We start from the raw sequence: 114082 nt of genomic DNA, 5'->3' as shown, positions 1-114082 counted from the left end.
CGAAGTTTTTTGACAAGGAGTTTTGTATGCTTGGCTTTCAAACTATTGATTTGTCTTGGTTCGGACGCTTGGATGTGGAGTGAACTCCGTTTCAAGCGCATTTACCAATGTAGTGGCTATTTCTGGAGTTGTCAACCTTTTGAGGGATTTTTTTTTGGAGGAAGGCTGGAATCCTTTCAAATTAAGGGATTTAGCCGACTAATTTTTTTTTGCTCTACTCCTTTACGCAGAGAACACCTTCCAGCAAACTACTTAGGTACTATGTCGATCGCACTATCCTGTTACACTCAAGTAGCCAATCACCTGCCTACCTTCAGACGAACACACTCAACTCCCCCGCCCTCGCTTAACGCCCGAACACAGATATCCAGCCGGGACAATCCAGCAAGATGCCAAAATGTAGTGATAGATTTTGACCAAAATGTGGAGGTCATGTGAATTTTCAGTCTGTAATTGCTACGTTACACCAGTTCTGGAGCGATCGCGGTTGCCTGATTGCTCAACCCTATGACATTGAAAAAGGTGCCGGAACCAAAAACCCACACACGTTTCTCAGATCCATTGGCGATGAACCTTGGTCAGTAGCTTACGTGGAACCTTGCCGACGACCAACCGATGGACGCTACGGAGAAAATCCCAATCGCTTTCAACACTATTACCAGTATCAAGTCCTGATTAAACCCTCACCCAACACAATTCAAGAAATTTATCTGGATTCCCTCCGGGCTTTAGGCATTCATCCTGAAGATCATGATATTCGCTTTGTCGAGGATAACTGGGAAGATGCCACTGTCGGAGCCTGGGGAACGGGTTGGGAAGTGTGGTTGGATGGCATGGAGATCACCCAATTTACCTACTTCCAGCAATGCGGTGGCGTAGATTGTCGCCCGGTTTCCATCGAAATTACCTATGGGTTAGAACGAATCTCCATGTATCTACAAGGAGTCGATGCGATGACCAAAATCCAGTGGAATGACCACCTTAACTACGGCGATGTTCACCTCCAAGGTGAAATAGAGCAATGTACCTATAATTTTGAAGCCTCTAACCCCGACTTATTATTGACACTGTTTGGTTTGTACGAACAAGAAGCCAAGCAACTCATTGATAGAAGCCTTGTCTTACCCAGTCTTGACTATGTTCTCAAATGTTCTCATACATTCAATTTGCTGGATGCCAGAGGTGTGATTTCGGTAACGGAACGGACACGCTATATTGGCAGGATTCGCAACCTAGCCAGACGAGTGGCACAACTTTACTTACAGCAACGAGAAGGATTAGGATTTCCGCTCAAGTCATCATCTCCCTCTCAAACGTTATCGGTTTAGGGGGCGACTTGAACACCTGCATCGTGCTTTTTGTTTCTTTCATACCGTATTGGTTTGGAAACCCGGTCTAGCTATGCGATGAATCTTGCCAGTGGTTCCCTACTGAGTGGGGCTTATATTCTTGCCCTATTGTCTACAGCCGTTGTCGGCTTGCCTACTCGTACTGTCACCTGGCAAGAGTATAGTCTTTTAATCCTGAGTGTAATCGGGATAGGCATAATTTGTGCGATCGCGTTCCCCAGAATTTGGCGCACCGGACCTCGACCGAGATTATGGTTGACCGCTAGCCTGATTGCGGTGATCGCCCTTCTCTATGTGCAACTGCGATTACCTCAACCTGAATCCAATGACATCAGTCAATTTGTTTCTAGTTCGGCGCAAGGGCAAGTTGTCACCATTCAAGGTAACGTCGAAACCGTTCCTCGGCTGACGCGATCGCAGAAGGGGCAATTTTGGCTAGAAGCTACCCAACTCACTGAACTGGAAAGTAATGAAAATCGGGGCACAACGACGCGAGGTGTCACCGGTAAGTTATATGTAACGGTTCCTTTATTGCAATCGACGGGTCTTTTTCCAGGTCAAACTATTTCCGTCACAGGTGTTTTATATAAACCCAAACCCGCAGCCAATCCTGGCGGCTTTGATTTTGCCACCTATTTAACCAAGGAAGGCGCGTTTGCTGGCTTAAGTGGGCGACAAGTCAGTTTTCCCGACGAAAATCAAGAATCAACATGGGGATGGTGGATGTTACGCCAACGTATTATCCATGCCCAAGTGCGTCAGCTAGGAAGTCCCACTGGTCTACTTTTGAGTTCAATTGTATTGGGACGCAAAGCCGTCGATTTACCCTATGATATTCGCGACCTATTTATTCAAACCGGATTCGCTCATGTCTTGGCAGCCTCTGGGTTTCATGTGTCGTTGATTTTGGGTTCAGTATTAGCGTTAACCAAACGGTGGGGAACAAAAACGCAATTTGGGATTGGACTCACAGCGTTACTGATTTATGTTGGCTTAACAGGTTTACAACCGTCAGTTCTACGAGCTGCGATTATGGGAGTAGGCGCATTAGTGGCGCTGCTGACTCATCGACAAGTTAAACCCTTAGGTTCTCTATTACTTGCCGCGACGATTTTGTTGATTATCAATCCGTTGTGGATTTGGGATTTAGGCTTTCAGTTAAGCTTTTTAGCAACACTGGGATTGCTAGTAACCGTACCTCCCTTAGTTAAGAACCTTGACTGGTTACCTTCAGTCATTGCTGCTTTAATCGCCGTTCCCTTAGCCGCACTGTTGTGGACATTACCCTTACAACTGTATGTTTTCGGCATGATTGCCCCCTACAGTGTGGTTGCCAATATTATCGGCACACCCTTGATTAGCTTAATTAGCTTGGGGGGTTTTCTGAGTGCCTTAGTCGCATTAATTTCACCCTTAGCCGGTAGCGCGATCGCGGGATTGCTGTACTATCCTCTTCAAGGCTTGCTGGAACTGGTGCGATTTTTTAATGCTTTACCCGCTAGTTCAGTCGCCCTCGGTACAATTTCCCTGATGCAGTTACTGCTGCTTTATGGCTTAATTGGCATCACTTGTATCAGTTCGCGTGTGCAGATGCGAGGCATATTCGTCGGTGTAATCGCCTTAACCATTATTGCCCTACCCATTTGGCAAACCCGGCTAGAACAGTTTCAAGTTACTGTTTTAGTGGCTGATCAAGAACAGGTTTTAGTGATTCAGGATCAGGGTCAAGTGACGCTTGTCAATAGTGGAGAAACCGATACCGCGAATTTTACTATCCTGCCTTTTTTGCAAAAGCAAGGGGTTAATCAGGTGGATTGGGCGGTTGCGGTTGATTCACAACCTCGTTTTCGGAGTGGTTGGGTGCCAATATTGGAAAGTTTACCCGTTAAGCGGTTTTATGACTTAGCCCATTCAGAACCGTTACCCACTGATACACAGGCGATCGCAGAGGCGGTTCAATCCCAAAATGGAATTTATGAAGTCGTTTCAACGGAACAACGTTTAGCAGTTGGTGCTACGGGTTCTGGAGAAAAAACGACGATCGAATTAATCAAAGCCCAACCTCCTATCGTACAGCTTCAAATTAAGGATCGAACCTGGTTACTCTTGGGAGATATGCCACCCGATGAGCAAAATCAATTCGCTCAACGGGATAATTTGCCTCAAATTCAAGTGCTATGGTGGTCTGGTGAACCTCTCACGCCTCGATTGGTAGACGTACTCCAACCCAAAGTGGCGATCGCATCGGCGGAAGTCATCGAACCCCAAGCCGCCAAACTCCTACAAAATGCTGAGATTGAATTGTACTGGACTGGGCGTGATGGGGCGATTCAGTGGACACCAGAACAGGGCTTTGAAACCACCTTGGAGGCTAACCGTACCGATGCGACGCTTTTCTGAAACCTGACCAAGAAGGTAGGAGTAACACTCAGGATTCAGGACTTTGCCAGATTAGGGAAACGACTTACCTGATAAAGTTATGGGGAACAGAAGGAATGACACAGACAGTCTCAAAACAAAAAGACCAACGGCTTACCCACTCTGGAATGAGTTGGCAACAATTCAAACCAAGCTGACGAGTCTTACTCCATCGGAACGTTAAAGAAAACTCCAGACTTGTCTATCGAAGTGGTCTTTACCAGTAGCAATCTCAATTACAAAGTGCCTTGATTCTATTCCACCATTTTAGCGGTGTTGAACCACTATTCAGTAACAATGAGTGCTATTATCATAGAACAAAGATTTGGAGAGGTGGCAGAGCGGTTGAATGCGGCAGACTCGAAATCTGTTATGGTGTCACAGCCATCGGGGGTTCGAATCCCCCCCTCTCCGTGGAAAAAAACCTGAAGGGTGACAAGCTACTTGAGGTAGAGGTAGGGTGTGGGGTGTAGGGAAAAATTGAATTCCATTAGAACCCAAGGGAACTTTTTTTTGAAACTTCTGTCCTGTAGCTTTTCCCTACCAAAAAGGGGACAGTTAACCCAAATTCAAATTTAGATATTGACAGATTGAGCGACTTGTGATTTAGCTTTAAAGTGATTGATTAAGCCGCCACAAAGCATAATTTCCACCTGACGGGGACTCAGGCTATGAGTCATGGGATATATCATGTCCTTGGTGAGGTTCTTGACAGGAATTGATCGCTCTGCCTCTAACGCCTCCCGTAAGCCAATAATTTCCAGTTCATCCCCTTCGCTGATAAGGTAGCACCCGCGCACCAGCAGGTAATATTTCATCCGTGGAAATATTATCCTCAACTTTCAACAGCACAGGCACAGAAATACTATTAGATAAGGCGGCAAATTCAGGGAAGGATTTAATATTGGGTCCCTTTTCCAGTTCAACTGTCCTGCCATCTTCCGGCGGAGCCGCTAAATTCTCAATGACTTGGCGGGAGGTTGGGTTGACATCGAAGGATACGCGATCGTGAACAACTTTTCCTTTGACAATTTGGCTAACTATCCAGAAATCACGCAACCCTGGATTTGCTGAGGAACCAATCACCACCTGATTGACAGGGCGTCCCTGCACTTCGGTAACCGGAACAACATTTCCGGGACTACTGGGACAGGCAATTAAGGGAACCAGTTCCGACAAATTAATCATGTCATAGACATCGTATTCAGCATCCTCATCGGCGACAAGTTCTACCCAATCCTGTCCTCGCCCTTGAGCCTCTAAAAATCGCTTAATTTCAACATCTGAGGGGAAAACAGTAGTTGTTGCTCCCATTTCCGTCCCCATATTGGCGATAACATGGCGATCCATGGCACTGAGTTGGGCAAGTCCGGGTCCATAATATTCAATAATCATGCCCCGACAGCCGTGGACATCGTATCGGCGCAACATTTCCAGGGCGACTATACCAAATGCCAAACCGTTGACAGGCGGATCGCAAAAACAGATGATCGTCGGCATTCTTATAGTCGGTTTGCAGGAGATTGTGATCAACGTATTGTGCTGAAAGCTCAGTTTTGACCCGATCAATGCCCATAGCTTCTAACTCCAGCATAACCATGGTTCCTGTGGCATCCTGGGTAAGAGACTGATCGATCCGGAGGGCAATTTCTGCACCAGGTTTCATCGTACCGGAAACCAGATGGGATTGAATCAGTTTTTGGGTGACATTTAAGGGCATGAGTGAATCTCCTGCTATTTATACTGAGTCGTTGGTTAGACCATAGCAGGTTAGGGTTTGGGAAAATGTCTATCCAAAGGTTCAAGTTATCCCCTTTTTGCTCCTTACCCAAGCAGCCTTCTGCCTTTTGCTATAAGTATTTCACCGAACTTGAGTATTAATCAACCTGGATTTTGTATCATTTGCCAGACTTCATCAACGAGTTCTTTGGGATTTTCTTGAAAAGATTTACGAGAGTTCTGCTCATTGAATCTACCAGTAACAATTTTCCCAACTTGATCAATGAGTTCAGCTTTAGAGGGAGTTAGTTCTCCAAGAACAACTATAATCCAAAATTCGAGCGATGATAGATAATTAAGATAATGATAATCAGGGACAACTAGCCACTAGGACAACCATGACCCAACGCCACTGGCTCGATATTACCGAATATGTTTGTATCGGGGGTTCATTTTTGGGAACCGCGATCGCAGCCGCGACTCAGCAAGTCGTCTACGCCGCTACCCCCCTAACCTTCACCCTGGGGGTGAATGTTCTGAATCGTCAACGGCTGCATCAACTCAACCGTCAGCACCAAGATACAGCGATCGCGCAGGTGTATCAAAATCTAGAACCGATTCACGAGCAATTCTCTCAACTGGATATCCAGACTCAGGAGCGTATCAGTCACCTTAAGGATGTTAATGCTCAACAGTATAAGGCGGCGATCGCGAAAATTCATCAGCTAATCGAACCCCTGAATCAACAACTGATTCAACTGGATAGCCGCAGCCAAGAACAACTGAAACAATTCAATACCGCGAATCAGCAACAACATACGGAAATTATCGCCCACATCTATCAACTCATCCATCCTCTACAGCTACATCTAACTCAACTCGACGAGACAACCCAACAGCGCGATCGCCAAACCCAAACCCAACTGGATCAATTACACGCATTACAACACCTACAAGCGGAAGGAATTCTGGCTTATATTAACCCCCTTATTGACACCCTTAACCAGGAACTAATTCGCCTGGATAGCCAAACTCAACAGCGATTTGCTGAATTTAGCGTCGCTAACCAGCAACAGCATGATGCGATTATTCTCCAAGTTCAGCAACAGCTTGAACCCTTTAAAACTCAACTCGACACCTTAACCCCCCAGGTTAGCGACCAAGGATTAAAGCTAGGACAATTAAAAGAGGCGATCGCGAAATGGTATGACTACATTGAACCCCTGAACCAGCAAGTCTCTCACCTGGAAACCAACGCGCAACAGGTAAATTTCCAGCGACACCAACAGATTGAACAACTTAAAGAGACAATTGTTCAACTTCAGACGACACTCTATAAACTGCAAGATATTAAAGACAAAAATCGATTATCCTCACCGCCCAAAAACGCCCCAGAAACGCCAGAACCCTCATCCCTTTCCCTGGCAATGTTAAGACATGAACTCGACGCCGGACTTCAGGGAGTGGGCAAAACGATGCATCAGATTGGTAATTCTCTGCAAGATGTATGGACAGGACTAACGACACTGGAAACTCGCACCGAGTCTGGTTTAATTACCCAGGAATGGCATTGCGTGCAAACATTAACTGCCCATTCTGGTAAAGTTAATACTGTGGTGATTAGTCCCCAGGGAGAGATTTTTGCCAGTGGCAGTGATGACCAAACTCTTCGACTCTGGCAATTAAAAACGGGTCAGGAGATGGGAATTTTGGCTAAAAACTTTGCCTGGTTTAATGGCGTAAAATCAATGGCGTTTAGTCCCGATGGGAAACGGCTTGCCTGTGGTAATGATGATTATACGATTAAAGTTTGGGCGTTAGAAACTGGACAGGAACTTTATACTCTCATGGGACATTCAAGTTCGGTTAAATCAATTGTCTTTAGTCGAGATGGGCAACGTTTAATTAGTGGGAGTGATGATAGAACGATTAAACTGTGGAACCTGGAAATTGGCAAAGAAATTCCCCTATCGATTCAGCACTCCGATTGGCTAGGGCGAGTTAACGCAGTGGCGATTAGTCCTAATAGTCAAATTCTTGCTAGTGGGAGTGATGATAAGACGATTAAGGTTTGGGATTTAACCACAGGTCAATTGATGATGACATTGAGTGGGCATAAAGCGGCGGTTAAGTCAGTGGTATTTAGTCCTGATGGTAAAATAATTGCCAGTGGTAGTGCCGATCAAACGATTAAACTTTGGTATTTGGGAACGGGTAAAGAAATGAGTACCTTATCGGGGAATTTTGGTTCGGTTAATTCACTTGCTATGAGTCGGGATGGAAAGGTTCTGGTGAGTGGGAGTTCGGATGAGACGGTTCAGCTTTGGCAATTAAGTACAGGGAAAATTATTGATATTCTGAAAGGGCATAACAGTGCGGTGTATTCTGTGGCGATAAGTCCGGATCGCAAAACTGTGGTCAGTGGGAGTTCGGATAAGACGATTAGGATTTGGCGGTGTTAATGATGGGGGTATTAGGATTATATTTTAACGCTCCAGGTAGCAGAGGGAAGCGCAGAGGGACGCAAAGAATTGGAGGTATTTGAAGTGAAATGTTATGAAATTAGAGAAACAGTCGGAAATGATATAGCAGGATAGCGGGTGAGTTGAGTGATTAGTTATTCATAATGATACCTACACCCTAAAAAATCAATCTGAAGATTTTTAACTAACTCGATAGACAAGTCGATGCTCTAGGTCAATGCGCCGTGACCATATATTTGCTTCCATATACTTCAAAGGTTCAGGTTTACCAATTTCAGCAAAAGGATCTTGTATAACAGCCGTAACTAAATCCAATATTTTTGAGACTTTCTGAAAATCGTGCTTAAACCACCAGGCTAGATCTTCTTTGAATTGAGAGCTAAAACCAGGAATTCGAGTAACGACTACTGGCTTACTCTGTTCAGATTCAGTTTTCTTTTTCTTTTTCTTGCTCAATCCCTAACTCCTGCTCAAGTTCTTCAATTGTTTGAGGTTTAATTTTTCCGGTTTTAGATTCCTCTATAGCATCCAATAACCGACGAGCATTGGTAGGTGATCTAAATAGATAAACAGTTTCAACTAAACTGGTTAAATCAGACTCTGAAATCAAAGCAACATTTTCACCATCACGGCGGTTTATGATATAGATCTGATGATTTTGTACCACCTGTTCTAATAACTGGAAAAAACCATTTCGTGCCTCTGTTGGGGATGTGATTTCGTAGGGAAGCATAAGCTGATGTACATAGTTATGTTCATTTATTATAAGCAATGCGCCCTGATCAAGCCAAAATAGAGACGAAGGCTTTATATCCCTTGGCTGATGAGCTATTGTCTCAATCCTCACTGCGATCGCCCCCAAAACCCGGATGGGATGCGGTTTTGCCAACGTTGTGGTTCCAAGCTGCTGCTGCGAGAGCGTTACCGCAGTCTGCGACTGATTGGACAAGGGGGGTTTGGCAAAACGTTTTTAGCGGTGGATGAGGATAAACCCTCGAAACCCCAATGTGTGATTAAGCAGTTTTTTCCCCTCTATCAGGGGACAAGCGATGTCCAGAAAGCGACAGAATTATTTGAACGAGAAGCCGTGCGTCTGGATGAGTTAGGGAAACATCCCCAGATTCCGGAATTGCTGGCTCATTTTACCCAGGATAATCGCCAGTATTTAGTCCAAGAATTTATTGATGGGCAAAATTTAGCCCAAATCCTGGCAAAGGAGGGGGTATTTAACGAACAGCAGATTCGGGAGATGCTGCGAGATTTGCTCTCGATACTTGAGTTTATCCACTCGCGTTCTGTGATTCATCGCGATATTAAGCCAGAAAATATTATTCGTCGTCGGCATATTTATACTGGGGATACAGGAGAAACTGAAGCAGGGGTGATTAAGGGTAATTTAGTTTTAGTTGATTTTGGTGCGGCTAAACATGCCATTGGTACGACAAAAACAGGAACGACTGTGGGGACACCGGACTATATCGCTCCAGAACAAGCTAAAGGAAAAGCCATTTTTGCCAGCGATTTGTATAGTTTAGGCGTTAGTTGTATTCATTTGCTCACGCAAATATCTCCTGAAGAATTCTTTGATACGGGCGAGGATACCTGGGTATGGCGGCGTTACTTAAAAACGAATTCGATTAGTGATGAATTAGGCTATATTTTAGATAAACTACTGAAACGAGCCACCAATTACCGTTATCAATCTGTCGCTGAAGTTCTGCGGGATTTACATCAACTTCCCTCGATTTCCTTAACTCAACGTCCTACACCATCGATATCGCCTCAATCGATTAGCCTGTCAGGATTTCAGGGGAAAGGAGGTCAAAGCGCGATCGCATCAACTCCGGCGCATCCCCTCATCCTCCAGCCTCCCTCTAATCCTCCCTTAACTAACTGGCAAGTTATTCAAACTCTCGATGGACATTGGGGTTCGGTGGAAGCGGTGACGATTAGTCCCGATGGCTTAATTCTTGCTAGTGGTAGTGCAGACGCTACGGCTATGTTATGGCAGTTACCAGAAGGACAGGAGTATCATACTCTCAATGGTCATCTTGGACGAGTCTGTGCTATAGCCTTTACGCCGGATAGTCAATATTTAGCCACAGGAAGTTATGACCAAACGATTAAGGTTTGGCAGGTAGAGAATGGACAACTTATTTTAACCCTCACGGGTCATCGGAAATGGATTAGTTCCCTCGCCATTAGTCCCGATGGAGAGATATTAGCTAGTGGTAGCAATGATGGCACTATTAAGTTATGGCATATCCAACAGGGTAGGGAATTACAAACGCTTACAGGACATACCTCCTATATTAATGATGTTGCTATCAGTCCCGATGGAGAAAGTATTGCCAGTGTTAGTGGGGATGGAACGGTGAAATTATGGCAAATCAGTACAGGGGAGGAACAGAATAGTTTTGGTCATAGCCAGTTACGTTTTGGCTTTTTCTATTCTGTCGCCTTTAGTCCCGATGGGCAACTCCTGGCTACAGGAAAAAGCGATGGCACAATTACACTCTGGCAGGTAGGGGAAAGACGTGAACTCGGTACTCTCAGGGGTCATACTCAACGAGTACGGACATTAGCCTTTAGTCCCAATGGTTACACGTTAGCCAGTGGTAGTATGGATAAAACGATTAAGATTTGGCAACTGTATGATAGGCAAACTCTGGCTACTTTGAATGGGCATACTTGGGAAGTGTATGCTGTTGCCTTTAGCCCCGATGGTGAGACACTTGTGAGTGGCAGTATGGATAAGACGATGAAAGTTTGGCGTTGTGATAAAGGTAGTTAAACCAGGGGAGGATAATTGACCCTAAATAGTATAGGTTTGAGGGGAGAATGTCGCTCACTTAAGCCCTCAACTAAAGTTGGGGCTAAAAGCTGAAACCCGTTGAAACGGGTTCAAAGAGTTAATTCATTTATTTCCAGGTTATGCGAGTCAGCGCCATTTAGTTTAAGTCCAATGGCACCCTACGCCATACTTTTCGGATCAGCTCTAAATTTAATTTGGGCTTGCTGTAGAAAACCCAAACCCTTAGCTATCAAAACTTGGAGCCGTAGAGAAAGTTGTTCATCTTCAAGGAAATTTGAGACTATCTATCAACACCTCGACCCTTCGACACGCTCAGGACATCGCTTACCTCGACTTACCAGTAACACCCTCGGTGTTGAAAACTATGGCGATAGAATCACGGAAAATGTACCATTGCTCCCTCTGCTCCCTCTGCTTCCTCTGCTCCCTCTGCTTCCTCTGCTTCCCCTGCTCTCTAACCCCACCACAAAACTTATTCAGCAGACCCTAATTTTTTCTCCCCCCGGCTTCCCCGACTTGAACCCGTTTAAACGGGTTTCAGCTTTTAGCCAGAACTTTAGTTCTAGGCTAAACTTCAGGCTAAAGCTTACCACTTCAGCAAATTAAACTGCTCCATATCAATCGTGTCGCGATTGCGATAAATCGAAAGCACAATTGCTAACCCAACCGCCGCTTCCGCCGCCGCTACCGTAATCACAAACACGGTAAACACCTGACCTTTAATTCCGATAGGGTCAATAAAATTAGAAAACCCCATTAAATTCAAATTGACCGCATTTAACAGCAGTTCAATTGACATTAACACGCGCACAGCATTGCGGCTGGTAATTAAGCCATAGATACCAAGGCAAAACAGAGCCGCCGCTAGCAGTAAAAAATATTGAAGTTGTAGTTCCATGAATTGACGTTTAATGTTTGATGTTTGACAATCGGGCGGGTTTTGTTGCTCGCTTATCAGTCACAAAGTCTATTGAAAGGCTAAACCCGCCCCTACACCCGCTCCTAAACTCGCCCCTATTACTGCCCCTACCATAATACGTTTTATCGGGTGCTTTTTTGAGACTCTCCACCGACAGATGTCAACTGACGCTGACGTTCGGGTAAGGTAGAATACTCAGTTTCTGATGTATCGCGAGGCACCAAACTCTCTGGAATAAAATCGCGACGTGCCAAAATAATCGCACCCACCATCGCCATCAATAACAGTACTGAGGCGAGTTCAAAGGGTAGTAAAAAGTCACTGAAGAAATGCTTGCCAATCTCCACCACTGATCCTTCACCGAGAACCGCCGTACCTGAATAGATTGACCAAGGTGTCACTAATACCATCGTCCCCAGCAGCGCAAATAACCCCAAACAAACCAGCGCGGTTGCACCTTGACGAATCCAACGATTCGTGATCGGTTTAAAATCTTCTCGCTTGTTCACCAACATAATGGCAAACAAAATTAGCACATTCACCGCACCCACATAAACCAAGATTTGCGCGGCGGCGACAAAATCAGCATTGAGCAACAGGTAAAACCCCGCCATACTAATGAAGACACCACCGAGTAAAAATGCTGAATAAACGATGTTATTGAGTAGGACAACGCCTAAGGCTGACCCAATCATCATCACCGACAAAATTACAAATGAAACAAACTGAACCCCTTGGGCTAGATCCACTGTACCTTCACTCCTTGCACTCTAGTTAAAATGACACATTAATCCCACGGAAATAGACTCCGTGGGATCAGCTTTAAGCATTCTTCGCTGTTTCTTCTTCTTTTTCTGCTTCAGTCGGTTCCATTTGCTCGACAATTTCTTCCGGACGCAAACCAGCACGTCGAGAACCTGGCGGTAAATCGTGGGGATCTGTGACTCCTTTGGGTAGGTAAGCCAATTCCCGTAATGGCGTAACCATCGGGTCTTGCGTCACCTTGTACGGCAGGCGTCCCATCGCCACATTATCATAGTTGAGTTCGTGGCGATCATAGGTAGACATTTCATACTCTTCTGTCGCCGACAGACAGTTGGTGGGACAGTATTCAATACAGTTCGCGCAGAAAATACAAACCCCGAAGTCAATACTATAGTGCTTGAGATTCTTTTTCTTACTCGCTTTATCGAACTCGTAATCTACCACGGGCAGATTGATCGGGCAAACTCGCACACAGACTTCGCAAGAAATACACTTGTCAAATTCAAAGTGAATCCGACCCCGATACCGTTCAGAAGGAATCAGTTTTTCATAAGGATACTGGACGGTAACGGGACGGCGCTGCATGTGGTCGAAGGTTACAGATAAACCTTGACCAATATAACGGGCAGCTTGAGCGGTTTCTTTGGCGTAATCGCCAACTTGTTTGAGGAACTTGAGCATAATTTGTTATTCGTCATTCGTCATTTGTCATTCGTCATTTGTCATTCGTCATTCGTTTTTAACTATGACCAATGAACAATGACCAATCAGCAATCAACCCCCGAATGCAACCGGAAAGGTGAGTTTAAGAGCAGCAGTTAGCAACAGGTTCACTAATCCAATCGGTAAAAGGAACTTCCAGCCTAAATTTAGGAGTTGGTCAATCCGTACACGGGGAACTGTCCAGCGCAGCAGAACCGCAATAAAGAGGAGAAAGTAAGCTTTGAGTAAGGTCATGGTAATTCCCAGAGAAGCGGTAATTACCTGTAACCAGGAACTGGTTTCACTTACACCTAACCAAGTGGCTAATCGGTCAAGGGGAATCGGGAATTCCCAGCCGCCTAAGTACAGCACCGCTACTAATATGGCAGAAAGGATTAGGTTAACGTAAGATCCGATATAAAACAAACCAAATTTCATGCCGGCATATTCGGTTTGATAGCCAGCAACCAATTCCTCCTCAGCTTCGGGTAGGTCAAAGGGAAGTCGTTCACATTCGGCTAATGCGGCAATCCAAAAAATCAAAAAGCCAACGGGTTGACGCCAAATATTCCAGCCTAAGATGCCATACCCAGATTGCTGTTCCACAATATCGATGGTACTTAAGCTATTGGACATCATCACCACTGCCAATACCGCCAGCGCCAGGGGAATTTCGTAACTAATCGACTGTGCCGCTGCTCTTAACCCCCCAAGTAGGGAATACTTGTTATTGGAGGCATACCCTGACATCAGCAAACCAATAGGCTGAATACTCGACAGGGCAATCCAGAGAAATATCCCCAGTCCTACGTTAGTAATAATCAGGTTCTGTCCAAAGGGGACAATCAGGTACGACAAAAAGACGGGGATGACGACGAGTATGGGTCCGAGAGTAAATAGCCATCGATCTGCTTTGGCAGGGACGATATCTTCCTTAAACACCAACTTGAGACCATCGGCGACGGCTTGCAGAACACCCAGAGGTCCAGCATATTCCGGACCAATCCGCTGTTGAGCCGCAGCAGAAATTTTTCGTTCCAGCCAGACTATGACAAGGACACCCACGGTGGCACCGATAATCATCAGGAACATCGGCAGGGGCATCCACATCGCCTTGGCAGCACCACTGGGGATGCCAAAATCTTTAAGCGATTCAATAAAACTTCCTTGAAGGTCAATTCCTGCGTTCATCTTGGCAGCTACGTGATATTTACTGAGGTAATTTGACACTTAATGTATCAAATTATGCTATCGGTTTGATTTGTGAAGTTTTTTTGACAGCCTCACTGCCTAGTATATCGTTCGACGTGATCCCCTTAGCCAAGACCAGGGATAATTTAAGTTGATACGACAATTAAATGAGATCATGGCTTAACGTGATCGCGAAGCAACGATGGTACAATCTCCCAGCAAAATGGAAACCCTATCTCTTGAACTCCCTCGTGCGATCGCACTGCACGTCAGCCCCGAACAATTTGAGGCGATCGCTCTGGCGAATCGGGATTTGAGACTAGAACGCACCGCAGCAGGAGAGTTAATTGTGAATCCCCCTACAGGAGGCGAATCAGGCGCACGCAATCGCAGCATTACCGGACAACTGGATCGCTGGTACGAAGCCAACGAAGACTTAGGAGAAGCCTTTGACTCCTCGACAGGGTTTAAACTACCCAATGGCGCCAACCGTTCCCCCGATGCATCCTGGGTGAGGCGGGAACGTTGGGAATCGCTTACCCCCCAACAGCGAAAAGGCTTTGTACCGCTTTGCCCAGACTTTGTTGTCGAGTTGCGTTCCGAATCAGACAGCCTGAGCAAACTCCAAGCCAAAATGCGAGAATATATGGACAATGGGGCGAGATTGGGGTGGTTAATTGACCCGCAGAACCGACGGGTAGAAATTTATCGACCAGGAGTGGATGTTGAGGTGTTAGACAATCCCACTGAGTTATCGGCTGAAGATGTCCTCCCTGGATTTGTTCTCCATCTCAGACGAGTGTGGCGGTGACAACAGGCAACTTTTATGCGATCGCCTTCTATGGTCTTCATGATTATTTTTGATGATTGTTACTTCTGCCACTGCTTCTAGACGTAGCTAGCTCAGTCTCTATCGTCTTCCCCTTGCTCAATTGGGGCAAACAAGGCATCTTAGAAGAAAATATAGAAAATATTAAATTTTTAGCGTTTCACTCCAAGGGATGACTATGACCCAAACAAATCTTCTGGAATTAGCCAAACAGGGTGATGATGCAGCGATTCTCTCCGTCATGAATTATGTGTTGCGAGATCGCAATATTACTGCCCAAGCCGCACTGAAAGGGAATTGTCTGTTGGTACTCCTGAAAGCGGTTCAAGTCCCTGACCAAAAATTATCGGTGACAATTGTCCGCAAACTGATGGCACACTTACGAGTCCCATCGATCGCCTCTGTGCAAATGTATGGTAAACAGGTTGGACAACCCGCCCCCTCTTGGATGGAAGTCATCGATTTGCGCGATGAGATCGAACCCTTGAAACCCAAAACTAATGTTTTCAAAGTATTGGCTCAATGGGGTACAAAACCCTTGATGCTCCTAACTTTGATTCCTTTAGGGGCGATCAGTATTTATGCTTATTTATCACTGCCCCTCGGAAAATCGATTATACCTGTACAAGCCGAGTCAATATCCTTCAGCGTCAAGGAAATAGAATTGTCTGACATAGAACCATTAGAGAACTCCCCCGATCCGTCTCTCTCCTCTGTAGTGGGTCAAACTCAACCCAGTATTTTATCCTCACCGAGTTCGCCTTCGCCCACCCTATCTTCTCAACCTAAACCCTTTCAGAACGCGGTGAATCAAGCCATGCGTGCGGCGACATTGACTCAATCGGCGCAAACCCCCGAAGAATGGGACATCGTGGTGAGTCATTGGCAAGACGCGATCGCACTCATGGATGCTGTACCTCCTTCCCATCCTCAACATAGCCTTGCCCAGCAAAAGGTTGTCGAGTACCAGGAGAATCTCAACTATGCTCAGAAAAATACAGCGATGGATCAATAGTGAATTATGGTTAATTTCGGTTTTAACTCTGCATCACTTTTAGGACTTCTGGATATATTTTTATCTATAGCCTACTTAGCTCTGTCTATTGCTCTACCCATCGCGAGGAGAAGAGATATCGGGGTTACGGGAATAGTTCTTTATATCATTCAAGCAATCATTGCCCCTTTCATTTTGTTTGTGACGGGTTTTATTCTCCTTTTCCAAGGATGGCGACTTGACCCTATATTGCAGTTTAGCTATGTTTTATTGAATTTCCTGGTTATTTATCTGGGAGTGAAAGATATCATCCTCTTCCGTTTACTGTCTCCACCAAATCATCGCTAGTAACGACTGATCGCTCCTCCTTTCACTTGAGTTTTTGGGAGAAGCGATCACCTGTTTTACACTAAGGGAATTTGCGATGTCCGTTCCTGGATAGGAACATAAGCGACGTTGTGATCGCCGGTATAAATCTGGGTGGGTCGAAAAATCCGGTTTTCTCCGAGCTGTTCGTTCCAGTGCGCCAGCCAACCGGCTACCCGTGCGATCGCGAATATCGGGGTAAACAAGTCGGTGGGAATACCCAGTTTCCGATAAACCAAACCGGAATAGAAATCTACATTCGCGTAAATGCCTTTATATCCCAGTTTTTCCTCAACCGCCTGTTCTAACTCCAAGGCAATTTCGTAGTATTTATCGGAACCAAACTTATCAAATAGTTGTTCGGCTAAATTCTGAAGAATCGTTGCTCGCGGATCTTTCACCTTATAGACGCGGTGACCAAATCCCATGATTTTTGCCTTGCGCAGCAAGCAATCCTCTAGATAGGGACGCACATTTTCCACCGAACCAATTTCTTCGAGCATCGAAATCACTTCTTCATTCGCCCCCCCATGCAAAGGACCGGCAAGGGTACCGACTGCGGATGCGATTACCGCATAGGGGTCAGTTAACGTCGAAGCTGTCACCATGGCTGAGAACGTAGACGCATTGATCGTATGTTCCGCATGGAGGGTTAAGCAAACATCAAAGACGTGAGATTCTAGGGGGTCAGGTTCTTGCTCGGTGAGCATATACAGGAAATTAGCCGAATAGTCTAAATTATCGTTCGGCTTTACCGGGTTATTCCCCTTCCGCATCAGCTTAAATGCTGCCACCATTGTTGGGATTTTCGCCAACAGGCGGACAACGGCTTCCCGGATATAACTAGGAGCGGGGAGAGCGCGTTTTGAGTAAAAAAGACCCAATGCTGCTGCAGAGGCTTGCAGTGCATCCATCGGATGTCCGGTTTCCGGGAAACATTTCATCATGTCCTGAATCCGATATTTAATCCGTCGATGATAACGAATTTCCGTTTCAAACGCTTTTAGCTCCTCCTTGGTTGGTAGCTCACCCCAAATGAGAAGATAGGCGGTTTCTAGGAACGTGCTTTTTGTAGCGAGTTCTTCAATCCGAATACCGCGATACTCTAATATTCCCTGTTTGCCATCAACATAGCTGATACTGGATTGGGCAGCGGGAATGCCTTCTAAACCTGGTTTATACTCGCAGACAGTCATAGACTCGTGCTTTTAACCTTTACGATATGGGTTGTTTAGTTGCCCGGTGAAGGGCGCTTCCGTTTCCGGAGTAGAGAGATATGAAGTGTTCTCAGGCTAACTTACCAGAAACTGGGAGATTAGTAGCGTGTGTTACAAAAATTCTTAAGGATCGCTTAGATTAGCCATTTTGGAGAGGTTAGCAAAAATAGCTCACTTTGCCCCAGAGGAACTCCTGTTTCTTTCAGGTTTAACCCAATAATGCCCGCTTTCTTGAGGACGAGTTTTTCTTGTGCTTCTCCCCAGACCAACAATTCTGCCCAATTGCCTAAATCCGGTTGATGACCGACTAACGCTAAACAGCTTTCCCTGCTCCGGTTTTGACGCCATTTCTGTAGCCAGTTAACCCAGGTATGGATATCCCCATCAGGCGCAAGGCTGGGAAATTCGTCGAGTTGCTCACCTAAACCTACGTCTTGCAGAATCGCGGCGGTTTCTTGCGCTCGGACTAAGGGACTGGTTAATATGTGGTCAAACCGTAGACCGCGATCGCGCAGTTGCTTGGCGACTTTGGTGGTTCTTTTGCGCCCTTTGTTGGTTAGGGGACGATCTTCATCGTTGGCATAGTCTTCGCGATCGGCAGCGATACCATGACGGATCAAGTAAAGTTTTATTGTCATCCGTTTTTTATTTTTTCCTAAAAATTCAAATTGTAGGGTTCTCCAAGAATACAATCAAGATTTTAATGAACTACGGCAACTTACTTCGTTGAAGTTGTTATTTCTGACGCTTCTTCGCCGATGCCTGCTTCATGCTTGGAGCTTTTATAACAGTTCCCAAGCCAATGCAGTACTGACGATCTCCGCCGTTAACTTTAATTGTCCCCACCTACTTATTATCAAGCATCCGTATTAGCGTATAGCTTGGCGTTGAGAGTAAATCTCTTCCAGAAGCAGATCACGGAGTTCGTCAACAATATCATCGGGTGGATTGCCAGCTAGCGCCCGTCCAATCAGTCGTTCGGCTTCTCGGAGTTCAGTACACTCTAGGGCGAGAACGGCGGCGCTGCGATGCAAAACAGAGCGGGTGGGTTCCAGGTCAAGTTGATTGGCAACTAAATCAGCCGCTGCCCGTTCTTGGGTAAAGGCGGCTCGAGAAAACTCTCGCATTGCTTTAGCGTCGCCCCGTTGACGAGCTAAGACCGCCTGGTCTACCAATTCCATTGCTTCTCGGTGAAGAGTTTCTATGTCCTGCATTTTTCAACGATATGGGCTTTGGGAGTGCCAAATTCAACCACAGCAACGTAGCCAGGAGCCACGGTGTCTGAAGGACTGATCCTCCGCATAAATAAATATTGAGCTCTGTCATGCTCAAGAGCCACACTCATTTAATCGGCATGAATCACATTATCTTTGGGATTAACTAAGCGCCAGAGTTTTTGCTTGATTTGAATATCAAAGACTTCCCATTTGAGCTTGGTGTATTCGGTATTGTCATTAAAGCCACCTAAGAAACCAATGGGGATTTCAAAACCGCCAGCGGTCATGCGTCCACCACCAAAGAATCGTCCCTGATTGTCTTGACCAAAGGCTTCTTTAATAAATTCGTCGGGATCAAGGGTGATTTTACTGGTTCTCAAAGAACCAATCACGACTTCGACTTCTTCGTCTTCGTTGTGAACAATCCCGTAAACGACAGCCGTATGGACATTTTCTTCAGTCACCAAAAAGTCAGCGGCTTGGGGAATTGCATCCCGGTCATCGTACCGTAAATAGCCTACCCCCGCCATCGAGAAATTATTCTGGACAATGCGATTTTTCAGCGATCGCTCAATCACATCCATGACTCGTCGCGATCGCGCAGTTTGCAGGACAGCATTAAGTAACTGTACGTCATAGAAACGGCTCAAATACGCCGCCGCTAGGAAATCCTCTTCCGTCGCCCGCATTAGGCGATCGGTATCGGCACGTAGACCGTGCATTAGTGCTGTAGCACACTTAACATGGGTACTAATGCTACTATCCAGCTTAAGTAACCCGGTTTGTAGGTATTGGCTGAGGATCGTAGCAGTCGCCCTTGTCTGAGGTCGCAAATCGGTGAATTCTGCCTCCAGATTATCCTGAGGGTTGTGATGGTCAATCAGGACGACAATGGGGACACCTGCTTGTTTGACAAAGGGCATTAATTGGGTTGTGGTTCCCTGATTATCAACCAGCACACAACCTTGATACACAGAGAAATCCCGATCCTTCAATGTCTGAATTCCCCAGCGCTTAGCAGGTAAGTTGGTCAACTTGACCAAGGCAATGTTTTCCTGATGAGATAAAGTTCCTGCATATACAATGTCACATTGAATATTGTACTGTTGAGCAATTAACTGGTACGCCCAAGCACTCGATAGAGCATCAGGATCAGGGAAATCTTGAATGACAATAAGCTGGCGTTCTGAACTGTGACGATCTAAAACCTGTTGCAGTTCTCCTATTTTAGCTTGGGATGCATCAAAACGCCGCTGACGTTCATCGGTATTGTTACTGCGGTTCTTGGGATTTTTTTGGGAAGTTTTCTGTTGGTGTGAAGCCGCCGCACTCCCATCCGAAGGTGATGCTTTAGGGGGGAGAGCGTTATTATTGACAGATTTAAGTGAGTTGGATTCCATCGCGGACAAGGTATTCAGCCATCATAGTTTTACACCAATCGCCCCTGGAATAGGGGCTGGTGATTGAATGGGCATTGAAACCCACTCTTATACCTTATAGCCCAATATCTGAAATTAAATTTTTTCAGGGATCTTAAACACCAATCACATACTTGCGCCATTCCTGATGGACTCCGCCTTTAACCTGTTTAGCCACCTCAAAGTGCAAACTGCTATAGGGTCTGCGGGGTTGATGTCGTAATATCATGTTGGCTTCCTTAGGGGTTCGGTTGCCTTTTTTGACATTACACCGTACACAGGCGGTGACAATGTTTTCCCAAGAATCTCCCCCATGTCGAGAACGCGGAATCACATGATCGAGGGTTAAATCATCACCCGTGTATCCGCAGTATTGACAAGAATGACTATCACGATAGAGGATATTGCGGCGGGTTAAGGGAATTTCTTTGTAAGGAACCCGAACGTAATGGCGCAAGCGAATAACTGTGGGAAGCGGTAACTCTGGATAGACATATTTGCCGTTGTGTTCAATCTGTTCCGCTTTGCCTTTGAGCATCAAAACAACCGCTCGCCGCCAATTGGTGACATTGAGCGGTTCGTAGGAGGCGTTTAACACCAGAACCTTGCTCATTAGGAGATCGAAATAAAGTGAATATTATTCCAGATAGTAACACAGGTTGATGAGGCTGGGTCATATTTTCATGATCACTTATCAAAGCTAAACATCAGCGCGATCGCGGATTTGTCATTCTCCAACGCCGAATTTTTTTCGCCCAGCTTGCGGGTTCAGTCTAAAATTTAAGTTAGGTGTATCCTATATCTAGTGTTTTAAGTTTTAATATTAATCATTTCAACCCTAAATATAGAAGTTGAATCATTAAGTTCAGATCAAAGTAAGTTCGGCACCATTGTAGAGACGCGCCATGGCGCGTCTCTACATAAATGATGTGTCCTAACAGCCATGGCGGTTGCTATAGCTTGCTTCTCGCTTGCGCGAGTATGACGAATGACGAATGACGATCCGAGAAATGTAGCAGGTAATACACAAACAAATTGGCACAGTTTTGCCCCAGCTCCTCGGCTTCTCCGCTCCCGGAGCGAACTTAACCGAAAATGTTTCGGTCTACTGAATTTTTTTCCCCCGCAGCCAATAGGTTGTCATTTCTCCCTTACCTTTAATCTGAATCACACCGCGTTCCTCAAACTCGTATTCGTCTTTGAGCAATTCATAAGTCGCCTGTGTTACCTGAATGCGACCTGGTAAGCCATGAGACTCCATCCGGCTAGCCGTATTCACAGTGTCACCCCACAAATCGTAGCTAAACTTTTTAATGCCAATCACACCCGCGACGACCGGACCACTATTGATTCCAATCCTGAGGCGAAAATTTTCTCCAGTTTCGTGATTAAATTCATCAATGGCTCGCTGCATCTCTAACGCCATCTGCGCGATCGCCTTAGCATGATCCAGACGCCGCCGAGGGAGTCCCGCCGCTACCATATACGCATCGCCAATGGTTTTAATTTTCTCTACGCCATGTTCCTCGACGAGTCGGTCAAATTTGGAGAAAATCTGATTCAGCAGTTCAACCAGTTGAGTCGGTGAGGTTTGGGTGGAAAACTTGGTAAAATTAACCAGATCGGCAAACATAATCGTTACCCCTTTAAAACTCTCTGCGATCGTGCGTTGACCCCGCTTCAACATCTCTGCTACAGGTTGAGGTAAGATATTTAACAGTAAGAGTTCGGCGCGTTTACGGGCGCGAGTCAGAGCAACTTCAGCTTGTTTTTGTTCGGTAATATCCGATACTGTTCCTTCGTAGTAGAGGAGTTTACCCGCTTCATCTTTAACCGTATCGATATTTTCCACAATCCAAATAATGCTGCCATCTTTCCGATAAACCTGAGACTGAAAGTCGGATAAGGTGTTGTAGCGCTGTATTAAAGCGGCTAACTCTTCCTGGCGTGTGGGTTCAACATACAGTTGTTCGCCAATATTCCTCACCTGTTCCATGAGGTCTTCGGGGGAGGTATAGCCTAAAATTTTAGCTAGGGCTGGATTGGCGGTAATATAGCGTCCCTCCGGCGTGGCTTGGAAAATGCCCTCGGTAGCTCGTTCAAAGATACTGCGATATTTCTCTTCCGCTTGACGCAAGGAAGCTTCTGCTCGTTGTCGTTCTTGAATTTCGGCTTGGAGTTGCAGATTTTGCTCCTCTAGCCGCTTTTGCAGGTTCCGGAGCGCCAGATGGGTTGTCACTCTGGCTTTAACTTCTTCCTGCTGTACGGGTTTGGTGATGAAATCTACGGCTCCCAGATTAAATCCTTTGACTTTATCCACCGCATCAGACAGCGCACTGAGAAAAAGCACCGGGATATCCCGTGTGGCTGGATTCGCTTTCAGGCGACGACAGGTTTCAAAGCCATCAATCCCTGGCATCATCACATCCAGTAAGATGAGATCGGGTTTGGCATACTCGACTTTTTGCAGAGCGCTTTGCCCATCCTGCGCCACCAAAACTTTGAAGCCAGAATCGGTTAAAAAGTCAAAGAGGACACCGAGATTATGAGGAGTATCATCGACAATAACGATGACGCCTTGATTAGAATGTTCATCATTCATCGGGGCTAATGTAGTTTGGTTCATAGTTCATAGTTCATCGTTCAGGGTTCATTACCTGATGAAATTGCCATGAACGTTGACACTCACCCGGCTGAAAGCGCGGGTGATTCTTCCGTCGTAGGGAGGCAGAGTTTAGCGTCTTCCAGGACGTGACCTTTACCCTCAGAAAGCTTACCCACCGTGTGTCCCACGGCGGCTCGACTGAGCGCTCGCCGAACGTCTTGTCGAAATTCGGTTTCGATTGAAATACGGGGGCTTTCACCTTTGCTATTTTGTAAACAATAGATGATAAGCCTGACATGGAAGATACACCAACTTCAAAATCCAGCCAGAGCAGATATAGGGGTATTGTTACCAATCTGTTACGTTTACTTGGCGATCGCAGCTATTTTATTGTCTCCCGCTAGAAGATTAACTATTGTCCTATTCCTCTGCTCCCCTAGCTTCCAGACGTGCCATGGCACGTCTCTACATAGCTTCCCCAGGCAATCACTGGGGTGAGGAGCGAGAGGGGGAAGGTATAGAGCATACACTCTGAGAGTGAGGATCGTCCAGTGGCAGAAAAACCGCGCGATCGCGTCCCGTTTCTTTTGCCTGATACAATGCTTGATCCGCCGCCGCTATTAGCGCTTCCGGAGAGGTTTGATGACAAGGAACAGTGCTAGATACCCCCACACTCAAGGTGACAGAATTTTTAATCGGCGATCGCGGATGCGTCAAACCTAACTGAGTTAGCTTCGACTGAATAAATTTGCCAACTTGTAACGCCCCTTGGGCTGGGGTATTCGGTAGAATCACCGCAAATTCTTCTCCTCCATAGCGGGCGACTAAATCGGCGGGACGCTTTACCACCTGTTTCATCGCTTGCGCCACCTTATACAAACATTCATCCCCAGCTTGATGCCCCTTACTATCATTGTAGAGTTTAAAATAATCCACATCACATAAAAGCAACGACAATACCCATTGTTCTCGTCGCGAAATCCGCCACACTTGGTTAAAATATTCATCAAATCGATGCCGATTTGCCACCTGAGTTAAACTATCTAGCGTGGCTAAACGCTTCAGTTGAGCATTCGCTTTTTGCAGTTTTGCCTCAGCCTCCTGACGCTGCTGAATCTCCTGTTGGAGTTGCTGATTTTGGACTTGCAGATTTTGGCGTAGCTTTTGAATCGTCAGATGAGTATTCACTCGCGCCAACACGATTTCCTGCTGAGTGGGCTTAATAATATAATCAACTGCGCCTAATTCAAATCCTTTGATGATAACCGCCGTTTGAGACAGGGCGGTAAGAAAAATTACTGGGATATCTTGGGTAGCCGGATTAGCTTTCAGAAGCCGACAGGTTTCAAACCCATCAATTCCCGGCATAATCACATCCAGCAAAATGATATCGGGATGCTCAACTTCAGCTTTTTTGATTGCACTGTCACCATCCCTTGCCACGATAACCTGAAACCCTGCCTCACTCACAAAATCTAACAGCACTTCTGAGTTGGTGAGATTATCATCAACAATGAGAATTGTTTCTTTTTCATTCGTCATTTGTCATTCGTGATTTGTTAGTCGTCATTAGTCATTCGTCATTAGTCCTTCGTTATGCACTCAATTGGGGCGGGTTTAATTACATCTGGATGAAGTAAAACACGATAGGAGTAAAACCTGCCCCTACAAACCAAACTAAATTAAACAATTTTAATCCCCTCTATCGTTCATGTATTTTTTCACAAATTCTAGAATTTGTTTTTCCTGAAAACCATTGGCTAAACGGCGCAGTTTCTTGGCAAATAGAACCCATCGCGAATCAAGTTGTTCAAGTTTATCGGCTTGCTCACTAATCCCTTTAATATCACCCATCATAGCTAATTCATAAAGAACATTCATTTCCTTTTGGGGCGGTGCAACAATCTTTGAGGCAGTAATCGAAACCTCGGCATTTTGATCAGGTAATTTTTCTGAAGGGTAAGCACTACTTGGTGCATCGTCGGATTCATAAATCCACTCTAAATCGAGATGCTTTTGCAGAGTAGCAAAGAGAGTTTTAGCTTGTATAGGTTGTCCAATAAAATCATCACAACCTGCGGCGAGAGATTGCTGTTGTTTTTCTCCAAAAACGCTGGCTGAAATCGCCAACACAATGGTATCTCGTAACGATGGAATTTCTCGTATCCGCCGAGTTGCTTCTAATCCATCGAGTTTTGGCATGATCAAATCCATTAAAATTGCATCAGGGTGTTCTTGTTGCGCTTGCTGGAGACAGTCTTCACCATTGATCGCTTCGAGTACCTCAAATCCTAAGGGTAACAACAAGTTGACTAAAATTGAACGATTTTGCCATTGATCATCAGCAATCAAAATTTTGCGCGGATAACCGCGAAACCCACTAATAATTCTGTCTTCCACCACATCCATTGCCTGATCAGGAGAAACGGCGGGTAACTCTAAATCAACATAAAAGGTACTTCCTTGACCAACATTACTTTCGACATGCAGTTCGCCGCCAAGGAGTTGAACTAATCGCTGACTAATCGCTAATCCTAACCCCGTTCCTTCCACCTGTCGATTTCGATCGCCAATTTGATGGAAGGGTAAAAATATATCGTTTAATTGTTCAGCCGCGATGCCAATTCCGGTATCTTCAATTTGAAAGCGCATGGTGTTAGATGCTTCTGTCGCTGGTGCTTGGGCTGAAGTATAGCCCACTTTAAATGTGATACTCCCCTGATCCGTAAATTTAATCGCATTTCCCAACAAATTAATTAGCACTTGTCGCAATCGTTTTTCATCACCCCGGACAATTTTAGGTAAAGGAGAGAGAGGTTGATAGTGAAAGGCAATGGCTTTTTCGTCCGCCCGAATACGAACCATTTCGATAATGCCTTCTAGAAAATGGGGAAACTGAAATTCGCTTAAACATAAGTCCATTTTCCGGGCTTCGATTTTAGACAGGTCTAAAATATCGTTGAGTAGGGTTAACAGGTGTTCCCCACACTGTTGAATAATACTCAGTCCCTGCTGTTGCTTGGCGGTGGGATGAGGTTCACGTTTGAGAACTTGAACATAGCCTAAAATACCGTTGAGGGGAGTGCGGAGTTCATGACTCATATTCGCCAAGAATTCGCTTTTAGCATGATTGGCAGTTTCGGCTTCTTGGCGGGCTTGTTCCAGGTGTAAATTCTTTTCGGCTAATTGTTGACTAATTCGGGTTTGTTCTTCTAACAGTTGACTCTGGGCGAGGGCAATTCCTACCTGATCCGCGAGTTGACTCAATAGTTCAATTTCAAACATTTCCCACTGTCGCGGACCACTACATTGATGGGCAATTAATAGACCCCAGAGGTTCTCTCGTTGTAGAATGGGAACGACTAAATTCGCTCTCACACCAAAGGGTTGTAAAAGTTCGATATGACAGGGTTCTAAGTCGGCTTGGTAGAGATCCTCGATCGCGCGAATGCGTCCTTGGCGGTATTGCTCTAGGTAGCCTTCCCGAAAACAGGGATCATAAATCTCCTGTCCTTGAATCGGTGTCCAGCCAGGAACTACAGCTTCCGTCATAATCACGCCGGTTCCATCATCATTGAGTTGGTAGATCACCACTCGATCCACTTGCAAAATTCGGCGCACTTCTGTTACCGTTGTTTGCAGGATGGCATCGAGTTGTAAGGATTGGCGAATCTTCAGGGTAATTTCGGCAAAGAGTTGCCGTTGTAGGGTTTGACGCCGCAGTTCGGCTTCGGAATGCTTGCGTTCGGTGATATCTTCAGCAATCCCAGCAATACGGGTCATTTTACCCTTGTCGTCAAATACCCGAAACGTCCGCACCCAAACCCAGCGTTCACTCCCGTCGGGACGTAAAATGCGGTATTCTTGTTCAAAGTCTTGTTCCCCTTGCAGTTGTTTCCCTAACGCCTCCGCCACGCGATCGCGATCATAAGGATGAATATTATCTAACCAGGTCATCGGCTGGTCGTACAGACTTTCGCGGGATCGTCCCCAAACTTCCTCATAAGCGGGACTTAGATAAAACATACGGCTTAAATCGGGTGTGGTTAAAAAGAACACTTCCCGAATATTTTCCGCCAGTTGACGGAATTGTTCCTCTCTCTCTAGTAAGGCGGCTTCTGCTTGTTTGCGATCGCTAATATCCGTATGCGTCCCGACAATGCGTGTCACCTTACCATTTTCATCCCGCAGAACCAAGCCGCGCGATAAAAACCAAGGGGTTGAACCATTGGAGTGAACCATGCGAAACTCTAACTTCCATTGCGAGAGTTCACTGATGAAAAGTTGATCGATGCTGATTTTCACCATCGACTGATCTTCTGGATGAACCCGCGCCATCAACTCATCAAAGCTGGGAGTATCGCGGTCTTCGGGATAACCAATCAGATGCAGGAATTGGGGGGAATAATAGTAGGTGTTGGTCTTGAAATTAATATCAAAAAGTCCGCTATCATTCGCTTGAATCGCTAGGGCAAACCGTTCCTCACTCTCCCGTAACGCCGTTTGCGTTTCCTGGCGTTGAGTAATATCCAATGCCATGGACGCAATACCAAGAAGATTCCCTTGGCTATCAATTAGAGGCGTATTATACCATTCACAAATAATGGTTCTGCCATCTTTAGTGATATTCTGATTACAAGAACGAGCAACTTGTTTGTCATACCACAGCTTAGCTTTAATCTGTTTAATTTGAGCTTGGGCAGCCGGAGGTACAATGAGGGTAGACGGATGACCTAAGGCTTCGTCGCGACAATAGCCAAAAATGCTTTCTGCTGCCGGATTCCAATCAACAATATGCCCATCGGTATTCCATTCAATCACCGCCAGGGGCGTTTGTTGAACCAACAGAGAGAGACGTTGATCATTTTTCCGCAACGCTTTCTCCATCTGCTTCTGTTCCACCACTTCGGCTAAGAGTTGGCGATTAGCGGCTTTCAGGGCGGCGGTTCGTTCCTGAAACTGTTGATCGAGATGGGCAACGATATGGCGAGACTGGGTGTCGCGATCGCATAATTCTTGGTAAGCCGTGGCGCGATCGCTGACAATAGCAGCGACAATCAGGGCGGTTATGGCGAAGATGGCGATAAACACATCTTGGGAAACGATAACCCGATTAAATGACTCAAACCTCTCAGCCTGTTGCCAAAAGGCGATACTCGCGACTACACCAATACCTAATGTTGTAATCCGTTGACCCCATTGTAGGGCTGACCATAAAATAAACGGAAATAGCAAATACTTTAAGTCAACCTGAAAGAAAGGCTGATTTAACAACTCGCTTAACTGAGTAGTAAGTTGTTGATGAAACTGGACTCCAATTGGTTCAGCAACCGTTAGGCTATCACCTGTTACAATAACCGAGGAACTAGCGGGAATCGAGAAAACACCAAACACTAACCCACTCACGATTCCCAATCCAATTAGCCAGACTCCAACCTGCCATAAAAGTGTTGAATTTTGATTTTGTTCGAGGGAAGGGTTTGTAGGGGCGGGTTTAGTGACTTGCTTTTCGCTATTGATAGTAATGTTTGTACAAAACCCGCCCTGACTCAGTGTTAAATCTGGACTTACCTGCTCATCTTCCTGATCCCCTGAGTGCATCATCGAATCACCCTGAGTCAACAGTACAGGCGTAACCACTAAAAGTCCCATAACATTACTCAACCACCACCGCAGCCAATCCCCTGCACCCCATTCCCCCGCCACAACTTCACCCAGCAGACGAATGGTTGGACTAATCAGGGAGGATAATAGAACCATACCCACCAGGAATTTAACCACATCCCGACGACGATTTAACCCTGGATGCATCTCCCAGGATTGAACCAATGTTACACCCCACAACGCTTGTAGCGTACAGCCTAAACAGGAGGCGATCGCAACCGTTCCCGGAATTCCCATCAATATCGCCCTAGATAACTCTCCCAAAGCCACACCCAGCCACAGATTGCGCCCCAGTAACAAGAGGGCGGCTTGACTAATTCCGGCGGGAATCCAGATCAAGGGGATAATATTTTGACGGCTAAAAATTGGGGCAGTAGCGATATAAATTAGCGTCAGGGCTAAGACATTGAAAAAATATCGTCCTAACGGAGAAAGATTCCAGGTTTTGTTCATCGGACTTTCTGACGTTTAAATTATCCAGGATGAATGATTATACGCTGTGAAATAAACTTGCCAAGCCAGTAGGGTGGGCATTGCCCACCAGTATACCAGTCAGTGGCATTCACCTTAAAATCAGTAACATTAGACTTTATTTTGTATGGTGTCGCGTTAGCCTAGCGGGACGTAGTAAATTGTTGCTAAACCAGTTACCCAGAGATGACTGTGATCTTCATCATATTAATCAAAAAACAATATCACACTTTACTCTCAGCTCTCTCACAAGTTGATCATCTGAATATCACCGGAGTTAAGGACAAGTAACACAGATTACATTTGGACAATGAAGAATAATTTGAATAGTCAAAACACATCAGATCAGATATCTCTCAGAATCTAAAATCTGATCCACCTGTTTTCATCTACATCTTGGGTCTTGCTATGAACCTTTGGATCATCAGTCTGTACACGCTTATTTCGCTTTATTTATTAGTCGCTTGGTTACGCTTTTTTAAACAAGGAAGAGGAATGTCATATCAGCAAAAAGTTTTATCGTTACTCACCATTGGTGTCGCCACAGTATTTTGGCCCCTTGTTCTCCCCATTGCTTACGTAAGGTTATTGAAGGCGACTGTATCACAATCGTAGAGATGTTCTGCTGAACCAAGTTAAAAACATTAGGCAGATTGTTTCATAAAGGGTGCATCTCATTAAACTCAACATTACCGGATTCCAGCTTTTTAACCTAGAATACCTCGATAGGTAGTTGGACAAAATTAAAGGTTAAAATTGTCAAGGAACGGGAAACAATCAGAAGTTGATACTTGTTAATATTTATCAACACAACGAACAGAATTTATCTTAAGGTATTTATAACTATTTCAAATGATTTGTGAAAACAGATGAGGCGAAAAATATTGCCCAGTCCGGTAGCTATTTCACAACTCATCCAGATAGAATAGACTAGACAATCAAGTGAGAATTAGCAAATTGAATAGACATCTGCTATAATACCTGAGACTTTGACGAACTGTGTTTATTTATACCTGGAGCTTAAAGATGACACTTTTGCTTATTAGTGTTTACATGTTGACTGGGCTTTACTTATTAGCCACTTGGTTACGCTTTCTCAAAAAAGGAGCAGGACTATCACCTCAGGAAAACGTCTTATCTTTCCTGACTGTGGGCATCGCGACGTTATTTTGGCCCCTTGTTCTCCCCATTGCTTACGTGAAATTATTAGATGCTACAGCATCGCAATCGTAGGGATGTTCCGGTGGAACATCTTTAACAAGACTGAAACAAATCACGCACAAGGTTAATTGAACCCTGGGATAAGTAGGTGGACACAATTAAAGTTAACGGTTGAGATTAGGGAATACCTCGGACTTCGGCGTGAGGCTTCGACGGTGAGCGCGGCAACTGAGCCTGTCGAAGTTCAGTCGAACGCTTCGCTCAGTAACACGCTCGGCAACATGCTCGGTGTGTAACAGGGAACAGTAAGGCTTTGAGGGCGGTTTACCGAACTGACTTCGGAGCGTGCCGTTTTCTTTTGTCCGACTACTTAAGAGGGACTTACCTTACAGGTGGGTAAGCCCTTTTCTCAACCTTCTGGTAGAGTAGTCAGTAAGAGTCTTTCGAGAAAACTCAGCGTCATTGACAATCTCCGGAAAAACTGAGTCAGAGATAATCGAGCATGTCACAACTTGTAAAAGCTCAACTGATTTCTACAGATGGTGGGGGAACAATTGATTTCATGTTCAACCCCAACCAGTTAGCGTTTAGCCAGCAAATTAACTTAACAAAAAGTAGCGGAGCGCGAACGGGTCGAGGATTACCCAAGGTTAACTTTGCTTATCCTGAACCCGTTACTCTCTCGATTAACGATATTATTTTTGATACCTATGAGACAGGGGAGAGTGTTCTCCGCCATCTCAAGCCCTTTGAAAAAGCGGTCAATTTTGCCGAGTCGGGGGAAGGAAAGGAAAAACGTCCTCCCACTTATGTGTTTACCTGGGGATCTCAGGAGTATATTCGCTGTTTTGTTACAAAAGTTGATTATAACCTGACCATGTTTCTGCCCGATGGGACACCAGTCCGAGTGTCGGTAAACCTGACGTTGGAAGAAATTGATGAGTCTGTGTCTCAACCAGGGATGGGAACGCCACAACCCGGTGCTAGCCAGCGTCATACTGGTGGGCGTTAATGTAGTGGCATGACCCAGCTAATTTGGTGGATTAGAGGAGGCTTGTAGTAAGGGAACCTTAACCCTCTCCAGCTATGCGTCAAAGCACTACTTACTCCAAACAAAGTCCTATTTAAACCCGGTCACGCCAGTAGTGGAGTGGCACACCTTATTGGGTGGGATCGGTTGTAGGTAATGCTATCCATCATCAATCCGACCATAGTTTAATTGACATCAGACCTTTTATAATAGTGACCTGTTGAATTTGGCAGATGAATGCTACATTCATCTTAAACAGGTTATTCAGATTAGTTTACAAAACGTAAAACTAAGGCAAGCGAAACAGGCAGGCAATACACTAAAAAAATCTACCAAACCCCTGCTTTTTGCCTAAATTGTCCCCTGCTCACATCAATTCCCCCTGGGTAAATTCCCCGTCAGCGGCACAACTCAGTGCCAAGTCTTGATTCTAGAGGTCGCCATGGCTGTTACTTATGTAGCTGAACCAATTTTAGAAATTGATGGTCAGTTAGCGTCCAAAGCGTTACTTGACGACATTATTGAAATTGCGGTGGAAGAAAGCCTCCATCTTCCCGGAATGTTTACCTTAGTGATTAAGAATGATTACTTTCCGGGGCGCAGCGAGGATCAATCGTGGCGACATGCTGACTTATTTGAAATTGGCAAAACGATTAAGATAGGTTTCGGGTCAAGTACGACCAAAGCCCTAGAGTTTGAAGAGGAACAGAAAGATTATGTCCTAGAAGGGGAAATTACAGCGATGGAATGTCACTTTACCCGTGACTCCGAAGCGCCGATGATTATTCGCGGCTACGATATTTCCCATCGACTGTGGCGGGGACGGTATAATCGCTCATTCCAGAACATGACCGATACCGATATTGTGAATAAAATTGCTGGGGAAGTCGGGATACCCACAGGTACGATTGATGAAACTGGGGGACCTTATGGATACGGGGATATCAATGGGTCGAATGGCTATGTGTTCCAAGAAAATCAGACCAATCTCGAATTCTTGAGGAAACGCGCCGCCCGCAATGGTTTTGAATTCTTTGTTCAGGATGGAAAATTAAACTTCCGCAAACCCAAAGTGGATGAGTCTTTAGAACTGAAATGGTTAAAAGATGTCCATAGTTTTCAGGTTAGAATCAGTAGCGCTGAACAAGTGAGTGAAGTTGAAGTCCGGGGCTGGGATTATAGTCAAAAACAACCGATTGTAGAGACAGCGAACAAAGGACAGGTTTTTACCCAAACAGAATATGGTGAAGGTTCTCAAACCAGTACCAGTTTTAAAGGGAAGCCACCAACCCCTAAGATGATTGTAGTGGATCATCCAGTCTTCAATGCTCCAGAAGCAAAGGCAATAGCTCAAGCCGTGTGTGACGAATTAGGAGGAGAATTTGTCCATGCTGACGCGGAAGCTGAAGGAAATCCCAAAATTCGACCCGGGCGAGTGGTGAAACTGAACGATTTGGGTAAGTACAGTGGCGAATACTATGTCACCGAAACCCGCCATCTATTTTACGAACGGGTTTATACTACTGAGTTCACGGTGCGTGGCTTACGGGGAGACAATCTCCCTCCCATTATGTCCCATGAAGTCCCCTTCCATCCCGGACAAACGCTTCTAATCGGCATAGTTACTAATAATAAAGATCCGAAAGGTTGGGGCAGAGTTAGGGTAAAGTTTCCTACCCTAACCGAAGAACACGAAAGCAACTGGGCAAGAATTATTGGCTATGGAATTGGACCAAATCGAGGAAATGATTGCCTCCCAGAGATAAATGACGAAGTTTTAGTTGGTTTTGAACATGGGGACATCCATCGACCTTATGTATTAGGGGGAATCTGGAATGGCAAGGATAAGCCACCTGAGAGTGTAAATGACACAGTTCATGAGGGCAAGGTGCGTGTGCGAACAATTCAAACCCGGACAGGTCATAAAATGCAGTTTGTTGAAGAAGCCAAAGGCGCGGTTAAAGCGGGTGCGATATTTAAAACCGTACTTGGTCATATCATACAGATGAATGATACAGATAAGTGTTTAGAGATTAAAACGGCTGGTGGTCATACGGTACTACTGGATGATAAAAATAAAAAGATAGAAATAAAATCTACGGGTAACCTTTCCATGGTGATGGACGATGGTGGGAAACAAATTCAACTTAAAAGCGGTGGCGGAACTATTACGATGAAGCAAACAACGGGTGAAATTAATATCAAAGCCGGAACAAAACTTACCATTGATGCTGGACAAATCGATATTAGCGCCTCAGGTATTGTTAATGTTAAAGGTTCACTAATCAAACTGAATTAGAGTAAATTAAGGAGAAAGAATATGGGAAAACCCGCAGCAAGAGTTGGCGACAACGTAGCTCATCTTCCACCCACATTAACACCCGGACCTGGTAGTTTTAATGTATTAATTGGCGGAAAACCAGCTTGGCGGGGTATACCCGCCGCCTCAGCAGCCGTTTTGCAATCTGCTAAAAAAGCATCTGATGCTATTATCAAAACGGCTGTGGCAGCGACAGTATCAGCGGCTGGTACGCCAGCTGCGCCGGCGGCAAAGGCAGCAGAAGAGGCGACTAAAGCGACAATGGCTGGCGTGATGGGCAGTCTGATCTCAAGTATGGCAGCTAGTGGAGCAGCTGCAGGTGCGGCGGCTGGCGGTATTGGCGCTACAGTCGATACCCATACCTGCACAACACCCTTGCCTATACCTCCCCATGGACCCGGCGTGGTTATTGACGGTAGTACGTCGGTTTTGATTAATGGACTTCCAGCTTGTTTTATGGGCAACACTGTTTTAGAAGCTTTAGGTCCGCCCAATAAAATTTTAATGGGTTGTCCTACTGTTCTAATCGGTAGCGGACCAGCCGCCAGTGTTTCTGTAGACACCAGTGCTATGGCAGCTCAGATGGAGGCTCAAGCCAGTCAAGCTGCAGCAAAAGCGAAAAAGAAAGCGGAGGAAGAACAGAAAAAGAAAGAGGGATAGAACTTAAATTGTGTCTAGGTAGTGAGCAAGATGCTCACCCTACAAGGATTTTGACATTCTTGATATTAGACATTAAATGTTTAAACGCCGAACAATTTAAGCTGTTCTAAATAACTAAAGCTGCCCGTACAATAGGAATTGACTCTTGATATTTTGTGACCATTAACTGAGGTTATAGCAAATAACGTTATAGGAAAGTCGCACTTATCCTAATGCACTAAATTTTTAGAAATGGCAGACATTACAAATAATCAGCCACGAGATTATCTGGGTAGGGGACTATCATTTCCCTTACGAGGAAACTTACAAGGAAGCCTACAACTGAGCGCCGACATCCAGAATATCGAAGAATCCATTGCGCTAATCTTGGGTACTAAGGTAGGTGAACGGGTTTACCGACCAAATTTTGGGTCGCGCCTGTCTGAACTCGCCTTTGCGCCGATGAATACCCAAACGCTTTTGCTGATTCGGGTGTATGTTGAGGAAGCCCTGAAAATGTGGGAACCTCGAATTGTACTCGATGGCGTTTATACAGAACCTGATCCGATTCGCGGTCGGGTCAATATTATTATTGAATATCATCCCAAAGATTCCCATGATACTCGGAGTCTGGTTTATCCGTTCTATCTCCAGCCCTCTGGGGAGTAGTTCCACCGGAAGACGTTCCACCGGAACGTCTCTACAAAAGGAATGATAGAAAACCAATTTCTCAGTGTAATCTGTGTAACTAACCTCTCATATCCCTACCCCAATCTCTCCAATAAATCCGTGAAATCAGTGTTTTGACGAATGACAAACTATGGAATTTGATTTTTTACCGAATTTACCAAAATCTGATCTAGACGATCGCGCGTTTCAGGATTTAGTAGAAGAGTGTATCCTCCGTATCCCCCGCTATTGTCCAGAGTGGACGAATTACAACCCCAGTGATCCAGGAATCACGCTGATTGAACTGTTCGCTTGGCTAACTGACCAAATGTTGCTGCGGTTCAATCAAGTCCCCCGGCGTAACTATGTTACCTTTCTGGAATTACTGGGGATTCGCCTGCAAGCGCCAACCCCAGCTCAAACCCAACAAACATTTTATTTGAGTTCGTCTCTCCCCGAAGCCTACACGATTCCCACAGGAACCGAAGTGGCGACAGTACGCACCCAAGCCGACGATGCGATTATTTTTAGCACCGATCGCCCCCTGGTGATTGCTAAACCCAGTATCCGCCATTTTCTCACCTCAGACATTGCTGAAGAGGAACCCCAAGTGCTGCGCGATCGCTTCGTGGGAACCTGGACTCAGCAACCCGGTGGCGAATGGCAAGGCTTAGAATTATCTATATTTAATGAACAACCCCAAGTGGGAAATTGCTTTTATCTCGTCTTTGAAGGGGATCAACCCATCGAAGGCAATGTTATCGCCCTCCGCATTAAAGGTGAAGCCGCTACCTCCACCGGGATTAATCCTGAAGATCCCCCCCGCCTTTGGCAAGCCTGGAATGGTATGTCTTGGCAACCCATCTTGCTGCAAGAAGCCGATGATAGCACCAAAGGATTCAGTTTTAGTGAACTGATCCGTCAAGGGGGCAATCCCTTACAAGGGGCGGATGTTGTCCTCCATTTACCCCTACGTTTACCCGTTACCCAATTTGTCACCTATCAGGGACGCTGGCTGCGCTGTATTTACAACCAACCTCAGTTCAATCAACCCGGTTATATGCGTTCCCCGCGCATCGTTGGTTTAGATGTCCGGTCGATTGGCGGTACAGTGGAAGTCACCCAATGTACCACGATTCGCAATGAAATCCTGGGTGAAAGTGATGGAAATCCCGGTCAAACCTTTCAACTGCAAGGACGGGGAATTTTACCCCGTCGGGAAGAGGAACATATTCTGGTGATTCCGCCTGGAGGCTTGCCACAAATATGGCAAGAAGTCAATGATTTTGCCGATTCAGGTCCAGAAGACCTGCACTATACCATTGATGCGATTACTGGCATGATTCAATTTGGTCCCCTATTACGAGAACCCTCTCAACTGCAAGAACAGACGTGGTGGCGTTCCCGTTCCCAGAGAGTCCCGTCGCAAATGCTCAGTTTAGTCAGTGGTAGAAATAGCGGGGTAGAACGACGGGAGGGCGCGGCGATGCAGTCGATGGAACGTCAATATGGCGCGGTTCCCCCTAGAGGTGCGGTGATCCAAATGGCTGCCTATCGCATTGGGGGTGGTCAACAGGGTAACGTGCAACGGGGCGCGATTCAAGTCCTCAAATCCGCCGTTCCTTATGTGGCGAACGTGATTAACTATTCTCCCGCCCGGAATGGCGCTGATGCGGAATCTTTAGAACAAGCCGTGATCCGGGTTCCGCGACTCCTAAGAACCCGCGATCGCGCCGTCACTCGCGAAGACTTTGAATACCTAGCTATGGAAGCCGGAGGCGGCTCTATTGCTCGCGTGTTATGCTTATCGCCAATTCTCAAAGAAGACGCCGGACGAGTACGTCTGCTGCTTGTACCCAACGCCAATACCGATGGAATTGAGCGCGGTGAAGGAATTGACCCAGACTTCTTAACCCTAACCCCGCAACTCACTGAACGAGTGCTAAGTTATCTCGATGAACGACGGTTACTCGGTGTAGAAATCCTCTGTAGCCAACCTGATTACGTTGGGGTTGCGGTACAAACGGAAGTTGCTCTGGATACAGCTTATAATAATCCCCGTGCCCAACAAGAAATATTATTGAAACTACAAACCGCACTCTATCGTTTTCTCAATCCTTTAACTGGGGGTTCAGAGGGGAACGGTTGGTCATTTGGTCGCCCAGTTTATTCATCGGATATTGTTACCTTATTGCAAAGCGTTCCTGGGGTACAGTATTTAGGGGCAGTACAGCTATTTGAATTACGCCGTCAGGGGCAGAATTGGATGCGAAGCTCACCTCTAACTCTCATTGACCCCGGTCCTTTGGGTCTAATTTGTTCCTGGCATAGTAATCGGTCACGCTCTGGTCATGTGATTAATTTGATTACATAAGTGTGAATTAAGTTTAACTTTCCTATTGGCTTCGGGGTGCTACGGGACTACAAGATTGGCGATTCCACTTGCTCTTCGGTGGATTCATGTTTGCCATTTTTTTCGGATTCTTGGGTAAATTCTTGAAATAACTCAAAAAATTTATTGAGTGCAGTTCTTTCATCTTCCGAATAAAAGAGGATTATATTATCCCAAGATTGTCCGGTGCTAATATTAAATTTTTTCTTAATCCAATTGGGGAATTCTACAAATTCTTGCTCCTGTTGTGTTGGGGTAATTCCTAATTGACGGCGGGCTAGGTTATAACCTGATAAACAAGAGCGCAGGTTGCTGATATGGGGCTTTCCTAGGTACATTGAAGGTCGTTTTTGAATTTTATGGATTAGGTCATATAAGTCGCTCATTTTCAACCTCTTGATTTCGATTGTCATCTTTATTATCACCCTAAGTACGGGAGAGCCGATATTCCCGTAAGGATCTTCTGCACTCCCTGTATATAATTTAATCTGTTTGGCAGGAATTCTTAGTTCGGTGAGAAATTGCTTGATTGCCTCAGCGCACTGTTGGCATTGAAATATCATGAAGCGATTTGCAATTTTGGTGATTTGTTGACGAAGTTCTTCTTGAGGCAAGTCTGTGTCAGCAAAATTGGTTACTACTGTAGTAGTTTAAGCGATTTGGGCTTAAATTTTTTCGTACCTTGGGTGATTTCACTCTTTCTCGTTAACCCAACCCTAACGCGATCGCACTTATTTTTTTACCTACCCATTTATACGATAGAGGCTTGACTTTGGCTAATTTTTTATGTACTATCTCATCATGGTCAAATGTGCGAGCCTATAGACTCTATACTTATCACTTCTAAATCCCAAATTACACAGATTGAGTGACACTAAAAAGAAGACTTAATGGTGTGCTACGCTACTACAAGATTGGCGATCGCTTAAGTAAAAGGATTGAGTAGTGAAATTCCGCAATCCTCAAAATCACGGATGTTTCGTGTGACTAGGGTAAGTTGATGGAGATCGGCGGTAGCAGCGATTAGCATATCCTCGCTTAGTACGAGGTTTCCCTTCTGTTCTTAATTGACCCCGCAATTCACCACAATGTTGGGCGATTTCAGCCGTAATCGGTAGGATTTGGCAATGGGTTCTCAAGAATTGGTCAAACCAGCTTTGGATTCTGGAATTGGGATTTGAGGTTAACCCGTAAGCGATTTCTTCTAGGGTAATCACACTTAAGGAAATTGATGAAATTTGAGTACTCCATGCTAACACCCCTGGATTCGGTCGGGGGCGGGCGAGTTCACTGATAATATTAGTATCACAAAGAAATGTCACGGCAATTATCGAAAAAGGGATTGAGCCGATCAGTGCGAGGCGGCACTTCCAGGGTATAGTTTTCGGCAGCACAAAGCTGGCGCAATTGGGCAAAGGCATCGGCTAGGGAAGGTTGGCGATGTTGTTGCTGCCAAGCGAGGAATTCCTTAAATGTTTGAGCTTCGACAACGGCGGCGACGAGTTTGTCTTGGTTGTAAATCAGTTGTGGTTCGACAACGGCGGCACTAATTAGTTCTGGTAATTTTTGCTGGGCTTGTTCAATTTTCCAGTTCATTAGGGTTTTCTTTTGGTGAAACATCATCGGTTGGTGGGTTTGGCTAATCAACTGCCTCTATACCCTAATATACAGCCAACATCTCCATATACAGCCAACATCTCCGACTTGACGTTTACCCATCGGTTAAATTCTCGATTGTTAGAGGGTTGACTTTGGCTAATTTTTTAGGTACTATTTCATCATGGGAAAATGTGCCAGCCTATAGACTCTGTACTCGTCACTTCAAATTCTGTTTATGTCAACGTCTCACTCGGATGAAAAAAAGTCAGTTCAACCTAGGCAACAATCCGATTCTCAATTGCAAGCGATCGCTTACAGCTTAGATAGTCTCGTTCCAGGATTTTATCTTTGGCTAGGTGATCTGAAAATTAGGTTAGGTGGGAGTGAACCGGAAGAAACCTATCCTGGAATTATTCATAGTTGGTGGGGTATGGCACTGGTTCTACCTGGTTATCGGATCTATAGTACCTATCAAGGTAGCTATGACCCTTGATCAGCATGATCTGGATGGCATTGCCAAAATCACGGTTAAAATTCTGCCAACTCCTGAATTTGAAGAGCTTTTAATTGCTGCCGGATATAGTAAGATGGGTACGGCTCCAGCTAAAGGAAATCGGATTAAAGTTTGGTGGGTTCATACAAGTTTCAGGCGAATAGAATCAATTTATAGTCCAGATGGGGCAGTTGCTATTACGGCTTATCATGTCACTTGATCGGCGATCGCACTCTCTCCCATTAATCCAACTCTAACGCGATCGCACTCTCTCCCATCAATCCAACCCAAATAGCGATCGCACTCTGTTTATCCTCAATTCGACCCACAGGCGATCGCACTTCTATTTTTACTCATTTGTACGATAGAGGCTTGACTTTGGCTAAGTTTTTAGGTACTATTTCATCATGTAAAAATGTGCCAGCCTGTAGACTGTGTACTTATAGCTTCCAAAACACAGATTACACGGATTGAATGACACTCTAAAGAAAACTCAATCGTGAAGGACACAGATTGACACAGAGGACTTAATAATATCCCGACAATTCTTACATCTTGCTATTGAGGACTAACGCCTCCGTGAAATCAGTGGGACTAACCTCTCACCCCCCACCCTTAACGTTTCCATAAATCAGTGAAATCAGTGTTACGATCGCACTTCTATTTTTACTCTTTTATACGATAGAGGCTTGACTTAGGCTAATTTTTTAGGTACTATTTCATCATGGGAAAATGTGTCCGCCTGTAGACTCTTTACTTATCACTTCAAAAACACAGATTACACGGATTGAGTGAGACTCTAAAGAAGACTCAATAGTGATGCACACAGATTAACACAGAGGACTGAATAATGTTCCGACAATTCTTACATCTTCTGGCAATTGAGGACTAACGCTTCTGTGAAATCAGTGGGGCAAACTTCTCACTTCCCACCGTTACCGTTTCTATAAATCAGTGAAATCAGTGTTACGATCGCACTCCGTTTTGATGATACGATCAATACAATATTCTCGTTACCCCCCGACGGAAAAATGCCTCTTCAATCCATAAGTACAGAACATATCGCCATTGATCCTAGCTATTGTTTCGGTAAACCCCGCATTGCGGGTACAAGAATGCCAGTGGCGACGATCGCTAAACTGTATCTGGAGATGGGAGAATCCCTGGAGGATATTGCTACTGAGTATGATTTATCCTTGGCATCGGTTTATGCGGCAATGGCTTATTATTATGATCATCGCCAAGACATTGACCGTCATACGGCTGAAAGTGAGGCTTATGTGGAACAAATAAGGCGTAATAGTACCCCCTCTCCTCTGCAGGAAAAGTTGAGAGAAATTCGGGGTGAGTAATCGGATTCGGTTTCACTTAGATGAGCAGGTGAAATCTGTGATTGCTCGTGAATTACGCCGTCGGGGTATTGATGTGACAACAACTGTTGAAGCTGGGTTGCGTACTCAAAGTGATGATGCACAGTTAGCATTTATTTGTCAAGAAAAACGTGTACTTTTTACTCAGGATGATGATTTTATTAGAATGGCTAGCTTGATGAATGATCATCCAGGCATTGCTTATTGTCAACAAGGAAGTCGTTCGATTGGACAAATCATTGAAAGTTTGGTTCTGATGTATGAAGTTTGTACGCCAGAGGAAATGGTTGGACGTGTCGAGTTTCTGTAAAGGCGATCACACTTTCTCCCCTCAATCCAACCCAACGAGCGATCGCACTCTCTCTCCTCAACCCAAAGAGCGATCGCACTATGTGTTCACATGATGGATGGCTGTGACTACCTCGGATATTTTTGCTACCCAGGCGGCTGGGTTATTGCCTGGGTTGGCGATCCGCCGAAATTCCAGTACGGCTCCTGGTAGGGCAGCACCCACATTTTCTGGTGGAATTATCGATTTAGCCTCACTTTGTGTGTAACGATCCTGGTTTCTGTTTAATGCATCGTTCAAAAAGATCATTACTGTTTGTGTCGGATGTGCCATTCCCAGTCTATTGAAGAGCGGACTATACATTCTGTCGTCTGCATCAGCATGGCGAGTGAATTTAACCAGTTGTTCTCTGAACGACTGATTGTTCGCTCTAATCCATTGTTCACTTTGGGCTGAAAGGGTTTGAGTCCGTATTTGATGGAAGCCTGATCGTGAAAACAAAGCGGTCATATTTTTGGGATTTCTATTTCCTTGTCCTTGATATGCTTTCCCTCCTCCAATGAGGTAGGTGCAGATTAGGGTTAAAAATCCTAGGACAGCTTCTTTTTCTGCAACGATTGCGTCACGCAGATTAGGTTGTATCCAGTGAACAGCATTGTAGACGGCTATCGCGGCGGCGCGTGCATCCCGTGCAATATCCTGATATCGTGTTACTGAGGATTGCAAACTATCGAGTGAAAGATCATCCCCTGGTTGTGCTCCATGTCGTATCTTTTCTCCTAATCTTCCGATTCGGTCAGTACGTACACCTGCTGTCGCTTGCATGTATGTTCGCCAACTGACTTCTAAACGCTTAGCATTATCAATATTCCCGTTGGGGTCATTTCCATTGGGCAGACCGACCATAGCAGGAGTCGCTGCTCCTTGTACTGGGATGTGGAATCGATTATTTTGAGGATTTCCAGCGCGGATTCCGTTATATAAGGGATTGATTCCGGCTAGGACATTATTCATGGTAGCAGCCAATCCTGTAATATTGGCGGTATCAATGGGGCTAACTCGTATTTCGAGGATTTGACCTGATGGAACGAAGTCTAGCCCTTTCTTGTCCGGCACGGCATCAACCGTTACCCCGCCATTAACAGCTTGATAGATTACGGTTTGAGGCACCGGTGGATTGCCGTGTGGATCGGCTTCTGGGAAACCTTCTACGGCATTATCCCAATCAGCGACGATATTGCGAACATCAGGTAATTGGGCGTCATCTGGAGGAATGTATTGACTGACAGGAATATCAACCTCCAATTCAAAGCCTAAGGCACGTTGTACAGTTCCCATGCTGTGATTGACGGCATCGCTTTCTTGCTTTTCCCCATAGGTCAACTCATGGGCTATCACTCCCCTCTTCTGTAAAATGTGTTGCCCCACTTCTTTGGCTTTGCCACCAAATATATCCGCCTCTTTCTCCAAGTCCAGATCATCATTAACCTTTGTATCTTTCATCTGCATTGTCGGTTGCACCCGCCCCTGTTTCTGTTGCACCACATGCCATGCTTCATGCGGCAAATGCTTTTCTTGTCCCTGCCCCACATAAATATCTGTCCCCTGCGTATATGCCAACGCCTTCAACTGGGCAGGTTTGGAGGAGTTATAGTGAACTTTCACATCATCCATTGACATACCGGAAAGGTTTTCAATACCAGCTTTGAGGTTATTTGGCAAACCAGTTTTGTTTTCCTTTGGCACCCCGGAAACACCGATGCCATCGGCAGACGCATTCATCTCTCCCCCAGTCGCCTGACGCTGCACCTTCATCACCGGGTGATGATCCAAAGGAGAAGGCTTCAACTCCCCCACAGATTGCATCGGGTTGCGCGGTGCCTTAGCTTGAATCTGCGGCGGCGCATTAATCTGATCTACCACCTGACGCGCTACCCTATCGGCTTCCTGTTCATACATATCCCCCGGTTGCCCAATGGTGAGTTTCGGTTGCAGGGGTGGCGGTGTGTGGGGAACGGATTTGGGGGTTAATAAGGTGGAACCCAAGCGTTCCGATGCTTCGCGTTTTGCCCGTATCTGTGCCAATTGTTCCTCATTGCTGCGGGTTGACTCAATTTTGGGTTGGGCGATAACCGGATGGGGTTTGGATTGCGCCGGAATGGGTAGGATATCCGATTTTTTCTTGGCGTTTGCGGGTTTGGGGATGGATTGATGAGTGGACATAACACTGATGACACTGATTTTTTTTGATGGTAGGGGTGAGTGGTAAAGGGTGGTAGCACTGATTCCACAGAGGGGTTAGGGGTGGGTGGCTAAGGTTGGTAAGGATGATGCCTGGGTGGTAGCACTGATTTCAAAACACTGATTACACTGATTTTTTTTGAGGGTAGGGGTGGGTGGCTAAGGGTGGTAGCACTGATTTCACAGAGGAGTTAGGGGTGGATGGCTAAGGTTGGTAAGGATGATTCCTGGGTGGTAGCACTGATTTCAAAACACTGATTACACTGATTTTTTTTGAGGGTAGGGGTGGGTGGCTAAGGGTGGTAGCACTGATTTCACAGAGGGGTTAGAGGTGGGTGGCTAAGGTTGGTAAGGATGATTCCTGGGTGGATTTCACAGAGGGGTTAGGGGTGGGTGGCAAAGGTTAGTCATACTGATTTCTGGGATAGGTTGGATTCGGGTTTGTTTCTGCTGTTTTATCACAGTTTTTGGGTCTTCGGGGGGGTTTGTAATAAAGCTTTTTTTTCTTGTCTAGATATATTCTTCCGCCACGACTGCCATGGAGTGGCTAATTGATAATGCGTTTAACTTTGAGACTCGGTTCACCAAAGTTAATCAGTAAACCCAGGCGCAGTTTCGTGGCTTTGAGGTAATTCAGGGTTTGGGCTTCAAATTCCTTAACTAACATCCTTACCGCCTTGGTCTCCACGATGATCTGGTCAAAGCATAAAAAATCCGCATTGTAGGTTCGATTTAACCGCACCCCCTTATAAAAAATCGGTAAGGGACATTCCCGATGATTAGGAATCTGCTGCAGTTGAAACTCTAACTCCAACGAATCCTGATACACCACCTCCAAAAACCCCGCCCCTAACTCCCGATGCACCTCCTGTGCCGCACCAATAATTTGATAGGTTTTCTCCTCATACAAATAACCCATCCCCAACCTCCTGCCTCAAACACTGATTACACCGATTTTCTTAGATTTTACCAGCAGCCTCACGATTAAATAACACAGATTACACAGACGCCCAAACAGCCCCCACAACACAGATTACACAGCAAGGATGGCACAGACAGAAGACTCAAATAGTCAGGTACACAGATTACACAGAACACGCTTATAGTCCTCCCAACCATCAAATCATCCGTGTAACATAAGCCACCCACCACTCACCCCTCTGTGTAATCAGTGCTACTAACATAAGCCACCCACCCCTACCATCCCAAAAAAATCAGCGAAATCAGTGTTACCACCGCTACCATCCCAAAAAAATCAGCGAAATCAGTGTTACCAGCCATCAAATCATCCTTACCAACCTGTGCCACTCCAGAACAAACCCCTCTGTGTAATCAGTGCTACTAACATAAGCCACCCACCCCCAACCCTCAAAAAAATCAGCGAAATCAGTGTTACCAGCCTTGCAATTCCCCTTGACCCATCGGACGTTCCACCTTCAGACATTCCTGAATCGCCGCCTGCTTAATATGCTTCATCTGCACCGCTTCCCCAGCACCCGCTGCTAAAAACGCCGCATTCATCGCAATCGTCTTAATATTTCCCCCTGCCATATTCAACTGTCCCAACTTCTTAAAATCCAACCCCTCTGTCGGTGTCTGTTGGGGAAACACCCGCCGCCAGATTTCCTCTCGTTCTTTAGCAGCCGGATAGGGAAACTTAATAATAAACCGAATCCGGCGAATAAACGCCTGATCCAACCCCGTCTGAATATTCGTCGTCAAAATCGCCAACCCCCGATACGTCTCCATCCGTTGCAACAAATAACTTACCTCAATATTGGCATGACGGTCATGGGAATCCTTCACCTCTGATCGTTTACCAAACAGCGCATCCGCCTCATCAAACAGCAAAATCGCCCCACACCCTTCCGCCCCATCAAAGATGCGCCGCAGATTCTTCTCCGTCTCGCCAATATATTTACTCACCACCGCACTCAAATCAATGCGATAGACATCCAAGCGTAAGGTATTCCCCAATACCTCCGCCGCCAGGGTTTTCCCGGTTCCCGACATCCCAGAAAATAGGGCATTAATCCCCAATCCCCGCTGATTCTTCTGGGCAAATCCCCAGGTTTCATACACCCTTCCCCGTTGCTGTACCTGTACTACCATCTCTCGCAGCATCCCCTTCTCTCTCTCCGGTAAAATTAAATCCTCCCATTCGGCGGTTGTCTCAATCCGTACTGCCAAGTCCTCTAACTGGGGACGGGCTTGGATGCGACAAATATCCCAGAGGGGACTTTTTGCCACCTCTAAGGTGACAGGTTTCGGGGGTGGGGTTTCGGTATTGGTTTTGCGAGTGACGCGGGGTTTGCGCTTGGGTTTGGTTTCCTCGACGGGTTCAGGTTCAGGTTCAGGAGAGACAAGGGCGGCTGCTTTGTTGGCAATCTCTTCCTCCAAACTCCTTTGCGCCTGGATACATACGGTATAAATATCCCGGACACTCAGTTGAAACTGAGACACCAAGGCTTCAATCTCCGCCTCCAGATGCACGGCTTTCTCCCCTAAAGCGGCTTGCCAAATTGCCTTCTGTTCCTCGGCGGTGGGGGGCTGCACTTCCCAGGTAATGCGCGATCGCATTCGTTGTCGCCCTGGTTCCCGACTACTCACCATCAGGGGCAGATTAATCGTATCGATGAATTCCGATAACCCAGCCGTTATCCCCTCCTCCATCTCATCCCCATCCACCAACAGCACGGCATGACTCAGTAACCATTCCCGTTCACACAACTGCTTGACTAAACTCAGACTCCCACCCTGAGACGTCAACGCCGCTACCGAGAAGCGATGCAAGTTCAAATTCAACTGACGACAAACCGCCGCCGCGATCGCGCTTTTACTCAATCCATCCACTCCCGATAACCCAATCACGGGCAACGTTGTCCGAGATGACTCGACCCAGGTTGCCGCAATTTGCGCCACTATCTGCTGATGAGAGGGCGGTAATACAGCATAATCCTCTGCCTCCACCGATAACGGCTGCACGATTCCCCGCAATCGCGAATCAATATAATCATCCCCCAACAGATAATGGAAAATCCGCTCATCGATCCGCAAGGGACACTTCAGCCGACTCATCCCCTCTCCCACCTCAATCAACCGCCACCCGCGCAAGGGCGCATCAGGACGTAAGGCGGCTAAATTCGGCTCCCCTGAAAGCGCCCAGGCTAAACCAAAGGTGGGATACATCTGGTGCGCCTCCCCCTGTGCCTCAGCACATAACGCCCCCCACTCCTCATCCAATTCCATCCCGGCACAGAGGAGCAACACATCCCGCTCAAACCCCGATAACCCGAAGATTTGACAGAGTTGTGTCAACGCTGACGGTGGTGCATCTTCCTCCTCCTCTGGCAGCGCGATCGCCATCATCTCTGTCTCCTTCCCCTGACGCTGCTCTATCCGACTTATCAGCACCTGTCGTACCTGTGCGATCGCACTCATCAGATAACGATGGCTATTCACGACATACCAATTTGTGGCTGTTGTAAGCTTGGCTACAGACATTGTTTTAGCTTTCTTTGTAGTTGGTTGGGCTACACTTGTCAAGTTCTGATAATTCAAACTATTCTTTTCCAAAAAAAAGTTTGAATATTTAAATCTGTTTGATGTCTTAACACAACATCATAATTGCTCGTTTTTTACTCTGTTTCCGGAATAATCTACGAATTATCAGGTGATTCAGCTATTGTGAGAACGATGTGCGGTTTTCAGGTATATTATCTATGGTGGGTATTTTGTGGGCAAAAATAATTTCGAGCTAGCTAAACCCCTTGACTCTTGGTAAAACATTGTATAAGTCTTGGTTTTCGTCTCCCGCCCAACCTTCCCTTGGACGCATGTATTTTGTTAAAGTTGAGATAAAAATTATTACAAGGGATTGACAAAAACACAGATTACACAAACAAAGAAATGGCACAGACCGAACATTGAAGAGTGAGGGACACAGATTGACACAGACAACTCAATAGGATTTGCGGAATCAGTGTTAAAGTGAGCAGAATTGGAGTCGCCCATTCTCCCCTTGTAGCCGAAGGATCAATCTATAGTTAGTGATGGTCAGACGTTATCAGCTTTATCCTGATTTTTAAGGAAGTTGATCAACAGATTAATACTGGCACTTGCAAGGGACAGAAATTATAAGTCGATAGGCACAATAAAAGTTAACAGTAGAGGGAGTCATACTTACTTCCTCTGAGTAGCCAGCTACTTATTATGCAAGGGTTTGAGAGGTTTGAGAGGTATTTACACAACTTAATAGGGTTGAGTTTATTTTCACCAACCTACAGAGTTGAACCGTCGTTATTCACTGCTATAATCACTCCATGGTTCATGCAATTAGATACACTGACCGAACGATGTAGAGTTGCTCGGATGAAGTAGGGTAGAATACCTAATTTGAATGTGTAGGGGCGGGTTTAGGGAATGTAGGGGCGGGTTTAGGGAATGTAGGGGCGGGTTTAGGGACTAAAGACAGCTATCCACCAATAACGGAAAAACAAAACCCGCCCTCTCCACCAATAACGGAACAACAAAACCCGACCTCTCCACCAATAACGGAAAAACAAAACCCGCCCTCTCCTCCAATAACGGAAAAACAAAACCCGCCCTCTCCTCCAATAACGGAACAACAAAACCCGCCCTCTCCTCCAATAACGGAACAACAAAACCCGCCCTGACCATAAGACGAATGACGAATGACATAAGACAAATGACGATCCCCACCGTTAACGTTAATTGTCCCCACCCACTTACCAAAACAGGGGGAGTTAACCTGGATTTAGTATGACACAAGCTCGCGATACACTACCCTTACGCCTACAACTAACCTCCATGCAGTTGCCAGAGGTTACCCCTCAGCCGATTGCGGGGTCAAGCGAGTCAGCCGCACCTTTACTCAACCAAGCCTCGCGGGATACAGAACGTCGTGGTTGCTACCTCACTCTCTATCCAGGAGAACCGAGTGAACTGCTGCTGGAACTGGAAAACCTCAGCAACCAAACCTTACACTTAGATATTCAAATCCAGGGAGATTTTCCCTCCCAATGGTATCGTTTGGGTATAGAAGGGCGAGAACTTCTTGCTGGTGGGCGCATGGAAGCGGTGATTCGCTTTTATATGCCAGCCGATTTCTTTGAGTCTAATCAGGATTGGGATGCTAAACCCTCTCACCGTCTCGATTATCGCGGTCAGATTTATGTCTATTCCAGCCAATCGGGAACGGGGAGCAAATACGTTGAATCGGCGAGCTTTAATCTCTATGTTCGCCCTCGTAGCTTATATCTAAACTTTGTACCTGAAATTTATCAAGAAGTCGATTTTATCGGTCGCTTTCTGAAAATTTTCGAGCAAGCCTTTGAACCTACCTTACAATCCCTAGAGGCTTTATGGGCGTATCTCGACCCCTTAATGACACCAGAAACCCTTCTACCGTTTCTGGCACATTGGGTAGGTTGGCAACTCAACCCCGCTTTAAGCCTACAGCGACAGCGCTATCTGATTCGTCAGGCGATGGAGATTTATCGCTGGCGAGGGACGCGCCGGGGATTACGATTTTACCTGCATCTATTTACGGACTTACCCTTGGATGACCATCTTCCTGAACATCAAAAGCATATTTGTATTCAAGAAGTGTTTGGTCAAGGATTTATGATGGGGAACACCCGCCTAAATCAAGACTCCCTGGTTGGTGGCGGACAACCGTATCATTTCATTGTCCGACTGCGCCCTGAACCCCCAACTAAAATTGACGAATTATTAGTGCATCAAATTATCCGCCAAGAAAAACCCGCTTTTTGTACTTATGAACTCTATATTGAATGACGAAGGACGTAGCTTGCTTCTCAAGGGAAGCGAGTATGACGAATGACGAATGACGAATGACAAATAACAAATAACCAATGACTAACCATTTCCCTCCCCCATCTCTCCAACAATTTGAACGTCTCCATGTCACAGACGGCTTACTAATTGATGCCCAACGTTGGCAGTTAGCTCACCACTATCACCGCCAGTATCATAGTACCTTTTACCAATCTCTACATCAGCCCGGAATAGTCTTCGGATTGGGGGTACATGTTGTTCCCGCCCCCGCTGATGTTGTGGCGAAATACCGAGATGAACGTTGGGTCGAAATTCAACCGGGACTTGCTATTGATTTATTTGGCAATTTTATCGTAGTGCCAGAACCCATGTCCTATCGGATTTCTTCAGAAGCGACTTCAGAAGAACCCTTGATGGTGTATTTGGTAGTTAAATTTAGAGATCCCGCCGAATTACGCACCCGTAGAGTTACCGATCGCATCGTCGAAACATTTCGGATTGATGAAAAGGCAAATCCACCCACAGAAGGGGATGTTGAACTCTGTCGGATTCTTCTCAAAACAGGACTCGTTAAACTGGAAGCGCCCGTCAATAGTTTCTCCCCTAGCTATAACCAGTTGGACTTGCGCTACCGTCTTCAACCCCAAGCTCGACCTCTGGCTATCGTTCACGTTGCTATGTACAAAGGGTTAGCTGTGGATAACTCTGAACAAGATGGTATTTTATCGAATCTTTCCTATCTTCTCCAATCAACCCCTGGACTTTATCCAGCCTTGCAGGGGAGTGATGAAATCGGACAATTTAGTTTACAATCAGCAGAGCTACAAGCTATCTTAGAATATGATTTATTTTTCATGACAGATCGCCAAGTTCAGGTATTAGGAGACTCTGAATTTGAGGTGCTGCGAAAGTATTTACAAGCAGGAGGTACAGTTTTAGTCGAAGCGTCGGCAGGATTAAAACATTGGCTGCAAGGCAATGCGATTAAAGACCTGAGCAACGTTTACCAAGAACTCGAACAGTCATTAACTCAACTTGATAATAATCCCACTATTGATACAGATACCAGATTACAGCAATGCCGACAAGATATTGTCAGTGAACGAGAGATGATTGCTACAGAGTTAGCCAGACGCAAGAATTCAATTGCAGGTCGATTCCAAGAATTTGCCCAAAGTCTAGGCATCCGATTAACGCCACTGGAAAAATTAGACCGTCACGACTTACTGCGGACTCAACCCTTTCTTTTTGCCACGACACCTCGTATCAATAGAAAACCGATTCAACTCTTAAGTGGTGGGGGGATTATTGTCGCGATTGGTAACTTATCGGAGGCTTGGGGAATTAATGAAAAACGACTGATTCCCCGTGAAGTAATGCGTACAGCCCAGGAATTAGGGATTAACATTTTGCATTTAGCTTGGCGTCGCCGACAACTAACCCGTGGACAGCAGCCACCACCAACGGTGATGGCGTCATCCCCTTCCCACCCCTCCAATCCATCAAACCCGTCAGCACCATCGCGTCGAGATGAGCTATTTGATAGGTTAATGTAGAGTGTTAGTTATTCATCATTTGTAATGTGTCAAGGAACAGAGAAACTGGGGGAGTTTAGGACGTAAGGAAAAAAATAAATGGTAGATAATTTAATTGATACAACGGTTGCCCCAAAACAACTTCGATTTAAGCCTGGAGGTCTACCCGCTTCATTTGAAGTTAAGGTCGTTAATGATAGCGATCGCTTTGCCAGTTTCCAGGTGGAAGTGACGGCGGCTGGAGTTGATGCTGATCGGCTTCCAGATTGGTACAAGATCTCCCCAGAAGTGAGTACCAAAAAGCCTCCAGGTGACGTTACCCATTTTCAGGTGGCGATTGTCGATAATCCTGTGCCTGGTTTTGTCGGATTGATGAACCTAACCGTGCGTGTCTTCTCCATGGAACTCCCGGATGAAGACCGAGAAGTGCTGCGGTTGATTCTAGAACAGGGTACGGGTTCAATTCCGTTAAAATTGGATTTGCCTGTGCGGGAGTTTCAAGAATATCCGGCAAATGAAGATGAAATTCCAGTACGAGTTTATAATCCCAGTCAACTGGAAACCCATGTTACGTTGAAACTTTCGGGCTTAGATCCAACCTGGATTGTTGATGGAACTGAACGCCAGTTATATCTACCTCCAAACGGACAAGTCACTGAAACATTTATTTGCCAAATTCCTGACATTTCCCAAGCCCCCAGCCGGATTTATCCCTTTGCGATCGCGGCGACTCATCGCCATGGTTCTCCCACCCAAGTGGAAGGTACGCTAGAAGTTTTACCTATGGGGTTGGTGGAGTTTAGCGCCACTCCCAAACAGCAGCAAATTCCCGCCAAACGCACTTGGATACCCAACTGGCGGAATTCCCCGGTTCCCTACACCTTGGAATTTGAGAATCATAGCAATCTTCAGCAACAGGTTACTGTTACTATTCAGGGTGAAGACAAAGAGGACTGTACTTTAGAATTACCGGATAAACCCGCTGAATTGAATCCGGGTCAAACGGCTCAAGCGCCGCTTAGAGTTCAAGCCAGACGCCATTTATGGGGTCGAAAAAAGGAACTTTCTTTAGAAGCCATGGCGACATTATCGGATCAGCGTTTAGGAAATACTAATCCCACGAGTCAATTTTTGAAACTGGATGTTTATCCAATTATTCCAACTTGGTTACTCCTAGGTGGTGGACTCCTGCTTTTATATTTTATCTGGTGGCTATCTTGGCTCAATCCCGATAATAAGTTTTTTGGACACCACGATGCTGTCAATTCTGTGCAATTTAATGGCATGAGCCAGAATGTCGTCAGTGGGTCTAATGATCAATCCTTAATTAAATGGCGAGTTGATGGCTTTTTTAATTACTTTGCGAATCCAGAAGTGGAGAAAATTGCCAAGACAGGGAAAGCCGTGCGGGTGATTCGTTATAAACCAGTCGATAATAACGTGGTGGCTGCTGGATTAGAAAATGGCGAGATTCAACTGTTAAATTTATTGGCAGAAACGCCCAAATTAATGATGTCTTTTTCCCAAGAAAAGGATGATCGAGTTTTGGCGTTAGAGTTTACAGATGATTCACGGTATCTTTTTAGTGGTCACGGCAGTGGCTTGATCTTAGGGTGGGATATTCAACAAAGTTTAGCGGATACGATAACTGGCGGAAATAGCAGTCAGGAACCTCTGTTGAGGGGACAATCTGATTTTGCGGTTTATGCCCTAAAATTTGTGGGACTCGGCAATCAAAATTTAGCTGTTGCTGGACGGTTTAACCAATTGGTTATTTGGAATTTGTCCCAATCAGAGAATGTGACCGTTCCCGTGCAGTATCGTCAAAATGGTCAGTATCGTCCAGGAGGTCAAGATGACTATATTTTCAGTATCGATGTTGCGAATATGAAACCCTATCTCATGGCAACGGCTGACAATCAGGGTTATATTACCTTGTGGAATATGGAATCCTGCTTGGTAGAGGGTCAAGCGTCTTGTGAAATTATTGACCAATGGCAAAATGGTCATGGTAGTCTACCTGTACGATCTGTGGCTTTGAGTAACGGGGGTTGTTACTTAGCCAGTGGCGGTGATGATGGACGAACGATGCTTTGGCCCCTCACGACTCAGGGGAAACGAGCAGAACAATATTTAGAGGGTATCGAAGTGGATAAGTCATTTGACAACAGAAAATTCAATAGTGTTGATATCAATGTTTTAAACAGAAATATCCTAATCGCCAGTGGTAGTGATGATACCCAGGTACGGGTAGAAGACAAGAAACGACTGCAAGAGTTAGGGTGCGATCGCGATGAGTGAGGACGCTTGATGAAGCTCAGACGTCTAATTCTAGCTAGCATCACCACCTTCTTCACCACTTTACCTGCGGCGGCTGATCAGTGGGTATTTGTTGCCCGTGATCACAATGATATTGACTACTACGTTGACCCAGAATTTGTCGAACGTCGCCATAATACGGTCTGGTTCTGGCAGATGTCTGTCTTTCCAGAACCGGATGAACAAGGACTATTAGCGCGAAAGACTTACAGTGCGATGATTTGTCCACTGCGGGCTTGGCGTCCTGTCGCGATCGCTCGCTTCAATGTTCAAGGTGAATTGATCACTCGTACCCAGTTGAGTAACGATGAACCGTTACAATTTTTTACCTCCGGTAGCGTTGGTGAGGCAATATGGAAATTAGTTTGCCAAACGGAAGATTTTTCCTGATCGGATCAAGTCCATGCTGTAGGAAAAAACGGTAGATGCACCCTGGTTATAGACTTCAGCCTCACGGCTGAGGTTTTTTTTCGAGAAAATGCCGGATTTTGGTAGAATCTATAACGGCATAAGCTAGGTGAACATAAGTGCAATTAAGGTTTAAATGCCGAACAGCTTAAAGTTTTGAGTTAACCCCCCCAGCTTCCCCATCTTCCCCAGCTTCCCCATCTTCCCCAGCAAAAACTATGACTCGCGTCGTTGGATTAATCAGTGGTACATCAGTTGATGGAATTGATGCAGCTTTCGTGGAGATTGCTGGTTCCGAATCCGATTTAACAGTGGAGTTATTGGCGGGAGCGACGTATCCCTACCCCGAAAAACTGCGATCGCAAATCCTTAATCTCTGTGCTGGTGGTTCTATATCGATGGCAGAATTCGCTTTATTAGATGATGCGATCGCGCGACAATTTGCTCAAGCCGCCCAAGCCATCCAAAAACACCACCCACCCGCCGCTACGCTGATCGGTTCCCACGGTCAAACCGTTTACCATCGTCCACCTGCTCCCCTGCACCTAGACGCGCCATGGCACGTCTCTACAAACACCCCTTTAGGCTATAGTCTTCAATTAGGACGGGGAGAGGTTATTGCTCACGCCACAGGGATTAAAACGGTCAGTAATTTCCGTGTCGCTGATATTACGGTTGGGGGTCAAGGAGCGCCCTTAGTCTCCAAAATTGATGCTTGTTTGCTCTCCTCCCCGACTCAGCACCGATGTATCCAAAATATCGGCGGAATTGGTAATGTTACTTACCTCCCTCCCTGTCAAGGAAATTGGTTAGATTTGGTCAGTGGTTGGGATACAGGACCAGGAAATACGCTGTTGGATTTAGCGGTACAGCATTTTACCCAGGGGAGTCAATCTTATGACCAAGACGGAAACTGGGCACGACAGGGGACGGTTTGTCAACCCCTGCTCAACCAATGGTTAAGCCACGACTTTTTCCAGCAACCCCCGCCTAAATCCACAGGGCGAGAATTATTCGGCTGGGATTATTTACACCAATGTATTGCCAAGAGTCAAGCCTATTCTCTGAGTCCGGCTGATCTATTGGCAACCCTAACCGAACTCACCGTCGCCTCTATAGAGGACAGCTATCGTCACTTTTTACCAAAGATGCCTGATCAGATATTCCTGTGTGGTGGGGGTAGTCGCAATCTCTACCTAAAAGAGCGCTTACAAAGTCGGTTACAGTCGGTGGATATACAAAAAACGGATCAGGCTGGGGTGAGTGGAGATTTCAAAGAAGCGATCGCCTTTGCCGTTTTAGCCTATTGGCGAGACTTGGGCATTTGCGGGAATCTCCCACCCGTTACGGGCGCGAAGCAAGCGGTACTTTTGGGTAATATTGCGCCATCCTAAATAATTAACTCAGAATCAAGCATTTCTTGTCCACTTGGGACTACACTGAATACTGAACACAATTGCCTATTTTTTTATCCTAATGACTACCATTTTGGCAATCTGCTTGGTCAGGCATTGCGCCATAGTTAAGGACAAATTCAACCAGCACTATTCGATTAGAGGCAAAGGGTAACGCTGTGGCTCACACCTTTTTAATGGAGGCAGGACGCTGGACACTCCAGGGAAATTGGCTGGAGCGCAATGGATCGCTTCTCAGCGTGAGAGGGAAAACAATTGTTGCCTGGGGTCGAGAAAACTGGTTTACGATGGTAACCAAGCTGGTTTTTCCCGACGATGAGCGCGAGGATATTTCTTTCCAATATCGGGGGCGTCTTGATGCCGGAGAACGGCAGTACACCTTCGTCTTACAACATAGTGTTTTGGGTCGTGTTGAGGGCGAAGGTTGGATCACTCCAGAATCAATTGTGCAACGCTATTGGGTTTTAAGCGATCGCCAAAGACGTAGTGGTTTTGAAACCCGACACCAACTGGATGATAATACCTACTACCTCTCCAGTAGCATCATGGCGGGTCATTATCTGACCAGCACAATGGAAGCAACGCTAGAACGACAGCCTGGATAGCACAAGCTTATAATCAGAAGTATAAAGTGTGAAGTATCAACGGTCAGCACCCCGCACTGAAGTAATCAGGCTTCGAGCCTCCAGTTTGGTTAGCAACCGTTCTTCTTGTATGCCTCTCCGGTTGAAAGACACGGAGTTTCCTACATCGGAGGTATTTTGATGAAATCACTCACTGGGATTTGACCGTCCTAAAAATCTGTGACGTTGTACCTGCTTTTCCTGTGTTAGCGTAGCAAGATATAGTCTGGGATGGACTGATAAATTCTATGTAATCCTTGACTTATGAAACTTATTAAGTTAATAGATTTCGGTTTACCACAAGTGTAGCTCCAGTTGAGCGCTCAATAAAGTGATGAACTCTAGCTGGTCAAAATGGCACAATGGAACGAGTAACCGAGTGAGTTATTGGGTCTAGTTCAATTGAATGCTACTTGCCGAATTGCGCTTGGGTCAAACTGGTAAATAGGTATCGTTCACAACTGCTCCAAGCTCTCACTAAACCAATCATGACAAAAGACCCTAATCATGGTCGCATACTCGCCAACCGCTATCAACTCGTTGGGTTGATCGGTCAGGGCGCTATGGGTCAAGTTTATAAAGCTAAAGATATGTTACTTGGCGGCGTGATTGTCGCTGTCAAATTCATATCCCAAACCTTACTCAACCAAAAAATGCGCGATCGCTTTGAGCGAGAAGCAACAATCTGTGCGCTACTTGGGGAAAAAAGTAATCATATCGTGCGCGTCCGGGACTATGGCGTGGATGAGAATGATATTTCGTTTTACGTCATGGAGTTCCTCGAAGGCAATAGCTTAAGTGAAATCATTCGCGAGCAATCCCTCCCCTTACCTCGCTTTCTCAATATTAGCCGTCAGATTAGTTTAGGGCTGCAATGCGCTCATAAGGGAATCGTGATCGAAGGGGAACAAAGCCCAATTATCCACCGAGATATTAAACCCAGTAATATTCTCGTGGTACAAGACGCCTCCTTCGGGGAACTGGTTAAAATTCTTGACTTTGGCATTGCCAAGCTGATCCAATCCAACAGCGAGCAAACCCACTCGTTTATGGGGACATTAGCCTATTGTTCCCCCGAACAAATGGAGGGGCGAGAACTCGATAACCGCTCTGACATTTACAGTCTGGGCGTGATGATGTTTGAGATGCTCACCGGGGAAATGCCCATTGTAGGCGAATCGAATTCCTTTGGCGGGTGGTACAAAGCTCATCACTTCAGCCCACCGCGCCGCTTTGAATCCGCCAAACCCGATTTGAAATTGCCTAAAGCCCTAGAAACACTGGTGATGAGTTGTCTGGCAAAAGAAGCCAGCGATCGCCCGCAAACCATTGAGGAAGTCATCCAGACATTAGAACCCTTAGAACAGCGTTTTGGTCAAGGACGACAACTCGGTCAGCGGATTGGTGCTGTACTCTCGAAAATACCCCGCGCCGAAGAACCCCCCCAGAAGCCTCCCGCTCGTTCTATTGAAGACCTTTGCTTACAAACGTCGTGGCCCAAAAACAAACCCCAAGCCTCGATTGTTTTTCCGCATATTATTCGTACCAGTCAGGAACTATTAGCCACCCTTTGGGTGATGCTGACCAAGGACGATATTGAAAACCGCCGAATTAGCACCCGCTATAACCAATTCCTATTTCTGATGTCTCCCCATCCCATGGTGTTATGGATTACAGCCCTACACAATCGGCAACATGGCGCTCGTTGGCTAACCTGTTATTTGGATCTGAAAACAGCCATGGGTCAAAAAGTGATCCGAATTTTAGGAGAATCAGGAAACTATCGGATTTTATTCTTTGCCCTGACTGAACCCCAACGCTGCGCCAACGTGATGACCGCCACCATTGCCTCAACTCAGCGAAAACTACTCCTGGATTGGGCAAATGCCAGCCATGCAGCTATGCCCAGCACTCAGCCTCAGCTCAGTAAAAGAATTCTCAAGCAAGAGCTGGAGAAACTTAAGCCGAAAATTGTGATGAAGCTAGAAGCAGTTCACACGGATTATCCTACCGACATTTCTGGATAGGATTGAATGTTCTGTAGGGGCGGGTTTAGGGACTCATACCAAGTTGCGTTCTATCATGTCATTCTGAGCGAAGCGAAGAATCTGGACAGATGCTTCGCGTCACTCCGTTTCACTGCGTTCTGCTCAGCATGACAAATTCTACCTTAGACTGCAACTTGGTATCCATTCCGCTAGTCATTGATAACTGAGCAACAAAACCCGCCCTGATTCAATTGTGGGGGCGGGTTTAGTCAGATTCGGGTGGTCAAATGGCTTCCCCCTTTTTAAGGGGGACGGAAGGGGGATCAAATAGGGGGACGGGAGGGGGATCTGAAGGGGGACTTTGATCTACTGTACTTTATTACAGCGCAAAGAGCTGTAATTGTCGGTTAAAGCTGCTTCACCTCAGCCACAAGCTGCGCCACAACATCCTTAGCGCTACCAAACAACATCATCGTCTTATCGCCGTAGAACAGCTCATTTTCAATCCCAGCAAAGCCCGCATTCATGCTTCGCTTAATCACGATCGCATGTTTTGCCTTATCGACATCGAGAATCGGCATCCCATAAATCGGACTACTGCTATTGCTGCGAGCGGCTGGATTTACCACATCATTGGCACCAATGACAAGGGCAACATCCGTATTATCAAACTGAGGATTGATGTCATCCATGTCGTAGAGATAGTCATAAGAGACATTCGCTTCGGCTAAAAGTACGTTCATGTGTCCCGGCATCCGACCCGCAACTGGGTGAATGGCGTATTTGACCTCAACGCCCAGTTTTTCAAGCTGATCGGCTAATTCGCGCACTGTATGTTGTGCCTGAGCCACTGCCATCCCATACCCTGGAACAACGACCACGGAGCGGGCATAGCCCAACATCATTGCCCCTTCTTCGGCATCAATACTATGGACAACTTTGTCACCGACGCCACCGGCATCACCAGCACCGCCTTTGACTTCACCGCTACCAAAGGCACTAAATAGCACGTTGGGTAAGGAACGGTTCATCGCCTTACACATAATGTTGGTCAGGATTAAACCGGAAGCCCCAACTAACGCCCCAGCCACAATCAGCATATCGTTCATCACGACAAAACCTGCCGCGCTCGCCGCTAACCCGGAAAACGAGTTCAGCAGTGAGATCACCACAGGCATATCGCCACCGCCAATGGGGAGGACAAAGAAAATCCCTAACACTGAGGAGATACCCACCATCGCCAGAAAGATGGTTGTATTGTCCGGTGTGACTAATAGGTAACCACTACAGACTAAAAAGCTAATCAGGAGTAAGGCATTAAATACTTGCTGCAAGGGAAACTTTACGGGTTTACCCGTAATCAACCCCTGTAACTTACCAAATGCTACAAAACTCCCGGTGAGCGTAACCCCACCAATTAGCACACCCAGAATCACGGTAATCGTAGACCCTAAAGGTACACCTTGACCCGCGTTCAGCAAGCGCCAAAATTCCCCGATCGCGACTAAGGCTGAGGCGGCACCACCCAACCCATTCAGCAAGCCTACCATTTGAGGCATGGCAGTCATCGCCACTTTATAGGCTGCCGTCACACCAATCACAGCACCAATGGCGATTCCCACCAAAATCATTTGATAATTTAAGACCTGTTGGTTCAGCAGAGTTGCCACCACAGCTAGCAGCATCCCGACTGAAGCCCACACATTTCCTTGGCGTGCTGTCGCTGGTGATCCCAGCTTTTTCAGCCCAAAGATAAATAATCCGGTTGCGACTAAATACGTCAGTTCAATCCCAGTTGGTAGAAAGTCGGTCATGCGCTCACCTCTCTTATTTCTTAAACATTTGCAACATGCGATCCGTAACCAGGAAACCGCCCACCACGTTAACCGTGGCTAGCACGACAGCCACTAAACCCAAAATGACGGTGACATTCCATTCCTTCGATCCGGAGATAAGCAATGCACCGATGACGGCAATCCCGGAAATGGCATTTGCCCCAGACATCAAGGGAGTATGCAGGGTGGGTGGCACTTTGTTGATCACTTCAAAACCAACAAAGGCGGCTAAGACAAAGACAAATAAACTGGCAATGAATGTGGTAGTCATCTTTTTCTCCTTTTTCGCGGTTCATGATACTCGCGTATCTTCCAAGAGGTTACAGGGTGGTGAGATAGGGACAAACCCTTCAACCTGACTTGTTTGGCAGTATTGCACAAACAACTAGACCCGCCAGACGTTTCACCGGAGGAGTCTCTACAACCCCAGATCCTCTTAGACGGTTGTACTCATTTGAGAGAGGGCATCTTTCACCCGCTGATTGCGAATTTCGCCAGCATGGGTAATACAGGTGTTGTCTACAATATCATCCTCAAAATCGAGGTGTAACTGTCCTTCTTTGACCAGGTACTGTAATAACGTTGAGATATTCTTGGCGTACATCTGGCTGGCGTGGGTGGGCATGGACGCGGGAACATTAATTGGACCAATAACGGTGACGCCATGACGGACAATATCTTTCCCCGCTTCAGTAACGGCACAGTTTCCACCTTGTTCAGCAGCGAGATCCACGATAACTGAACCCGGAGTCATTTGCTGTACCATCTCCTCCGTCACCAGTAAGGGGGCTGTTTTGCCCGGAACTTGGGCGGTGGTAATCACTACATCCGCTTGCTTAACCCGTTCAGCGATCACCTCTTGAGTGCGCTGCTTCGCCGCCTCAGAGATTTCTTTAGCATACCCACCTTCAGCCACAGTATCTTCTTGGAGATCGACCTCGACAAACTTAGCTCCCAGGCTTTCCACTTCTTCCTTCACCGCCGGACGAATATCAAAGGCTTCCACCATCGCACCTAGGCGTCGAGCAGTCGCGATCGCTTGCAGTCCAGCTACGCCTGCACCCAGGATAAACACTTTTGAGGGTTTGATTGTTCCCGCTGCTGTAGTTAACATGGGAAAGAATTTCGGTAACGCGGCGGCGGCAATCAGTACCGCTTTGTACCCGGCTACCCCAGCTTGGGAAGATAGCGCATCCATACTCTGGGCGCGACTGGTACGGGGAATCAGCTCCATACTGAAGGCAGTCACCTTGCGATTTGCCAGTTTCTGGGCAACCTCTGGCTTACCTAGGGGACTCAGGAAGCTAATTAGTGTTGAGCCTTCCCGCATCTGGTTGATTTCATCATCTTTGGGGATGCCCACTTTTACGATCACATCAGCTTCAGCCCAGAGTTTACCTGGATCTGAGACTAGGGTAGCTCCCGCCTCCTCATAAGCGCGATCGCTAAAAAACGATGCCTCTCCCGCACCATTTTCCACCCAAATCTCTAAGCCCTGTTTGACCAAACGGGCAACAGTATCCGGAATCAGGGCGACCCGATTTTCGCCCACTTCAATTTCTTTAACCAGTGCTATTTTCATGAAAACTCCTTATAGACTAACCGAAAAAACTATGACTTGGTCGTTAGGCTAATGCCATACAGACGAAGGTCGTATTTTTATGTCATGATAGCCCTTGTGCCTTCCTTTTGCATCAACACTATCTAAGCGATCTGTGCCTGGAAAAATTTGTCTGTCTTGAGGGCAATTCAGTGGAGTTTTTCATCCGTACTCTATTGGTTAAAGCTTTCATCCGAACTGGCTAGTGGAATTCCGCTGAGAGTTATATCAAATTAAAACTGTGACAGCTTTAGCGCACTCAATACACCTAGCTCAATGTCGATTAATTTGATAATCTGGATAGCTATAGATCGCCATTTTTTGGTAATAATCAGAAGTATGAGCAGGTTTTTCCAAAATTTGTGTATATTTAACTACAGATATGACGAACTAGACAGAGAGTGACTATAAGCTGCCAGACACTTTAGCGGAGTCAAAGCCGAGAGTCAAGAAGGTCATACTCACTTCTCTCTAACTCCCACTCCCCCAGCTCCCTCAGCTCCCCCAGGCACTTTTGCCACCTCTTGAGCGTCTGTACCATCGCCCGACTACGGTAGGACTAAAATCTGTTACAGTCAAAGACTGTAAAGTTTAGTAAAAATCTTAGTTTTTTTTACCGCGAAAGGTTCCCCATTTATGTTTATCCGCAAATCTCCTCTAGGACGCTTCGTTTCAGCCGTTGCCTTAACAGGCTGTTTATTCACTGGTGTAGCCGTTCGGACATTAGCTCAGAGTAATCCCGGACTCACTATATTTAGCGGTGTGCAACGGGAAAATATTCTCAGGTATTATTTGGGATTTGGAGGTCGAGCCAATCAATGGGATCGATACTACCTCAGGATTCCCAGCAAGAAGATGGAATTGGCGGTGCAGCAGTTTGTCGTTCGTTATCCAGATTATTACACCGGAAAATTTGACACAGATCGGATTGAGGTAAGAGTTGACGGCGAATCACTACCCATTGCTGAGGTAGATTGGGATAAAGAGAATTACCAGCTACAGATTTATATGCAGGAGCCAGTTCCAGCCCAGGAGAAGGTGGAGATTGTGTTGTCTAATGTGAAAAATCCCCGGTTTGGCGGTACTTTTTATTTTGAATGCCTAGTGTGGACTCCCGGTCATGTTCCCCTACCCCGTTATATGGGAACCTGGATTCTGATGATTAGTTAGGCGGTTGGAATGTTACGATAGTAGATCGTGATTCTTTGGTAAACAGGGTAAAGTAGTATAATGACTTTCGCTTTCTCCCTGTTTTCCAAACTTAAAAGATGTAGCGCGATAAACAATAAACCATGACAAAACGTACATTAGGCGGTAGTAACCGCAAGCAAAAACGCAAATCAGGATTTCGCGCCCGCATGCGAACCAAAAACGGTCGAGCTGTGATTAAAGCCCGCCGCAGTAAAGGACGTTATCGTTTAGCCGTGTAGTGTTATCTTGTCAAGGTTCAGGACTGACGCCAAATTCACTGTTAGGCGTTGAGAGTCGCGTAGGGTGCTTAATCATGCGCCCTATCGCCCCTTTACTGACATAAGACGAATGACCAAGGACAAATAACAATTGTTGCCCCAGGCGAATCGACTCAAGCATTGGCGAGATTTTAAGGCAGTATACCAAAAAGGAATTCGTCGCTATGGACGTCATTTAACAGTGCGAGGTTTACATTTGCCTAGGGTTAGCCATGAGAATGGTCTCCGTTCAGGCAAGTTACAGCTCAATCCTAAAAATCTACCCCCCACTCGCATCGGTATTTCCGTCAGCCAAAAAGTCAGTAAAAAAGCCGTCGTCCGTAATCGGCTGAAACGTCAGATACGAGCGGCTTTGCGCCAATTATTGCCGCGACTAAAACCCGGTTGGCATGTCATAGTTGGAGTGCGTCCCAGTGCCTTGGAGTGCGATTATGCTCAATTTTTGCAAGAATTAGAGCAGTTATTGGTAGATGCTGAGGTAATAAATGGGCATTAAGGAAGAAACCTATTATGAGGGGGGTCCCCATATCGGTGATTTGATTATAAACATTTTGTTGGGGTTCACGGTTATCGCCCTGCCCTTAACCATTGGGGCGGTTGTGCGAGCGTTGTGGTTGCGCTATCGGGTGACAAATCGCCGCATTTCGGTGACAGGGGGATGGCAAGGGCGCGATCGCACGGATATTATCTACTCCGAAATTGCTCAACTGCGGAAAGTTCCCCGTGGTATAGGTCTGTGGGGAGATATTGTGGTTATCCTGAAAGATGGTAGCCGTTTAGAACTGAGGGCTATGCCTCAGTTTCGCGAAATTTACGATTATATCGGTGAAAAAGTTTCTGCCAAAACGGGTAAACCCCTAGATTCCGTTAAGGCTTAGAGTATAACGGCGGTGAGCAAGGGCGCAATGTTCGTGGGTGTCGGGTGTGGGGAATAATTGAACTCCTCACCTCGTTCAGACCACTCTAAGTTGAAGGAGCGCCAACCTGAGCAGAAATTTCTGCCAAATTTCTGTATTTTTGGGTACATTTTTCCATTGGATTTCTTTTGGCTGCCCCAGACGGCGATCGCCTGAAAGTCTCCCCCATAGGGTGAAAGCGTGGAAAATCCCCAGAGCAATTGCGGGACATTGCCTCCCATTGCCGCCAATATTCGATAAATTAGATTCAGAAAACGTTACAGCGCCTAGGTTGACTTTATACGAATGGATTTTGGTATCGGGTTTCTTTCCAACAACGTCATGCTGCCAATCCTGGATTTCTTTTACGGGATTGTGCCTAGCTACGGTCTTGCCATCGTGGCACTGACCCTGGTAATTCGCTTTGCTCTCTATCCCCTGAACGCAGGCTCCATTCGCAACATGAGGCGCATGCGAATTACCCAACCCTTAATGAAAAAGCGGCAAGAGGAAATTCAGCAACGCTATGGTGATGACAAGGTAAAACAACAAGAGGAGATGAGCAAACTCTTCCAGGAGTTTGGGAATCCCCTAGCCGGGTGTTTCCCTGTGCTGCTGCAAATGCCTGTCTTGTTTGCCCTATTCGCCACATTGCGGGGATCACCGTTTTCCAATGTGAACTACACGGTGGATGTACAAATCTTTCCCCGGGAGAAAATGGAGTTCATCCAGCCCCAAGCCTTTGCCACTAAACCCCAAAATATTTACTTTGCCGATGGGGTTCACTCACCCGTAGCCGCTGTCTTACCTAGTGGTAATCGGTTAGTGGTAGGGGAAAAAACCCCAATTGACTTTCAATCCGTTGAAGGAAAATCCCTAAGCACCCTGGAGAAGGAATATCCAGACACCAAAATTGTGCCTAAATGGGAAATCACCAAAGGGGAAGACAAGGTACGCTTGACAACAGATGGCACCCTGGAAGCCTTAGAACCGGGTGACGTCACCCTAAAGGCGACAATTCCTGGACTAGCCGCCGAGCGAGGATTCCTATTTATTAATGCCCTAGGGCGAGTGGGTGCCTTTGGAGATGATGGCGAAATCCACTTGGATATTGTGGGCATGATTCTATTTTTTGGCGTGAGTTTGTATGTAAACCAGGTTCTCACGGGTCAAAATGCTCCTAGTGGTTCATCCCAGCAAAATACGGTGAATAAGATTACGCCAGTTTTATTCTCCGGGATGTTCTTCTTCTTCCCCTTACCCGCCGGGGTGTTGATGTATATGGTGATTGCTAACGTTTTTCAGACGCTGCAATCCTTCATTTTGATGCGAGAACCCCTACCGGACAATATCCAAAAAATGGTTGAGGAGCAAGAAAAAGCGGAACAGAAAACCCAATCAAAGGACAAGTCCGGCGAAGGGCGAGAATCACTGCCATTTGAACCGAAACGTTCCAAGAAAAAAGCGTCAAGTTAGCTATGAGTAATCAGCAGCGGGGTCAACAGTGGCTAGAAGAGTTGCTACGCTTATCCAATGTGTCGGCGACAGTGCAAGTCACTGATGAGAACCAAGATAGTAAAGCCAACTACTGGTTAACCATTAATCAAAGCCAATTGACTGAGGCAGAGATTCAAACCCTGATTGGCGTTAATGGTAAGGTACTTGATGCGCTACAGTATCTGGCAAATGCAACGCTTAACCTCGGTAAGCCATTAGCAGATCAGGCGGCGTATACCGTTGAACTCAATGGTTACCGTCTACAGCGTCAAGAGGAACTCCGGATACTAGCAGATCAGGCGGCGCAGAAAGTACGAGAGACGGGTCAAGATTATGAACTGCGATCGCTCTCCGCTGCAGAACGCCGTCAAGTGCATACGTTGCTCCAGGAATGCGAAGATTTAGAAACCCACAGTCAGGGTCAAGAACCAAACCGTCGCTTGGTGGTGCGTCTGCGTCCTTAACTAAGGATTAGGGTTTAAAATCGGGGGTAGGGGTGGCTTGTTGGCAGCAAAGGAGTGGCATCATGGAAGTAATTTATATTCCTGGATTGCTTAAATTACCAGAGCAAACCGAGGTGATTCAGGTCAAAGAATTCCTGCCCGATTTAGAAACGCTAACGCCTGTGCGAGGAGGCTTGCAAGTTAAGCATCAAGGGAATTATTTAGAAGTATCGGCGCAAGCCGAAACGATTGTTACCCTAGCCTGTAACCGTTGTTTGCAGCAGTACAATCATCGGTTAACCCTGGATGTGTCGGAACTGGTTTGGTTAGATGAAGCCGCCGAGCAACAGGAGCTGGGTATCTTGGAACGAGAAACGCCCTTGGAGGAGTTAGTGGAAACCTTACATCCCCAAGGGTATTTTGATCCCAATAGTTGGCTTTATGAGCAATTGTGTCTAGAAATTCCACCCCGACAGTTATGTGACGCCAACTGTCCAGGAATTGTCATGGATGAGAATGATAGCACTAAGCCAACTGATCGGCGTTGGGATGCTCTGGAAATTTTGAAGGGAAAATTGCCAGGTTAATAGTCATTTGTCTTATGTCATTTGCCTAGATCCAGGTAGGGGCGGGTTTAGGGATAAATATTGATTATTTTCCGTCAACAACCCAGCGCTGACCGCTTAGGTGGTATAGCGTGGGCTTGAGAAATAATTCTTAAGCCCTGTTGTTGGACCTTAGTAGTTCGTTAATAGTAAGAGCTGCTCCGTTTATCGAGAATATATAGGCATCGTGGGGTGCAGGATTGACTATCCGTTTCCTAGCTCCACGCTCTGCGGTTTTTCATTAAACATTCCTGTTGGGTAGGGAAAGTATGGAAACATCAAAACCTTGATAAACATTGGCGAAGGAAACCACACCCTGAGCGAAGTCGAAGGGTGAAAACCTTAACTTTAGGTGAAAATGAAAGTTTACGTTATCAACAAACACGGGCGTCCCTTGATGCCCACAACTCCCAGGAAAGCAAGACTCTTGCTCAAAAATGGTAAAGCCAAAATCGTTGGACGCGACCCATTCACTATCCAGCTAGTCTACGGTTCGAGTGGTTACACTCAGCCTGTAGAGTTGGGTATTGACGCAGGGTACGAGAACATTGGATTCAGTGGCGTCAATGAGAAAGAGGAGGTGATAGGTGGCGAACTTAAAATGCTGAAGGGAATGTCTGAAAGGATTACCGAAAAGCGGAAGTATCGTCGTACTTGTCGAAATCGACTTAGATACCGAAAGCCGAGCTTTTCCAACCGAAGAGTCAATAAAGGATGGTTAGCACCCAGTATCCAGCACAAACTAGATACTCATCACCGCCTTATCGACAAAATCTGCCGCATCCTTCCAGTCAAAGCTGTAACTATTGAAGTAGCAGCATTTGATATCCAGAAAATCAACAATCCCACGATTAAGGGAGAGCAGTACCAGTACGGGGAAAAATATGGTTTCGACAACCTGCGGGAATATATCCTGCACCGGGATAGACACAAATGCCAGAATCCAAACTGTAAGAACAAAGCAGATAGTCCTATCCTGCAAGTTCACCATTTAGGCTTCTGGAAGAATCCCCCTGATCGTACAGACAGACCAGCTAATCTGGTAACTCTGTGTACTAAGTGTCATACCTCAAAGAACCATCATAAGATTGGGTTCCTGTTCGGATGGGAGCCAAAGCTCAAGTCGTTTAAGGGTGAAACCTTTATGACAATGGTGAGGTGGCGCTTAACAGAAGAAGGTCAACACAACTCAACTTTCGGCTATATCACCAAGGGTAAGCGCCGGGAGCTATCGATAGAGAAGTCCCACCACAATGATGCTTTTGTCATTGCTGGTGGGAGAACTCAATCTCGCGTAACCAAACCTCTGATGCTCGAACAAATCCGTCGTAACAAGCGGTCGATGGAGCAATTTTACGATGCCAAATATCGCGACCTCAGAGACGGGAAAACCCGATCTGGCTCAGAACTTTCTTCTGGTCGTAGAACAAGGAACATTAATCTTAATGGCGAGAATTTGAGACAGCATCGCGCTCACAAGGTAAGTGCCGGACGCCGCTCTATTAAGAAAAAACGATATCCCTATAAACAGCATGACTTAGTTCTGTTTGAAGGAACCATCTACAAAGTGATTGGAATGCAAAACCTAGGTGCTGGTGTAAAACTCAAAAACTATCCTGGAATAAAAAACAAAGTAGTTAAACCTTCTGCTGTAAAGCCTATTCGCAAGCGAGGAGGGCTATGTGAAGTTGTTTAGTAATTTAGATAATTCGAGGACATTGAGTCCTCAAATTATCCCACCTATCCATCCCAGCGCCGCCTTTCAGGACGGCGTGGGGCTTCCGGTGTTTTTTGCTAACTGGGATACAAAACCCGCCCTCCTCTCATTTCATTCAATACAGGTAAAATGAGGTGTGGTGACTGATTCGCTTGAAGTTGTTGCATTTCCCGCCAAAACCCCATGAGTTTTAATGATGAGTTTGAGCTGCTGCTACGCGCCCGCTACCCCCTGATTTACATTCCCACCCTGGAAGAAGAACGAGCCGAAGTCGCGATCGCGCAAACGGCGCAACGGTTGGGTGAACGGGCGGTTTATATTTGGGATTTTGTCGATGGTTATCAGGGGAACCCCAACGATCAAGGGTTTGGACGCCGCAATCCCTTACAGGCTTTAGAGTTTGTCGAAAAAATCCCCGCCAACGCCCCTTCTATCTTTATCCTCAGAGACTTTCACCGTTTTCTGGACGATATCTCGATTTCCCGCAAACTGAAAAACCTGGCGCGACTTCTCAAATCCCAACCAAAAAACATCGTCATTGTTACCCCTCAAGTCGCCATCCCCTCAGACTTAACCGAAGTGCTGACAGTACAAGAGTTTCCCTTACCCGATGTTGGGGAAATCAAAGCCGAAATTAGTCGCTTAGTCGCCGCCACCAGTCAATCCCTCAGCGACAAAGTTTTAGATGAACTGGTGCGTTCTTGTCAAGGGTTATCCTTAGAACGGATACGCCGAGTCTTAGCCCGCGCGATCGCGGCGCAGGGACAAATCCAACCCGATGACGTGGAAATGGTGTTAGAGGAAAAACGCCAATCGATTCGTCAAACCCAAATCTTAGACTATTACCCCACCAGCGAACGAATTTCCGACATTGGCGGCTTAGATAACCTCAAAGACTGGTTACTGCGCCGAGGTGGTGCGTTTACCGAACGCGCCCGACAATATGGATTACCCCATCCCCGTGGCTTGCTATTAGTCGGAATCCAAGGTACCGGAAAATCACTAACCGCGAAAGCGATCGCCCATCATTGGCATCTTCCCCTATTACGCTTAGATGTCGGGCGTTTATTTGGTGGCTTAGTCGGCGAATCTGAATCCCGCACCCGCCAGATGATTCAACTCGCCGAAGCCTTAGCCCCCTGTATTCTCTGGATTGACGAAATTGACAAAGCCTTTGCGGGAGTAGAGTCCAAAGGCGATTCCGGTACCGCCAGTCGGGTGTTTGGCACGTTCATCAACTGGTTAGCTGAGAAAAAATCCCCCGTATTTGTTGTCGCCACCGCCAATAATATCCAAGCCCTCCCGCCGGAAATGCTGCGGAAAGGGCGATTTGATGAAATCTTCTTTGTCGGCTTACCCTCTCAAGCGGAACGCCAAGCGATTTTTGAACTACATTTAGGGCGACTGCGCCCTCATAACCTCAAGAACTATGATCTAGAACGACTCGCTTACGAAACCCCCGACTTTTCCGGCGCAGAAATTGAACAAACCCTGATCGAAGCCATGCACATTGGCTTTAGCCAGAATCGAGATTTCACCACCGATGATATATTAGAAGCCGCCAGTCAAATTGTCCCCCTTGCCCGTACCGCCCAAGAACAAATTCAATTTCTCAAAGACTGGGCGGCGGCAGGAAAAGCACGGATGGCGTCAAGAGATAATCGTTTAAGTAGTCGGATTCAGCGTCAACTGCAGTAAAAGTTTTTAGTTTTGAATTTTGACCCTTTACGATTTGCGAGGGCATAGTTTTGATCCTTCACTTCGCTCAAATAACCTGGCGCGTCTGTAGGGGCGGGTTTAGGGATTTTCTTTTTTACCTTGATAGTAACCTTTGGACAAAACCCGCTGGCGCGTCTGTAGGGGCGGGTTTAGGGATTTTCTTTTTTACCTTGATAGTAACCTTTGTACAAAACCCGCCCTAACTACCCTTTAAGTACGATAACTCTTTGACAATGACAAATAACAAATAATAAACGCTATGAGCTTATCAGGTATTGCCAAGTTTTTTATCGGATTTATTCTAGGTATTGCCATATTATTGGCGGGGGGTGGTGCCGTCGCCTATTACTTTTTCACAAAATTATCAGTCAATCCAGCTAAACCCATTTTTGCCGAAGAACAACAAGCCAAGTCACCCGTTAAATCCCCTGATTCGGCGAAGAAACCCGCTCAATCTGCCCAGAAGCCAAAACCCAGTCCTAGCCCCACTCCCAGTGAATCCCCAGAACCAGAAGAATTACCCCCTGGCGCGTATGAAGCGCGGGTAACATGGCCCGAAGGATTAAGCCTGCGCGATTCTCCCAGTCTCAATGCCAATCGCATTGGTGGCGTAGCCTACAATAAGGAAATTATCATCCTCAAAGAAAGCGATGATCAAAAATGGCAGAGGGTACGCCTGTCTGGTAGTGAACAAGAAGGTTGGGTCAAGGCGGGAAATGTTGAGCGAGTCGAATAAGAGACGCGCCATGGCGCGTCTGTATTTTGACCCTGTGCTTCCCTCAATGGAACCTGGTTTGTAGGGGCGGGTTTTACTACTATTGTTTCCTTAACACCCATAAGTAACTAAACCTGCCCCGATCAAATGACAAATGACTAGAAACACACCTTCAGATTAATATTGCCCAGTTGCGGAAATCCATTAGATAGCCAGCCAGAAGTTGGGGCGGTAATTCTTACCCATTCACGTCCAGCGTCATCTAATCTAAATTGGGGTGGATTAGAAAGAGTGACGCGATCGCCAAAGAAGACGCCACCCACTCTCGCTGAATTCGTGTTGGGACTTTCCCGAATCGCTAATCCTTCATCTTCTTCATAAATTACTCGGCGACAACGGTTAGGTGGTGTAGGTGATGGCGTAGTCTCAGGATTCCCCGCGCAAGGCTTGAGATCTTTCGCTTGGACAAATCCACTAATGGGAGAACGAATCGCGATCCAACCATTCCTACCACTAGCTTCGGCGAGGATGACTTGTTCATCGGCTTGTAAAGCGCGAATCGGATTAGCGATTGAACGTTCCGCGTAGATAAAAATTGACTGCGCCGCCGCCCGACATTGCCCAATCAACCCTTGAGTAAGGAGAAAAGAATTTGTCGGGGAAGGGAGGGTTGACGTGAATGTTCCAGGTTGATAGTTTAGAGGGCTTCTATAAGTATTACGTTCTACATTCTCCGTGGCATGAACCCAAGTGGTCACCAACGGAGTTGGTTCACTGCCAACGCCTACACTAGCCGTTGCTGTTAAACCTTCTGCTACAGTAAATCCTAACAGCAAAAGTGCGGCTGACTTGCTCCACAGGCTAATTTGGCTCATTTGGGTCACTCCTCATTTGATTAAGGATCATGTCTAATTGAATACACATCATTACAGGCAAATTCAACGTCTGGCAATTGCTGGATTGCCTGGGTAAGAATATATCGGCAATGATTAACCGGATTTGATAGAAGTCATCACCATCATCCATCAAAATCGTGCAACATCGAGATTATATTAAGAAACGTAGCTAAATTTAAACCTTGATTGCAATAATTTAGCAGAGACTTCAGTTCAAGAAAAGAGAGTGGTACGGTGAAAAAACCTGTCTGAATCGTTGTAAAGTTCGTTAACGAAAAATACGCATGTACCACAAAAACACGAATAAAGATATCTGGACTGCCTTAGTTACCGCCGCGTTGGGTGCTGGAATCGTCACCTCGTTTGCAGTGAGTCAGGGTCAACACCCTCTATTAGCCTTGGCAATTACAGGAATAGCAGCGCTGTCTGCTGTTCTAATCGAGCGCTCAGGATTACTATAGGGTCTGCTGAATAAGTCTTGTGGTGGGGTTAGAGAGCCGGGGAAGCAGGAGTTGTAGAGACGTGCCATGGCGCGTCTGGAAGCAATGTAGAGACGTGCCATGGCGCGTCTGGAAGCCAGGGGAGAGAGTTCCTCATCAACGAATGACAAATGACGAATGACGAATGACGAATGACAAATGACGAATGACAAATGACAAATGACGAATGACGCTCCCTACCGTTAACTTGAATTTTTCCCACCGACTTACTATCTTTCCACATAGGTTGATAAACTAGCAATAAAAGTTATCTGAGAGACCTATGGAAACCCTTGCCTATAGCCATCTTATCTGGGCATCGGAAAACCCAGCCGAGGTGGGTTTAGAAAGTGTCAATCGGGATGAGTGGCGATTGAACACGCCTTCTCCCGTACCATTCCACTGGCTATTATTCGCCATCATTCTCAGCAGCTTAGGACTTGCAGACAAAGCTGTTGCCCAAACACTACAGCCAGGAAGTCGTGGCTCTCAAGTCATTGAGATTCAACAGCGTTTGCGGGAATTAGGCTATTTTGATCAGCAACCCACTGGTTATTTTGGTCCAATCACCACAGAGGCTGTCCAGCAATTCCAGCGCAGTCAGGGACTGATTCCAGATGGAATTGTCGGTCAACGTACCCAATCTGTGTTGTTCGATAACTTTACCCGTATTTCTCCCTTCGATTCGACCTTTGCCTCCAGCACTTTACCTCCCCCCAGTACAACGATTGGCACTTTGCCACCTCCTCCGACTATCGGCAACATTTTATCTCCTACCAGAGGACAAGTGACACCGCCTTCCATTGAGACTCAACCGTCTAGGTTTAGGGAATTGCGTCCTGGCGATCGCGGTCAAGAGGTATTTGAACTTCAGCTAAAGTTAAGACAGGCAGGTTTTGATCCCGGTCGAGTTGATGGCATTTATGGGTTCCAAACTCAAAACGCCGTTGAGCAGTTTCAGAGAGCAAATAACCTATTTCCCGATGGCGTAGCCAATCAAGACACGCTTCAGGCGTTGGGGTTAATCCCGACACTTGAGCAAAATCGTTATGTGGTTGTTGTCCCCATTTACAACGGAGATACACTCACCCGAGTGCAACAATATGTGTCGGGGGCGTTTACTGCTGACTCTGGACGAGGCAAATTTGTCAATGCTGGCTCCTTTGTGGATCGTGACGGTGCTGAAGCGATTTCCCATCGACTGCGATCGCAGGGCTTAGATGCACGGGTAGCGTATTTCCGCTAAGATTAACACCAGATATATGGTTGAGGCATCCATAAATCTTTCATTCTGGGCAAAGGGAAAGACCTGTAGAGTATTATTTACATGTTATCAGCTAACACCAGCTAACCCTCTGAATATCAGTCGGCTGACAGATTTAAGTTTCTGCCAAGACTCTTTAAATTGAATCAACAGCCATTTAATTTGAGTATAAGCTAAAATTAGTATCAGTGGGGTTGTCTCTACTATGAACTCATCATCAGTTCCACGCTCAATGAAAGACCAACAGGATAACCAGATTACACCGGAACCCGAGGTTATGCCGATACCGCTAGCTAGTGAAGATAACGGTCTTTCGGTGCGCCAAAAAGTTAAAATACTTAACTTGTATATTGATAACTTTTATAAAGATGAGTTTTTAAAGAAATTAAAGCAGGGTATTGTATTTACCCCTAACGTCGATCACCTCATGCAATTACAAAGCAATCGGCAGCTTCTACAGGCTTATAAAGCGGCTGATTACGTAATATGTGATAGTCAGATTCTAGTTTACGCCTCTAAGTTTTTGGGAACTCCCTTCAAAGAAAAACTAGCGGGCTCAGATGTCTTTCCTGCTTTTTGCCATTATCACAGAGACAATCCTGATATTCGTGTATTTTTATTGGGAGCTGCTCCGGGCGTAGCTAAGAAGGCTCAAGAGAGAATCAACGCTAGAATCGGTCGGAAAATTGTCGTAGGCGAATATTCACCCCCATGGGGATTTGAAAACGATGAACAAGAATGTCACAAAATTGTGCAACTGATTAACGAGTCAAACGCTACAGTGTTGGGTGTAGGAGTCGGGGCACCAAAACAAGAATTATTTATCAGTAAATATAAGCACAAATTTAATCCCAATATTAAAATAATTATGGGAATCGGTGCGACGATCGATTTTGAAGCTGGAAACGTCAAAAGAGCGCCAAAGTTTCTCAGTGACATTGGCTTAGAATGGTTTTATCGTTTTTCAGTTGAACCGAGGCGATTATGGAAACGATATTTTGTTGATGATGTCGGTTTCTTGTGGCTGATATTGAAACAGAAATTAAAGCTCTATAAAGCTCCTTTTTAGAAGATAGATTCATCCATTATGAAGAGAGACGCGCCATGGCTAAGGTTTGTAGAGACGCGCCATGGCGCGTCTCTTTATCAAACCTTTATTGATGGTCATCCGGGGTTTCATTTAAAATAGATGAAGCAGACTAGCCAATTCTGGAAAAGTCTTGTGCGGAACACCTAAGGATAGAGACAGTTGGCTAAATGGTCTGGCATAATAGACATGCCAGGAACTGTTGCAAAAGAAGGGTTTGGGTGCAGTACAGTCAACGTGACAGAGGTCAACATGGACATAGAACGGGATTCTCCACTTTCATCAAACGGTAAAGGCGATAGACATGATCTGCCATTGTCTGCGGATTTGACTGATGAGGTGACAGCGACTCCTCAACGTGGATTGAATTTGCGTCCCTTGTTGCGAACCGCGAAGCGGAAAGCTTGGCTGATTGTAGGCTTGACCACCCTAACGACTGCAGCCGCTTGGTATGTGAGTTCTAAGGAACCCCCAATTTATGCCGGGGGATTTCGTCTATTAGTGGAACCCGTAACCAATGAAGAACGAGCAAGTGACCCTAGCTCCCTGGCTCGCACCAGTGGGGTGCCGAGTGAGCAAATGTTTCGCTTGGATTACCCCACTCAGATTGAAATATTAAAGGGAGTGGGTGTCCTCAAGCCAGTGGTGGAGGAAATTGAAGCGCAATATCCTGTTAGGTTTAGTGTCGGTGCTTTAAGCAAAGGGTTAACTATTGAACAAGTTAGTGTCGGAAAAGGCAGAGGTTCTGAAACTAAGATTCTGGCAGTGAATTATCAAGGAACTGATCCAAACTTAGTAGAGTTGGTTTTAGAGGAAACCGCTCAGAAATATTTAAAGTATAGTCTGGATGAACGCCAAAGCAGTATTAGTGAAGGGGTTAAATTTATCGATGAGCAACTGCCGAAATTGCAGGAGCGCGTCAATAACTATCAGAAACAGATTCAGAGTATTCAGGAGCGCTATGACCTGATTGAGCCTCAATCTAAAGGGGCAGAATTACTCGGTCAAGTCCGGGATCTTGAAAATCAACAGCGAGCCACCCAACAAGAGCTACGGGAGTTAAGAACCCTCTCAACTAACTTGCGGCAACAATTAGGATTATCTCCAGAGGAAGCTATCGCTTCATCCGCCTTAAGCCAAGATCCGCGTTATCAAGGGTTGTTGGGGAAAATTCAGGAAGTTGAGAGTCAAATTGCAATTGAATCTGCCCGCTTTGCCCCGGATAATCCTAGGATGCAAGCCCTAGAGGAACAGCGGCAGAATTTACAAGCGCTGCTGAATCAAGAAGCTCAACGGATTATTGGCGAAAACCTCAAAACTACCACCAATAATTCGGATGTGATGACATTTCAGAATTCCGTTCGCATGGGGCTGATTCAGCAACTGGTGGAAGCGACGAACCAGATTCAACTGTTAGAAGAACGCAGCCAGCAGTTAGCCCAGACGAGAGCGACATTCGCGCAACAAGCTCAGCAAATGCCTGAGGTTATCCGTCAGTATACCGAACTCCAGCGGCAGTTGGAAGTAGCGACACAGACGCTCAATAAACTTTTAACTCAGCGGGAAACATTCCAGGTTGAGGAAGCAGGAAATAAACTGCCGTGGGAAATTCTATCGGAACCGCAAATCCTGCGTGATCAATATGGGAATCCGATGAATATGGCTGAATCTTCTCAAAAAATGCTATTGATGGGTGTGATGGGGGGAGTAGTCTTGGGTCTAGGGTTAGGGATTATCCAGGAAAAAATCCGAGATATTTTTTATAGCACAGAAGACCTCAAAGATGCGACAGATTTGCCAGTGTTGGGTGAAGTTCCTGCCTATCAAAATTCGCATTCGCAGCAGGATATCGAAGACACAGGAACTCAGAGTTATCAGAATGCTACTTTTCTAGAAGCTTTTGATTCTATTTATACCAGTATCCGGTTTCTGTTCTCTGACCGTCCGATTCGTTCCCTGAGTGTTACCTCAGCGGCGTTGGGGGATGGGAAATCCACGGTGGCGTTACACTTAGCCCAAACCGCAGCCCAAATGGGTCAACGGGTGCTGTTGGTGGATGCGAATTTGATCCATCCTCAGATACATCAGCAGTTAAATTTACCTAATGTCAAAGGGTTGAGTGACTTACTGGCTGATAATTTGATGCCCCATGATTTTATCGAGCGATCGCCGATTTCTGATAATCTGTTTGTACTAACCGCAGGTCAACCGCGTCCCCATTTGACGCGGCGGTTTGCCTCAGCGCAAATGCAGGAGCTGATGGCGGAGTTTAAGACTAAGTTTGATTTGGTGGTATATGATACGCCAGAGTTTCCCAGTTGTATGGATATCAGTTATTTGGCAAGGCACACGGATGGGTTGTTGCTGGTGACGGCAATTAAGAAAACCAAGAATTCGTTAGTTAAGCAAACCATCACCCAGTTAGATGCCTTTGGCTTGCCCACTCTAGGGATTATCGCCAATCATATCAAACGCTCAGGTTTTATGGGGTTACCACCCGCGCCCCAGGATAATAGTTGGGAGCAAACCCCGGTTTCCGTCTCGTGATTGTGTTGTAGAGACTCCTCCGGTGGAACGTTTAGGGTTTAGGGAATCTGTAGGGGCGGGTTTAGGGACTAAATTCGGATATTCACCGTTCACGGAACAACAAAACCCGCCCTTTCCCACCGATAAATGAACAATAAAACCTGCCCGGCTTCAGGATAAGACAACCCAACCCAATTTGGTAAAGGGCGACCCGATAAAATTGAGAGGATGGGTGTTGTTGATTTATGCAGCGGGTCGCCCCTACAATAGGCTATATTATTTCGGATTAAATCTTGTTAATAAAAATGATTTAAACCTTTATTTTTATAGGTTGGTGATTCTAGGCAAGCATCAGAAGCTGATATAATTTTATTCGTCATCAATCATTGGTAGGGGCGGGTTTAGGGATTAAATTGAAGGCGTCACCAATCAATGAACAACTTGCGCCCGCCCGGCTTCAGGATAAGACAACCCAACCCAATTTGGTAAAGGGCGACCCGATAAAATTGAGAGGATGGGTGTTGTTGATTGATGCAGCGGGTCGCCCCTACAATAGGTTATATTATTTCGGATTAAATCTTGTTAATAAAAATGATTTAAACCTTTATTTTTATAGGTTGGTGATTCTAGGCAAGCATCAGAAGCTGATATACAGCGCTTTTCAACTAAGTGAGGTACATAGACAGATACCCGACTTCTTGAAGAAGTCGGGTATCTTGCTTAAAAGACTGTACCTCATCAACCTGAAATCTGCTGTAATTTTATTCGTTATTAATCATTAGTAGGGGCGGGTTTAGGGATTAAATTCAGCTATTTACCGATAAATGAACAGCAAAACCCGCCCAACCTTCAACTAGCCTGGGGACGGATAGATTCTAGTTTACCATCAAGGGCAGCGGTCATCACCTGATACAAGCGGGCGACTTCATGATTCAGGTTAAATTCTTTTTCCACCTTTTCTCTTCCGGCGATACCGAATTGAGTGCGTAGCTGAGGTTCAGTGAGCAATGTTTTAATTCGCTCGGCTAGGGTGGTAGCATCTCCTGGGGGTATAAGATAGCCACTCACTCCATTCTCCACCAATTCACTTACCCCTGCGATTTGGGTGGTGACGACAGGGACACCCGCCGCCATGGCTTCCATCAGGGAAACGGGGACACCTTCAGCAAAGCTGGGAAGGACGAATACATCGGTTTCCTGCATATACTCCCTGACTTCAGCTTGAGACTTATAACCCACAAATTTTACATGATCATTCAATTCTAGCCGTGCTGTCATCTGTTCTAATTCCGCCCGGTCTTCACCATCACCGACAACGGTTAAGATAATCTCAGGGTGGGAGGATTTTAACATCGCCAGACTTTCGAGGAGGATGGGTAAACCTTTAGCGGCGGAGAGTCGCCCCACATATAACAGTCGTTTACCAGGTTGGTTATGGGAAACTAGATTAAATAAAGCGGGATCAACCCCACAGTGGACAATGTGCAGGCGATTCCAGGTGTCGGTAGGGGCAAACAGCATCCCTTGACTGCGGCAGAAATGACTGATACAGATTACAAAGAGCGATCGCTTGATTTTCTCATCAATCCGCCAACGGTAGGGTTCAAAAAAGATGTAGGGTCCATGCATCGTGAAGCTGAACGTAAAGCCCCCGAGTTCCGCCGCTAGCATGGCTACAGTGCAGCAGGAATCAGCAATGTGGTTATGCAGGTGTTGAATTTGTTTCGCCCGAATCTGTTGCGCCAGCAGACCGGCTTCGGCAAAGTAAAATAACTGATAGAGTGTACCCCGCAACCCAGGTTGGTTGGTAGACCATGCCAAGGCTAGGGCTTTCCAATAACGTCCCGGTGAGGTAAATAGGAGAATTAGGTGCGACAACACCAATGTGATCGGATTAGGCGGTAGAATATAGAACGTTTGTTCCCGTTCAGTCTTTTGTTCTGGACCAGCGATATGTTCATCACCAGGGCGGCGAACCGAGAAGGTGTAGACCTCTAACCCTTTTTGCCGCAAGCCAGCGACTTCACGTTGAATAAATGTATCCGTTGCTCTAGGATACATTCCCGTTAAATAAGCAATTCGCATCAATTTAACTCCTCAATCACTGGGGGTGTCTGATGCGGCACAGTTCGTAATTCCATTGGGCTACAACTGCGGTCAAGGGCGGTATCTAGGGAGTATCTCGGTGTCCAGTTTAACTGGTGTTTGGCGCGAGTATTACTATAGCGTAACGGTTTAAACCGAGCTTGGAGTTTGGCGGGGACTAAGATACCAGGAAGTTTGGCTTTTCCGTTGAGAAGATAGCTGTTAATCGCCCATGCGGTGTTGGCAACTAGCTGCATCACGGTCCAGTTTATCGGGATGGTTCGGGGCGGAAAATCCATGCGTTTCATTAACTGATGGGCATAAGTTTGCTGGCTAGGTAAATCATCATCCACAATATTAATCGTTTCACCGATGACCTGATCAGACTGGGCAGCCGCGACAATCGCTTCAGCACAGTTTTCTACATACGTCAAGGGGATTGTGGCATGATTACCAATCCGAAGCCAGAGGTTGTCGCCCAGTTGAGCGCCGAGATGGGCATTCCAGAGATTATCCCGTCCATAAACCATACCGGGACGGAGAATCGTCACCTGTCCACCCTGGTTCTGGGCAAAATCGCGGTATAGTTGTTCTTGCATCAACTTTGTCTGAGCATAACCATCTCGCTGGGATGGATTCGATTCAATGGGAGACTCTTCATCAATTATGTCACCGGAGTGGATATGTAAGTAGTCGAAAACCGAGAACGTACTAATCCCAATCAGACGCCGCCGATTCGCTTTCACCATGGCTTCGAGTAAGTTCTCAGTCGTTGATACCGTCCCCTCCAACTGACTCTGGAAATCCCCAGCCTTCACCGCCGCCAGATGAATAACTGCATCTATCGTGTCTAAGACTTCAACCAGTCCCTGCATTTGGCGTAAATCGACACCAACTAACTCTAGGGCTGGGTGATTCGACCAAGGTAGAGAATTTTGGGTGCTGCTAGGTCGCACCAAAGCACGGACGTGATGTCCCTGTCGTAGGGCTTGTGCCACGACATATTGTCCCAGAAAACCGGATGCGCCGGTGACAAGTAACTTCATAGGTTGCTGTTGATTCGTTCCGTTCGTAGTAGGGGCTTTAGCCTAGTTCGTAGTCAGGGCTTTAGCCTTAATTTTCCACTGGAATTTTCACTAGCTTAATCCAATTAAACCAGGGCGGGTTTAGTCACATCTGTTGTCCAATCGAAAAGGTAGTTGTGAAACCCGCCCCTACACAATCTCCCACTCTTCCCCTCAAAACTTACCTGCTGATGCATCGCCGTTTATTTCGCCCAAGGCATCGGCGCTATCGGTGTAAAGGAGGATGAAATCGTATAAGGAGAACCTGTATCTAGAGCATTATGAATCGCTAAGACAATTTCATTCACATGCAGCGAAAATTGAGCCGATAGGCGACAGGGGCGTTTTTCTCTGATAGCAGCAGCGAGTTCAGCTACACCGCGAAAAAAGTCCATTTGCTGGGAACCCCGATAGCGATATCGAGTGGCTTTCCCGACAAGGGGATACTTTCGCTTCCAAGGGCTGATGAACATTTTCCGCCTGATGGTGATTCGCCGTTTAATATAAACCGGAGATCTATAATACCAACAATCCTTCGTGTACAGTATCCCGTCATCCCCGACTATCTCCAAGGTGTGGTCATGAGGGGCAACAATACCACAGGTTAACCGAGCGACCACCCCTGAGGCAAACTTGATACAAGCCACCGAAAAATCCGGTGCTTCCTCCGCTAAGAGGACATCTGTTTCTTTATCCGGAATTAAGCAAGATGAGAACGCTGTAACGGTTTGCGCCGGACCAAAAAAGGCGACTAACCAGGTGACATAATAACCTGCATGTTCTAGCGTACAACCCACCTCAAACTCATCTTTATAGGGCCAAGGGATACCTGATTCACTCGACCATTTTTTGTAAGGCATCTTGTGAACCAGTCCATCGTCGATTTCCGCATACACTAATCGTACCCGTCCGATCGCCTTTTCTCGCAGGGCTTTCCAAATCGTTTGGGCGGTTTCTCCCAGGAGGTTACAGGGTGCGGAGGAGATATACAAGCCTTGTTTCTCAGCTAACTCTACCAGTTCCTCGGCTTGCGACAATTCCATTGCCAGAGGCTTTTCTGAATAGACGTGCTTCCCCGCCTCTAAACAAGCTTTTGATACGGCAAAGTGGCTGCTGGGGTTGGTGAGATTAACCACCAACTCAACATGACTATCCTGAAGCAGTTCATCGAGGGTAGGGTAGGTCGGCACGGAATGGTAAGCTGAAAATCGGGAAGCCCGATCTTGATCCCGATCCATCACCCCCACCAGTTCCAGTTCAGGATGACCGGGAAGGGTTTTCATATAATAATCGGCGACAAAGCCACATCCCACAATCGCGATTCGCATTAACTATCTCCTCAATGCCTAAAGCCTAGTTAGCAGCCACAAGAACTCATAAATCAATTGTAGGGGCGGACGCGATCGCAGCAGCAAGAGGAGGCGATTGAAATCGCTGCTACACAAACGAAGTCCGCCTGCGCGGACTGGGTTATAACGGGGAGTTTTTGCGATCCCAAGCAGCTTATTTCAGTGCTATCCTAACTAGGCGGGTGTTTTATATTCAATCAATGTTGCTTGCTGACCCCGCCATCGTGTCAACCAGTATTTGATTTGTCCGATAACCTGGGGAAATTTAAACACGACACAGAAAATAGCATACAACCAAGCGTGGGACGGTCGATCATCAAAGTGGCTACGGCGATATAAATAGATGCGCCAGACTAACACTAGATACCCTATAAATAAGAGTAGACTCAGCCCCGAGGTGAACCAGGCAAGTCCCAACGCCAACAGAGGGAGAAATAGCCCCCATATCCAACCACTGAGATTTTCCCGAATCATATACTGTTCTGGGGGTTCGCCGTGCATCGCTGCTCCTTCTGCGACTGCCCAACCGCCACGGATAGAACGCTTCCACCATTGGCTAAATTTGAGCATTGCCGCATCATGATACGTCATATCGGCATCAATACGGGCGATTTTCCAGCCCCGTTGACGCAGGCGGATACACATTTCCGGTTCTTCCCCACCAATGAGGGTTTCGTTGTAGCCGTTTACTTCTCGAATAGCATCAACGCGGATTAAGGCATCCCCACCACAGGCTTTAGCTTCACCTACAGGCGTGTTCCACTCCATATCCGCGAGGCGGTTATAGATTGAGGCATCCGGGAAGCGTTCCCGCCGTCGTCCACAGGCGATCGCTAATTTATCATCATTATCCAGGGTTTCCCTGGCTTGTTCAATCCAGCCAGGGATGAGTTCGCAGTCGCCATCGATAAACTGGACGTATTTGATATCGGGGAACTGTTCGACTAGATATCTAAAGCCTGTGTTACGTCCCCGCGCCATGGTAAAGGGGCGTGACATATCCAGGTTGATTACCTGAACACCCAGAGATTCAGCCGCTTCTACGCTGCCATCCGTGGAACCAGAGTCCACGTATATAATGGGTGTATCCTGGGGAAAGAGTGCGATCGCGGATTTGAGGCAGCGAATTAGTCGTTCTCCTTCATTTCTGCCAATAGTGACTACTCCAATGGGGGTCATATCTGTGGATTCAATCATGAACCTAGGGTACTATACTGTTAGGAAAGAGTGCGATCGCGGATTTGAGACAGCAAATCACTCGTTGTCCTTCATTTATTCTAATGGTGACTACTCGTATATGGATCATGTCTGTTTTGTTCATCAACTTAGTGGTTTTTCTTTAGATACTCATCTGTTTGGCTAATTCGGTTAACTATGTATAGTTTATGACAAAATTACCTGAAGCTTCTAGACGAGTTCCAAAAGAATCTAACTATATGATCCATTTCTAACGGGATATTTCGCCTATCTTGTATAATTTCATGAATCCGAAAGATTCCTTAAAAAAAAACAAATTATGAGTTTATTTTCGTCACCTATATTTAAAACTAAACTAATTAATCCTAAATTAGCCAAACAAAACCTGAATAATTTTATTACTAAAACGATACGTCAATCAGGAGTTACAGAAAACAAGCCCTTTACTAGGCTGTGTCGGGCGTCATCAATTCCTATTTCTGAAACTTTTCAGGGTTTTCATGAATTATATAATTATGTAACTCCTCACCTAGAAAAACCTGATTTTTATATCAAAGAAGACTGGCAAGAAAATTATCTACAATACTACAAAACCTCTCGAAGGACTTATTCTGGTGCGATTATATCAGCTTCAGGTGTTCATGTATCATTCCCTTATCCTATTCATCGATGGCAGGGGAAAGTATTTATAGAGGCTTTACGAGAAAATACAAAATGCTTGAGTGAACCGAGATATTTAGTTGCGCTAGAAACAATACCGTTCCTAAAAAAGGAAAAGATGGCAGACGGTATTCTTTTAGCAATGCCCTATCACAATAACTACTACCACTGGCTGGTAGAAATGCTGCCGAGATTAAAAATGATAGAAGATGATGATAATTTTAAAGATTTACCTATAATTATGCCCAAGAATAGAACGCCTAACTTCATACATGATAGTTTAAAGAGGGCTGGTTTTTTAGAGCAAACTGTTTTTCTAGATGATGGAGTCTATCGCTTTGATAAACTACAGATACCCACGCTATTGTCTCCTCCTTGCAATCCCTCTCCCGTTGCCATTGAATGGTTAAGAAAGAAGTTGTTAACAGCAACTGGAGTGAGCCAGAAAAAGCGGATTTATGTATCTCGTCGCGACGCTGTAGACCGCTATGTATCAAATGAGTCCGAGGTGGAAGAGGTTCTTGCAGAGTTTGGGTTTGATACAGTATGTCTTAGCAATTATTCCTTGGCAGAAAAAATTCAAATTTTTCAAGCAGCGGAAATCGTGATCGGGAGTCATGGTGCTGGGTTTAGTAATCTAGTCTTTACGCCTTCTGAATCAGTTTTTATTGAATTTTTTCAAGAAGAAGGTGTGTTCACTCCGGCATTTTATCAAATAGCTAGAATCAGAAAACTAAAATATGGTTTCTTAGTTTGCAAAAAGGATGGTGCAGGACAGTATGTTGATGTTAATATGTTGAGAGAATTGGTAGAAAGGGCGATAACGAATATATAGGTACATCCAATATAGCTAGCTATAGCGTTTTTATTTGAAATGTAAAAACATCATCACAAAAAAATCTAAAATAGAAAGGGGTTTGTTGAGCAATAAATACGACATGAACAAGGAAGAGATAGAGAAATAGATTCAAGAGTTGGAAGAGTTGACATTTATTCCTAGTCTAGGGTATTAGTTGATCAGTCTTTACGTTGACAAGATCCATCCCCCAGTAAGTGGCTTATGGTAAACCCATCGAATGACTTAGCCATTCAATCATCCAGAGTAAACGTTCCTGTAGCACTTTTGTGTGGTGGGAAGGGAACTCGCCTCCGAGAAGAGACAGAATTTCGCCCCAAGCCGATGATTTCGATAGGCGATCGCCCGATTATCTGGCATATCATGAAATCCTACGCCCACTACGGCTTCACCGACTTCATGCTCTGCCTGGGTTATAAAGGGGACATGATTCGCAACTATTTCTTCAACTACGACTGGAATCAGAATGATATCCTGTTGGAGTTAGGCAGCAAGCAAGTGACCAAGTTGAACCATGGGCATCATGAAGAAAACTGGCGGATTTGGTTGGTTGACACGGGTGCAGAAACCTTGACGGGGGGAAGGCTTAAACGTTTAGCTCCTTATTTGGATAGGATAGGGAGCGAAGTTTTTATGGCAACATACGGGGATGGTGTGGCGAATATTAATATCGCTGATCTATTGGACTTCCACCGTAGCCAGGGGAAATTAGCCACGGTAACCGCCGTTCGCCCTCCGTCTCGATTTGGTAACTTAATCATCGAAGATAACCTAGTCAGCAATTTTCAAGAAAAGCCGCAAACGAGTGAAGGATGGATTAGTGGCGGCTATTTTGTCCTGCACCGCAAGGTGCTAGATTTGATTGAAGGGGATGAGACGACCTTTGAATCACAACCCCTGAAAACCTTGGCAGCGTTAGGAGAATTAGCCGTCTATCAGCATGATGGCTTTTGGCAGTGCATGGATACTTATCGGGAAATGGAACTGCTAAACAATCTCTATAATTCTGGCAAAGCCCTGTGGAGAGTATGGTGATGAGTTCATTCTGGCACGGGAAAAAGGTTGTTATCACGGGGCATACCGGCTTTAAAGGCGCTTGGCTATCCTTTTGGTTACTGCATTTAGGAGCTGAAGTTTATGGTCTAAGTTTAGCGCCTAACACAACTCCCGCGTTATTCGAGCAACTGGGTTTAGCCAATCACTTAAACCATCAGATCGGGGATATTCGAGAGCGAGAATTAGTACGTGGCTTATTGACTCAATGGCAACCCGATGTTGTTTTCCATCTAGCGGCTCAACCCTTGGTGAGACGATCTTACATCGAATCGGTGGAAACGTGGAATACTAATGTGATGGGGACAATTCACGTTCTAGAAGCCCTGAAGTCATTAACCCATCCCTGTGCGGCGGTTTTAATTACCACAGATAAATGTTACCAAAATCGGGAATGGGTTTATGGATATCGAGAAACTGATCCCTTGGGAGGGTATGATCCGTACAGTTCCAGTAAAGCGGCGGCTGAGTTAGCGATCGCTTCTTGGCGCAATTCGTTCTTTAAAACCAGTCAGATTCCCATTGGCATTGCCAGTGTGCGAGCGGGTAATGTGATTGGGGGTGGAGATTGGGCGCAAGATCGGATTGTACCCGATGCGATGCGTTTTTTGATGGCAAACAAAGCAATTGAGGTACGCAATCCCCATGCCACTCGCCCTTGGCAGCATGTGTTAGAACCATTGAGTGGCTATATCCGATTAGCCGAGCGGATTTATCAGCAGTTAATTACGCCGGATTGGAGGCAAGATAGGCAGGGATTATATGGGGCGTTTAATTTTGGTCCGCTACTATCCTCAAACCGGACAGTACAGAATTTGGTTGAGTGTATTTTACACCATTGGTCGGGGGCTTGGGTGGATCAGTCGAAACCCGGAGCGGTTCATGAGGCAAAGTTACTTAACTTGGTTACGGATAAAGCCTTTCATGTCTTGGGATGGCAACCTGTTTGGGATTTTGAGAAAACAGTGGAGGAAACGGTGGCTTGGTATCGGGAAGCGGCTCAAATGTCTCCAGGAGATAGTGAGCAGTTTCAAGCGTTAACGTGGCGGCAGATTGAGAAATACCAAGCTGATGCTGTAGTGAAGATGAGTCCAGAGCTAATTTAATGGAAACTGAATCAAGGAGTTTATTATGAAAAGAATTTACTTACACACTAGCAGGTTAAAGACAGGAAGAACTATTACAAAAATCAATATTTGATAGCTGAAAAAAGCTGTTCTATAAAGGAAGATAAAGAAAGAGTATGAAGACATCATTTATCAAAAATATCATTGTCAAAAACATCTACAAAATAGCCAAATCAATAAAATCAATCTTATTCCCATTGTCTTTGCCTTCCCCAGAAGATTTATTTCCTAATACTGAAAAATTATATCCAATTCACCCAGAAACTGTTGCTACTCCAGAAGTAAAGCAAATGCATCTTGCAAGGTGTCTTGATGCCATACACTCAGATCACTATACTGTTCCACCTATACATACAGTTCATCTCAGTAAAGTAATTTATGCTCCTAGATATGGGCGGATATATACAGAATCAGGAAAACCAATAAATACAAGGATAAATAAAGCAATCCATTTGTATAGTTTTAAATCCAATAAAATATTGGACTTTATAACAAAGGCAAACATAGATTTTACTGATACATCTCATTTTGTAAGTCGAACCGAAATTAGTCAATCGAAAAAAATACCAGGTGTTTGTAGCACAATTATGCTAATAGGACGCCTTGAAAATAACCAACCGGGGAAAGGAACTTTAAATCACTATCATACTTTGATAGATCGAGTGCCGAGACTCTATTTACTCAACCAACCTGCTTATGAAAATATCGATGAAATTAAACTGTTATATCCCATTGAACCTAGTACTAAAGAACGCTTCTTTATCGAAAGGTTAGCGCCTAAAAATGTTAAAATAAGTGTCGTAGAAAATCTTGACAGCATTTATTTAATTGATAAATTAATCTATCCGACTTTGATGTCTAATCAAGATTGTGGTTATTTACCATCAGCATATGTTGAATATTTTAGAGACAAAGTATTACCTAAACGAGAAAGTAAGAAGGTTAACCGAATTTTTATTTCTAGATCCAAGGCAAAAAAAAGAAAAATAATAAATGAAGACGAGCTTTTTGAAGCATTGAAACCCTATGGATTTAAAAAGTATTTTTTAGAAGATATGCCACTAGAATCAGAAATAGAGCTATTTTATGATGCTGACTATGTAGTAGGCTCATTTGGTGCTGGACTTACTAACATTATTTTTGCTGATCAAACTAAAGTATTAGAGATATTTCCAAATCATTATGCTTATACTCATTATTACTATTTGTCAAAATCTCTCAAGCATACCTACGGATATTATCATGGAATTGAGGAAAAGCATAGTGTAGCGACGAGAGAAGAAATGACAGGTAACGTTGATTTCCAAGTTGATGTCAGAGTTAATGTATCAGAGGTTATAGAACGTTTGCTGGAATTGGAGAATCAACATCAGTTAAGGTGTTCACTAGGTTAGCTGATGAGGTAATAAAAATAACAAACTAGTTACTGCATTAGGGAGTTTATTATGACAACTATTTACTTACACATTGGAATGCCAAAAACAGGAACAACCTACTTACAACACTTTTTATTTGAGAACAGAGAAAAGCTTTTAAAGCAAGGGTATTTGTATCCTCTACCTACAAAAATTTTAAACAAACAAAACATCACATCAAAGAATCATCACGGTTTAGCAAATGGATTGCTAAAAATTTATAGAACAAAAAATCCATGTGCTAATGAGCAGTTAAACAGCAATAATATGGAAGGTAGGTGGGAAAATATGAAAAGAGAAATAAAGACTCTTAAACCGAAAAACGTTATAATTTCTTCAGAAGCTTTTACGGCTAAGCAAGAGTTTTATAATCCCGATATAATTGAATTGGTAAAAAAAAAGTTAGATGGCTATGAAACTAAGATTGTTATTTACATAAGGAGGCAAGATGAGTTTTTTATGTCATGGTACAATCAAAACGTAAAATTCCCTATTTACTTCAATAATTTTCCACAGATAAATGATATTAATTATAATAATATGAAAGACATAATGCAATGGGTTGGGCAAAATAAAAAAATAGGTGATTTTTATTCAATACTTGAACCCTGGAGAAAATCATTTGGTATTAAGAATATAATTGTGAGAATTTTTGAAAAAGAGCAAATGACTAATGGTAGCTTATTGGATGATTTTTTTGAAACTATTGATTTCAATCATAATCAAAGCGACTTCGATTTAAGCCATGCAATGATCAGAAATGTTTCTTTGAATGGAAAAATTATAAAAATTAAAAATTTGATGGACGAAATAAGTCAAATGAAACGATTTAAAAAAAATCATCAAGCTCGGTATTATTTTGAACAATCTGTGTTGGTCAGAAAATATATGACAATGTACACGAATTTAACAATAAAATTGGCATTTATTATGTCACGCTTTATCCCCGATTTTCTAATAAATGAAGAACTACTATCAAAAGAAGATAAAGCTAATATTATGAATGAGTTTGAAACATCAAATCGAAAGGTTGCCCAGGAGTATTTAGGGCGGTCAGATGGAAGACTATTTTATTCAAGTCCTTGAGATTAGCTAAATTCTGGGCTACAGATAATGAGTTATGTATAAATATATAGGAGATTGGCTATGACTCAATCAGTATCTAAATCCCTACCTAAATCTAACCACGATGAACAAGAGCAAAACCTGCGATCGCAAGTTTTTGCGGCTGTTCAAAACTACTACCAGTTCAAATTTGCACCTCGTTCATTCGTTCCGGGTCAAACCTATATTCCTGTATCTGGTAAAGTATTTGATCAAGAGGAATTAATCAAGCTAGTCGATGCCTCCTTAGACTTTTGGCTAACCACAGGCAGGTATGCGGCAGAATTTGAGGAGCGATTTGCCGCGTGGATGGGAATCAAACATTGCTTGCTAGTCAATTCTGGCTCATCCGCAAATTTATTGGCACTCACTGCCCTAACCTCACCCAAATTAGGCGAGAGGCGAATCAAACCTGGGGATGAAGTTATTACCGTAGCCGCTGGCTTTCCCACCACAGTAAATCCCATTTTCCAAAATCAGTTAGTGCCAGTCTTTGTGGATGTCAAGTTACCCAGCTATGAGATTGACATTGATCAGTTAGAAGCGGCTTTGTCGGATAAAACCCGAGCGATTATGGTTGCTCACACCTTAGGCAATCCCTTCAACCTAGAAGCGGTGATGGGGTTTGCTCAGAAGCATGATCTCTGGGTAGTTGAGGATAACTGTGATGCGGTGGGAAGTCTCTACGCGGGTCAAAAAACGGGAACATTTGGACATTTAGCAACCGTGAGTTTTTATCCGGCTCATCACATGACGATGGGGGAAGGGGGAGCCATATTAACGAACGATACTCGCTTGAAAAAAATTGTCGAATCGTTTCGCGATTGGGGCAGAGATTGCTGGTGCGCTCCTGGGGTAGATAATACCTGTGGGAAGCGATTTGGCTGGCAATTGGGGGATTTACCGTCTGGCTATGATCACAAGTACACCTATTCTCATGTCGGCTACAATCTTAAGATGACCGATATGCAAGCGGCTGTCGGAGTGGCGCAGTTAGATAAGTTACCCGATTTTGTGGCAAAGCGGCGACAAAATTTTGAGTTTCTGCATCAGCAATTACAGGATTTACAGGATGTATTAGTCTTACCCAAGGCGACACCGAATTCGGAACCGAGTTGGTTTGGTTTTCCGATTTATGTCAAAGAAGATGCACCGTTTATCCGGAATGATTTAGTTCGATACTTAGAAGAGAAACGCATTGGCACACGCTTGTTGTTTGGCGGGAACTTGGTGCGACAACCGCTTTACCAGGGATTAAATTACCGCGTTATTGGCGATCTTGCTAATGCGGATCGGGTAATGCAAGGAGTATTCTGGGTTGGAGTGTTTCCAGGGTTGACCGAAGAGATGTTAACCTATGTAGCGGAAACGATTCGAGAATTTTGTCGGGCTAAATCAGGAGAGGGTTAAAGACGAGTATAACTTAGCCAGCTAAATCAATTCTAGCCAATCATCGGGAAAACCAGAAATCAACCCTAGTCAGAAGCATGGAAATCCGTGAAACAACGATTCCTAACTGTTACGAAATCACGCCAAGGATATTAAAAGATAGTCGTGGCTGCTTCGTTAAAACGTTTCATCAAGAGGTGTTTAAACAGCATCAACTGGAGACAACATTTACCGAGGAATATTATTCCATTTCTTACCAAAATGTCTTGAGAGGGCTACATTTTCAACTCCCTCCACACGAACACACGAAAATGGTTTACTGTGTTCAAGGTCAAGTCATGGATGCCGTCGTTGATTTACGGGTTGGTTCACCTACTTATGGCAAGTTTGAAACCTTTGATTTGAGTGCGGAGAAAGCCAATATTATATATGTTCCTCCGGGTTTAGCCCATGGCTTTTATGTCCTGAGTGAAACCGCTATTATGCTCTATAAAGTTTCTACCGTTTATGCGGCTGAATATGATACAGGGATTCACTGGCATTCAGTGGGCATACCCTGGCAAGCTCTAGATCCAATTATCTCAGAGAGGGATAAAAGTTTCCAAGATTTTTCCAACTTCCAAAGTCCCTTTATTTATAGGAATTAAGAAAATAGTATGAGCCGCCTAATTATTTCGGGAGCAAATGGCTATTTTGGCTCAATTGCTTGTCGATATTTTGAAGATAAGGGATGGCAGGTTCTAAAAGCCTGTCGCCAAGATAATGCAGACATTTGGTGTGATCTCGACTCGCCAGAACAGTTTGCTGAATTAACGATAGACAGCCATGTTGATCTGTTTATTCATGCGGCTGCAGCTCATGAAGTGACGTGTAGAGAACAACCCTATCGCAGTATTTATCACAATGTTGTAGGTACTAAAGCCGCTTTAGACTTTTGTGTAAAAAATAATATTGAACATTTTATTTATCTCTCTACATTTCATGTATTTGGGCATCCTCAAGGTGAGATCAACGAATCTACAGAACCTTTGCCCGTTAATGATTATGGACTCAGCCATTTGCAAGCTGAGCAATATGTTCAAATGTATACTCGTGAAGGAAAAATCAAGGGAATGGTTATTCGACCGAGTAATTTCTTTGGGGTTCCTGTCGATCTAGAAAACTTTGGCAGATGGACTTTAGTTCCCCTAGCTTTTTGCAGAGAAGCGATTGAACATCATAAGATAGTTCTGAAAACACCAGGATTACAAAAAAGGAACTTTGTGTCGGTTACTGATATTTGTAGAGTTATAGAAAAGTCGCAGTCTGTAATGGATAAAATTAATTTATTACACATTTACGGTGTTAACACTATTAGTATTAGAAGATTAGCTGAACTCGTACAGAATGTCCTGATCAATCATTTCAATGAGGAAGTTGAATTGGTTATTCCTGAGACTGTGGCTAGTCTACATTTTCCGAAAAGTGACGAATTTACATATACCAGCAAATACTTAAATAAAATTCATGAGCCAAGGGGTAGAATAGAAAAGTTCATTGTTGATTTTTGTAGTAGCATAAAAAAATAAAGTCAATAGAATAAAAAAAGAAACCACCCGTAGCATATATTATAGTCTAAAAGCAAAGCAAAAATGGATAAGTTAATCATCTTAGGAGCCGGATTTTCTGGTTTATCCTGTGCCTATCACTTTCCGGGTCAATCAACGATAAATGAAAACTATTCCCACTCAAATTCCAGAAGTTTTAATTTTAGAACCCCGCGTCTTTACCGATGACCGTGGTTTTTTCCTAGAAAGCTACAACCACAAAGCTTTTGCCGAAACAGCCAACATCACGGCTGAGTTCGTCATGGATGGTCATTCCCGTTCCGGGCAGAACGTCCTACGAGGACTACACTACCAGATCCAGCAACCGCAGGGCAAACTCGTGCGAGTGGTTGTTGGCGAAATACTGGATGTAGCTGTTGATATCCGCAAAAGTTCTCCGACATTTGGACAATGGGTAAGCTGTCTGTTGAGTGCTGACAATAAGCGCCAGCTTTGGATACCAGAAGGATTTGCCCATGGGTTTTACGTGGTGTCACAGGTAGCCGAGGTACTGTATAAAACCACGGATTACTACGCCCCACAACACGAAAGAACCTTACTCTGGAATAATCCCGACTTGGCAATTGACTGGCAACTCACCACTGAGCCAATATTATCGGCAAAAGATCAAGCTGGTCAACCTTTGAAAACAGCAGAGGTTTACCCATGACACGCATCTTACTCATCGGTATCGCTGGACAACTGGGGAGTGAACTCCAACACACCCTGGTTCCCTTGGGGGAGGTGATTGGTGTTGACCGCCAGGGGTTGGATTTGACGCAACCCGATCAAATCCGTCAGGTTATTCGGGAGATTAAGCCTAACTTGATTGTAAATGCCGCCGCTTACACCGCCGTAGACAAAGCCGAAAGCGAAGCTGAACTGGCAAATACGATTAATGGGACAGCTCCCACAATTATGGCAGAAACCGCCCAAGAGCTAGGATCAGGTTTAATTCACGTTTCTACCGATTATGTCTTTGATGGGCGAAAAAATACACCCTATACTGAAACAGATACACCCAATCCCTTAAACGCCTACGGGAAATCGAAACGTTTAGGAGAAACAGGAGTACAACAGGCGTGCGATCGCGCTGTTATTATTAGAACAGCTTGGGTGTATGGGGTTCACGGTAAGGGCAACTTCGTTAAGACCATGTTAAGAGTCGGGGCACAACGGGAAGAACTGCGAGTAGTTGTGGATCAAGTGGGGGCGCCAACCTGGACAGGGGACTTAGCCCATGCGATCGCGCAGTTAATTCCCCTCCTCAACTCTGAGTCTCTGACAGGTATCTATCACTATACCAATAGTGGTGCCATTAGTTGGTATGATTTTGCCGTAGCTATATTCGAGGAAGCCCGACAACTGGGTTTTCCCTTAAACGTGCAGCAAGTTGTGCCGATTAATACCTCAGAATATCCCATACCCACCCCCCGTCCAGCCTATACTGTACTCTCTAGCAAGAAAATATCCGCCATTTTAGGTACTCATCCCCCCCATTGGCGCACAGCACTGCGGCAAATGCTCAAACAACTCTATGCTCACCAATAATGTCTGATCAGCTTAATCCAACCCGTCGTGGGAATACAACCCAGTTGAAAAAGGACGACTCACCCTTTAACTATGTTCTCATTACCGGTCCTGGGCGTTCGGGTACAACGTGGCTAGGTCGGATGATGGATAGCTATGAACATTGTAGTTATAAATTTGAACCCTTTGTGCGCTCGCCCCTTTACCGAGAGTGGAAAAATGATTTAGAGTCGGGCGACGTTAAGGAATTACGTCGTCGCTTTGCGTCGCTGTGCTCTAATTTTGACCATGACGTTGATTTACCCCCATTTCCCGCCAAGAGTTTTCGCTGGCAAAATCCCCAACTCTTACACCTGTTGTATGGTTTAGGTAGTCGTGTCGAAGCCCTGAAGCCTCTCTATCACTGGTATGGTAAAACTAAACTCACTTCAGAGACTCCTATCCTAATTAAGGATGTGAATTTCCCTACTCCCCTCTTACCCCGCCTGTGTGAGGTGCTACAGCCTAAGTTGATTGGGATGATCCGTAATCCCTTTGGCAGAATTGCGTCTACGCTCAAGGGGAAAGAACTCAATCAGTTTAACCAGCGCTCCCAGTTGGATAAAATAGAAGGAATGCGGCGATCAATTGACGCCGTTGGGGGGAATTTCTTGTCTGAGTATCGCGATCGCTTACAGGAAATGTCAGATATGCAGTTAGATGCTGTAATCTGGCGTATCCAAGTTGAACCCTTGGTTGAGTATACTCGCTCCTATGACCAGGGATTAGTCATTGTCTATGAAGATTTATGTAATGATCCCCAGGGCAAAATTACGGAAATCTTTAACTTCGTGGGCTGGAAACTCGGTCAAACCACTCGCGACTTCATCAATGAATCAACCACTGGTGAACGCCAGTTATCTGATAAATCTAAGGCATATTTTAGTGTCTACCGCGATCCCCGCACCAGTATGTCCAAGTGGAAAACCCAGCTTACGGATGAACAACAAGCCGATATTGCTTCTGTGATTCGCGATTCACCGTTGAAAGATCTTTGGTCTGACCTACCGATTTGAACTTAGACTATGAGGATATAGTAACTTAGAGGAAATGGAACGTTCGTAGTAGGCACTTTAGTGCCATCAGCGCTGAAGCGCTGACTACATACAAACTTTGTTCATGTGGGCTTTAAGTTCCAGAGATTTATGTCCCGGCGATAATCCAGCCAATCTCAACAAGTTCTAATGAAAGCACTCATTCTTTCCGGCGGAAAAGGAACGCGACTACGCCCCCTAACCTATACTGGGGCAAAACAACTCGTACCTGTTGCCAATAAACCGATTTTGTGGTATGGAATTGAAGCCATCGTCGCCGCAGGGATTACCGATATCGGAATTATTATCAGCCCAGAAACCGGAGAAGAAGTGAAGACCAAAACCGGAACAGGCGATCGCTTTGGGGCTAAGATTACTTATATCCTCCAGGAACAACCAGCGGGATTGGCACATGCGGTCAAGATTGCTCAACCGTTTCTAGGGGATGCACCCTTTTTAATGTATCTGGGTGATAACCTGGTACAAAGTGATTTGAGCCTATTTATCGAACGGTTTCAACAGCGAAATCTAGATGCCCTCACCCTGCTGTGTTCGGTTCCGAATCCCACCGCCTTTGGCGTGGCGAAGGTGGATGAGGAAGGGCGAGTCTTGCAGTTGGTGGAAAAGCCCAAGGTGCCACCCTCGAATCTGGCACTGGTGGGAATTTATCTATTTTCTAACACAGTTCACCAGGCGATCGCGAATATTCAACCCTCGGCTAGAGGGGAGTTGGAAATTACCGATGCGATTCAATATCTGATTGACCAACCCAAGCAGGTGGAATCCTTCCAGTTAAAAGGCTGGTGGCTGGATACAGGGAAAAAGGATGACCTGTTGGAAGCCAATCGGGTGATTTTGGATACCCTGTTAGAAACTTCTGTTCAGGGTGAGGTAGATGAAAATAGTCAGGTGATTGGGCGGGTCAAGATTGGTCAGGGTTCCCAGGTGGTCAACTGTACAATTCGTGGACCCGTGACGATTGGCAGTGATTGTCATCTGGAAAATTGTTTTATTGGTCCCTATAGTAGTGTAGCTGACCAGGTTACGCTGGTTGATACGGACTTAGAACATAGTGTGATTTTACAGGGGGCGAAGGTGATTGGCGTGCAGCAGCGGATAGTGGATAGTGTGATTGGACAACGGGCAAAGTTGAGTATCGCGCCACGGCGTCCCAAAGCGTTGCGGTTTATGATTGGAGATGACTCGCAAATTGAGCTAGTTTGAGCCTCAATTGAGTTTATGCCTATTGCTTGTCACTCCATTAGAGTGATAGGATTGGATCAAAAATCATAGATACTCCTATTCTTAATGACTACAGTTTATCTTCACATTGGTACACCCAAAACCGGATCAAGCAGCCTACAAGGGTTCCTATTTAGCCACAGAGACAAACTTTTAAGGCAAGGTGTTTTATATCCCCAAAGTGGTATACCTGATAGAGGGAGTACCATTTGCTTTGCTCATCATAATCTCACTTGGTCATTCACGAAAGATATTAACAAACATTATGACAAAAAAGCTGGTGATTGGGAGGATATTGAAAAAGAAATCAATGAACTTCATCAAAAACCAGAAAAGGTGATATTGAGTGCAGAAAGTCTATATGACTTATTAGCACCAGAAAAGATTTCTTTAATTAAAAATTACTTAAAAGGCTACGACACAAAAATCATAGTTTATCTAAGAAATCAATATGAATATTTCCGCTCCTATTACTGTTTAAGGATAAAAGTGGGTTACAGCAAGAGTTTCAGACAGTTTATATTAGAACATAAGGAGCAAGGCAATTACTATAAAATGTTATCACCCTGGGCTGAGGCATTTGGCAAGGAAAACATAATAGTTATCCCCTACGATAAGCGGGGGGTGATTAATGAATTTTTAGCAAAAACGAACATAGATATAGATCTAGAGACGAATGGAGATAAAGATATAGATAAAATCACAGAGCGACGAAATGTTACTCCTGATTATAAGGCGCTCAAGCTGATGCGATTTATTAACAAAACTGTTCCGGCTAATCGGATAACCCAAAAAGTTAGGGTTGCGATTCAGCAATTCTATAAAACTGAAAGTCGAAAGCCAGATAGTCAACTCTTTAACACGATAGCCCAAATCCCTGATTTTTTAATCAACAGTGATTTTATGACAGAGACAGAGCGAGTTGAAATAATGAAACTATTTGACGAGTCAAATCAAAAGGTGGCTCAAGAGTACATGGGATTACTCGACTGGAAATTAACTTAGCTCTACCTGATGATACAACTGATACAACATACCAGTATAAGTTTTATCCTTAAGTTGACAGGTGTGGTTGACATACGCCCCTCCCCCTACCTAGCGGTTCAGCAAAATAGACTCTAAAATTAAAAGAAACACTTATTCAGATGATTGAGTACCTTGCCAAAGTTTTATACGTCCTAACGGGAAGCCGGAAAAGTCTTATCTTCCTTTTATTGGTATTTATCTTCACTTCAATTCTCGAAGCCTTTGGCATTGGTTTAGTCGGACCCTTCATCAGCTTAGCGTCCAACCCAGAATCAATTGAAAGTATTACTGTACTGGACTGGGCTTATCGAAAGTCAGGATTTGAATCTCCTCAGCAGTTTATTCCCATCGTTGGATTGGTCATTATTGCCGTTTTTTGTATTCAAGCCTTGTTATATTTTCTGACTCAAACTTATATCTATCGCTACACTTATCAGCAAAAGAGTTTGCTGATCGCCAGATTACTCAAGGCTTATTTGACAGCGCCCTATACATTTTACTTAAAGCAAAATACAGCGAATATCATTAAAAATATTATTAGTGAAACAAATCAGTTTACTACGGGATGCTTGTTAGCCCTACTCCTTTTTACAACGAACGGCATTGTCGTCGGGGTTTTAATGGGGTTAATGGCTTACAACAACACCTTACTCCTGGTAATGATTTTGGTGATTTTAGTACCAACATTTTTAGTGTTCAACAAATTTGGACATAAGTTTAAGCGCTGGGGAAAAATTCAATCGCAAACTCAGAAAGAAATGATTCGCACCATCAATCATGGTCTGGGTGGATTAAAAGAGACAAGGGTAATCGGGTGTGAAGCGTATTTCGAGAATCAAATGGACGCGCAAGTTCGCAAATATGCTAGGGCTGCGACTTTATCCCAAGCGTCTAATTTATTGCCTAACATTTTTATTAAAACAAGTTTGATTGTATTTGTCGTCCTTTTTGTCTCTCTGTTTCAGATTTTCTTTAATGAAAGTGGGGAAGATTTAACCGCTGTGATGGGGGTTTTTGCCGTCGCTTCAGTGCGCTTAATTCCGGCATCCAGTCAGTTAATCCAGTCGATGGCAAAACTGCGAACGTCAAGCTATGCTCTGGATATGCTCTACTTGGATTTAAAGGAGATAGAAAACCGAGAAGTCCACAATCGTCTAGAAAGGCTGCCCAATTCAAGGGTAAATGGGTCAGCTCATGGGCAAAATAAAGGAAATGAAACTCTGACCTTTGCGAATCAAATTGAATTAATCAATGTGACCTATGGTTACCCGGAAGCTTCAGAACTATCGCTTGACCAGATTTCCTTTAAGATTCAGAAAGGGGAATCGATTGCGTTAATTGGCAAATCGGGAGCGGGAAAGACAACGTTAGTGGATGTGATACTAGGGCTGTTGGATCTAGAGAGTGGAGATATTAAAGTCGATGGTGTATCCATCTATGAGAATTTGCGCTCTTGGCAAAATCTAGTTGGGTATATTCCCCAGTCTATTTTTCTGACCGATGATACAATCGAACGGAATATTGCCTTTGGTGTTCCTGATGATCAGATTGATGAGGGACGATTGTACAAGGCGATCGCAGCGGCGCAGCTTGAGGAATTGGTTGAGCAATTGCCCGATGGGGTAAAAACAGGGGTGGGTGAACGAGGACTACGTTTATCAGGGGGACAACGCCAACGGATAGGGATTGCTAGGGCGCTTTATCATGAACGGGAGATTTTGGTACTGGACGAAGCGACGGCAGCATTGGATAATGAAACAGAGAGTCGGGTGACGGCGGCGATTAACTCGCTGGCGGGGACGAAAACTCTGATTGTGATTGCTCATCGGCTGTCTACGGTTGAGAACTGCGATCGCATATATATGTTGGAGAAGGGGCGGGTGGTGAAGTCGGGGAGTTATCAGGAGGTGGTTTTAGAGAAGTAAAGATTAACTATACTGAAACCTCAAGAATCCACAAAGAATCCAGCAAAAATAAGTTTTATCCTATCGTTCTCGTTCTTTGTTTGAATTTTCTGTAGCATACCTCTTATAATTTTCTCTTGGAACTCCTATATCGGGTACATCTTTATGAAGAAATGAGCATAATTGATTCCATCCTTCTCCACTACAGAAGTTAATCTTAATAAAATCTGTTCTTCCTTGGAAATATTCATTAACAGTCTTATTGTAGCGGTCGTAGGCTTCTGAAAAAAGTTCTCTATCAAAAGAAGAAGAACCGTATAACTCTTGATTTAACACCTCCCATGTTTTTGGAAAAGGTACAGAAAAATGCTTGCGGCAAGATTCTAGCCAAGCCTCTTTTTCACGAACTGTTTGTATAAACTTTGAATTTGGAAATTTCTGATCTAGCTCAACAAAAAAACGTGCAATTGGCGTGTCGCTAAAAGCATCGTACTTATTCAACCACCAGGGCCAATCCAGATCTAGTGAACCTTTTGAAGAAAGCCGCAATATTGGTGGCATATGAAAACTTTTGTATCCTAATAGCTCTAAGGATTTGCAGAGAGTTGTCGTTCCCGTTCTCGAAAGCCCAATTCCAAAAATCCTCTCTCTATTTAATTCTTCTAATCGCAAGACTTGGTATTTAATCCGATCATGAATTCTTGACACAAAATCAGACATAATTTGCTTATAACCTCAAATTATATTTTAGGTACTCTCACTCGAAAATAACTCATTTTCTTTGTCGGACGGCTACGATCAGAAATCGTTTTGCCCATTTCTTTGCTAGCCAACCAAATGATAACCCATTATAGATTCGCCTCTGCCGATTTAGGAAATTGTAGTAAGCAACACTCTGGACTTTTAATCCAGATTGATGAAACCAAGAACGTACCATCTGCTCTGAGGTTAGATGCAGACCTAATGTTTCAAAGTCATAAACACCTTTCAATGTTTGATCAAGAGGTTCAAAACTCTCGTCTGTGAATTTATCATATTTTGTGTTCAAGAACGTTGCCATTATTTGCCCTTGGTCATTCAGAAGGTTAACAAAACGTGTCAATATTATTGTTGGATCGTGTAGATGTGCTAATACGTCCTCAAAAACAATACAATCAAATCGTTGTTTTGACAAACTAGCCAAGGCTTTTTCAAAGTCAGATTCGACTGTTGCAATGCCTCTAGAACGTGCTGGTACAGCAACAACTTCATCAAGTGGTATTGCCACCACTTGATGTCCCCTCTCTACCAACGCTGCTTCAGTTTTCCCGATCCCGCATCCAACCGATAGAACTTTCTTGCTTTTGGCACTAACTGAGTTGACAATTTGCTCACATTTGCTGTAATAGTGTTTGTTATACCCCTTAAGTAATTTTGTCTCTGTATTAAACAGGCTAGACTTGGATAAGCTGCCTGATTTCACTTCCATTAAAGCTTTAACCTGAGCCTCCAGATCCTCCTTAGATAAACCAAACCGCTCTACGTACTTGTTGGATAGATGATGTAGTAAAAATTTATCAATATGGGAAATGCATATCACCTTAGTCAATCCGCAGTTGTGAAATAGATCTGATGCCGCACTTGCCATAATATCATAGCGTGAACGGTGGGGAAGTAATGCGTAGTTACCGGAATGGATAGCAGTCTGCAGCTGAGAGCGAGTCAAAACATATAAGGCTGAATGCTTGTTGCTCAACTCGGCAAATGTATATGAATCGAATGATTTGACGGAATCAGGATACCAATGATACGAACCCATAATATCAGGGAAGCTTACTCGACCGCTTGAGCCGAGTTCGTACCTCAAGAAGCCGGGGACATAATTGTCTGGTAAATATTTGTTGACTTTCAAGTAATAATCTAGATTATCTGGTAACAGTGGTGTATCGTCTTCTGTATATATGTACAAATCATACCTATCGGCGTTTTCAACAAACAATCGGCGATGTGACCATACTAATGAGCGAGGATCAGGTGTGGGTAATCCCACTTCTACCTTGACGTCATCTCCTAAATCTTTGGTAACGTTTGTATGAACTATTATTGTTTTTTGATAGGGGAGAAGATGGTACTGTTCTAAAACCTGATGGAGATATTTGTCGTTTTTTGTTCCATAATTGGCTATAGCAATTAATATTTTCATTGTTATAATGTCATTTATTATTGAATCACTACTTAAATAGTATAGCAAAGTTTTCAAGAATAAAGTTGACGACTTCCAAAGAATAATACGTTATATAGCATTTGTAAATGAGTTGTAAACCGAGGAGGTCTTTTCTTAGATTACTTAAAAACTCTGTATCTCTTTCCCCTATTGCCTATTGCCCATTGCCCATTGCCTTTTTACCAGGTTCATGTGTTCACGACCCAAATAAAAACACTATATAGCGTTTTCATTTTAGATTTAAACAAGCAACCCTTGCCCAGCAAGGCTTTCAGTGCTTTGGCTGTACACGAATCATCTGAAAGTACCATATTATAGCATATAATAGTAGAGTAACTCAAAATTTCCTGGTGGGGCGTCGTCTGAGATGATTAAGTGTGACTGTTTTGTGATCAAATTTTTAAATCGATTAGAATCGGAGATAAAACTATAAGATAAACTATAAGATATAGGAAAGTGTAGGTAAATTATTGTACTAACCTGAATTGAAGTGTACCCAATGCTGAGCTTATGACTCCCCAAGCCCAACTCGCCATGCTTGCCTGGATACCCCTTGTTTTGTACCTGTTTAGTCGGTATCCAGTCCAAAAAGCAGTAGTGATTGGTTTTATTGGTGCTTGGCTATTTCTGCCCCAGAAAGCGGCATTTTCATTTGTCGGCTTCCCAGACTATGACCGGGTGTCTGCGGCGAGTTATGGCATTTTGCTGGCTACTTGCATCTTTGATGTGGGACGCTTCCAGTCCTTTAAACTTGGTTGGCTTGACCTGCCCATGCTCATCTGGTGTGTCTGCCCCCTCGCTTCATCTTTGAGCAATGGTTTGGGTCTTTATGATGGTCTTTCAGCAACTCTTGGTGAAACGGTCAAGTGGGGATTTCCCTACTTTCTAGGGCGAATCTACTTTAACAACCTCAAAGGAATGCGTCTATTGGCGATCGCGATCTTCATGGGTGGGATAGTTTATGTTCCATTATGCCTGTATGAAATCCGCATGAGTCCCCAGCTACACATCATGGTGTATGGCTATTTCCCCCATGGTTTTGGGCAAACGATGCGGTATGGAGGATTTAGACCACAAGTTTTTATGCAGCATGGTTTGGCAGTGGGCGTATGGATGATGGCAACTACCCTAGTTGGGATTTGGCTGTGGAAAGCTCGAGTGATCAAGCGATTCTGGGGTATTCCCGTGCGTTGGCTCGTACCTTTGTTGCTAATTACTTTTATACTGTGTAAATCCACAGGAGCTTGGTTTCTAGGTGCGTTTGGCATTATCATCTTGTTTGCTGCCAAATGGCTCCGTACTGCCCTGCCATTATTGCTCCTAATTGGAGGTATCTTCTTTTACCAGTACTATGTGGCAACTGGACAGTTTACTGTACAACAGCAGGATCAGATCATTTCGGTTATGACGGATATCACCAATGAAGAACGAGCTGGCTCTTTAGAAACTCGATTTAATACAGAACATATCTTGGGAGCTAAGGCACGGCAGCGGATAATTCTTGGTTGGGGCGGATGGAATAGAAACCGCGTGTATGAGTATAACTGGTATGGAGAGCGTGTAGCTGCTACCAACATTGACAGTTTTTGGATCATTACATTTGGCACTAAGGGACTTGTTGGTTTATTTAGTATAACAGCAGCTCTATTACTGCCTGTGGTAGTTTTATGCAGGCGTTATCCGGCTCATTTGTGGTTTAATCCTAAAGTAGCACCAGCAGTAGCAGTAGGTTTAGTTGTAACTCTGTATATGGCTGATAATCTGACCAATAACATGTTCAATCCAGTCTTTCCACTTGCTAGTGGAGGAATAGCTGGGCTGGTACTCCAAGGGACTGAAATTTCCACTAAGGTGAGGAGTTCTCGTGCATCAGCGACGAAGCGTACTCTGGCTCAATCCAGAAAACATCAGTATGATTAACCCCGTCAAGGTTTATTCGTGAAAGGTGTGTTAACAATTCGTTTAGTTATAATAACTGAGTTTAGGTATTTTATGAAGGGATAATCAATCTACTATGACAATAAAACAGCCTTTAGTGGTTGAACCAATTTTTCTAGTTGGGGCTGAACGTTCAGGAACAACAGTTTTAAGGCTTATGCTTGATCACCATCCCAAAATTGCCTGGTGTAGTGAATTTGAGTATGCTGTTGACAAAATCTCTGAGAGTGGCGAATTGCCTCAACTGGATGAGTATTATCAGTGGTTAGAAACCAATGGAATATTTCAGGATAGTGGTTTTACTATCGATCGCAGTTTAAGTTATTCCCAACTCGTGAACAGCTTTTTGGTGCAAAAGCGCGATCGCGCAGGCAAATCAATAGTTGGGGCTGCGGTTCACCGCCACTTCGATAGATTGTTACAGATTTGGCCCCATGCTCGTTTTATCCACCTGGTTCGTGATGGCAGAGATGTGGCACGTTCATCCATTGGTATGGGTTGGGCGGGTAATGTTTGGACAGGGCTAGAGCGTTGGATAGACGCTGAAAAAATATGGACTCAACTAACTAGCATTATCCCAGCCGAACGACAAATTGAGGTTAAATATGAAACGTTAATTTGCGAACCGATAGAAACCCTAAAAAAAATCTGTGAGTTTATTGGTATGTCTTATGACCCAGCTATGTTTGGTTACACGGAGACAACTAGGTATGATTTACCCGATCCGAAATTAATTCAGCAGTGGCGACGCAAACTCTCTGATTATGAGATTCAGTTGGTGGAATCTCGGATCGGAGTGATGCTGCAAAAGCGTGGCTATGAACTGAGTGGATTACCGCATTTAACGGTTACCCCAGTGATGGAACAACAACTCAAGCTGCAAGATTGGTGGGCGCGGGTGCAATTTCGACTTCAGCGCTATGGATTGGCACTCTTTCTATCAGATTACTTGTCAAGAAAACTTAACCTTACACAGTGGCAGAAGTCTGTCAAAGTAAAAATGTATGATACTAATAGAGCTTATTTTAAGTGAAGTTGTCTGGGCTATTGGTACATCGCCAAGCCATTAAATCTTCTTAACTCCCTAATTAACTTTATGCAGCCTGATTATATTTTAATCGTGGGACAAGGACGTTCTGGAACCAACTGGTTGCTTGATCTGCTGGATCTAAGTCCTTATACTCATTGTCGCAATGAAGCCGATAAGTTACAGAATTCTCCTTTTGTACAATTGCCCTCACCCGTTGTCCAACAGCCATTCGATGAAAATTTTGGACAGCAATGGGATCAGGCAATCGCTATAACTGCATCAAGACTTGGTGAACGCGATCGCATAGGAACTCATCCTAAGTTACACTTATACGAACCAGTACGTCTACGAACCAGTACGTCGGCTTGGTGGTGCGGCAATACTGGATAAGCCGAAGCTGCGTCAAGTTCTTTCCGGGGTAATGCCCAGTTTAGGGCAAGCTGAATGGCAAGTACCGTGGTGGTTTGCTAATCCGACTGCACTGCAAAAAGCTTCCCTAGTGCTAAAGCTTAATCGAGTTCCAGGATGGGCTGAGTGGGTGCTACTCAATCGACCAAAAGCGCTGGTTCTTCACATCGTGCGGCATCCTGGAGGATTTCTCAACTCTGCTGTTAAACGATATCTATCGGCTCAAGATCCAGTGATGCTCAAGAGGAATAACGACGAACGCCTGAAGCAGATTATTGAGAGCGATTCTCGGTGGGCAGAACGCTTTGGAGATATAGCAGCGATGTCGATCGACGAGCTAGAGCTATGGTACTGGTGCTATGCTAATGAAGTCATTTACCTGGCAGGTCACGGACGTCCCAATTACGTGCATCTGATCTACGAGGACTTGGTTGCTGAACCCCTGCAATTCATGAAGAGTATCTATGAACAATGCAACTTGCCGTGGACTATAGAAATAGAGAAAGAAATATCTCAAACGGCTTCTCAGTCTCAGTCTATTGCAACAGCATGGCATAAAAAGTTAAAGCCAGAACAAGTAGAGTTAATCAGGCGGATTCTCAATAGCAGCTTTATGGCTCAATGGTGGGAAGACTAAAATTTACTGGCTTGATATGTTTTCAGGAGCCTATCCTAGTTGGTTTCGCCCACCTTGCTTAAGTACCTGTTGAAAAAACTCGTAATACATACGACCTATTTTTGACCAAGCAAAACGACGTTCAACCAATTCCTGTCGTGCTGCAATGTCTTCAGGTGAACCCCTCTGAAACGCCTCCCGAATACCCGCAATCACTTGGGCTTGATCAGTCGCATCAACTAGCACAGCCGTATCTTCCAACGTCCATCGCGTGACATTGCGGTCATGGGTGACAATGGGTAACCCAGTTGCCAACGCTTCGATATAAGCATTCGCCGAAGGTTCATCAAGACTCATGTGCAGAAACACATCCGCCGCCCGATACATATCCGGCATGCGATCGCGCGGCAGTTTTTGCCAATGGAACCGTCCCGCCATCCGTTCCTGTCCCACCCGATTTACCTTCTCTCGTTCTGGTCCATCGCCACAGACGACGAGGTGCAAGTCCTCAATCTTAGATACCGCCTCTATTCCCTCCACCACCCGCTTAGATCCAATTAAGGCACTCACCATCAGCACAATCGGCACATCCCTCGGTAACCCCAATGCCTCACGTTCCACCTGACCCGGTGAAAAACGTTCCGGATTCACCCCATTAGGAATTAAGGTACAAAACCACCGATCCTTATTTCGCTCAAAATACTCTGGATTCGTACAAACCAGTCCATCACAACCAAAGAAACGATACTCCCGTTGATTCGCATAAGCCGGATAATCACTGTTTTGGGTGACAAAGACATGAGCAGGTCTTTGTTTACCCCCCCTTGTTCGGAGAAACCAGTTGATAAACGGATAACTACAAGTTACCGTTAAATCAAAATCCCTGGGTTGATACTGACGTATCAATCCAGGTAAGAATGTGAATTCTTCGTAAACGTACTCATTCCGAAACACAGGCAGACTGATCCAGCCCTCGAAGCGTTCCCGGGGACTATTCTTGATCGAGACAAAATTGTAGGGTTCACTATCCCGCACCTCCCCCGACCCAAACAGCGTCACCCTAACCCCCTCAATTTGGGCGAGTTCCTGGGCAATGGATTCAAACGCCACCTCGGCACCACGCACAACCCGATGTAGCCCAGGCAGGACGATCGCGATACGCATTGAAGGGGAATGGATAGGGGAACTCAAGATTAGGTTCTCAGTGAAATTGAATCGTACACAACAGTATAATAGATTAGACTCATTCATCTCAATATCCCATTTCACCCAAACAGGAGTAAGCACCGATGCCTGACGACAAGCCAACCATCCTGGTGACAGGAGGGGGCGGATATATTGGCTCTCACACCGTTCGGCTATTAAAAGATGCAGGCTATGAGGTCGTCATCCTCGATAATCTGATCTACGGTCATCGAGATATTGTTGAAAACGTCTTACAGGTTGAGCTAATTGTCGGGGATATCAGCGATCGCGCTTTACTGGATCAACTCTTTGCCACGCACTCAATTACCGCTGTCATGCACTTTGCTGCCTATGCTTACGTGGGCGAGTCAGTTAAATCTCCGGCAAAGTATTACCGTAACAATGTGGCTGGCACGCTCACCCTCTTAGAGGCTATGCTAGCGGCATCAGTGAAAAACATCGTCTTTTCTTCCACCTGTGCCACTTATGGAGTACCCCAAGTCGTTCCCGTTCCTGAAGATCATCCTCAATCTCCGATTAATCCCTATGGCAAGAGTAAATTAATGGTCGAACAAATCTTAGCTGATTTTCAGACCGCCTACGGATTAAAGTATATCTGTTTCCGCTACTTCAATGCGGCTGGGGCTGATCCCGAAGCACGGATGGGAGAAGATCACACCCCAGAAACTCATCTGATTCCCTTGATATTGCTGACGACATTAGGTCAGCAAAAATATGTCTCTATTTTCGGGACAGATTATCCCACCCCGGATGGGACGTGTATTCGAGACTATATCCATGTCGTTGACTTAGCCAACGCCCACCTCTTGGGATTAGAATATCTCTTAGACACCGGAAAAAGCGACGTTTTTAACTTAGGCAATAGCAACGGCTTTTCGATTAAACAAGTGATTGAAGCAGTGCAAGAGGTGACCGGAAAATCGATTGAGATTCGCTATGGCGATCGCCGTCCGGGAGATGCACCCACTTTAGTGGGGAGTAGTGATAAAGCGATGAAGGTTTTGGGCTGGAAGCATCAATATCCAGAACTAAAAACCATAATCTCTCATGCTTGGAATTGGCATCAAAAACGCCAGGGTCAAAAATAATCCTGTCCAGGGGTTTTTTAGCCGTTAATCTTAATTTTTATATGCCATCGTTTAGCTAACTCTATGCTATCTGACAATTCACCGCCTTTACTAATATCAATCCTGAACTACCGTACACCCAAACTCGCCATTGATTGCTTAGGCTCTCTCGTCAGTGAAGTCCAAGCATTACCCGGTACGCGGGTTATCGTGGGGGATAATGACTCTGGCGATGGTTCTGTGGAACTGATTCGTGCGGCGATTGAAACCAACGGTTGGGGTGATTGGGCATCGGTTCTTCCCCTTGACCATAACGGAGGCTGCGCCTTTGGTAACAATGCGGCGATTCGTCAGGGCTTAGAATCCGATAATCCTCCAGATTACTTTCTTTTACTCAACCCCGATACTCTAGTTAAACCTGGTGCTTTACAGATACTAATCAAGTTCATGAACGAGCATCCGCAGATAGGACTGGCGGGTAGCGGTCAAGAACTCCCCGATGGTACACCTTTACTTTGTGCCTTTCGCTTTCACACCATCCTGAGTGAACTGGATCGAGGCTGGCGGTTAGGCATACTATCCAAAGTATTACATAAATGGATTGTCGCACCTCCTCTACCAGAAACGGCTACTCAAACGGATTGGGTAGGAGGAGCGAGTATCATGATCCGGCGCGAGGTGTTTGAACAGGTTGGTTTACTGGATGAAGGGTATTTCTTGTATTACGAAGAAGTAGACTTGTGCTTGCGGGCGCGAAGAGCGGGTTGGACGTGTTGGTATGTCCCTGAAAGTGTAATTATCCATATCGTGGGACAAAGTACGGGCGTAACAACTCCCACAGACACACCCAAGCGTCTTCCCCAGTATATGTTTGACTCCCGGCGACGCTATTTCCTGAAAAATCACGGTTGGCTGTATACGGCGCTAGCGGATATGGCTTGGTTGTCGGGATACGCAGTGTGGCGAGTGCGGCGTGTCTTGCAAGGAAAACCGGATCGAGATCCGCCTCAGTTACTCAGTGATTCGATTCAAAATAGCGTGTTTTTCAAAGCCAAGTTAGACCAAATTGCCAAATCTTGAGGGTTCGGTGCAAAAAATGTCAAGTTTAATCCCCAAAATTTACGATCGCCTGAAGTATCAGCTTTTGCATCTCAATGATTTGGACAGAGAACGAATTTTTGTGGTTGGGCTATCCCGAACCGGAACCACTTCAACCCATAAAGCGTTAGAAATGTTAGGCTACAAAAGCTTTCACATGCCGCCAATGTTTCACGTTTCTACCCAAGGAAAGCTAGAATTGGACTGGCAATGGTGGTTGAACAAATATGATGCCTTTAGTGATATTCCTGTTACCCGTTTTTTCGTTGAACTCGACCATAAATTTCCCCAAGCCAAATTTATTCAAACGGTTCGAGATAAAGATGCTTGGCTTGAATCGTGTCGCAAACACTTTTCGGTTCCTGCTTCAGGTTCTTGGCAAGTCTTGCGTCAAGAAATGTATGGAACTGATTTGTTTGAGGAAAATGCTTTTCTAGAAGCTTATGATTATCATCATAGCCGCATCCAGAACTATTTTGAAGGACGATCTGATTTCATGACCTTTAATGTTGGTGAGGGAGATGGATGGGACAAATTATGTTCATTCCTGGGCAAAGATATACCGAACAGTGATTTTCCAAAAGCCAATGTCAAAAATTATCCTTCACCAAAACAATAAACTTAGGTGTTGATGTTGCCTGCTACAGCTGTAATAATGTTAAGCTATATATGAGCAACTTGAATAGATTAAGTTTGATTAGCTATAAAACATGATGTAAACCAAGGAAGTCAACGTATGCTCTGCCACGAATACAAATTCATATTTGTTCATATTCCCAAAACCGGAGGTCAAAGTATAGACAATGTTTTTCTCCCTCTCGTAGGTTTGACGTGGGAAACACGGTTTCCGTTGCTTCTCGGACCTAATAGCGACCCGAATAAAGGACCAGAGAAATTTGGTCATCTTAAAGCATACGAATATGTTGCATGTGGACACATAACACAAGAACAATTTGATTCATACTTTAAGTTTTCTTTTGTCCGAAATCCTTGGGATAGAATAGTATCAATTTATAAGTATAGGGGATGGCCTAAAAAATGTAGCTTCAAAGAGTTTCTCTTTAAATACTTGATAGATCCTGATTTTCAAAAACAACAATGGTGGTTTATGAGACCACAGTACGATTTTTTGTTCAAAGATAACAATCAACTGGTGGATTATGTAGGTAGATTTGAAAATCTTCAGGCTGACTTTGATTATGTCTGTAGTAAACTTGATATTCCTCAAACTCCACTACCTCACATTAATAAATCTGGCACTAAATTTAAACTATCTCAAGTGTGGAGAATTAGAACTAACATTAGGCAAATGAAAAACAATTTTAACTACAAAAAAAACACTTTTAAGCACTATACCGAATACTACGACAGTGAGTCAAAAGAACTTATTGAAAAACTGTACCAGAAAGATATTGAGGCTTTTAATTACGAATTTGGCAAAGGAACTTCTCAACAATCCCCCCGGCAATAAATCAATTTCAACTTAGATAAGTAGGACGGCTGAGAAATCGCGGTAAGTTTTACGGTGAGGCAGTTTCGAGATTTGGTCTGCGGGGGAAACTATCGTTTTAATTTTCCCACGTAATTTAATTTGTTAGTTGACTAATTCTCATTTGGCAAATCAGTCAACGAGTATTTGGTATATATCTAAGTTTTCATCAATGCTTAAATCAGTTTCAAAGAATCGTCTGTTCCGCTCTATTTTTTCTTCTGACCAATCCCACCATTTAACTTCCAAAAGTTGTGCTATGATTTTATCACTAAATCTTTTCTTTATGACTTTGGCTGGATTGCCAACTGCTATAGAATAGGGGGGTATATTTTTTGTCACAACAGAACCTGCTCCTAATACGGCTCCATCACCGATATTGACACCAGAAAGTATAATAACATTATCTCCTATCCAGACACCGTTACCTATTATCACAGACCCTTTAATCGATGCAATATTTGGTAGATTATATTTTCTTTGGAATTCACCCTGTAAATTGATATATCCAGTGTAATGATTTCTTGTTCTAATTCTCAGATTATGCGCTATGGCACAATATTTTCCTATCTGGCAAGGGAATTCTTTAGTACTTGATATGAAAGCAGGTCCATTGATTTTTGTACCTGCACCAATAGTCGTAAATTCACTGATCCTTGAATCAGGATGGATATAAATGTCATTTTCTAGGAGATCAGCATCCTGGCTATTTCCCTTCACGGGGACACCAAATTTTTTTTTAAATATACGCTGCAGCATTTAAATTATCGTATATGACCTAAGTGTTTAAAACATCAATCAATCATTCATCTAATTCTAGAAGAGGGACTTGCAAAACAAGTTACCATGCGTCTAAAAGTTTATCTCTGTTGTTAAACAAAAAAGTTTGTATACTCGTTGTTCCAGTTTTGGGTATACCAATGTGCAAATAAACTGTAGTCATTTGAAGAACTCTCGACTTTTATAGATGTAGATCTTGTTGATTTTGAACACTTTCAACAGGACGCCTATCGATACGTCCTGATAGCCAAATACCCTTATAAAATATGGACAAAAGGTATAGGAACAATAAACTGAGACGTATAATTCCCCGCTTGACGCACCTTATTTACAATCTCATCGCGATAATTCCAGGCGGTTAACAGGAAATAATCCGGGGGATTCGCTTGCGATTCTTCCTCGGAAATCACTTTAACATTAGACTTAGGTAAATATTTCCCCTGTTTCATTGGTGTACTATCCACACAATATTTAATCTCTTTATCCGTTAATCCAATAAAATTCAACAACGTATTCCCCTTCGCCGTCGCCCCATAAGTATAAATCGTCCAGCCGCCATCTCTTAACCCCGTAATCAATCGACTTAACGTATCCTTAATTCTCCAGGTATTCTCGACAAAATGCTTAAAGGCTGAGGGTGTAAGTAAGAGATCCTCTTGAAGCGTATACTTCCCTACCGCAGAACTAATCTTATCCTCAGCGCTGACTTTCTTAGCGACAAAAACAATAGACCCCCCATGGATAGGCGACATAATAATATCCACCAAATGCATATTATGAATCGCCAGCAGCGCTTTCATCGAGCGGATGGAATAGTAGAACATGTGTTCATGATAAATCTGGTCAAACTCATTGTTCTCTATCGTGTTCAACAAATAGGCATTCTCAATTACAAACAAGCCAGAATCATCCAGTAAATGCGTTACCCCCTTAAGCATCCGATGGGGGTCACAATTATGGGCAAAGCAGTGACGCGCTAGAATAATATTCGGGTTGCCAAATTGGTCTTTCAGTTTGACCGATGATTCTTCGTTGAAAAAGTCACAAACCGTTTCAATCCCTTTCTGATTGGCAATTTCACTAATTTCTTGAGCTGGGTCAATACCAACGACTTTAGCCACGTTGGGTTTAATATGGTCTAAAAATAAACCAACATTACTACCAATCTCTAACACAAAGGAATTACTGGTTAAATAATTATTTTTGAATAAGAACGACTGCAGAAAATCATAATGGCGGGATAGCAATGTAGACGAAGGGGTCACATAAAAATAATCCTTATAGAGGGCTTCTTCATCCAAACAGTCTCGCAACTGGACATTGCCACAGTTATCACAAATCTCTAGAACCAGGGGATAAGAATCCTGAAACTGTTCTGGCGATTTCTTCAGAGAATTGGCGGGGGGTGAGGTTCCCAGATCCAGGAGTACCGATACATCGGCTGAACAAATCCGACAGGTCATAACCGTTAACGTTTGATGAGTGTACTGTACATTTTACTCGACTTGAGCAAGCTGCCGACACTATAATAGCCACAAGAGATTATGTTTGTCGCGATCGCACTCTCCCTAATTCCCAAAGTTCCAAACACAGCGAGGTTTCCGGGTCATGTTTACCAATCAGCCATGGCTTATTATCGTGGAAATAATCCTATTCGCGATCGCACTCTCCCTTCTTATCCCCATCGGGATGCTATTTATCGAGTGTTTCGCCGCCCTCTTCCCACCGCGTCAACAACCAGAAGCAGCCCCAGCCTCCCCTCCCCGCATAACTGTGTTAATTCCCGCCCACAACGAAGCCTCTGGAATTAGCACCACCCTAAAAACAATAGTACCCCAGCTAACCGACCAAGACAGACTGGTGGTTATTGCCGATAATTGTACCGATGAAACCGCCGCGATCGCACGTCAATTAGGCGCAACAGTAATCGAACGCCAGGATACAGAACGCCAAGGGAAAGGATATGCCTTGGACTACGGTATCAAGCACCTAGCCACAGATCCACCGGATATCGTGGTACTCGTAGATGCTGACTGTATCGTACATGAAAGCGCGATCGCGAAACTCGCTCAACGTGCCAACACATCCAAAAGACCTACCCAAGCCATTTACGTATTAGAACAACCCCCCAACCCTACACCCAAGGATACCATTTCCGCCCTATCGGTTCGGGTAAAAAACTTAGCTCGTCCCCGTGGATTAAATCGACTGGGATTCCCTTGCTTATTAATGGGAACAGGGATGGCGTTTCCTTGGTCAGTTATTAATCAAGCACCCCTAGCGAGTAATAATATAGTCGAGGATATGCAGCTTGGCATTGATTTAGCCATAGCCGGATATTCTCCCCTATTTTGTTTAGATGCTAGAGTCACCGGATGTCTCCCCCAGCAGCAGGAAGCCGCCAAAACCCAGCGCACCCGATGGGAACATGGTCATTTACAAACCTTACTTACCCAAGTCCCGCGACTCCTTACCCAGTCTGTGATTCAGCGACGGGTTGACTTATTCGCGATCGCCCTTGATTTAGTTGTACCACCCCTTTCCCTACTTGTCATGATTTGGGTAGCGGCTATGGGGGGAACGTTACTAGCGGCGGTTTTTGGAATAGCTTGGATACCAGCCATTTTTGTTGGGCTAGAAGGACTATTAATTTTACTATCAATTATTGGGGCATGGGCTAAGTTTTGCCGTGATGATATACCAGCACAGACGCTTTTAACTGTACCCTTTTATATTTTGTGGAAGATTCCCCTGTATTTCGCGTTTCTAGTCAAACCGGAGAATAAGTGGATTAGAACAGAACGAGATGCAGTGGATTTTCCAGAATCTTGATGGTTTCTCAATCTACCTGTGTAGAGACGTTGCATGCAACGTCTCTACATCTATTCCCAATTTAAATGCATGACAGCTTAGGAAGGATAAACCTGTAGTGCGAGCATCTTGCTCGCTTCTATTCCTTAGTAAAAATCAATGAATGTATCTTTAACTTCAGAACTAGAACAGTTTATTCAACGTCAGGTTGATACAGGAAAATACAATTCACCAGAGGAAGTAATTATTAGAGGTGTCCAGTTATTAGCAATGATGGAGCGTTTCTATCAAGGAAACGTTGAAGTCTTACAACCAACAAAACCCAAAACGGAATGGATGCCTGGTTTTTTTGAAGAAGTGATTGGAGGTTGGGTAGGAGAACCGCTAGTCCGCGAACCGTACATGTAGAGACGCGCCATGGCGCGTCTCTACAATGTGTGGGAAATTCTTCTAACTCAACGCTTCCAGATAATCCCGCACCCGATTCCGCCGCTTGGGTTGGCGCAACTTCTGCAACGCCTTCGCTTCAATTTGCCGTACCCGTTCGCGAGACAGTTCCAGCGCCCGCCCAATCTCAGCTAAGGAGTAGGGATGTCCATCGCCTAAACCAAACCGCATACAAATCACATCCCGTTCGCGACTGGTTAAATCAGCTAGGAGTTGGTGTAAATCCCGTTGTAAGGCTTCACGCATCAATACATCTTCTGGGGAGGTTTCCTCAGTTTCCAGTAAGTCACCCAGTTCTGTATCCTTCTCCTTGCCAACTTTAATCTCCAAGGAAACCGATCGCGGCACGCGCATTAGCACTTCCCGTACCTGGGGCGCATCCATTTCCAACTCTTTGGCGATATCCTCAATCGTGGCGGTGCGCCCTTGTTCCTGAGAAATCTTCCGCTGGGCTTTCTTAATCTTATTCAGCTTCTCGGTAATATGAACCGGTAAGCGAATCGTCCGGCTTTGAGTCGCGATCGCGCGGGTAATTCCCTGACGAATCCACCAATAGGCATAGGTACTAAACCGATACCCCTTCGTCGGATCAAATTTCTCAACTGCCCGTTCTAATCCCAAGGTTCCTTCTTGAATCAAATCCAGCAGTTCTAACCCGCGATTTTGATACTTTTTCGCCACCGACACCACCAGGCGCAGGTTGGCTTTAATCATGTGTTCCTTCGCCTGCAATCCTTCGGCTTGAACTTGTTCCAGTTCCTTAACCGTCAGTTCCGCTAACTCCGCCCAGCGCTGTTTCCCCTTGACTAGACTTGGCTTCAGGGTAGCCACATCCACCCCAGCAGTGGTCGCCCAGCGTTCTAAGGAGGGACGATGACCTAACTGAGAGGCTAAACGGTCATGGGTTTCGATTAAATGAACGAAATGCTCAATAACTGGCTCCTCTGGTGTGGCGAACTTAGCTCGCAAGTCCAATAATCGCATATAGCGCTGAACTTTTTGAGCTTCTGATACTTCTTCATCTCGTCTCAATAAACGAACCCGACCGATTTCTTGAAGATATAGCCGCACCAAATCTGTGGTACGGCGGTTGGCACTTTTAGCAAAGCTAGTCGTGTCGATATCCTC

At 45.0% G+C, this 114082-nt stretch carries 96 protein-coding genes, 1 tRNA gene and 2 pseudogenes (1 of these 99 running past the window's edge); 61 read left to right on the top strand and 38 right to left on the bottom strand.

The features are described from left to right. Positions 1-434: 434 nt before the first annotated feature. The 3 genes from glyQ (at position 435) to RH949_RS20085 (ending at position 4181) form a co-directional block, all read left to right on the top strand. On the top strand, positions 435-1328 hold the full coding sequence (gene glyQ, locus RH949_RS20095; protein ID WP_006105152.1) for a glycine--tRNA ligase subunit alpha: 894 nt from the start codon (positions 435-437) through the stop codon (positions 1326-1328). 78 nt (positions 1329-1406) lie between these two features. Beyond that, positions 1407-3749, top strand: a complete 2343-nt coding sequence (locus RH949_RS20090) for a ComEC/Rec2 family competence protein (protein WP_446355635.1) — start codon at positions 1407-1409, stop codon at positions 3747-3749. Positions 3750-4094: 345 nt separating this feature from the next. After that, positions 4095-4181: transfer RNA gene (locus RH949_RS20085), tRNA-Ser, on the top strand. A 161-nt stretch (positions 4182-4342) separates the two neighbouring features. Here the strand turns inward: RH949_RS20085 and RH949_RS20080 are convergent. Together RH949_RS20080 and RH949_RS20075 are read right to left on the bottom strand one after the other, a co-directional pair. Further along, positions 4343-4585, bottom strand: a complete 243-nt coding sequence (locus RH949_RS20080; protein WP_446355621.1) for a hypothetical protein — start codon at positions 4583-4585, stop codon at positions 4343-4345. Beyond that, positions 4545-5487: pseudogene (locus RH949_RS20075) on the bottom strand (aconitase family protein); the annotation flags it as partial. The pseudogene RH949_RS20075 and the gene RH949_RS20080, both read right to left, overlap by 41 nt. 397 nt (positions 5488-5884) lie before the next feature. Between RH949_RS20075 and RH949_RS20070 the strand changes: the two are divergent. Further along, positions 5885-7948 carry a WD40 domain-containing protein gene (locus tag RH949_RS20070; protein WP_446355619.1) on the top strand — a complete coding sequence of 688 codons (2064 nt, stop codon included), beginning with the start codon at positions 5885-5887 and terminating at the stop codon, positions 7946-7948. 155 nt (positions 7949-8103) lie between these two features. On the opposite strand, the pseudogene RH949_RS20065 reads toward RH949_RS20070, so the two are convergent. Further along, a pseudogene (locus RH949_RS20065) lies at positions 8104-8425 on the bottom strand (Txe/YoeB family addiction module toxin). Further along, entirely contained in the window at positions 8397-8702 is a 306-nt protein-coding gene (locus tag RH949_RS20060; protein ID WP_446355633.1) for a type II toxin-antitoxin system Phd/YefM family antitoxin, read from the bottom strand. The pseudogene RH949_RS20065 and the gene RH949_RS20060 overlap by 29 nt, the downstream one beginning before the upstream one ends. A 90-nt stretch (positions 8703-8792) precedes the next feature. Here RH949_RS20060 and RH949_RS20055 point away from each other — a divergent pair, with 90 nt between their 5' ends. Beyond that, positions 8793-10763 (top strand): protein kinase domain-containing protein, encoded by a 1971-nt coding sequence (locus tag RH949_RS20055; protein ID WP_446355617.1) that lies wholly within the window; start codon positions 8793-8795, stop codon positions 10761-10763. 607 nt (positions 10764-11370) lie between these two features. Here RH949_RS20055 and nuoK read toward each other — a convergent pair. The 4 genes from nuoK to nuoH all read right to left on the bottom strand — a co-directional run bounded on the left by nuoK (position 11371) and on the right by nuoH (position 14361). Then, positions 11371-11682, bottom strand: a complete 312-nt coding sequence (nuoK, locus tag RH949_RS20050) for an NADH-quinone oxidoreductase subunit NuoK (RefSeq protein ID WP_006105071.1) — start codon at positions 11680-11682, stop codon at positions 11371-11373. Between the two features lie 143 nt (positions 11683-11825). After that, positions 11826-12452: an NADH-quinone oxidoreductase subunit J gene (locus RH949_RS20045; RefSeq protein ID WP_006105031.1), complete on the bottom strand. Its 627-nt coding sequence runs from the start codon at positions 12450-12452 to the stop codon at positions 11826-11828. 73 nt (positions 12453-12525) lie between these two features. After that, positions 12526-13149 (bottom strand): NAD(P)H-quinone oxidoreductase subunit I, encoded by a 624-nt coding sequence (gene ndhI, locus RH949_RS20040; protein WP_006105004.1) that lies wholly within the window; start codon positions 13147-13149, stop codon positions 12526-12528. Between the two features lie 93 nt (positions 13150-13242). Next, complete coding sequence (gene nuoH, locus RH949_RS20035) at positions 13243-14361, bottom strand: NADH-quinone oxidoreductase subunit NuoH (protein ID WP_446342438.1); 1119 nt, start codon at positions 14359-14361, stop codon at positions 13243-13245. 202 nt (positions 14362-14563) lie between these two features. On the opposite strand from nuoH, the gene RH949_RS20030 reads away from it, so the two are divergent. Beyond that, the gene (locus RH949_RS20030; RefSeq protein WP_044210355.1) at positions 14564-15172 is read left to right on the top strand and encodes a Uma2 family endonuclease; all 609 of its coding nucleotides are present in this window, start codon (positions 14564-14566) and stop codon (positions 15170-15172) included. 196 nt (positions 15173-15368) lie between these two features. After that, positions 15369-16205, top strand: a complete 837-nt coding sequence (locus tag RH949_RS20025) for a hypothetical protein (protein WP_446355614.1) — start codon at positions 15369-15371, stop codon at positions 16203-16205. Between the two features lie 383 nt (positions 16206-16588). Here RH949_RS20025 and RH949_RS20020 read toward each other — a convergent pair whose 3' ends face one another. From RH949_RS20020 to RH949_RS19985, 8 genes are all read right to left on the bottom strand, one after another. After that, entirely contained in the window at positions 16589-17746 is a 1158-nt protein-coding gene (locus RH949_RS20020; protein WP_006105125.1) for a citrate synthase, read from the bottom strand. A gap of 155 nt (positions 17747-17901) precedes the next feature. Then, on the bottom strand, positions 17902-18405 hold the full coding sequence (gene sixA, locus RH949_RS20015) for a phosphohistidine phosphatase SixA (RefSeq protein ID WP_044210359.1): 504 nt from the start codon (positions 18403-18405) through the stop codon (positions 17902-17904). 231 nt (positions 18406-18636) lie between these two features. Next, positions 18637-18981, bottom strand: a complete 345-nt coding sequence (locus tag RH949_RS20010; RefSeq protein WP_446355611.1) for a hypothetical protein — start codon at positions 18979-18981, stop codon at positions 18637-18639. A gap of 131 nt (positions 18982-19112) precedes the next feature. After that, positions 19113-20384 carry a DHH family phosphoesterase gene (locus tag RH949_RS20005; protein WP_006105112.1) on the bottom strand — a complete coding sequence of 424 codons (1272 nt, stop codon included), beginning with the start codon at positions 20382-20384 and terminating at the stop codon, positions 19113-19115. Positions 20385-20517: 133 nt separating this feature from the next. Further along, complete coding sequence (locus RH949_RS20000; RefSeq protein WP_006105078.1) at positions 20518-21015, bottom strand: HNH endonuclease; 498 nt, start codon at positions 21013-21015, stop codon at positions 20518-20520. Between the two features lie 492 nt (positions 21016-21507). Then, the gene (locus RH949_RS19995) at positions 21508-23028 is read right to left on the bottom strand and encodes an adenylate/guanylate cyclase domain-containing protein (protein WP_446355608.1); all 1521 of its coding nucleotides are present in this window, start codon (positions 23026-23028) and stop codon (positions 21508-21510) included. A gap of 465 nt (positions 23029-23493) precedes the next feature. After that, positions 23494-24549, bottom strand: a complete 1056-nt coding sequence (locus tag RH949_RS19990; protein ID WP_044210367.1) for a diguanylate cyclase domain-containing protein — start codon at positions 24547-24549, stop codon at positions 23494-23496. Positions 24550-24699: 150 nt separating this feature from the next. Continuing rightward, positions 24700-29124 carry a PAS domain S-box protein gene (locus RH949_RS19985; protein WP_446355606.1) on the bottom strand — a complete coding sequence of 1475 codons (4425 nt, stop codon included), beginning with the start codon at positions 29122-29124 and terminating at the stop codon, positions 24700-24702. 1681 nt (positions 29125-30805) lie between these two features. On the opposite strand from RH949_RS19985, the gene RH949_RS19980 reads away from it, so the two are divergent. From RH949_RS19980 to RH949_RS19960, 5 genes are all read left to right on the top strand, one after another. Continuing rightward, entirely contained in the window at positions 30806-31315 is a 510-nt protein-coding gene (locus RH949_RS19980; protein ID WP_006105074.1) for a CIS tube protein, read from the top strand. A gap of 460 nt (positions 31316-31775) precedes the next feature. Beyond that, positions 31776-33632, top strand: a complete 1857-nt coding sequence (locus tag RH949_RS19975) for a VgrG-related protein (RefSeq protein ID WP_446355603.1) — start codon at positions 31776-31778, stop codon at positions 33630-33632. Positions 33633-33653: 21 nt separating this feature from the next. After that, positions 33654-34313: a PAAR domain-containing protein gene (locus RH949_RS19970; protein WP_006105148.1), complete on the top strand. Its 660-nt coding sequence runs from the start codon at positions 33654-33656 to the stop codon at positions 34311-34313. A gap of 231 nt (positions 34314-34544) precedes the next feature. Then, positions 34545-34961 (top strand): GPW/gp25 family protein, encoded by a 417-nt coding sequence (locus RH949_RS19965; protein ID WP_446355601.1) that lies wholly within the window; start codon positions 34545-34547, stop codon positions 34959-34961. Between the two features lie 151 nt (positions 34962-35112). Continuing rightward, positions 35113-37335, top strand: a complete 2223-nt coding sequence (locus RH949_RS19960; RefSeq protein WP_006105099.1) for a putative baseplate assembly protein — start codon at positions 35113-35115, stop codon at positions 37333-37335. 47 nt (positions 37336-37382) lie between these two features. Here RH949_RS19960 and RH949_RS19955 read toward each other — a convergent pair whose 3' ends face one another. The 3 genes from RH949_RS19955 to RH949_RS19945 form a co-directional block, all read right to left on the bottom strand. Next, entirely contained in the window at positions 37383-37967 is a 585-nt protein-coding gene (locus RH949_RS19955) for a papain fold toxin domain-containing protein (RefSeq protein ID WP_446355599.1), read from the bottom strand. Between the two features lie 354 nt (positions 37968-38321). Beyond that, a complete protein-coding gene (locus RH949_RS19950; RefSeq protein WP_446355597.1) occupies positions 38322-38675 on the bottom strand; it encodes a PIN domain-containing protein in 354 nt (117 codons plus the stop codon). After that, complete coding sequence (locus RH949_RS19945; protein WP_006105149.1) at positions 38659-38949, bottom strand: hypothetical protein; 291 nt, start codon at positions 38947-38949, stop codon at positions 38659-38661. The genes RH949_RS19950 and RH949_RS19945 overlap by 17 nt, the downstream gene beginning before the upstream one ends. A gap of 238 nt (positions 38950-39187) precedes the next feature. On the opposite strand from RH949_RS19945, the gene RH949_RS19940 reads away from it, so the two are divergent. From RH949_RS19940 to RH949_RS19925, 4 genes are all read left to right on the top strand, one after another. Next, entirely contained in the window at positions 39188-39445 is a 258-nt protein-coding gene (locus RH949_RS19940; protein WP_006105007.1) for a hypothetical protein, read from the top strand. After that, positions 39435-39665, top strand: a complete 231-nt coding sequence (locus RH949_RS19935; protein ID WP_446355594.1) for a hypothetical protein — start codon at positions 39435-39437, stop codon at positions 39663-39665. Before RH949_RS19940 ends, RH949_RS19935 begins: the two co-directional genes overlap by 11 nt. Positions 39666-40476: 811 nt before the next feature. Beyond that, entirely contained in the window at positions 40477-40797 is a 321-nt protein-coding gene (locus RH949_RS19930; RefSeq protein ID WP_446355592.1) for a DUF433 domain-containing protein, read from the top strand. Beyond that, a complete protein-coding gene (locus RH949_RS19925) occupies positions 40790-41125 on the top strand; it encodes a DUF5615 family PIN-like protein (protein ID WP_446355590.1) in 336 nt (111 codons plus the stop codon). Before RH949_RS19930 ends, RH949_RS19925 begins: the two co-directional genes overlap by 8 nt. A gap of 78 nt (positions 41126-41203) precedes the next feature. On the opposite strand, the gene RH949_RS19920 is transcribed toward RH949_RS19925, so the two are convergent. The 4 genes from RH949_RS19920 to RH949_RS19905 all read right to left on the bottom strand — a co-directional run bounded on the left by RH949_RS19920 (position 41204) and on the right by RH949_RS19905 (position 48046). Further along, positions 41204-43327 (bottom strand): eCIS core domain-containing protein, encoded by a 2124-nt coding sequence (locus RH949_RS19920; protein ID WP_446355588.1) that lies wholly within the window; start codon positions 43325-43327, stop codon positions 41204-41206. Between the two features lie 565 nt (positions 43328-43892). After that, positions 43893-44264, bottom strand: a complete 372-nt coding sequence (locus RH949_RS19915; protein ID WP_446355586.1) for a GxxExxY protein — start codon at positions 44262-44264, stop codon at positions 43893-43895. A gap of 473 nt (positions 44265-44737) precedes the next feature. Further along, a complete protein-coding gene (locus tag RH949_RS19910) occupies positions 44738-46849 on the bottom strand; it encodes an ATP-binding protein (RefSeq protein WP_446355584.1) in 2112 nt (703 codons plus the stop codon). 960 nt (positions 46850-47809) lie between these two features. Next, a complete protein-coding gene (locus RH949_RS19905; protein ID WP_446355582.1) occupies positions 47810-48046 on the bottom strand; it encodes a hypothetical protein in 237 nt (78 codons plus the stop codon). Positions 48047-48127: 81 nt separating this feature from the next. Between RH949_RS19905 and RH949_RS19900 the strand changes: the two genes are divergently transcribed. The 7 genes from RH949_RS19900 (at position 48128) to RH949_RS19870 (ending at position 57492) form a co-directional block, all read left to right on the top strand. After that, positions 48128-49165 (top strand): phage tail protein, encoded by a 1038-nt coding sequence (locus RH949_RS19900; RefSeq protein ID WP_446355580.1) that lies wholly within the window; start codon positions 48128-48130, stop codon positions 49163-49165. A gap of 77 nt (positions 49166-49242) precedes the next feature. Next, positions 49243-50721 (top strand): DUF4159 domain-containing protein, encoded by a 1479-nt coding sequence (locus RH949_RS19895; protein WP_006105089.1) that lies wholly within the window; start codon positions 49243-49245, stop codon positions 50719-50721. Positions 50722-50799: 78 nt separating this feature from the next. After that, positions 50800-53001, top strand: coding sequence for a hypothetical protein (locus tag RH949_RS19890; RefSeq protein WP_446355577.1), 2202 nt, complete (start codon positions 50800-50802; stop codon positions 52999-53001). A 9-nt stretch (positions 53002-53010) separates the two neighbouring features. Next, positions 53011-53409, top strand: a complete 399-nt coding sequence (locus tag RH949_RS19885; RefSeq protein WP_446355575.1) for a surface-adhesin E family protein — start codon at positions 53011-53013, stop codon at positions 53407-53409. A 236-nt stretch (positions 53410-53645) separates the two neighbouring features. Beyond that, positions 53646-54821 carry an anhydro-N-acetylmuramic acid kinase gene (locus RH949_RS19880; protein ID WP_446355573.1) on the top strand — a complete coding sequence of 392 codons (1176 nt, stop codon included), beginning with the start codon at positions 53646-53648 and terminating at the stop codon, positions 54819-54821. 179 nt (positions 54822-55000) lie between these two features. Continuing rightward, the gene (locus RH949_RS19875; RefSeq protein ID WP_044210386.1) at positions 55001-55447 is read left to right on the top strand and encodes a hypothetical protein; all 447 of its coding nucleotides are present in this window, start codon (positions 55001-55003) and stop codon (positions 55445-55447) included. A 506-nt stretch (positions 55448-55953) separates the two neighbouring features. Next, complete coding sequence (locus RH949_RS19870) at positions 55954-57492, top strand: serine/threonine protein kinase (RefSeq protein ID WP_446355571.1); 1539 nt, start codon at positions 55954-55956, stop codon at positions 57490-57492. A 368-nt stretch (positions 57493-57860) separates the two neighbouring features. Here the strand turns inward: RH949_RS19870 and RH949_RS19865 are convergent, their stop codons facing one another. From RH949_RS19865 to RH949_RS19855, 3 genes are all read right to left on the bottom strand, one after another. Then, a complete protein-coding gene (locus tag RH949_RS19865) occupies positions 57861-59267 on the bottom strand; it encodes an NAD(P)(+) transhydrogenase (Re/Si-specific) subunit beta (RefSeq protein WP_006105129.1) in 1407 nt (468 codons plus the stop codon). A gap of 13 nt (positions 59268-59280) precedes the next feature. Continuing rightward, on the bottom strand, positions 59281-59559 hold the full coding sequence (locus tag RH949_RS19860; protein WP_006105018.1) for an NAD(P) transhydrogenase subunit alpha: 279 nt from the start codon (positions 59557-59559) through the stop codon (positions 59281-59283). 165 nt (positions 59560-59724) lie between these two features. Continuing rightward, a complete protein-coding gene (locus RH949_RS19855) occupies positions 59725-60870 on the bottom strand; it encodes a Re/Si-specific NAD(P)(+) transhydrogenase subunit alpha (protein ID WP_446355568.1) in 1146 nt (381 codons plus the stop codon). Positions 60871-61524: 654 nt separating this feature from the next. Between RH949_RS19855 and RH949_RS19850 the strand changes: the two genes are divergently transcribed. From RH949_RS19850 to RH949_RS19835, 4 genes are all read left to right on the top strand, one after another. Continuing rightward, positions 61525-62058 carry a DUF2808 domain-containing protein gene (locus RH949_RS19850; RefSeq protein WP_446355566.1) on the top strand — a complete coding sequence of 178 codons (534 nt, stop codon included), beginning with the start codon at positions 61525-61527 and terminating at the stop codon, positions 62056-62058. Between the two features lie 122 nt (positions 62059-62180). Then, positions 62181-62318, top strand: coding sequence for a 50S ribosomal protein L34 (rpmH, locus tag RH949_RS19845; RefSeq protein WP_006105140.1), 138 nt, complete (start codon positions 62181-62183; stop codon positions 62316-62318). Between the two features lie 130 nt (positions 62319-62448). Beyond that, positions 62449-62853: a ribonuclease P protein component gene (gene rnpA, locus RH949_RS19840; protein ID WP_446355564.1), complete on the top strand. Its 405-nt coding sequence runs from the start codon at positions 62449-62451 to the stop codon at positions 62851-62853. Then, the gene (locus RH949_RS19835; RefSeq protein WP_044210391.1) at positions 62843-63235 is read left to right on the top strand and encodes a PH domain-containing protein; all 393 of its coding nucleotides are present in this window, start codon (positions 62843-62845) and stop codon (positions 63233-63235) included. Before rnpA ends, RH949_RS19835 begins: the two co-directional genes overlap by 11 nt. On the opposite strand, the gene RH949_RS19830 is transcribed toward RH949_RS19835, so the two are convergent. Next, positions 63232-63495 carry a hypothetical protein gene (locus tag RH949_RS19830; RefSeq protein ID WP_044210394.1) on the bottom strand — a complete coding sequence of 88 codons (264 nt, stop codon included), beginning with the start codon at positions 63493-63495 and terminating at the stop codon, positions 63232-63234. The genes RH949_RS19835 and RH949_RS19830 overlap by 4 nt on opposite strands. Before the next feature lie 64 nt (positions 63496-63559). Between RH949_RS19830 and yidC the strand changes: the two genes are divergently transcribed. The 6 genes from yidC to RH949_RS19800 all read left to right on the top strand — a co-directional run bounded on the left by yidC (position 63560) and on the right by RH949_RS19800 (position 69970). Further along, positions 63560-64729, top strand: a complete 1170-nt coding sequence (yidC, locus tag RH949_RS19825; RefSeq protein ID WP_446355561.1) for a membrane protein insertase YidC — start codon at positions 63560-63562, stop codon at positions 64727-64729. A 2-nt stretch (positions 64730-64731) separates the two neighbouring features. Next, entirely contained in the window at positions 64732-65214 is a 483-nt protein-coding gene (locus RH949_RS19820) for a Jag family protein (protein ID WP_006105068.1), read from the top strand. 62 nt (positions 65215-65276) lie between these two features. Then, on the top strand, positions 65277-65780 hold the full coding sequence (locus RH949_RS19815; RefSeq protein ID WP_446355558.1) for a YceD family protein: 504 nt from the start codon (positions 65277-65279) through the stop codon (positions 65778-65780). A gap of 376 nt (positions 65781-66156) precedes the next feature. Beyond that, positions 66157-67494 carry an RNA-guided endonuclease IscB gene (gene iscB, locus RH949_RS19810; protein ID WP_446355556.1) on the top strand — a complete coding sequence of 446 codons (1338 nt, stop codon included), beginning with the start codon at positions 66157-66159 and terminating at the stop codon, positions 67492-67494. 204 nt (positions 67495-67698) lie between these two features. After that, positions 67699-69213, top strand: a complete 1515-nt coding sequence (locus RH949_RS19805) for an AAA family ATPase (RefSeq protein WP_446355554.1) — start codon at positions 67699-67701, stop codon at positions 69211-69213. 280 nt (positions 69214-69493) lie between these two features. Beyond that, positions 69494-69970: an SH3 domain-containing protein gene (locus RH949_RS19800; protein ID WP_006105157.1), complete on the top strand. Its 477-nt coding sequence runs from the start codon at positions 69494-69496 to the stop codon at positions 69968-69970. Between the two features lie 137 nt (positions 69971-70107). Here RH949_RS19800 and RH949_RS19795 read toward each other — a convergent pair whose 3' ends face one another. Further along, positions 70108-70824: an SH3 domain-containing protein gene (locus tag RH949_RS19795; RefSeq protein WP_446355552.1), complete on the bottom strand. Its 717-nt coding sequence runs from the start codon at positions 70822-70824 to the stop codon at positions 70108-70110. Positions 70825-71129: 305 nt separating this feature from the next. Between RH949_RS19795 and RH949_RS19790 the strand changes: the two genes are divergently transcribed. From RH949_RS19790 to RH949_RS19775, 4 genes are all read left to right on the top strand, one after another. Beyond that, on the top strand, positions 71130-71306 hold the full coding sequence (locus RH949_RS19790) for a hypothetical protein (RefSeq protein WP_006105083.1): 177 nt from the start codon (positions 71130-71132) through the stop codon (positions 71304-71306). 301 nt (positions 71307-71607) lie between these two features. Continuing rightward, entirely contained in the window at positions 71608-72570 is a 963-nt protein-coding gene (locus RH949_RS19785) for a peptidoglycan-binding domain-containing protein (RefSeq protein ID WP_446355549.1), read from the top strand. A 295-nt stretch (positions 72571-72865) separates the two neighbouring features. Further along, positions 72866-73657 carry a WecB/TagA/CpsF family glycosyltransferase gene (locus RH949_RS19780; protein ID WP_446355630.1) on the top strand — a complete coding sequence of 264 codons (792 nt, stop codon included), beginning with the start codon at positions 72866-72868 and terminating at the stop codon, positions 73655-73657. Positions 73658-73864: 207 nt separating this feature from the next. After that, positions 73865-76222: a GumC family protein gene (locus RH949_RS19775; protein ID WP_446355547.1), complete on the top strand. Its 2358-nt coding sequence runs from the start codon at positions 73865-73867 to the stop codon at positions 76220-76222. 828 nt (positions 76223-77050) lie between these two features. On the opposite strand, the gene RH949_RS19770 is transcribed toward RH949_RS19775, so the two are convergent. The 4 genes from RH949_RS19770 to RH949_RS19755 all read right to left on the bottom strand — a co-directional run bounded on the left by RH949_RS19770 (position 77051) and on the right by RH949_RS19755 (position 81878). Continuing rightward, entirely contained in the window at positions 77051-78286 is a 1236-nt protein-coding gene (locus tag RH949_RS19770; protein WP_446355545.1) for a glycosyltransferase family 4 protein, read from the bottom strand. Then, positions 78286-79332 (bottom strand): NAD-dependent epimerase/dehydratase family protein, encoded by a 1047-nt coding sequence (locus RH949_RS19765; protein ID WP_446355543.1) that lies wholly within the window; start codon positions 79330-79332, stop codon positions 78286-78288. The genes RH949_RS19770 and RH949_RS19765 overlap by 1 nt, the downstream gene beginning before the upstream one ends. A 221-nt stretch (positions 79333-79553) precedes the next feature. Next, complete coding sequence (locus RH949_RS19760; protein ID WP_446355541.1) at positions 79554-80678, bottom strand: Gfo/Idh/MocA family protein; 1125 nt, start codon at positions 80676-80678, stop codon at positions 79554-79556. Positions 80679-80873: 195 nt separating this feature from the next. Next, on the bottom strand, positions 80874-81878 hold the full coding sequence (locus tag RH949_RS19755; protein ID WP_446355628.1) for a glycosyltransferase family 2 protein: 1005 nt from the start codon (positions 81876-81878) through the stop codon (positions 80874-80876). Between the two features lie 337 nt (positions 81879-82215). Here RH949_RS19755 and RH949_RS19750 point away from each other — a divergent pair, with 337 nt between their 5' ends. From RH949_RS19750 to RH949_RS19685, 14 genes are all read left to right on the top strand, one after another. After that, complete coding sequence (locus RH949_RS19750; RefSeq protein ID WP_446355539.1) at positions 82216-83391, top strand: glycosyltransferase family 61 protein; 1176 nt, start codon at positions 82216-82218, stop codon at positions 83389-83391. Positions 83392-83616: 225 nt separating this feature from the next. Continuing rightward, positions 83617-84447 carry a glucose-1-phosphate cytidylyltransferase gene (rfbF, locus tag RH949_RS19745; RefSeq protein ID WP_446355537.1) on the top strand — a complete coding sequence of 277 codons (831 nt, stop codon included), beginning with the start codon at positions 83617-83619 and terminating at the stop codon, positions 84445-84447. Further along, positions 84432-85571, top strand: a complete 1140-nt coding sequence (gene rfbG, locus RH949_RS19740) for a CDP-glucose 4,6-dehydratase (RefSeq protein ID WP_446355535.1) — start codon at positions 84432-84434, stop codon at positions 85569-85571. Before rfbF ends, rfbG begins: the two co-directional genes overlap by 16 nt. A gap of 137 nt (positions 85572-85708) precedes the next feature. Next, on the top strand, positions 85709-86986 hold the full coding sequence (locus tag RH949_RS19735; RefSeq protein ID WP_446355533.1) for a glycosyltransferase family 61 protein: 1278 nt from the start codon (positions 85709-85711) through the stop codon (positions 86984-86986). Positions 86987-87037: 51 nt separating this feature from the next. Then, complete coding sequence (locus RH949_RS19730) at positions 87038-88093, top strand: hypothetical protein (protein ID WP_446355531.1); 1056 nt, start codon at positions 87038-87040, stop codon at positions 88091-88093. A 60-nt stretch (positions 88094-88153) separates the two neighbouring features. Then, positions 88154-89521: a lipopolysaccharide biosynthesis protein RfbH gene (gene rfbH, locus RH949_RS19725; protein WP_446355529.1), complete on the top strand. Its 1368-nt coding sequence runs from the start codon at positions 88154-88156 to the stop codon at positions 89519-89521. A 77-nt stretch (positions 89522-89598) separates the two neighbouring features. Continuing rightward, positions 89599-90147: a dTDP-4-dehydrorhamnose 3,5-epimerase gene (gene rfbC, locus RH949_RS19720; protein WP_446355527.1), complete on the top strand. Its 549-nt coding sequence runs from the start codon at positions 89599-89601 to the stop codon at positions 90145-90147. Positions 90148-90156: 9 nt separating this feature from the next. Continuing rightward, positions 90157-91068 carry an NAD-dependent epimerase/dehydratase family protein gene (locus RH949_RS19715; RefSeq protein WP_446355525.1) on the top strand — a complete coding sequence of 304 codons (912 nt, stop codon included), beginning with the start codon at positions 90157-90159 and terminating at the stop codon, positions 91066-91068. A gap of 142 nt (positions 91069-91210) precedes the next feature. Then, the gene (rfbC, locus tag RH949_RS19710; protein ID WP_446355523.1) at positions 91211-91756 is read left to right on the top strand and encodes a dTDP-4-dehydrorhamnose 3,5-epimerase; all 546 of its coding nucleotides are present in this window, start codon (positions 91211-91213) and stop codon (positions 91754-91756) included. Continuing rightward, positions 91753-92637 carry a dTDP-4-dehydrorhamnose reductase gene (gene rfbD, locus RH949_RS19705; protein WP_446355521.1) on the top strand — a complete coding sequence of 295 codons (885 nt, stop codon included), beginning with the start codon at positions 91753-91755 and terminating at the stop codon, positions 92635-92637. Before rfbC (RH949_RS19710) ends, rfbD begins: the two co-directional genes overlap by 4 nt. Then, on the top strand, positions 92637-93671 hold the full coding sequence (locus tag RH949_RS19700) for a sulfotransferase domain-containing protein (protein ID WP_446355519.1): 1035 nt from the start codon (positions 92637-92639) through the stop codon (positions 93669-93671). The genes rfbD and RH949_RS19700 overlap by 1 nt, the downstream gene beginning before the upstream one ends. Before the next feature lie 168 nt (positions 93672-93839). Then, positions 93840-94913, top strand: coding sequence for a glucose-1-phosphate thymidylyltransferase (locus RH949_RS19695; RefSeq protein WP_446355517.1), 1074 nt, complete (start codon positions 93840-93842; stop codon positions 94911-94913). Between the two features lie 84 nt (positions 94914-94997). Beyond that, complete coding sequence (locus tag RH949_RS19690) at positions 94998-95936, top strand: sulfotransferase domain-containing protein (protein ID WP_446355515.1); 939 nt, start codon at positions 94998-95000, stop codon at positions 95934-95936. A gap of 140 nt (positions 95937-96076) precedes the next feature. Then, complete coding sequence (locus RH949_RS19685) at positions 96077-97882, top strand: ABC transporter ATP-binding protein (protein ID WP_446355513.1); 1806 nt, start codon at positions 96077-96079, stop codon at positions 97880-97882. A gap of 60 nt (positions 97883-97942) precedes the next feature. On the opposite strand, the gene RH949_RS19680 is transcribed toward RH949_RS19685, so the two are convergent. Continuing rightward, complete coding sequence (locus RH949_RS19680) at positions 97943-98581, bottom strand: sulfotransferase family protein (protein ID WP_446355511.1); 639 nt, start codon at positions 98579-98581, stop codon at positions 97943-97945. Positions 98582-98633: 52 nt separating this feature from the next. Next, positions 98634-100043, bottom strand: coding sequence for a class I SAM-dependent methyltransferase (locus tag RH949_RS19675; protein ID WP_446355509.1), 1410 nt, complete (start codon positions 100041-100043; stop codon positions 98634-98636). A gap of 531 nt (positions 100044-100574) precedes the next feature. Here RH949_RS19675 and RH949_RS19670 point away from each other — a divergent pair. From RH949_RS19670 to RH949_RS19655, 4 genes are all read left to right on the top strand, one after another. Further along, positions 100575-101984, top strand: a complete 1410-nt coding sequence (locus RH949_RS19670) for an O-antigen ligase domain-containing protein (protein ID WP_446355507.1) — start codon at positions 100575-100577, stop codon at positions 101982-101984. 94 nt (positions 101985-102078) lie between these two features. Next, entirely contained in the window at positions 102079-103035 is a 957-nt protein-coding gene (locus RH949_RS19665) for a sulfotransferase family protein (protein WP_446355505.1), read from the top strand. A gap of 63 nt (positions 103036-103098) precedes the next feature. Then, positions 103099-103422: a hypothetical protein gene (locus tag RH949_RS19660; protein ID WP_446355503.1), complete on the top strand. Its 324-nt coding sequence runs from the start codon at positions 103099-103101 to the stop codon at positions 103420-103422. Positions 103423-103453: 31 nt separating this feature from the next. Continuing rightward, entirely contained in the window at positions 103454-104077 is a 624-nt protein-coding gene (locus tag RH949_RS19655) for a sulfotransferase (RefSeq protein ID WP_446355501.1), read from the top strand. A 30-nt stretch (positions 104078-104107) separates the two neighbouring features. Here the strand turns inward: RH949_RS19655 and RH949_RS19650 are convergent, their stop codons facing one another. After that, positions 104108-105247, bottom strand: a complete 1140-nt coding sequence (locus RH949_RS19650; RefSeq protein ID WP_446355499.1) for a glycosyltransferase family 4 protein — start codon at positions 105245-105247, stop codon at positions 104108-104110. Positions 105248-105345: 98 nt separating this feature from the next. Here RH949_RS19650 and galE point away from each other — a divergent pair, with 98 nt between their 5' ends. The 4 genes from galE (at position 105346) to RH949_RS19630 (ending at position 108898) form a co-directional block, all read left to right on the top strand. Next, on the top strand, positions 105346-106350 hold the full coding sequence (galE, locus tag RH949_RS19645) for a UDP-glucose 4-epimerase GalE (protein ID WP_446355497.1): 1005 nt from the start codon (positions 105346-105348) through the stop codon (positions 106348-106350). Between the two features lie 63 nt (positions 106351-106413). Further along, a complete protein-coding gene (locus RH949_RS19640) occupies positions 106414-107409 on the top strand; it encodes a glycosyltransferase family 2 protein (RefSeq protein ID WP_446355495.1) in 996 nt (331 codons plus the stop codon). A gap of 16 nt (positions 107410-107425) precedes the next feature. After that, complete coding sequence (locus RH949_RS19635; RefSeq protein ID WP_446355493.1) at positions 107426-108046, top strand: sulfotransferase family protein; 621 nt, start codon at positions 107426-107428, stop codon at positions 108044-108046. Positions 108047-108163: 117 nt separating this feature from the next. Continuing rightward, a complete protein-coding gene (locus RH949_RS19630) occupies positions 108164-108898 on the top strand; it encodes a sulfotransferase family 2 domain-containing protein (RefSeq protein ID WP_446355491.1) in 735 nt (244 codons plus the stop codon). Between the two features lie 150 nt (positions 108899-109048). Here RH949_RS19630 and RH949_RS19625 read toward each other — a convergent pair whose 3' ends face one another. Together RH949_RS19625 and RH949_RS19620 are read right to left on the bottom strand one after the other, a co-directional pair. Further along, a complete protein-coding gene (locus tag RH949_RS19625; protein WP_446355488.1) occupies positions 109049-109675 on the bottom strand; it encodes a CatB-related O-acetyltransferase in 627 nt (208 codons plus the stop codon). Between the two features lie 278 nt (positions 109676-109953). Beyond that, positions 109954-111159, bottom strand: coding sequence for a class I SAM-dependent methyltransferase (locus RH949_RS19620; protein WP_446355485.1), 1206 nt, complete (start codon positions 111157-111159; stop codon positions 109954-109956). Between the two features lie 145 nt (positions 111160-111304). Between RH949_RS19620 and RH949_RS19615 the strand changes: the two genes are divergently transcribed. Together RH949_RS19615 and RH949_RS19610 are read left to right on the top strand one after the other, a co-directional pair. Then, positions 111305-112528: a glycosyltransferase family 2 protein gene (locus RH949_RS19615; protein ID WP_446355483.1), complete on the top strand. Its 1224-nt coding sequence runs from the start codon at positions 111305-111307 to the stop codon at positions 112526-112528. Positions 112529-112666: 138 nt separating this feature from the next. Continuing rightward, the gene (locus RH949_RS19610; RefSeq protein WP_446355481.1) at positions 112667-112915 is read left to right on the top strand and encodes a hypothetical protein; all 249 of its coding nucleotides are present in this window, start codon (positions 112667-112669) and stop codon (positions 112913-112915) included. 42 nt (positions 112916-112957) lie between these two features. Here the strand turns inward: RH949_RS19610 and sigC are convergent, their stop codons facing one another. Further along, positions 112958-114082: the 3' portion of an RNA polymerase sigma factor SigC gene (sigC, locus tag RH949_RS19605; protein ID WP_446355479.1), read on the bottom strand. Its footprint extends 126 nt past the window's final position; 1125 of the gene's 1251 nt are visible here — the last part of the coding sequence; the start codon falls outside the window, past its right edge; the stop codon is at positions 112958-112960.

This window comes from Coleofasciculus sp. A1-SPW-01 (assembly GCF_040217205.1).
Taxonomy (GTDB): Bacteria; Cyanobacteriota; Cyanobacteriia; order Cyanobacteriales; family Coleofasciculaceae; genus Coleofasciculus; species Coleofasciculus chthonoplastes_A.
The sequence above is the reverse complement of the archived record's forward strand: the minus strand, read 5'-3'. Positions and strand labels throughout refer to the sequence as shown.

Coding starts and splice junctions, on each gene's coding strand:
- RH949_RS19910 (WP_446355584.1), bottom strand. CDS start 46,849: ATGTCTGTAGCCAAGCTTACAACAGCCACAAATTGGTATGTCGTGAAT.
- RH949_RS19970 (WP_006105148.1), top strand. CDS start 33,654: ATGGGAAAACCCGCAGCAAGAGTTGGCGACAACGTAGCTCATCTTCCA.
- RH949_RS19690 (WP_446355515.1), top strand. CDS start 94,998: ATGACTACAGTTTATCTTCACATTGGTACACCCAAAACCGGATCAAGC.
- RH949_RS20070 (WP_446355619.1), top strand. CDS start 5,885: ATGACCCAACGCCACTGGCTCGATATTACCGAATATGTTTGTATCGGG.
- RH949_RS19930 (WP_446355592.1), top strand. CDS start 40,477: ATGCCTCTTCAATCCATAAGTACAGAACATATCGCCATTGATCCTAGC.
- RH949_RS19660 (WP_446355503.1), top strand. CDS start 103,099: ATGCAGCCTGATTATATTTTAATCGTGGGACAAGGACGTTCTGGAACC.
- RH949_RS19730 (WP_446355531.1), top strand. CDS start 87,038: ATGACAACTATTTACTTACACATTGGAATGCCAAAAACAGGAACAACC.
- RH949_RS19770 (WP_446355545.1), bottom strand. CDS start 78,286: ATGCGAATTGCTTATTTAACGGGAATGTATCCTAGAGCAACGGATACA.
- RH949_RS19680 (WP_446355511.1), bottom strand. CDS start 98,581: ATGTCTGATTTTGTGTCAAGAATTCATGATCGGATTAAATACCAAGTC.
- RH949_RS19755 (WP_446355628.1), bottom strand. CDS start 81,878: ATGACCCCCATTGGAGTAGTCACTATTGGCAGAAATGAAGGAGAACGA.
- RH949_RS19805 (WP_446355554.1), top strand. CDS start 67,699: ATGAGTTTTAATGATGAGTTTGAGCTGCTGCTACGCGCCCGCTACCCC.
- RH949_RS19790 (WP_006105083.1), top strand. CDS start 71,130: ATGTACCACAAAAACACGAATAAAGATATCTGGACTGCCTTAGTTACC.
- RH949_RS19665 (WP_446355505.1), top strand. CDS start 102,079: ATGACAATAAAACAGCCTTTAGTGGTTGAACCAATTTTTCTAGTTGGG.
- RH949_RS19640 (WP_446355495.1), top strand. CDS start 106,414: ATGCTATCTGACAATTCACCGCCTTTACTAATATCAATCCTGAACTAC.
- RH949_RS19695 (WP_446355517.1), top strand. CDS start 93,840: ATGAAAGCACTCATTCTTTCCGGCGGAAAAGGAACGCGACTACGCCCC.
- RH949_RS19960 (WP_006105099.1), top strand. CDS start 35,113: ATGGAATTTGATTTTTTACCGAATTTACCAAAATCTGATCTAGACGAT.
- RH949_RS19895 (WP_006105089.1), top strand. CDS start 49,243: ATGACTAACCATTTCCCTCCCCCATCTCTCCAACAATTTGAACGTCTC.
- RH949_RS19945 (WP_006105149.1), bottom strand. CDS start 38,949: ATGAACTGGAAAATTGAACAAGCCCAGCAAAAATTACCAGAACTAATT.
- RH949_RS19760 (WP_446355541.1), bottom strand. CDS start 80,678: ATGCGAATCGCGATTGTGGGATGTGGCTTTGTCGCCGATTATTATATG.
- ndhI (WP_006105004.1), bottom strand. CDS start 13,149: ATGCTCAAGTTCCTCAAACAAGTTGGCGATTACGCCAAAGAAACCGCT.
- RH949_RS19620 (WP_446355485.1), bottom strand. CDS start 111,159: ATGACCTGTCGGATTTGTTCAGCCGATGTATCGGTACTCCTGGATCTG.
- RH949_RS19780 (WP_446355630.1), top strand. CDS start 72,866: ATGCCGATACCGCTAGCTAGTGAAGATAACGGTCTTTCGGTGCGCCAA.
- RH949_RS19990 (WP_044210367.1), bottom strand. CDS start 24,549: ATGACGAATGAAAAAGAAACAATTCTCATTGTTGATGATAATCTCACC.
- RH949_RS19905 (WP_446355582.1), bottom strand. CDS start 48,046: ATGTCATTCGTCATTCGTCTTATGGTCAGGGCGGGTTTTGTTGTTCCG.
- RH949_RS20080 (WP_446355621.1), bottom strand. CDS start 4,585: ATGAAATATTACCTGCTGGTGCGCGGGTGCTACCTTATCAGCGAAGGG.
- RH949_RS19995 (WP_446355608.1), bottom strand. CDS start 23,028: ATGAACCAAACTACATTAGCCCCGATGAATGATGAACATTCTAATCAA.
- RH949_RS19750 (WP_446355539.1), top strand. CDS start 82,216: ATGAGTTTATTTTCGTCACCTATATTTAAAACTAAACTAATTAATCCT.
- RH949_RS19980 (WP_006105074.1), top strand. CDS start 30,806: ATGTCACAACTTGTAAAAGCTCAACTGATTTCTACAGATGGTGGGGGA.
- RH949_RS19830 (WP_044210394.1), bottom strand. CDS start 63,495: ATGGGAGGCAATGTCCCGCAATTGCTCTGGGGATTTTCCACGCTTTCA.
- RH949_RS19835 (WP_044210391.1), top strand. CDS start 62,843: ATGGGCATTAAGGAAGAAACCTATTATGAGGGGGGTCCCCATATCGGT.
- RH949_RS19700 (WP_446355519.1), top strand. CDS start 92,637: ATGTCTGATCAGCTTAATCCAACCCGTCGTGGGAATACAACCCAGTTG.
- rfbC (WP_446355527.1), top strand. CDS start 89,599: ATGGAAATCCGTGAAACAACGATTCCTAACTGTTACGAAATCACGCCA.
- RH949_RS19610 (WP_446355481.1), top strand. CDS start 112,667: ATGAATGTATCTTTAACTTCAGAACTAGAACAGTTTATTCAACGTCAG.
- RH949_RS20020 (WP_006105125.1), bottom strand. CDS start 17,746: ATGACTGTCTGCGAGTATAAACCAGGTTTAGAAGGCATTCCCGCTGCC.
- RH949_RS19855 (WP_446355568.1), bottom strand. CDS start 60,870: ATGAAAATAGCACTGGTTAAAGAAATTGAAGTGGGCGAAAATCGGGTC.
- RH949_RS19615 (WP_446355483.1), top strand. CDS start 111,305: ATGTTTACCAATCAGCCATGGCTTATTATCGTGGAAATAATCCTATTC.
- nuoH (WP_446342438.1), bottom strand. CDS start 14,361: ATGAACGCAGGAATTGACCTTCAAGGAAGTTTTATTGAATCGCTTAAA.
- RH949_RS19795 (WP_446355552.1), bottom strand. CDS start 70,824: ATGAGCCAAATTAGCCTGTGGAGCAAGTCAGCCGCACTTTTGCTGTTA.
- RH949_RS20055 (WP_446355617.1), top strand. CDS start 8,793: ATGAGCTATTGTCTCAATCCTCACTGCGATCGCCCCCAAAACCCGGAT.
- RH949_RS19635 (WP_446355493.1), top strand. CDS start 107,426: ATGTCAAGTTTAATCCCCAAAATTTACGATCGCCTGAAGTATCAGCTT.
- RH949_RS19915 (WP_446355586.1), bottom strand. CDS start 44,264: ATGGGTTATTTGTATGAGGAGAAAACCTATCAAATTATTGGTGCGGCA.
- RH949_RS19815 (WP_446355558.1), top strand. CDS start 65,277: ATGGAAGTAATTTATATTCCTGGATTGCTTAAATTACCAGAGCAAACC.
- RH949_RS19850 (WP_446355566.1), top strand. CDS start 61,525: ATGTTTATCCGCAAATCTCCTCTAGGACGCTTCGTTTCAGCCGTTGCC.
- RH949_RS20060 (WP_446355633.1), bottom strand. CDS start 8,702: ATGCTTCCCTACGAAATCACATCCCCAACAGAGGCACGAAATGGTTTT.
- RH949_RS19865 (WP_006105129.1), bottom strand. CDS start 59,267: ATGACCGACTTTCTACCAACTGGGATTGAACTGACGTATTTAGTCGCA.
- RH949_RS19965 (WP_446355601.1), top strand. CDS start 34,545: ATGGCAGACATTACAAATAATCAGCCACGAGATTATCTGGGTAGGGGA.
- RH949_RS20000 (WP_006105078.1), bottom strand. CDS start 21,015: ATGAGCAAGGTTCTGGTGTTAAACGCCTCCTACGAACCGCTCAATGTC.
- sixA (WP_044210359.1), bottom strand. CDS start 18,405: ATGACAATAAAACTTTACTTGATCCGTCATGGTATCGCTGCCGATCGC.
- RH949_RS19655 (WP_446355501.1), top strand. CDS start 103,454: ATGCCCAGTTTAGGGCAAGCTGAATGGCAAGTACCGTGGTGGTTTGCT.
- RH949_RS19885 (WP_446355575.1), top strand. CDS start 53,011: ATGAAGCTCAGACGTCTAATTCTAGCTAGCATCACCACCTTCTTCACC.
- RH949_RS20030 (WP_044210355.1), top strand. CDS start 14,564: ATGGTACAATCTCCCAGCAAAATGGAAACCCTATCTCTTGAACTCCCT.
- RH949_RS19675 (WP_446355509.1), bottom strand. CDS start 100,043: ATGAAAATATTAATTGCTATAGCCAATTATGGAACAAAAAACGACAAA.
- RH949_RS19785 (WP_446355549.1), top strand. CDS start 71,608: ATGGAAACCCTTGCCTATAGCCATCTTATCTGGGCATCGGAAAACCCA.
- RH949_RS19800 (WP_006105157.1), top strand. CDS start 69,494: ATGAGCTTATCAGGTATTGCCAAGTTTTTTATCGGATTTATTCTAGGT.
- RH949_RS20010 (WP_446355611.1), bottom strand. CDS start 18,981: ATGCAGGACATAGAAACTCTTCACCGAGAAGCAATGGAATTGGTAGAC.
- RH949_RS19890 (WP_446355577.1), top strand. CDS start 50,800: ATGGTAGATAATTTAATTGATACAACGGTTGCCCCAAAACAACTTCGA.
- RH949_RS19920 (WP_446355588.1), bottom strand. CDS start 43,327: ATGTCCACTCATCAATCCATCCCCAAACCCGCAAACGCCAAGAAAAAA.
- RH949_RS19735 (WP_446355533.1), top strand. CDS start 85,709: ATGAAGACATCATTTATCAAAAATATCATTGTCAAAAACATCTACAAA.
- rfbH (WP_446355529.1), top strand. CDS start 88,154: ATGACTCAATCAGTATCTAAATCCCTACCTAAATCTAACCACGATGAA.
- RH949_RS19935 (WP_446355594.1), top strand. CDS start 39,435: ATGACCCTTGATCAGCATGATCTGGATGGCATTGCCAAAATCACGGTT.
- rpmH (WP_006105140.1), top strand. CDS start 62,181: ATGACAAAACGTACATTAGGCGGTAGTAACCGCAAGCAAAAACGCAAA.
- RH949_RS19715 (WP_446355525.1), top strand. CDS start 90,157: ATGAGCCGCCTAATTATTTCGGGAGCAAATGGCTATTTTGGCTCAATT.
- RH949_RS19880 (WP_446355573.1), top strand. CDS start 53,646: ATGACTCGCGTCGTTGGATTAATCAGTGGTACATCAGTTGATGGAATT.
- RH949_RS19775 (WP_446355547.1), top strand. CDS start 73,865: ATGCCAGGAACTGTTGCAAAAGAAGGGTTTGGGTGCAGTACAGTCAAC.
- RH949_RS20005 (WP_006105112.1), bottom strand. CDS start 20,384: ATGGAATCCAACTCACTTAAATCTGTCAATAATAACGCTCTCCCCCCT.
- iscB (WP_446355556.1), top strand. CDS start 66,157: ATGAAAGTTTACGTTATCAACAAACACGGGCGTCCCTTGATGCCCACA.
- RH949_RS19625 (WP_446355488.1), bottom strand. CDS start 109,675: ATGCTGCAGCGTATATTTAAAAAAAAATTTGGTGTCCCCGTGAAGGGA.
- rfbD (WP_446355521.1), top strand. CDS start 91,753: ATGACACGCATCTTACTCATCGGTATCGCTGGACAACTGGGGAGTGAA.
- RH949_RS19870 (WP_446355571.1), top strand. CDS start 55,954: ATGACAAAAGACCCTAATCATGGTCGCATACTCGCCAACCGCTATCAA.
- RH949_RS19685 (WP_446355513.1), top strand. CDS start 96,077: ATGATTGAGTACCTTGCCAAAGTTTTATACGTCCTAACGGGAAGCCGG.
- RH949_RS19985 (WP_446355606.1), bottom strand. CDS start 29,124: ATGAACAAAACCTGGAATCTTTCTCCGTTAGGACGATATTTTTTCAAT.
- nuoK (WP_006105071.1), bottom strand. CDS start 11,682: ATGGAACTACAACTTCAATATTTTTTACTGCTAGCGGCGGCTCTGTTT.
- RH949_RS19975 (WP_446355603.1), top strand. CDS start 31,776: ATGGCTGTTACTTATGTAGCTGAACCAATTTTAGAAATTGATGGTCAG.
- rfbC (WP_446355523.1), top strand. CDS start 91,211: ATGAAAACTATTCCCACTCAAATTCCAGAAGTTTTAATTTTAGAACCC.
- RH949_RS20090 (WP_446355635.1), top strand. CDS start 1,407: ATGAATCTTGCCAGTGGTTCCCTACTGAGTGGGGCTTATATTCTTGCC.
- rfbF (WP_446355537.1), top strand. CDS start 83,617: ATGGTAAACCCATCGAATGACTTAGCCATTCAATCATCCAGAGTAAAC.
- RH949_RS19765 (WP_446355543.1), bottom strand. CDS start 79,332: ATGAAGTTACTTGTCACCGGCGCATCCGGTTTTCTGGGACAATATGTC.
- RH949_RS19630 (WP_446355491.1), top strand. CDS start 108,164: ATGCTCTGCCACGAATACAAATTCATATTTGTTCATATTCCCAAAACC.
- RH949_RS19900 (WP_446355580.1), top strand. CDS start 48,128: ATGACACAAGCTCGCGATACACTACCCTTACGCCTACAACTAACCTCC.
- galE (WP_446355497.1), top strand. CDS start 105,346: ATGCCTGACGACAAGCCAACCATCCTGGTGACAGGAGGGGGCGGATAT.
- RH949_RS19820 (WP_006105068.1), top strand. CDS start 64,732: ATGAGTAATCAGCAGCGGGGTCAACAGTGGCTAGAAGAGTTGCTACGC.
- RH949_RS19670 (WP_446355507.1), top strand. CDS start 100,575: ATGACTCCCCAAGCCCAACTCGCCATGCTTGCCTGGATACCCCTTGTT.
- RH949_RS19940 (WP_006105007.1), top strand. CDS start 39,188: ATGTCAACGTCTCACTCGGATGAAAAAAAGTCAGTTCAACCTAGGCAA.
- RH949_RS20025 (WP_446355614.1), top strand. CDS start 15,369: ATGACCCAAACAAATCTTCTGGAATTAGCCAAACAGGGTGATGATGCA.
- yidC (WP_446355561.1), top strand. CDS start 63,560: ATGGATTTTGGTATCGGGTTTCTTTCCAACAACGTCATGCTGCCAATC.
- RH949_RS19860 (WP_006105018.1), bottom strand. CDS start 59,559: ATGACTACCACATTCATTGCCAGTTTATTTGTCTTTGTCTTAGCCGCC.